Annotated in this window: 89 protein-coding genes and 3 pseudogenes (1 of these 92 running past the window's edge); 61 read left to right on the top strand and 31 right to left on the bottom strand. The window is 64.9% G+C overall.

Going from position 1 to position 115,343, the window contains the following annotated elements; genetic code table 11:
* Both U5760_RS17035 and U5760_RS17030 read right to left on the bottom strand, forming a co-directional pair.
* A protein-coding gene (locus U5760_RS17035) for a patatin-like phospholipase family protein (protein WP_322013393.1) crosses the window boundary here: on the bottom strand, positions 1-1,412 show its 5' end (the start). The gene continues 1,423 nt to the left of window position 1, outside the view; only the first 1,412 of its 2,835 coding nucleotides appear in the window; it begins with the start codon at positions 1,410-1,412; the stop codon falls past the left edge of the window.
* 252 nt (positions 1,413-1,664) lie between these two features.
* Complete coding sequence (locus U5760_RS17030; protein ID WP_322013392.1) at positions 1,665-3,242, bottom strand: inorganic phosphate transporter; 1,578 nt, start codon at positions 3,240-3,242, stop codon at positions 1,665-1,667.
* Positions 3,243-3,619: 377 nt separating this feature from the next.
* Here U5760_RS17030 and U5760_RS17025 point away from each other — a divergent pair, with 377 nt between their 5' ends.
* A complete protein-coding gene (locus tag U5760_RS17025) occupies positions 3,620-5,245 on the top strand; it encodes an AMP-binding protein (RefSeq protein WP_322013391.1) in 1,626 nt (541 codons plus the stop codon).
* Here U5760_RS17025 and U5760_RS17020 read toward each other — a convergent pair.
* A complete protein-coding gene (locus U5760_RS17020; protein WP_322013389.1) occupies positions 5,242-6,630 on the bottom strand; it encodes a PucR family transcriptional regulator in 1,389 nt (462 codons plus the stop codon). The two genes, U5760_RS17025 and U5760_RS17020, sit on opposite strands and share 4 nt — an antisense overlap.
* Before the next feature lie 298 nt (positions 6,631-6,928).
* Here U5760_RS17020 and U5760_RS31670 point away from each other — a divergent pair.
* From U5760_RS31670 to U5760_RS16985, 8 genes and pseudogenes are all read left to right on the top strand, one after another.
* Positions 6,929-7,444, top strand: a pseudogene (locus U5760_RS31670) (MCP four helix bundle domain-containing protein); the annotation flags it as partial.
* Positions 7,433-8,602: pseudogene (locus U5760_RS17015) on the top strand (methyl-accepting chemotaxis protein); the annotation flags it as partial. The pseudogenes U5760_RS31670 and U5760_RS17015, both read left to right, overlap by 12 nt.
* A 112-nt stretch (positions 8,603-8,714) precedes the next feature.
* Positions 8,715-9,221 (top strand): chemotaxis protein CheW, encoded by a 507-nt coding sequence (locus U5760_RS17010; RefSeq protein ID WP_322013387.1) that lies wholly within the window; start codon positions 8,715-8,717, stop codon positions 9,219-9,221.
* Entirely contained in the window at positions 9,218-10,678 is a 1,461-nt protein-coding gene (locus U5760_RS17005) for a CheR family methyltransferase (RefSeq protein WP_322013386.1), read from the top strand. Before U5760_RS17010 ends, U5760_RS17005 begins: the two co-directional genes overlap by 4 nt.
* On the top strand, positions 10,671-11,375 hold the full coding sequence (locus U5760_RS17000) for a chemotaxis protein CheW (RefSeq protein ID WP_322013384.1): 705 nt from the start codon (positions 10,671-10,673) through the stop codon (positions 11,373-11,375). The genes U5760_RS17005 and U5760_RS17000 overlap by 8 nt, the downstream gene beginning before the upstream one ends.
* On the top strand, positions 11,372-13,642 hold the full coding sequence (locus U5760_RS16995; protein ID WP_322013382.1) for a hybrid sensor histidine kinase/response regulator: 2,271 nt from the start codon (positions 11,372-11,374) through the stop codon (positions 13,640-13,642). Before U5760_RS17000 ends, U5760_RS16995 begins: the two co-directional genes overlap by 4 nt.
* On the top strand, positions 13,642-14,655 hold the full coding sequence (locus U5760_RS16990) for a chemotaxis response regulator protein-glutamate methylesterase (RefSeq protein ID WP_322013381.1): 1,014 nt from the start codon (positions 13,642-13,644) through the stop codon (positions 14,653-14,655). The genes U5760_RS16995 and U5760_RS16990 overlap by 1 nt, the downstream gene beginning before the upstream one ends.
* A 44-nt stretch (positions 14,656-14,699) precedes the next feature.
* Entirely contained in the window at positions 14,700-15,818 is a 1,119-nt protein-coding gene (locus U5760_RS16985) for a diguanylate cyclase (RefSeq protein WP_415914121.1), read from the top strand.
* Between the two features lie 42 nt (positions 15,819-15,860).
* On the opposite strand, the gene U5760_RS16980 is transcribed toward U5760_RS16985, so the two are convergent.
* Positions 15,861-18,053 (bottom strand): hypothetical protein, encoded by a 2,193-nt coding sequence (locus tag U5760_RS16980; RefSeq protein ID WP_322013380.1) that lies wholly within the window; start codon positions 18,051-18,053, stop codon positions 15,861-15,863.
* 401 nt (positions 18,054-18,454) lie between these two features.
* On the opposite strand from U5760_RS16980, the gene U5760_RS16975 reads away from it, so the two are divergent.
* Genes U5760_RS16975 through U5760_RS16965 form a run of 3 tightly spaced genes read left to right on the top strand, consistent with a single transcriptional unit; the run spans position 18,455 to position 20,597 of the window.
* Positions 18,455-19,222, top strand: a complete 768-nt coding sequence (locus U5760_RS16975; RefSeq protein ID WP_322013378.1) for a transcriptional regulator — start codon at positions 18,455-18,457, stop codon at positions 19,220-19,222.
* A complete protein-coding gene (locus tag U5760_RS16970) occupies positions 19,201-19,719 on the top strand; it encodes a sigma-70 family RNA polymerase sigma factor (RefSeq protein WP_322013377.1) in 519 nt (172 codons plus the stop codon). Before U5760_RS16975 ends, U5760_RS16970 begins: the two co-directional genes overlap by 22 nt.
* Positions 19,716-20,597: an anti-sigma factor gene (locus U5760_RS16965; RefSeq protein WP_322013376.1), complete on the top strand. Its 882-nt coding sequence runs from the start codon at positions 19,716-19,718 to the stop codon at positions 20,595-20,597. The genes U5760_RS16970 and U5760_RS16965 overlap by 4 nt, the downstream gene beginning before the upstream one ends.
* 37 nt (positions 20,598-20,634) lie before the next feature.
* On the opposite strand, the gene U5760_RS16960 is transcribed toward U5760_RS16965, so the two are convergent.
* Entirely contained in the window at positions 20,635-21,612 is a 978-nt protein-coding gene (locus U5760_RS16960; protein ID WP_322013375.1) for an AraC family transcriptional regulator, read from the bottom strand.
* Positions 21,613-21,710: 98 nt separating this feature from the next.
* Between U5760_RS16960 and U5760_RS16955 the strand changes: the two genes are divergently transcribed.
* The 4 genes from U5760_RS16955 to U5760_RS16940 all read left to right on the top strand — a co-directional run bounded on the left by U5760_RS16955 (position 21,711) and on the right by U5760_RS16940 (position 28,067).
* Positions 21,711-22,958, top strand: coding sequence for a DUF1479 domain-containing protein (locus tag U5760_RS16955; RefSeq protein ID WP_322013374.1), 1,248 nt, complete (start codon positions 21,711-21,713; stop codon positions 22,956-22,958).
* 139 nt (positions 22,959-23,097) lie between these two features.
* The gene (locus U5760_RS16950; RefSeq protein ID WP_322013372.1) at positions 23,098-24,894 is read left to right on the top strand and encodes a diguanylate cyclase; all 1,797 of its coding nucleotides are present in this window, start codon (positions 23,098-23,100) and stop codon (positions 24,892-24,894) included.
* Between the two features lie 432 nt (positions 24,895-25,326).
* The gene (locus U5760_RS16945) at positions 25,327-26,445 is read left to right on the top strand and encodes a hypothetical protein (protein WP_322013370.1); all 1,119 of its coding nucleotides are present in this window, start codon (positions 25,327-25,329) and stop codon (positions 26,443-26,445) included.
* A gap of 38 nt (positions 26,446-26,483) precedes the next feature.
* The gene (locus U5760_RS16940) at positions 26,484-28,067 is read left to right on the top strand and encodes a trypsin-like serine protease (protein WP_322013368.1); all 1,584 of its coding nucleotides are present in this window, start codon (positions 26,484-26,486) and stop codon (positions 28,065-28,067) included.
* 81 nt (positions 28,068-28,148) lie between these two features.
* Here U5760_RS16940 and U5760_RS16935 read toward each other — a convergent pair whose 3' ends face one another.
* The 7 genes from U5760_RS16935 to U5760_RS16905 form a co-directional block, all read right to left on the bottom strand.
* A complete protein-coding gene (locus U5760_RS16935; protein WP_322013367.1) occupies positions 28,149-29,015 on the bottom strand; it encodes an AraC family transcriptional regulator in 867 nt (288 codons plus the stop codon).
* 75 nt (positions 29,016-29,090) lie between these two features.
* Positions 29,091-29,804: an alanyl-tRNA editing protein gene (locus tag U5760_RS16930; protein WP_322013366.1), complete on the bottom strand. Its 714-nt coding sequence runs from the start codon at positions 29,802-29,804 to the stop codon at positions 29,091-29,093.
* Between the two features lie 121 nt (positions 29,805-29,925).
* On the bottom strand, positions 29,926-30,870 hold the full coding sequence (locus tag U5760_RS16925; protein WP_322013364.1) for an ABC transporter substrate-binding protein: 945 nt from the start codon (positions 30,868-30,870) through the stop codon (positions 29,926-29,928).
* Between the two features lie 87 nt (positions 30,871-30,957).
* Positions 30,958-31,980: an ABC transporter permease subunit gene (locus tag U5760_RS16920; protein ID WP_415914120.1), complete on the bottom strand. Its 1,023-nt coding sequence runs from the start codon at positions 31,978-31,980 to the stop codon at positions 30,958-30,960.
* 40 nt (positions 31,981-32,020) lie between these two features.
* Positions 32,021-33,574 carry a sugar ABC transporter ATP-binding protein gene (locus tag U5760_RS16915; RefSeq protein ID WP_322013362.1) on the bottom strand — a complete coding sequence of 518 codons (1,554 nt, stop codon included), beginning with the start codon at positions 33,572-33,574 and terminating at the stop codon, positions 32,021-32,023.
* Complete coding sequence (locus U5760_RS16910) at positions 33,561-34,811, bottom strand: ROK family transcriptional regulator (RefSeq protein WP_322013359.1); 1,251 nt, start codon at positions 34,809-34,811, stop codon at positions 33,561-33,563. The genes U5760_RS16915 and U5760_RS16910 overlap by 14 nt, the downstream gene beginning before the upstream one ends.
* A 284-nt stretch (positions 34,812-35,095) precedes the next feature.
* Complete coding sequence (locus U5760_RS16905) at positions 35,096-36,115, bottom strand: NAD(P)-dependent alcohol dehydrogenase (RefSeq protein ID WP_322013358.1); 1,020 nt, start codon at positions 36,113-36,115, stop codon at positions 35,096-35,098.
* Positions 36,116-36,244: 129 nt separating this feature from the next.
* Between U5760_RS16905 and U5760_RS16900 the strand changes: the two genes are divergently transcribed.
* Both U5760_RS16900 and U5760_RS16895 read left to right on the top strand, forming a co-directional pair.
* Complete coding sequence (locus tag U5760_RS16900) at positions 36,245-37,153, top strand: LysR family transcriptional regulator (protein ID WP_322013357.1); 909 nt, start codon at positions 36,245-36,247, stop codon at positions 37,151-37,153.
* Positions 37,154-37,345: 192 nt separating this feature from the next.
* Positions 37,346-38,341, top strand: coding sequence for an IclR family transcriptional regulator (locus U5760_RS16895; RefSeq protein WP_322013356.1), 996 nt, complete (start codon positions 37,346-37,348; stop codon positions 38,339-38,341).
* 73 nt (positions 38,342-38,414) lie between these two features.
* Here the strand turns inward: U5760_RS16895 and U5760_RS16890 are convergent, their stop codons facing one another.
* Positions 38,415-39,506 (bottom strand): porin, encoded by a 1,092-nt coding sequence (locus U5760_RS16890; RefSeq protein WP_322013355.1) that lies wholly within the window; start codon positions 39,504-39,506, stop codon positions 38,415-38,417.
* A 436-nt stretch (positions 39,507-39,942) separates the two neighbouring features.
* Between U5760_RS16890 and U5760_RS16885 the strand changes: the two genes are divergently transcribed.
* From U5760_RS16885 to U5760_RS16815, 15 genes are all read left to right on the top strand, one after another.
* On the top strand, positions 39,943-40,257 hold the full coding sequence (locus U5760_RS16885) for a non-heme iron oxygenase ferredoxin subunit (RefSeq protein WP_322013354.1): 315 nt from the start codon (positions 39,943-39,945) through the stop codon (positions 40,255-40,257).
* A 1-nt stretch (position 40,258) separates the two neighbouring features.
* Positions 40,259-40,570 carry a recombinase-like helix-turn-helix domain-containing protein gene (locus tag U5760_RS16880; RefSeq protein WP_322013353.1) on the top strand — a complete coding sequence of 104 codons (312 nt, stop codon included), beginning with the start codon at positions 40,259-40,261 and terminating at the stop codon, positions 40,568-40,570.
* Between the two features lie 57 nt (positions 40,571-40,627).
* Positions 40,628-41,719 carry an aromatic ring-hydroxylating dioxygenase subunit alpha gene (locus U5760_RS16875; protein WP_322013352.1) on the top strand — a complete coding sequence of 364 codons (1,092 nt, stop codon included), beginning with the start codon at positions 40,628-40,630 and terminating at the stop codon, positions 41,717-41,719.
* A complete protein-coding gene (locus tag U5760_RS16870; protein WP_322013351.1) occupies positions 41,712-42,482 on the top strand; it encodes an SDR family oxidoreductase in 771 nt (256 codons plus the stop codon). Before U5760_RS16875 ends, U5760_RS16870 begins: the two co-directional genes overlap by 8 nt.
* Before the next feature lie 40 nt (positions 42,483-42,522).
* Positions 42,523-43,062 (top strand): cupin domain-containing protein, encoded by a 540-nt coding sequence (locus tag U5760_RS16865; RefSeq protein WP_322013348.1) that lies wholly within the window; start codon positions 42,523-42,525, stop codon positions 43,060-43,062.
* A gap of 34 nt (positions 43,063-43,096) precedes the next feature.
* Positions 43,097-43,999 carry an alpha/beta fold hydrolase gene (locus tag U5760_RS16860; protein WP_322013598.1) on the top strand — a complete coding sequence of 301 codons (903 nt, stop codon included), beginning with the start codon at positions 43,097-43,099 and terminating at the stop codon, positions 43,997-43,999.
* Positions 44,000-44,875, top strand: a complete 876-nt coding sequence (locus U5760_RS16855) for an IclR family transcriptional regulator (RefSeq protein WP_322013346.1) — start codon at positions 44,000-44,002, stop codon at positions 44,873-44,875.
* Positions 44,872-45,699 (top strand): SDR family oxidoreductase, encoded by an 828-nt coding sequence (locus U5760_RS16850; RefSeq protein WP_322013344.1) that lies wholly within the window; start codon positions 44,872-44,874, stop codon positions 45,697-45,699. The genes U5760_RS16855 and U5760_RS16850 overlap by 4 nt, the downstream gene beginning before the upstream one ends.
* Entirely contained in the window at positions 45,692-47,350 is a 1,659-nt protein-coding gene (locus U5760_RS16845) for a thiamine pyrophosphate-binding protein (protein ID WP_322013342.1), read from the top strand. Before U5760_RS16850 ends, U5760_RS16845 begins: the two co-directional genes overlap by 8 nt.
* Positions 47,343-48,164, top strand: a complete 822-nt coding sequence (locus tag U5760_RS16840) for an aspartate dehydrogenase (protein WP_322013341.1) — start codon at positions 47,343-47,345, stop codon at positions 48,162-48,164. Before U5760_RS16845 ends, U5760_RS16840 begins: the two co-directional genes overlap by 8 nt.
* Positions 48,165-48,220: 56 nt before the next feature.
* On the top strand, positions 48,221-49,762 hold the full coding sequence (locus U5760_RS16835) for an aldehyde dehydrogenase (protein WP_415914119.1): 1,542 nt from the start codon (positions 48,221-48,223) through the stop codon (positions 49,760-49,762).
* Positions 49,763-49,829: 67 nt separating this feature from the next.
* The gene (locus U5760_RS16830; RefSeq protein WP_322013339.1) at positions 49,830-50,792 is read left to right on the top strand and encodes a VOC family protein; all 963 of its coding nucleotides are present in this window, start codon (positions 49,830-49,832) and stop codon (positions 50,790-50,792) included.
* Positions 50,789-52,045, top strand: a complete 1,257-nt coding sequence (locus U5760_RS16825; RefSeq protein ID WP_322013337.1) for an NAD(P)/FAD-dependent oxidoreductase — start codon at positions 50,789-50,791, stop codon at positions 52,043-52,045. Before U5760_RS16830 ends, U5760_RS16825 begins: the two co-directional genes overlap by 4 nt.
* A gap of 28 nt (positions 52,046-52,073) precedes the next feature.
* On the top strand, positions 52,074-53,495 hold the full coding sequence (locus U5760_RS16820; protein WP_322013336.1) for an MFS transporter: 1,422 nt from the start codon (positions 52,074-52,076) through the stop codon (positions 53,493-53,495).
* A gap of 305 nt (positions 53,496-53,800) precedes the next feature.
* The gene (locus U5760_RS16815; protein WP_322013334.1) at positions 53,801-54,346 is read left to right on the top strand and encodes a hypothetical protein; all 546 of its coding nucleotides are present in this window, start codon (positions 53,801-53,803) and stop codon (positions 54,344-54,346) included.
* Positions 54,347-54,384: 38 nt separating this feature from the next.
* On the opposite strand, the gene U5760_RS16810 is transcribed toward U5760_RS16815, so the two are convergent.
* Complete coding sequence (locus tag U5760_RS16810) at positions 54,385-54,906, bottom strand: DUF1697 domain-containing protein (RefSeq protein WP_322013332.1); 522 nt, start codon at positions 54,904-54,906, stop codon at positions 54,385-54,387.
* A gap of 255 nt (positions 54,907-55,161) precedes the next feature.
* Positions 55,162-56,517, bottom strand: a complete 1,356-nt coding sequence (gene cysS / locus U5760_RS16805; RefSeq protein ID WP_322013329.1) for a cysteine--tRNA ligase — start codon at positions 56,515-56,517, stop codon at positions 55,162-55,164.
* A gap of 315 nt (positions 56,518-56,832) precedes the next feature.
* Here cysS and U5760_RS16800 point away from each other — a divergent pair, with 315 nt between their 5' ends.
* A complete protein-coding gene (locus U5760_RS16800) occupies positions 56,833-57,462 on the top strand; it encodes a hypothetical protein (RefSeq protein ID WP_322013328.1) in 630 nt (209 codons plus the stop codon).
* A gap of 65 nt (positions 57,463-57,527) precedes the next feature.
* Positions 57,528-57,812: an H-NS family nucleoid-associated regulatory protein gene (locus U5760_RS16795; protein WP_322013326.1), complete on the top strand. Its 285-nt coding sequence runs from the start codon at positions 57,528-57,530 to the stop codon at positions 57,810-57,812.
* A gap of 514 nt (positions 57,813-58,326) precedes the next feature.
* Here U5760_RS16795 and U5760_RS16790 read toward each other — a convergent pair.
* A complete protein-coding gene (locus U5760_RS16790; RefSeq protein WP_322013325.1) occupies positions 58,327-59,145 on the bottom strand; it encodes a hypothetical protein in 819 nt (272 codons plus the stop codon).
* 141 nt (positions 59,146-59,286) lie between these two features.
* Positions 59,287-60,471 carry a M23 family metallopeptidase gene (locus tag U5760_RS16785; RefSeq protein WP_322013324.1) on the bottom strand — a complete coding sequence of 395 codons (1,185 nt, stop codon included), beginning with the start codon at positions 60,469-60,471 and terminating at the stop codon, positions 59,287-59,289.
* Positions 60,472-60,981: 510 nt separating this feature from the next.
* On the opposite strand from U5760_RS16785, the gene aldA reads away from it, so the two are divergent.
* The 4 genes from aldA to U5760_RS16765 all read left to right on the top strand — a co-directional run bounded on the left by aldA (position 60,982) and on the right by U5760_RS16765 (position 66,794).
* On the top strand, positions 60,982-62,403 hold the full coding sequence (gene aldA / locus U5760_RS16780) for an aldehyde dehydrogenase (RefSeq protein WP_322013323.1): 1,422 nt from the start codon (positions 60,982-60,984) through the stop codon (positions 62,401-62,403).
* 151 nt (positions 62,404-62,554) lie between these two features.
* Positions 62,555-63,874, top strand: coding sequence for an MFS transporter (locus U5760_RS16775; protein ID WP_322013321.1), 1,320 nt, complete (start codon positions 62,555-62,557; stop codon positions 63,872-63,874).
* Positions 63,875-63,877: 3 nt separating this feature from the next.
* Positions 63,878-65,095 (top strand): mandelate racemase/muconate lactonizing enzyme family protein, encoded by a 1,218-nt coding sequence (locus U5760_RS16770; protein ID WP_322013319.1) that lies wholly within the window; start codon positions 63,878-63,880, stop codon positions 65,093-65,095.
* Between the two features lie 16 nt (positions 65,096-65,111).
* Positions 65,112-66,794, top strand: a complete 1,683-nt coding sequence (locus tag U5760_RS16765; RefSeq protein WP_322013318.1) for a choline dehydrogenase — start codon at positions 65,112-65,114, stop codon at positions 66,792-66,794.
* Here U5760_RS16765 and U5760_RS16760 read toward each other — a convergent pair.
* From U5760_RS16760 to U5760_RS16740, 5 genes are all read right to left on the bottom strand, one after another.
* The gene (locus U5760_RS16760; RefSeq protein ID WP_322013595.1) at positions 66,767-67,645 is read right to left on the bottom strand and encodes a LysR substrate-binding domain-containing protein; all 879 of its coding nucleotides are present in this window, start codon (positions 67,643-67,645) and stop codon (positions 66,767-66,769) included. The two genes, U5760_RS16765 and U5760_RS16760, sit on opposite strands and share 28 nt — an antisense overlap.
* A 179-nt stretch (positions 67,646-67,824) precedes the next feature.
* Positions 67,825-69,000: an MFS transporter gene (locus tag U5760_RS16755; RefSeq protein WP_322013316.1), complete on the bottom strand. Its 1,176-nt coding sequence runs from the start codon at positions 68,998-69,000 to the stop codon at positions 67,825-67,827.
* 8 nt (positions 69,001-69,008) lie between these two features.
* Positions 69,009-69,833, bottom strand: coding sequence for a betaine/proline/choline family ABC transporter ATP-binding protein (locus U5760_RS16750; RefSeq protein ID WP_322013314.1), 825 nt, complete (start codon positions 69,831-69,833; stop codon positions 69,009-69,011).
* A 74-nt stretch (positions 69,834-69,907) separates the two neighbouring features.
* Positions 69,908-70,864: a proline/glycine betaine ABC transporter permease gene (locus tag U5760_RS16745; protein ID WP_322013313.1), complete on the bottom strand. Its 957-nt coding sequence runs from the start codon at positions 70,862-70,864 to the stop codon at positions 69,908-69,910.
* Between the two features lie 80 nt (positions 70,865-70,944).
* Positions 70,945-71,985 (bottom strand): ABC transporter substrate-binding protein, encoded by a 1,041-nt coding sequence (locus tag U5760_RS16740; RefSeq protein ID WP_322013311.1) that lies wholly within the window; start codon positions 71,983-71,985, stop codon positions 70,945-70,947.
* Positions 71,986-72,413: 428 nt separating this feature from the next.
* Here U5760_RS16740 and fae point away from each other — a divergent pair, with 428 nt between their 5' ends.
* From fae to U5760_RS16720, 4 genes are all read left to right on the top strand, one after another.
* A complete protein-coding gene (gene fae / locus U5760_RS16735) occupies positions 72,414-72,935 on the top strand; it encodes a formaldehyde-activating enzyme (protein ID WP_322013309.1) in 522 nt (173 codons plus the stop codon).
* Between the two features lie 26 nt (positions 72,936-72,961).
* A complete protein-coding gene (locus tag U5760_RS16730; protein ID WP_322013307.1) occupies positions 72,962-73,981 on the top strand; it encodes an aldo/keto reductase in 1,020 nt (339 codons plus the stop codon).
* Entirely contained in the window at positions 73,978-75,432 is a 1,455-nt protein-coding gene (locus U5760_RS16725) for an NAD-dependent succinate-semialdehyde dehydrogenase (protein WP_322013306.1), read from the top strand. Before U5760_RS16730 ends, U5760_RS16725 begins: the two co-directional genes overlap by 4 nt.
* 194 nt (positions 75,433-75,626) lie before the next feature.
* Positions 75,627-76,094 carry a YaiI/YqxD family protein gene (locus U5760_RS16720; protein ID WP_322013304.1) on the top strand — a complete coding sequence of 156 codons (468 nt, stop codon included), beginning with the start codon at positions 75,627-75,629 and terminating at the stop codon, positions 76,092-76,094.
* A 4-nt stretch (positions 76,095-76,098) separates the two neighbouring features.
* On the opposite strand, the gene U5760_RS16715 is transcribed toward U5760_RS16720, so the two are convergent.
* Positions 76,099-77,049 (bottom strand): DUF535 family protein, encoded by a 951-nt coding sequence (locus U5760_RS16715; RefSeq protein ID WP_322013302.1) that lies wholly within the window; start codon positions 77,047-77,049, stop codon positions 76,099-76,101.
* A gap of 236 nt (positions 77,050-77,285) precedes the next feature.
* On the opposite strand from U5760_RS16715, the gene U5760_RS16710 reads away from it, so the two are divergent.
* The 3 genes from U5760_RS16710 (at position 77,286) to U5760_RS16700 (ending at position 80,121) form a co-directional block, all read left to right on the top strand.
* Positions 77,286-77,993, top strand: a complete 708-nt coding sequence (locus U5760_RS16710) for a winged helix-turn-helix domain-containing protein (RefSeq protein ID WP_322013300.1) — start codon at positions 77,286-77,288, stop codon at positions 77,991-77,993.
* Between the two features lie 150 nt (positions 77,994-78,143).
* Positions 78,144-78,983: an alpha/beta hydrolase gene (locus U5760_RS16705; RefSeq protein ID WP_322013298.1), complete on the top strand. Its 840-nt coding sequence runs from the start codon at positions 78,144-78,146 to the stop codon at positions 78,981-78,983.
* Between the two features lie 34 nt (positions 78,984-79,017).
* Positions 79,018-80,121: an ATP-binding protein gene (locus tag U5760_RS16700; RefSeq protein ID WP_322013296.1), complete on the top strand. Its 1,104-nt coding sequence runs from the start codon at positions 79,018-79,020 to the stop codon at positions 80,119-80,121.
* Between the two features lie 27 nt (positions 80,122-80,148).
* Here U5760_RS16700 and U5760_RS16695 read toward each other — a convergent pair whose 3' ends face one another.
* Entirely contained in the window at positions 80,149-82,461 is a 2,313-nt protein-coding gene (locus tag U5760_RS16695) for a patatin-like phospholipase family protein (protein WP_415914118.1), read from the bottom strand.
* 108 nt (positions 82,462-82,569) lie between these two features.
* Between U5760_RS16695 and U5760_RS16690 the strand changes: the two genes are divergently transcribed.
* Positions 82,570-83,064 carry a GNAT family N-acetyltransferase gene (locus U5760_RS16690; protein ID WP_322013293.1) on the top strand — a complete coding sequence of 165 codons (495 nt, stop codon included), beginning with the start codon at positions 82,570-82,572 and terminating at the stop codon, positions 83,062-83,064.
* A 16-nt stretch (positions 83,065-83,080) separates the two neighbouring features.
* Here U5760_RS16690 and U5760_RS16685 read toward each other — a convergent pair whose 3' ends face one another.
* On the bottom strand, positions 83,081-84,592 hold the full coding sequence (locus U5760_RS16685; RefSeq protein WP_322013291.1) for a PLP-dependent aminotransferase family protein: 1,512 nt from the start codon (positions 84,590-84,592) through the stop codon (positions 83,081-83,083).
* A gap of 119 nt (positions 84,593-84,711) precedes the next feature.
* Here U5760_RS16685 and U5760_RS16680 point away from each other — a divergent pair, with 119 nt between their 5' ends.
* Positions 84,712-85,359, top strand: coding sequence for an FMN-binding negative transcriptional regulator (locus U5760_RS16680; protein ID WP_322013289.1), 648 nt, complete (start codon positions 84,712-84,714; stop codon positions 85,357-85,359).
* A 139-nt stretch (positions 85,360-85,498) separates the two neighbouring features.
* A complete protein-coding gene (locus U5760_RS16675) occupies positions 85,499-86,134 on the top strand; it encodes a LysE family translocator (RefSeq protein ID WP_322013287.1) in 636 nt (211 codons plus the stop codon).
* Between the two features lie 24 nt (positions 86,135-86,158).
* On the opposite strand, the gene U5760_RS16670 is transcribed toward U5760_RS16675, so the two are convergent.
* From U5760_RS16670 to U5760_RS16655, 4 genes are all read right to left on the bottom strand, one after another.
* Positions 86,159-87,067 (bottom strand): LysR substrate-binding domain-containing protein, encoded by a 909-nt coding sequence (locus U5760_RS16670; protein WP_322013286.1) that lies wholly within the window; start codon positions 87,065-87,067, stop codon positions 86,159-86,161.
* Positions 87,068-87,156: 89 nt separating this feature from the next.
* Positions 87,157-88,332, bottom strand: a complete 1,176-nt coding sequence (locus tag U5760_RS16665) for a porin (protein WP_415914117.1) — start codon at positions 88,330-88,332, stop codon at positions 87,157-87,159.
* Positions 88,333-88,381: 49 nt separating this feature from the next.
* On the bottom strand, positions 88,382-89,431 hold the full coding sequence (locus U5760_RS16660) for an ABC transporter substrate-binding protein (protein WP_322013285.1): 1,050 nt from the start codon (positions 89,429-89,431) through the stop codon (positions 88,382-88,384).
* A gap of 97 nt (positions 89,432-89,528) precedes the next feature.
* Positions 89,529-90,659: a mandelate racemase/muconate lactonizing enzyme family protein gene (locus U5760_RS16655; protein WP_322013283.1), complete on the bottom strand. Its 1,131-nt coding sequence runs from the start codon at positions 90,657-90,659 to the stop codon at positions 89,529-89,531.
* A 222-nt stretch (positions 90,660-90,881) separates the two neighbouring features.
* Between U5760_RS16655 and U5760_RS16650 the strand changes: the two genes are divergently transcribed.
* Complete coding sequence (locus tag U5760_RS16650; protein ID WP_322013281.1) at positions 90,882-92,354, top strand: PLP-dependent aminotransferase family protein; 1,473 nt, start codon at positions 90,882-90,884, stop codon at positions 92,352-92,354.
* 151 nt (positions 92,355-92,505) lie between these two features.
* Complete coding sequence (locus U5760_RS16645; protein WP_322013280.1) at positions 92,506-93,000, top strand: hypothetical protein; 495 nt, start codon at positions 92,506-92,508, stop codon at positions 92,998-93,000.
* Positions 93,001-93,168: 168 nt separating this feature from the next.
* Here the strand turns inward: U5760_RS16645 and U5760_RS16640 are convergent, their stop codons facing one another.
* Positions 93,169-93,873, bottom strand: coding sequence for a response regulator transcription factor (locus U5760_RS16640; RefSeq protein WP_322013592.1), 705 nt, complete (start codon positions 93,871-93,873; stop codon positions 93,169-93,171).
* A 336-nt stretch (positions 93,874-94,209) separates the two neighbouring features.
* Between U5760_RS16640 and U5760_RS16635 the strand changes: the two genes are divergently transcribed.
* The 3 genes from U5760_RS16635 (at position 94,210) to U5760_RS16625 (ending at position 103,234) form a co-directional block, all read left to right on the top strand.
* Complete coding sequence (locus U5760_RS16635; RefSeq protein WP_322013278.1) at positions 94,210-97,581, top strand: ATP-binding protein; 3,372 nt, start codon at positions 94,210-94,212, stop codon at positions 97,579-97,581.
* 163 nt (positions 97,582-97,744) lie between these two features.
* A complete protein-coding gene (locus U5760_RS16630; protein ID WP_322013276.1) occupies positions 97,745-101,053 on the top strand; it encodes a hybrid sensor histidine kinase/response regulator in 3,309 nt (1,102 codons plus the stop codon).
* Positions 101,054-101,422: 369 nt separating this feature from the next.
* On the top strand, positions 101,423-103,234 hold the full coding sequence (locus U5760_RS16625) for a tetratricopeptide repeat protein (RefSeq protein WP_322013274.1): 1,812 nt from the start codon (positions 101,423-101,425) through the stop codon (positions 103,232-103,234).
* A gap of 560 nt (positions 103,235-103,794) precedes the next feature.
* On the opposite strand, the gene U5760_RS31665 is transcribed toward U5760_RS16625, so the two are convergent.
* Positions 103,795-104,160, bottom strand: coding sequence for a hypothetical protein (locus U5760_RS31665; RefSeq protein ID WP_415914116.1), 366 nt, complete (start codon positions 104,158-104,160; stop codon positions 103,795-103,797).
* Here U5760_RS31665 and U5760_RS16615 point away from each other — a divergent pair.
* The 7 genes and pseudogenes from U5760_RS16615 to U5760_RS16585 all read left to right on the top strand — a co-directional run.
* Positions 104,159-107,647, top strand: a pseudogene (locus tag U5760_RS16615) (ESPR-type extended signal peptide-containing protein); the annotation flags it as partial. The gene U5760_RS31665 and the pseudogene U5760_RS16615 sit on opposite strands and share 2 nt — an antisense overlap.
* 1,431 nt (positions 107,648-109,078) lie before the next feature.
* Entirely contained in the window at positions 109,079-110,764 is a 1,686-nt protein-coding gene (locus U5760_RS16610; RefSeq protein WP_322013590.1) for a YadA family autotransporter adhesin, read from the top strand.
* A gap of 116 nt (positions 110,765-110,880) precedes the next feature.
* On the top strand, positions 110,881-111,609 hold the full coding sequence (locus U5760_RS16605; protein WP_322013272.1) for an OmpA family protein: 729 nt from the start codon (positions 110,881-110,883) through the stop codon (positions 111,607-111,609).
* Positions 111,610-111,802: 193 nt separating this feature from the next.
* The gene (locus tag U5760_RS16600) at positions 111,803-112,777 is read left to right on the top strand and encodes a hypothetical protein (RefSeq protein WP_322013271.1); all 975 of its coding nucleotides are present in this window, start codon (positions 111,803-111,805) and stop codon (positions 112,775-112,777) included.
* Positions 112,778-112,850: 73 nt separating this feature from the next.
* On the top strand, positions 112,851-114,008 hold the full coding sequence (locus U5760_RS16595) for a DUF2827 domain-containing protein (protein WP_322013270.1): 1,158 nt from the start codon (positions 112,851-112,853) through the stop codon (positions 114,006-114,008).
* A complete protein-coding gene (locus U5760_RS16590) occupies positions 114,005-115,162 on the top strand; it encodes a DUF2827 domain-containing protein (RefSeq protein WP_322013268.1) in 1,158 nt (385 codons plus the stop codon). The genes U5760_RS16595 and U5760_RS16590 overlap by 4 nt, the downstream gene beginning before the upstream one ends.
* A gap of 36 nt (positions 115,163-115,198) precedes the next feature.
* A partial coding sequence (locus tag U5760_RS16585) for a DUF2827 family protein (RefSeq protein WP_322013589.1) occupies positions 115,199-115,343 on the top strand: 145 nt, incomplete at its 3' end.

The following is a 115,343-nucleotide window of genomic DNA, read 5'->3' as shown; positions in this document are numbered from 1 at the left end:
GCGAACGCCCAGAAGCTGAGCGTCACGAGCAGTACCAGGAGCGCCGCGAGAAATGCAACGACGGGGACGAGCTTTCCTGTCATCGAGTTCTGCTTGCGCCCGCGGTTCGCCAATGCCCATTTCAACGCGGCGAATGCGGCCGAACCGACGCCTGCGAACGACGGGAGCACGACATTGAGGGCGTGTTCGTCTAGCCGCATCACGATCGATTGACCGATGGTATCCACGAGTGCGGCGACGGCGGCAAGGAACAGGACCAGCGTGACGTTGAAGGGACCGCAGCGCACGAGCGCATTGGTCAACACGTTGCGTGCCTTGGACCCAAGCGGTTCGCTGCGCGCCCACCAGCCGCTCCATTGCGCTTTGACGATGGCGAAGAGCCATGCGAGCAGCGCCACGGCAAACCAGGCGGACACCATCACCCAAAAAGCGGGCGGCGACAACGGCCCGGACTGTTCGGTCGTCAGCCTGAACCAGGCCCGTGTGGTGTAGCAGGCAAATGCGACGACGCCCAGCGTAACCGCGGGAAGCGCGATCAGGAATGTCCGGTAGAGCACGCGCCGCAGGGTGGCCCCGGTATTGCAGATGCTGCAATACGCTTGCTGCGGGTGCGGACGCCCACGGCTGGCGCCGAAATTCACGGTCAGCCAGAACGCGATATGGAACGCCAGGGCGAGCGCGAGCAGAATGCCCGCCACGCCCCAGAGCGGGCTCCACCAGATGTTGGCTTGAGAAGCCTCTGCCGGAGCGAACCCGCGCTCGACGGCGTTGCCGTCGACGGACGAAATGAGCAGCCGGGCAATGCAGAACGACACCAGCACGGCCAGCATCGTGACGCACACCACGAATTGCACCGCGAGCCAGTTGCGTACCGTGATGGCCGTGGTGAGCAGGTAATCGCCGCCACCGTTCGGCGCCAGATAATTCGCGTTGGCGCGCAGGTAATCGAGCGCATCGTCGTTCTTGTCGCAGGCCGCCCTGAGCCGGGAAGCATGATCGAGCGCGTCTTTGCACTGCCCGGCCCTTGCGCTGGCGTGATCCTTGTCCTGGCCGGCTGCCGGGTCCTTGCGTTGCTCGGGCGGGACGTGCAACGCGGCATAGAACATGCCGATATAAGACCCGCCGGACACGGTCGAAAGATAGTCGAGCTTGCTCAGGATGTGACGTTCGGCGAGTGCCTGGAGGCAACCCAGTGCGAATATCGCGCTGCGGATGCCACCGCCGGAAATGGCCAGGCCGAGCAGGTTCTCCGGCGCACCGGTTTCGTTGGAGGCGCCCTCGTCGCCGCTCACGGCCTTCCGGCGGCGGCGGATCTGGTCGTACTCCACGTCGTAGAAGCAGCCCGAAGGCGCGGGCGTCTGTTCGTCAGGCGGCTCGCCGGGCTCGTCTTGCTTGTCGCGGTCGTTTGGCATGGCACGCCTTTTTTGTTCGGAACGGGATATCGACGCACGCAACCGGGTCCGGTTCATGCACTTCGGTATCCTTATCAGCGTTTGCAAATGCTTTTATTGCGTAGTCGCTTTAGATGAAAGCGAACGTGATGCCATGAGTTGTTGGCCCATCTATCGGAATAGTTGATTTTTATAAGCCGGGCCGGTTCAATTCAAGGAAGATTTTCACCTATCGATGCGGCGGCGCGAAATGGCGGGTCATGCAACCCGCTCTTAGAACAGTTGCCTGAACACCCAGTAAAGCCCCGCCGACAACGCGATCGAAGCGGGCAGTGTCAGCACCCAGGCCAGCACGAGATTGCGCACGGTGCCCCACTGGAGGCCGGAGCCGTTGGCGGTCATGGTGCCCGCCACGCCCGAGGCCAGCACGTGAGTGGTGGAAACGGGCAGGCCGTACACGTCGGCCATGCCGATCGTAATCATGGCCACGGCTTCGGCCGACGCGCCTTGTCCGTAGGTGAGGTGCTGCTTGCCGATTTTCTCGCCCACCGTCACCACGATGCGCTTCCACCCCACCATGGTGCCCAGCCCCAGTGCGATCGCCACGGCCACCTTCACCCAGGTCGGGATGAATTTCGTGGCGTGATCCATCTGCAGCCGGAACGCGTCCATCGCGCCCGCATCTTCGGGTGCGAAGGGCGGCGACTTCGCCTTTTCCATCAGACGAATCGCTTCGGAGGCCACGTACATGTTGTTGCGCACATTATCGACGATCGATTGCGGCACCGCCGCCATCGATCCCGAGAGGCTCACCTGGTCGGCAATGGTGTCGGTGAGCTGGCGCAGCGCAGGCAGCGTGGCCGGTTGCAGCCGGTGCGTGCGGACATAGGTTTCGACTTCGCCGCGCGGATTGTCGGGCGGCGTGTCCTGGGTGTATTTCGCCAGCGTCGTAGAAGCATGGCGCGCGACGGCGACGAAGGTGTCGGTTTCGGCAGGCGTGACGGCCTTGTTGAGCGCGTAGGCCGTGGGCACCACGCCGATCAGGATCAGCATGATGAGGCCCATGCCTTTCTGGCCATCGTTTGAGCCGTGTGCGAACGAAACGCCTGTGCAGGTGGCGATGAGCAGCGCGCGAATCCAGAACGGCGGCGGCTCGTTGCCGTCCGGTTCGCTGTAGAGCTTCGGCACGCGCACGACGAATTTCAGCGCGATCAGCAGCAAGGCGGAGAGCACGAAGCCGACTATCGGCGAGAACAGCAGTGCCTTGCCCACGCCCGCGGCCTGGCCCCAGTCCACGCCGCTCGTGCCGGAGGGACCGCTGATCAACTGGTTCATGACGCCCACGCCGATGATCGAGCCCACTAGCGTGTGCGAACTGGACGAGGGCAGCCCGAAATACCAGGTGCCGAGATTCCAGAGAATGGCGGCAATGAGCAGTGCGAAGACCATCGCAAAGCCCGCGTGGCTGCCCACCTGAAGAATGAGTTCGACGGGGAGCAGTTGCAGGATGCCGAACGCCACCGCGCCGCTCGAGATCAGCACGCCGAGGAAATTCCACGCGCCCGACCACACCACGGCCAGATGCGGATCGAGCGAGTTCGTATAGATGACGGTGGCGACCGCGTTCGCGGTATCGTGAAAGCCGTTGACGAATTCGAAGCCGAGCGCAATGAGGAGCGCGAGTCCGAGCAATACGAAGGGCAGGGCGGAGCTTTCGCGCACGGCGCTCAGATCGACCACGAGGTGCTGGATCACATAAACCACGCCGATCACGATGACCGCAACGAAGAGCCCGATGGCGAGACCGCGGCGGTTCGTGGCGTGCTGCGGGCTATAGGGTATGTCGGGCATGAGATTGCCTCTGTGGCTGACACGGACGCGCGACAAGGCAACATCGCAGCAACCTTGTTTCGCCTTCGCGTATCGTTCGCAAACTAGCGCGTGCAGGGAAGGTGTAAGCGATGGGCGGGCACGTCGGGCTTGCCGAACAGGGGACGCTTCGATAGGGTCGCGCCAGTGTCTCACAGAAGGAAGCGCATGGTAGCGAGGATGAGCAGCCCCCATGCGGATTGAATCGGGTAGTCTTTGTGACTTTTCACAATCGACCTGTCCGGTTTACCAGTTCCCACCGCATCTTTGGCGCCTTAGCATGGAAGCCAGAGAGCGGCGCAGAGTTGCCGCCCCGGCGCCGCATTCGTTGCGGGCCTTGCAAAAACATGGAGGAGCACGTGTCCGAAGCACCCTGGCTGGCCAGTTACGGCAGCATCCCTGCCCAGATCGATCCCGACGTTTACCCGTCGCTCGCCCACCTGTTCGACGAAGCGATGCGCCGCTTCGCCACACGGACCGCATTTCGCGCCGCCGGCCGCGCGCTGAGCTATGCGGACGTGGACCGTCTCTCGCGTGCGTTTGCCGCTTATCTTCAACAGCGTCTTGGCGTGAAGAAGGGCGACCGCGTAGCGGTGATGATGCCCAATCTGGCCGCATTTCCCGTCGCACTCCTCGGCATCGTGCGGACGGGCGCCGTGCAGGTGAACGTCAATCCGCTGTATACGCCGCGCGAGCTCGAGCACCAGCTGAACGATGCGGGCGTCGAGACCATCGTAGTGTTCGAAGGGGCGCTGCCCACCGTGGAGGCCGTGCGGGCCAAAACCGGCCTGAAGACGGTGATCGTGACCGGCCTGCTCGGCGGACTGGGCGAAGCCGCAGCGGCATCCGGCGAGCGCGACGGCGTGGCCGCGACCTTCGCGCAGACGCTTGCCGACGGCGCGAATCTGCCGTTCGAACCGGTTGCGCTCACGGGCGACGACGCGCTCTTTCTGCAATACACGGGCGGCACCACCGGCTTGTCGAAGGGCGCGCTGCTCACGCACCGCAACCTGGTCGCCAACGTCGTGCAGTTCAAGGCCTTCATGCCGGGCCTGCTCGGCGAGGACGACGAGGTGATCGTCACCGCGTTGCCGCTTTATCACATCTTCGCGCTCACCGTGAATCTGATCGTGAGCTTCTCGATTGGTGCCGAAAACTGGCTCGTGGCGAATCCGCGCGATCTGGATGGCCTCATCGATATCTTCAAGGCCGCGCGGCCCACTACCTTCATGGGCGTGAACACGCTGTATGCGGGGCTCGCGGGGCATCCGCGCATTCGCGAGGCGGACTTTTCGCGCCTGCGGCTGGCGGGCGGCGGCGGCTCGGCAACCATGGCGGCCGTTTCCGCGCGCTGGCAAGCGGTGACGGGCACCTTCATCCGCGAGGGCTATGGCCTCTCCGAAACGAGCCCCGTGGTGTCGTTCAATCCGGGTTCGATCAACCGCTTCACGGGTTCGGCCGGCCTGCCGGTGCCGTCCACCGACATCAAGCTGATCAACGACGGCGTGGAGGCCGCGCCCGGCGAGGCGGGCGAGATCTGCGTGAAGGGGCCGCAGGTGATGAAGGGCTACTGGAACCACGCAGAAGCGACGCGCGCGGCGTTCACGCCCGACGGCTACTTCCGCACCGGCGACGTGGGCGTGATCGACGCAGAAGGTTTCCTGCGCATCGTCGACCGGTCGAAGGACATGATTCTTGTCTCGGGTTTCAACGTCTATCCGAACGAGGTCGAGGAAGTGGCGACCGCGCTGCCCGGCGTGGCCGAATGCGCCTGCATCGGTGTGCCCGACGAGCGCACCGGCGAAGCCGTGAAGCTCTTCGTGGTCATGCGCCCGGACGCCGCGCTCACCGAAGAGGCCGTGATCGCGCATTGCCGCGCGCAGCTGGCCGCTTACAAGGTGCCGCGCATCGTGCGCTTCGTGGAATCGCTGCCCAAGTCCACGGTCGGCAAGATTCTGCGCCGCGAGCTTCGTACGGTCAGCTAACGTTTCTGGCGTTCGGGAACGTCGGGCTGGCGCGTTCCCGCTTTCGCTTCTTTTGTCTTTTTCCCGGACGCGCGGGAGGCCGCCGTTTTCTTCGCGCGCGGTGCGGCTCGTTCCGGCTGTGCGGCTCCGCGCAGTTTTAACGCCACGTCCAGCCGGCCGATCCAGCCGGCATCGTCCAGCTTCGCACCCAGCAGCGTTTCGATGCGTTCGAGCCGGTAATCGAGCGTATTGGGATGCACGCCCAGCGTCTCGGCGGTGGGGCGGCGGCGCTGGCCATGCGCGAAATAGGCTTCCAGCGTGGCGAGCAGATCGGACTCGCCCGCCAGTTGTTCGGCGAGCGAGGTCAGGTAGCGCAGCACGTTGGCGCTGCTGCGCACGCTTTCCTCGATGGCGATCGATGAATAGCGGTGCACGTCGCCGTCGCGCCGTGCGAAGTCGACTGCCTTGAAGGCCTCGTCGACCGAAGCCGCCCAGCCGTGCGCCCCTTCGTTCATGAGGCCGATGCCGATGCTGCGCACGCGCGGCTCGGCTCGCACCAGCGCGGCCGCGCGTTCGGCGATGGCCTGGTCGCTGCGCGTGAGCGCGTCGCCGCGCGCGCACGGCACCCAGAGCACGAGCCGTTCGCGATGCCACACCCGCACGAGCGTATCGGGCTTGACCTCCAGATGCCGTGCGGCGGCGAGCGCGAAGCGGTCGAGCGCATCGTCGTGCGCCGAAGGCGGATAGTCGCGCAGATCGAGGTCGATGGCGAGCGCCACGCGCGGCAGCGTGGCGTCGAGGCCGAGCGCTTCGACCGTGGCGCGAAAACGTTCGGTGTCGTCGGGCGCGTGGAAGACGAGGCCGTGGAGCTGATGCAGCAGCGAACCGCGCCAGCGCGCCTGCTGATACTGCTCGGCGAGATAGGCCTGGGTGATGTGCTGGGTCATGGCGTCGAAATAGTCGAGCAGCCATGGAGAGATGTCGAACAGCAGCTCGCGTTCGAGCGTGCGGTCGGCGTGCGCGATGTCCGTGCAGATGCGCCAGATTTCGCGGGCGCCCAGCTGGAAGGCGCGCAACAGCGATTGCAGCGGCACGTTCTGATGCACGCGGCGCCGCGCCGATGCGTTCAGGCGCTCCAGCGCCTCGTCCGTGGGCGGCTTGCCCGCGAGCAGACAGCTGAACCAGAGTTCGGCCGACATCGTGATCGAAGCGAGAATGTCCTTGCGCACGGCGGGCGTGAGCCGGCTATAGCCTTCGAGCGCGGTCATCGCCGAGAATGTGCGTTCGACGGCACTCGACGGATCGCCGGCAAGCGGCTGGAGCTTCGCGCGCAGGCGGGGGCTGATGCGGGGAACGGGAGGCAGCACGTCGGGGCGGGCGCGGGTCGCGGGGGTGGAAAACGGCAAAGTTTACGCACGAAAGCGTGCGGCCGTCGATCCAGGGTAACGCGCAGGGTGGCGCTCGCCCGGAATCGCCGTCATGGCGCCCGCCGTCCGACGTCTCCGCACGTGTTGCCAAAAAGCCGCTAAAGCCCGCCTGGTCCGGCCCCAAGACCCGTCCGTCATCCCATAAAAGTGCGCAAACCCATTACACTACCGACCGTGAGGGCCGCATGACGGGCCTTTTGTCCAGCGGCGATTGCGGCGCGCATCGAGGCGCGTCGCGGCAAGCCCTGGCCCAGCCAACGGAAAAGCCCAGATACCCATGAGCACCGCCATGCCCCGAGCCGGCCAAGCCGGCCTGCCGCGCCAGACCGAGGGTCGATATACGCTCGGCACACGCATCGTTCTGAGCTTTGGATTGCTGTTCGTGCTGATGCTCGCCACGGCGGTGATTTCCTATAGCCGCCTGCGCGCCATCGACGACGAAGCCCTGAGCCTCACGCACGATTCCGTGCCGGGGCTCTTCTACGCCACCTCGCTGCGCGCAGCGGCCAACCAGACCTACGCGCTCACCGAGCGCGCGGCCTTCGTGGATACCGACGCGGACGCCACCGCCCGCGACCTGGCCGGACTGCCCGCTGCGATGACCCAGGTGGACCGCCTGGTGAAGCAGTACGAAGGCAGCGTGTTCCGGGCCGACGACCGCGAACGCTTTCAGCGCTTTCGCGACGCCTATGGCCGCTACCTGCCGCAGATCACGGCCATCGCGCACCAGTTGCCCGCCTCGCGCGCCGCCGCGCAGACGGCGTTCGTGCAGCTCGACGGCGCCTGGCGCGAAGTGGTGGACTCGGCGAACGTGATCGTGGACGAGAACCGCGCGCAGGCCGACGATTCGGCGCAGACCATCCGCAGCTCGGTCACGGGCACGGAGATCACGCTGGCCACGGCGCTGGGCGTGGTGCTGCTTGCGGCGCTCGCGACCGGCTATGCGCTCTATCGCTCGATCACGGTGCCGATGGCGCGGCTCGTGGACGTGCACGATTCCATGCGCACCGGCGACCTCACGCAGCGTCTGCGCCTTGGCCGGCGCGACGAGTTCGGCGTGCTGGAGGACGGCTTCAACCGCATGAGCGACGAACTCGCGAGCCTCGTGGCGCAGGCGCAGAAGTCGTCGCTGCAGGTTTCGACCTCGGTGGCGGAAGTGGCGGCCACATCGAAAGAGCAGCAGGCCACCGCGAGCGAAACGGCAGCCACGACCACCGAAATCGGCGCGACTTCGCGCGAAATTTTCGCGACCGCGCGCGATCTGGTGCGCACGATGAGCGAAGTGGCCACGGTGGCCGAGCAGTCGGCCGGCCTCGCGACCACGAGCCAGAGCGGCCTCACGCACATGGAAGACACCATGCGCAGCGTGATGGAGGCGGCGGGCTCGGTGAACGCGAAGCTCGCGATCCTCAACGAGAAGGCCGTAAGCATCAACCAGGTGGTGGCGACCATCACGAAAGTGGCCGACCAGACCAACCTGCTTTCGCTGAACGCCGCCATCGAAGCGGAAAAGGCCGGCGAGTACGGGCGCGGCTTCTCGGTGGTCGCGACCGAGATCCGGCGCCTTGCGGACCAGACGGCCGTGGCCACTTACGACATCGAGCAGACCGTCAAGGAAATCCAGTCGGCGGTGTCGGCGGGCGTGATGGGCATGGACAAGTTCGCGGAAGAGGTGCGCCGCGGCATGCACGACGTGCAGGCCGTGGGCGTGCAGCTTTCGCAGATCATCGGCGCGGTGCAGACGCTCGCGCCGCGCTTCCAGATGGTGAACGACGGCATGCAGGCCCAGGCCACGAGCGCCGAGCAGATCACCCAGGCGCTCACGCAGCTTTCGGAGGCCGCGCAGCAGACGGCCGAATCGCTGCGCCAGTCTTCGCAGGCCATCGACAACCTGACACTCGTGGCCAACGAGCTGCGCACGGGTGTCTCACGCTTCAGGATCGAAGCCTGATTCGGAATCCGAAGCAAGATCTGAACGGCGGATATAAACAGCGGACACCGGCGGCACGCAAGACGGTGGACGCAACCGGCGCGCGCAGTCTGGCCGCCGCGGGGAACTGGCGATGCTTTTCCTGTTGTTCGAGCTAGACGGCGAACGCTATGCACTCGATGCGCGCGAGATCGCGCATGTGCTGCCGCTCGCGCCCGTGCGGGCGCATCCCGGCACACCGCCGTGGATCGCCGGACTGATCGGGCACGCGGGCGTGCCGGTGCCGGTGATCGATCTCGCCATGCTGGCGCTCGGGCGGCCCGCGCGCGCGCTCATGTCTACGCGGCTCGTGCTCGTGCACGACCGGGGCGCGCAGGCGGCTTCCGGGGCGGCAAGCGAAGGTACTCCCCGTTACATCGCACTCCTGCTCGAATGCGCAACCCGCACTGCGGTATTTGCCGCAACGGCCTTCGCCGAAGGCGGCATCGCCACGCCCGAAGCGCGCTGGCTCGGACCCGTCGCGCGCGACGAGCAGGGCTTCGTGCAATGGGTGAAGGTCGATCAGTTGCTCGACGCGCGCGTGCGCGCGTTGCTCTTTCCCGATCCGCCCACGTGGCAGGCACAGGGAGCGATATCGTGAACGACGGCGATCCGCGCTTCGCGGCATGGCTTCTTCATGAAACGGGTATCGACGCCCAGGCGCTCGGCGCCAATGCGCTGATGCGCGCGGTTGCGCAGCGGGCCGCGGTGACGATAGCCGGCGAGCAACAGGCCGGAATTCCGCCTGCGTGGGAGGCGGGTTCGGCCGTGCCGTGCCTCGTGATCGACGCGTACTGGCTGCATCTCACGTCCGAAGCGGCGGAACGCCAGGCGCTGATCGATGCGCTCGTGGTGCCGGAAACCTGGTTTTTCCGCGAGCGCGAAGCCTTTGCGGCGCTTGCGCGGCTCGGGATGGAGCGGCTCGCGCGGCGGCCCGGCGACGTGCTGCGCGTGCTGAGCGTGCCATGTTCGAGCGGCGAGGAGCCTTACTCGGCGGCGATGGCGCTGCTGGACGCGGGTCTCACGGCGGAACAGTTCGGCATCGACGCGATCGACATCAGCTCGGTTTCGATCGCGGCGGCGCAGCGCGGCGTGTATGGACGCAACGCGTTTCGCGGCGATGGCCTCGCGTTTCGCGAGCGCCACTTCGAGGCAGTTGAGGACGGCTGGTGCGTGAGTCCGCAGGTGCGTGCCCCGGTGACGTTCGAACGTGCCAACCTGTTCGAATGGCTTGCGGCCCATCCGGTGCGCTACGACTTCATTTTCTGCCGCAACGTGCTGATCTATTTCGACCGCGACGCTCAGGATCGCGCCATGGGCCTCCTGCGCGCGTGCCTTGCCGACGACGGCATGATCTTCGTCGGCCCCGCCGAAACGGGGCTCATGATGCGGCACGAGATGGTGTCCGCCTATATTCCGCTCGCGTTCGGCTTTCGCTTGCCCAATGAAGGCGAGTTGGGAAGGCGGGCGTTCGCGCCGCACTTCTCGCCCGCACCCGCGCCCGTGGCGCTGCGTGCGCTGCATACCGCGCCAGCGCTGACGATGACAACGGCGGCGAGCATGGTGCCTCATCAACCCTTGCAGCCTTCATTGAACACGCCCTGGATGAAGCCCGCCGTCCCCGCCGCGCCGTCTCGCGCGCTGCGAGCGCCTCGTGCGATGGCGAGCGCGAGCGCGCCTGCCAGGTCTGCCACCTCCGTCGCCGCCACGCCACCCCACGAAACGCTCGCCCAGGCGCGAAGCCTGGCCGACGCGGGCGATCTGGACGGCGCGCATCGCCTCGCGCTGCAAGCCGCGCATGATGCAACCGAGGCTGCGGCGCCGGACGCCGACGCCTGGTATCTGCTCGGCCTGATCGCCGACGCCCAGGGCCATCCCGCCGAGGCGCGCGACCACTACCGCAAGGCGCTCTACCTCGAGCCGGCTCACTACGAAGCGCTCACCCATCTTGCGGTGCTGCTCGAAGTGCAAGGCGACCGCGACGGCGCGCACCGCCTGATGCGCCGCGCCGAACGCGCCGCGCCGCCGACGCCTCGTCAAGGAGGCGCCGATGTCTGAACGCGAACCGGCCGTGCTGGCCCGCATGCCGCAGGACGACTGCTGGAACCGCATCGGCACGCGCGGCGACAACTCGTGTCCGCGCCTCGAACAGTATCTGCGTTGCCTCAATTGCCCCGTGTTCGAACAGGCTGCGGCGCGCATGCTCGACCGCCCGGTGGAACTGAACACGCAGGCGCTGCCCGCCGCCCTCCTGAACGGCGAAGCCGGTGTGGATGCGGGCCCCGCGAAGAACGGCGCCGCAAAACGTGAAGGATCGCTCGTCTTCCGCGTGGGCGCCGAATGGCTCGCGCTGCCGGCCGCCGTGTTGCAGCACGTAGGCGAGGCGCGCGCGATCCACTCGCTGCCGCACCGGCGCAGTGCGGCCGTGCTCGGTATCGTGAACGTGCGTGGCGTGCTGACGCTTGCCGTCTCGCTGGCCGCGTTGCTGCATGTCGAGGCTGCGCCGGACACGTCCGCCGCGCGGCCCGGCCGGCGCCGCCTGCTCGTGGCGGAGCGGCGCGGCGAGACGACGGCGTTTCCGGTGGACGACGTGGAGGGCGTGGCCTACTTCGGCCCGGAGGAGATGCTGGCCGCGCCGGCCACGCTGGCGCAGGGTGGCCGGCTGGTGCGCGGCGTGTACGTCTCGCGCGGCCGCTCGGTGGGCGTGCTGGACGTGGATGCGCTATTCGAGGCACTTGCGAGGAGCGTGCGATGAGCGACGACGAACTGAGCCGCCGCTCGCTGCTCGACCTTTTCCGCGAGGAAGCGCAAACGCAGACGCGTACGCTTTCCGCGGGCCTTCTCGCGCTCGAAGGATCGCCGGCGGATGCGGCGACGCTCGAATCGTGCATGCGCGCGACGCATTCGCTCAAGGGCGCGGCGCGCATCGTCGGGCTGCCCGAAGCGGTGGACGTGGCGAGTGCGATGGAGGATTGCTTTGTCGCCGCGCAACGCGACGAATTGCGGATCGACGCGCTGCGCATCGATGCACTGCTCGTGGGGATCGACTTGCTGCTGGCGGCCGGCGACGCGGACGCGCCGCCGCTCGCGCGCGACGCGGTCGATGCGTTCGTCGCGCGGCTCACGGGGCAAAACCAGACGCAGGACTTCGCGGCCTCGCTTCCGGAAGCGCCCGCGTTTGCCGAGCCTGCCGCGCCCGCGACACCTGTTCAGCCGCAACCCGCCGCGGCGAGTTCGGAAGAAGCCGAGCCCGCGCGCGAACGCCACGCCAGCACTGCCGACGCCCACCGCATGCTGCGCGTGCGCGCGGCTACGCTGGACCGTCTCGTGGGTCTTGCCGGCGAAACGCTGGTCGAATCGCGCCGCATGCGCCCGTTTGCCGATGCTTTCCTGCGCGTGCGCTACGCCCAGGGCGACGTGCTGGGCGCACTCGGCCAGTTCGAGGATCGTCACGCGGACGCGCTCGATGTCGAGGCCCGCGCCGCGCTTGCCCAGATCCGCACGTCGCTCGGCGCGTTGCAGCGGCAGCTGGCCGAGCGCTTCGACGAACTGGACCGGCTCGACCGGCGCGGTACGCGCCTCGCGCAGCGGCTCTACGACGAAGCCCTGCAATGCCGCATGCGGCCGTTCGGCGAGATCGCGCATGCGTATCCGCGCATCGTGCGCGATCTCGCGCGCTCGCTCGGCAAGCGCGTGCGCTTCACGATCGAAGGCGAGGCCACCCAGGTGGACCGCGATATCCTCGACATGCTCGACGCGCCGCTCGGCCACCTGCTGCGCAACGCGCTCGATCACGGCGTGGAGGATCCGGTCACGCGGCTCGTCCGCGGCAAGCCCGAGGAAGCGACCCTCACGCTCGAAGCGCGCCACAGCGCGGGCAAGCTGCTCATCAGCGTGGCCGACGACGGCCCCGGCGTCGATCTCGCGTCGCTGCGCACCGCCATCGTGGCGCGCGGGCATGCCTCGCGCGATGCGGTGGAGGCGATGTCCGATGCCGAGCTGCACGACTTTCTCCTGCTGCCGGGCTTCTCGCTGCGCGACACCGTCACCGACGTGTCCGGGCGCGGTGTGGGCCTCGACGCGGTGCAGGATTTCGTCAAGGCGGTGCGCGGCACGGTGCGCATCGAGAGCGGCGAGGGTCGCGGCACGCGCTTCGTGCTGCAACTGCCGCTTACGCTTTCGGTGGTGCGCAGCCTGATCGTCGACGTGGCGGGCGAAGCCTATGCGTTTCCCCTCGCGCGCGTGCGCCGCGCGCTGCGCGTGCCGCGCGGCGCCATCGAGACGCTCGAAGGCCAGCAGCACATTGCGTGGGAAGGGCGGCCCGTGGGTCTCGTGACGGCGCGCCAGTTGCTGGGCGCGAGCGGCGTGCAGGAGGCGGATGGCGACGTGTGCGTGGTGCTGGTGGGCGACGAAGCGGGCCTTTACGGCATCGCAGTGGATGGCTTCATCGGCGAGCACACGCTGGCCGTGCAGCCGCTCGACAGCCGCCTCGGGAAAGTGCGCAACGTCTCGGCGGCGGCGCTTCTCGACGACGGCCAGGTCGTGTTGTTGATCGACGTGGAGGATATCGTAGCCTCGGTGGCGCGGCTCGTGCGCGAGGGGCAGCTTGCCGGTGTGGCGCGCGGGCGCGAAGGCGCCGCGCGCGAGCGCAAGCGTGTGCTGGTGGTGGAGGATTCCTTGACCGTGCGCGAACTGGAGCGCAAGCTGCTCGAAAAGCGCGGCTATGCGGTCACGGTGGCCGTGGACGGCATGGACGGCTGGACCACCTTGCGCCACGCGCGCTACGACCTCGTCATCACTGACGTGGACATGCCGCGCATGGACGGTATCGAACTCGTCACGATGATCAAGAACGACCCGCAACTGAGGAACGTGCCGGTGATGATCGTCTCGTACAAGGATCGCGAGGACGACCGGCGGCGCGGGCTCGATGCGGGCGCCGACTACTATCTCACCAAGGGCAGCTTCCACGACGAAGCGCTGCTCGACGCGGTCAACGACCTGATCGGAGAGGCGACCTGATGAACATCGGCATTGCTAACGATATGCCGCTTGCGGTGGAGGCGCTGCGCCACGCCATCGCGCGCCGCCCCGAGCACCGCGTGCTGTGGGTGGCGGCGGACGGCGAGGAGGCGGTCGAGTTCTGTGCCGCCCAGCAGCCCGATGTCGTGCTGATGGATCTCGTGATGCCCAAGCTCGACGGAGTCGAGGCCACGCGGCGCATCATGGCGGCTTCGCCGTGCCCCATTCTGATCGTCACGAGCAGCGTGGGCGCGAACGCCTGGCGCGTGTACGAAGCGATGGGCGCGGGCGCACTCGACGCCGTGGATACGCCCACGCTCGCCGGTCCCGACGCGCGCGGCACGATGGATTTGCTGCTCGCGAAGATCGAACAGATCGGCCGGCTGCATCGCGCGCCGGAAGCCGTCCGCACGTCGGCCGCCGCAGTGAATGCGGCGCCGGGCCGCGCGCCGCTCGTGGCGATCGGCGCGTCGGCGGGCGGCCCCACGGCGCTCGCGACCGTGCTCGGCGAACTGGCTGCCGGTTTTGGCGCGGGGATCGTGATCGTGCAGCACGTGGACCAGTCCTTTGCCGAAGGCATGGCGCAGTGGCTCGACGGGCAGACGCCGCTGGCGGTGCGCGTGGCGAACGAAGGCGACCGGCCGGAGCCGGGCGTCGCGCTGCTCGCAGGGACCAACGATCACCTGCGCATGACGGCCAGCGGCCAGTTGGCCTACACGCGCGAACCCGCGGATACGCCGTACCGGCCTTCCGTCGACACCTTTTTTCATAGCGTGGTCGAGCACTGGCGCGGCGACGCCATAGGCGTGCTGCTCACCGGCATGGGGCGCGACGGGGCGATCGGCCTGAAGGCGATGCGCGCGAAGGGTTACTTCACGATCGCCCAGGACCAGGCATCCTGCGCCGTCTATGGCATGCCGAAGGCCGCTGCCGCGCTGGGTGCCGCACGAGCGATCCTGCCGCTCGGCGCCATCGCCGCCGACCTGAAAAGCCGCGTCAAGCGTGCCGCTTGAACCGCATTGACTCATTACCGATAGACCGATAGCGACCGATCATCATGACCACCGAGAAGTCCAACCTCCCGCCAGACGAACCCGACGCGTCGGCGACCGGCGGCACTGTGGATGCCGCGCTCGAAGCCTCGCTCGAAGCGGCGCGAGCCGCGCTCGAACAACCGCTGCCCGCATCCGACCTGCCGATGATGGTGCTGCTGGTGGACGATCAGGCGATCGTCGCCGAAGCCGTGCGCCGCGCGCTCGCCAGCGAGCGCGACATCGACTTCCACTATTGTTCGCATCCCGAAGATGCCGTGCATACGGCCCAGGAAGTGCGGCCCACCGTGATCCTCCAGGACCTGGTGATGCCGGGCACCGACGGGCTCACGCTCGTGAAGGCCTATCGCGCCAACGAAGCCACACGCGATGTGCCGATCATCGTGCTATCCACCAAGGAGGAGCCGGCGATCAAGAGCGCGGCATTTGCCTCGGGGGCGAACGACTATCTCGTCAAGCTGCCGGACAGCGTGGAGCTGATCGCGCGAGTGAAATATCATTCGCGCTCCTACATGAACCTGCTCCAGCGCGACGAAGCCTATCGCGCGCTGCGCCGCTCGCAGCAGGAGCTGCTGCGGGCGAACCTGGAACTGCGGCGCCTCACGCACTCGGACGGCCTCACGGGCCTTTCGAACCGTCGTTATCTGGACGAATTCCTCGGCGCCGAATGGCGCCGGGGGCTGCGCGAGAACACGGAGGTCTCGTTACTGATGATCGACGTGGACTACTTCAAGCCCTATAACGACACCTATGGGCACGTTTCGGGCGACAACGTGCTGCGCTCCGTGGCGGCTACCATCCGCCGCGAGATCAACCAGCCGCGCGATCTGGTCGCGCGCTTCGGCGGCGAGGAGTTCGCGGTGGTGCTGCCGGGCATGGGCAGCGGCGGGGCGCGCCTGCTGGCGGAGAAGATGCGCCGCGACGTGGCGGCGCTGGCGCTGCCGCATGCGGGGTCGGCCGTGAGCGAGCATCTCACCATCAGCATCGGCGTGGCGACGCTCACGCCGGCCGAGGGCGTCGCCGAAACGGCGCTGATCGAAGAGGCCGACGCGGCGCTCTATCGCGCGAAGCGCGACGGACGCAACCGCGTGGCCTTCTCTACGCAGATCGGCACGCGGGCCTGAGGGTGCTGGGGGCGACTGCGGGGGGCGTAGCGGGTCCGCCGTTCAGTCCGGCGTCCATTGATACATCAGCAGCTTCGCGCGTGCGTCGTCTTCCACGAGCACGACATAGCTGCCGTCGGGCCGCTGCGCGGCGCTGATGCCCATGTAGATGTCCACCCAGCCCGAGGTGCTGCCCACGTCCGCACCGGGCGTCAGGGCGCCGACGAACTGGCCGCTGCGCGTGTCGTAGACATCGACGCGCTGCGTATAGAGTTCCGCGATGAACGCATAGTTGCCCGCCACGGCGATGCCCACCGTCGTCACCTGCGGATTGCTCTGGGTGTTCCACGGCAGGTTCACGGTGTAGGCGAGCACGGGCGAGCCGCTCGACCAGTTGTCGTAGCGCGCCATCACCGGACCGGCTTCCTTCCAGAGCGTGGCGTTGTATTGGCTGGCCGCCGTATAGCCCGTGATGTACATCGTGTCGGTGCCGGCGTCATAGACGATGCGCGCGATCCGCGCGAACGGCGCCGGCATCCTGAACATCTTCTCCGATGCATAGGAATACATAGGATTGCCGTGCCCGTCGAGACCGAGCAGCGGCATTTCGCGGATACCGGAGGTGGGCGTGGCGAGCCACACGTTGCCGGGCGTATCCACCCACCAGTAGCCATCGCCCACGGTCGAACCCGTGGAGGGATTGGCCACGATCTCGTCGGCGCTCACCTCGCCGTCGCCGTTCGCGTCGCGCCACATCCATTCGCCGTAGCTGGGCTGGCCGGCGGGCCAACCGCCCGGCAGCGGATTTTCCGCGAAGAAGCCGGAGGGGATCGCCACCTGGCCCTCGGCGGCCGGGGCGAAGCGATAGACGCTCAGATAGTGCGCGTATTCGTCGAGCGTGTAGAGGAAGACCTGGCCATTGAAGCGCCGCACCATCGGCGAGCCGCGTACCCCGCGCGCAAGGTGGAACGCCGGGTCGTTCGGGTAATCGAAGCGGTCGAGCGTGAAGGCCGCATAAGTCCACTGCTTGCCCGGCGCCTGCGAGTAGTCCATCGTGAAGAGCTTCGAGCCGGTGTAGATGTGGTTGGTCGAGGCGGGGTCGAACGCGCCGGCATCGACGAACAAGAGACCGTAGAGGCGCCACGCCGACGTGCGCGTGCTCATGGCGTAGCTTTCCAGCACCGCGCCCTGGCCCACCAGTGCGGAGCCGAACGGACGCGGCCCCTGGCCGTTCTGCGCAACGTACAGATTGCCCGCCGAGTCATAGCCGATGCCGGTGATGCCGTTGAAGCGCCAGTCGCCGGGCGTGCCCTTCACGGCATGAAAGATGCCCTCGTGCGTGCCGAGCGTGGCCGAAAGCTGCATCGTGCCGTTGGCCGCGCGGCTGTAGAGCAGGATCTGCTGTGCCGGGCCGTTGTCGGAGATCGTCAACTGGCCCGAAGGGGCAAACGCGAGATCGGTCGGCACCGTGCCTTCGGGCAACACGGGCGCATCGTTGAGCGCGCTGCCGTCCGCGCGATAGTGGGCGATGCGCGGGCCGCTCGCGGCCTGCAGGTCGTCGATCACCCAGAGCGTCGAATCGCTCGCGAGCGCGAGGCGGCCCGGAGTGGGCACGGTCCACGAGCGCAACTGGCGCATCGTTTGCGCGTCATAGACGACGATGCGATTGCCCGAGGTATCGGAGACGTAGAGCTCGGTATCCGAAGCGGCGAGGCCGCGCACGGCCGCGTCGACGCCGGTTGCCGCAACGCGCACGCGCAGAAAGCTGTCCTTCGTGGTGTTCGCGCTGTTGCCGATGCCGCTGGCGAACGGCGCACCTTGCGCGACGTTGGTGCGCAGGCGGCGCGTCACGCCCCACCAGGTCTGGTTGGCGGCCGGGTAGTCGGCGCCCGATAGCGCGTTGCTTTCGTTGCCGATCGAGATGGCGGCGTAGAGGTAGGTGCCGTTGGCGGCAATGGCGTCGCCGCCCGCGTTGCCCCAGCCGTGCGTGTTGCCGCCCACGGCGAGCTTGTCGCCGGCTCGATATACGCCGATTTCGCTGCCGCTTTCGTCCCACGGAGCGTTGGCATAGACGGTGCCGTCGGGTGCGACGGCGATGGCTTCCACATCGAGCTGCATCCATTTGCCGTCGCCAAAGCCGAAGCTGTTGCCGATCCAGGACGTGGTGGCGTTGAGCGACGTTTGCGCGATGGCCGGGCCGGCGCATAGCGACTGCAACGCGAGCGAAGCCACCAGCAGGCGGCGAGAAAAAGTCATGACGTGTTCCCCCGGAAGAACGAAGCCTGTGTGCCATGTGGCAGGTCGTCGTCATGCTCGCACGGGGTGCCGGCGAAATAATTCGCACAATATTCAGCGTGGGTAATGTGAATATTTTTATGCTGCGGGAATGGTCGATCGGTCTTCAAAAATGGTCAGGTATGCGAAAGATTTGGGAGTGCGAATTGCTCTATTGCGAACCGCGTCTCGTCTTGCCAGTGCGATGCACGAGGCCGCAAACGCACGAGACCGGTTTGCTGCTCCGCAACACCCCCAGCCCATGCGAAAAAAGCTGATGAAAAAAAGCGTGTGATGCCGCTGGAATAAACCCGATCCCCCTGTGTTAGCCCATCGACCCAACAACCTTTCGCAGTCGAAAGATCATGATTTTCAAGGGGCCGATGGGAATCCCGCCCGTGTCCGAGGCGGATATCCAGGCATACACTGATGGCTCGATTGCCGCTGAGCGCGCCGCGCAGGTGCGGCGCTATCTGGCCGCGCGCCCTGCGGAATGGCGGCGCGTGCTGTTCTACAGGCGGCTGAACGCGCAGATCCGGTACTCGTTTCCGCAGCCGGTGCATACTCCGGCGGACACGGCGGTGCCGCCCAGCCGTATCGGGCGCCTGTTGCGGCTGTGGCCCGTGTTGGCCGCGTTCGCGCTGGCGGCCTTGCTGGCCGCGGCGGCGGCAGGATGGCTCGCGCTGGCCGAGCCGAGCCAGCAGGTCCTGAACGACGCCGCTGTGATGGCGGTCATGGAGGCGGAGAACGCCGGAACCGGGGGCCAAAACGCAAGCATGGCCGAACCTTTCGACCTGAAAGCGGCGAGTCTGCGGCTCGTGAGCGCGAGCACGCTCGAACTGGGGCCGTTCGCGAGCGCGAGCCGCTACGTCTACGAAAACGCGGAGGGCAAGCGGCTGGTGCTGCTCGGCACGCGCGCCTGGCTGGCGAAGGACGAGCCGCAATGGAGCGCGCGGCGGGTCGGCAGGCTGCGCCTGATCGGCTGGACGGCGCACGGCACGCGCTGGGTGCTGGCGGGCAGTGCAGAAACGCGCGGCCTGATGCGCGCGGCGGATATCGCGACGATGCTGCCCGCCGGCGGCCGTCGCACGGCAGACAACGAGATCGAGCAAGTGCATAAGGATGGGACATGGGCATCCGCGACGAACTGATAGACCACGTGCCGCGTTTGAGACGCTACGCGCGGGCATTGATCCACAACCGGGAACTGGCCGACGACCTCGTGCAGGACACGCTGGAGCGTGCGCTCGTGCGCACCGAGCTGTTCCGCACCGGCACCGACCTGCGCGCCTGGCTCTTCACGATCATGCATAACCTGTTCGTGAACCAGGTACGCAAGTCGTCGGCGCGCGGCGCGCACGTTTCGGTGGACGACGAGACCGTGCCCGAGACCGACTACGCCGTTCCCGCGAGCCAGCTGGGCACGCTGGAAGTGCGCGATCTCGACTATGCGCTGCAGCGCCTGCCGGCCGAGCAGCGCGAGGTGGTGCTGCTCGTGGGCCTCGAAGAAATGAGTTACGCCGATGTGGCGCTGGCACTCGACATTCCCATCGGCACGGTCATGTCGCGTCTTTCTCGCGGACGTGAGCGGCTGCGTGCGCTCATGGCCGGGGCAGCCCCGCGTGCGAACCTGAAGGTGGTGCGATGAGCGAGCAAATGAATCCCGTCACGGAAGACGAAATCCACGCCTATGTGGACGGCACGCTGCCCGAAGCCCGCAGGGTGGACGTGGAGCGCGAACTGGAGCGCAACCCCGAACTCGCCGCGCGTGTGAGCGACTATTTTTCGCTCAACAACCTGCTGCACGACCGTTACGACCGCGTGCTGAGCGAGCCGTTGCCCGCGAGCCTGCGCGTGACGCCGGAGGTCGAGGCGGGTGTCGGGGCAGACGCCGAGGTCGTGCCTCGAAACAAGCGCGAAGCCGCCAACTGGCCGCGTTTTGCCGCGCGCTTCGGCGGCATGGCGGCGGCGCTCGTGCTGGGCGTGGGCATCGGCTGGGGCACGCACTTGGGCACGAATGTCATGGTGCCTGCCGGTTCGTCGAACGGTTCCGATATCCGTGCAGCGAGTGCGGATGGCAGCGAGCTGTTCGCGCGTCAGGCCGCGCTCGCGCATGTCGTCTATATGCCCGAAGTGGGCCGGCCGGACAACATGACGAGTGCGCAGGAGCAGGACTTCGTGCAATGGCTCGCGAACCGCCTGGGCACCAACGTGCATCCACCCATGCTGGAGAAGAGCGGTTTCGAACTTGCAGGTGGCCGCCTCCTGCCCGGCGACGACGGCGGTCAGGTCGCGCAGTTCATGTATCACAACGCGCAGGGCGAGCGCATCACGCTTTGCATTTCGCACCGCAAGGTCAGCTCGAACACCACGGCGTTCAAGCTGTACCAGGACGGGCCGGTGAGCGTGTTCTACTGGGTCGACGGCGATTTCGGCTATGCGCTATCCGGTGGGATCGACCACAAGGTGCTGCTGGAACTGGCGCACGATGTGTATTCGCAATTGACGGTGGAGAAGGCGGGCTGACGCTGCCGGCCTTCATCGCGCGGGCTGCCGGGCGGCGTTACGCCGGTCCGGCACGTCGCGGGCGTTTATTGCTTCGCTGGCGCGCTGTGCGAGGCGCCAGCGAAGGCGAGCGCTCCGTGAGCCGCGGCGCGGCTTCCATCGTGGCACGCTCCCCGGCATATTGCCCACGCCATTCAACTGGCGTGGTTCCCTTCGCAGCCTTGAACTGCCGGTTGAAATGCGCCACGCTGGCGAATCCCGACCGCGTGGCGATCACCGAAACCGGCAACGAGGTATCCGCAAGCAGCCTGCACGCGTGGCCGAGGCGGACGCGCGTGAGATAACGCCCGACGCTTTCGCCGATGTGCTGCGCAAACTGTCGCGCGAGCGTGCGTTCCGAGAGCCCCGCGGCCGAGCAGAGATCGGCGAGACGCAGCGGTTGCGCGAATTGCGCGTCGATCATCGCGAGGACGCGGTTCAGCCGTTCTGGTTCGTACCCCGAAGGACCGGATTCACGCGCGCCGAACGCACTGGGCGAAGCCAGCGGAGTGCCTGGCGCTTCGGCCAGCGCGCACAGGATCTCCAGCGTCGCGGCGAGCCGGGTGCGCGGCGCTTCGGCAAGCAGCGCATCGAGCCGCGCCCGCATCGCGGCGCCTGCCGCCGCATCGAACGCGAGCCCGCAGGCCGCGCGGCGCAGCAGCTTGCGTAGCGGCGCATACTCGGGGCAGCAATCGGCAAGGCGCCGCGCCCACTCGCCATCGAACCACACGACGATGGCCACCTGCGGCTCTTTCGCATCGATCGAGCGGTTCGAGGCCCACGTATGCGGCAGGTCGGGCGGCACGAGCACGAGGTCATCTGCTTCGTAGCGGGTCACCGTGTCGCCGATATAGCGCTTGCCATGGCTGTTCATGGTGAGCGTGAGTTCGTACTCCGGGTGGCGGTGCCACTCGAACGGAATGCGCGGCAGACGCCGGTGATAGACGCGCACGGAACATTGATCGCCGAATTCGACGTGTTCGTAGGCAGGTTTCATGGCCGAAAACGCAAAGTAATTGGCCGGATAGTATCACTGCCGGTGACGACCCGCTTCTATGCTCTGGCATACCCCAACACACAATCAAGGAGACGGGCATGGCAGCACTGCAAATCGACGACCTTCCTGCGGCGATCCGCCAGGCGAAGCGCGAATTGCGCGCGCAGTTGCCGAACTATCGCGAGGTCTTTGCCGAAGTGGAGGCGGCTATCCGGGCCGAGGCGGGCGAGATTGCGGCGAGGCGCAATCGTGGCGAGCCGGTCATTCCCGAAATCGACTTTGCCGATATTGCAGCGCAGCGCGTGAGCGCCGCCCAGATCGCGCACGTAAAGCAGCGTGGAGCCTGTGTGATCCGCAAGGTCTTCGATCCGGCGCTCGTCGCGCAATGGGATCAGGAGATTGCGCACTACGTCGAACGCAACGATCTCGATACCCGCCTCGAAAACCGCGCCGAGGACCGTTATTTCGGTCAACTGAAGTCCAGCCGGCCGCAGATCTACGGTATTTACTGGTCGCGCCCGCAGGTGCTCGCGCGCGAGTCTGTCGAGCTCACCGCCGCGCGTATCTTTCTCAACCGGCTCTGGCGCAGCGAAAGCGAGGGCCGCGTGCATTTCGATCCCGAACGCGTGCCGGTCTATGCGGACCGCCTGCGGCGCCGGCCGCCGGGTTCGGCATCGCTCGGACTTTCGGCGCACTGCGATGGCGGGTCTGTAGAACGCTGGATCGATGTGAATTTCCGCAAGGTGTACCGCCATGTCTTCGCAGGCGACTGGCGGCGCTACGATCCGTTCGATGCCGCCTATCGTCCCGATGTGGGCGAGATTCCCTCGCCCGCGGTGTGTTCGATGTTCCGCACGTTCCAGGGCTGGACGGCGCTCACGCCCCAGGGGCCCGGAGACGGCACCTTGCAGCTCGTGCCGATCGCGAACGCGATGGCCTATATCCTGCTGCGCGCGCTGCAGGACGACGTCGCCGAAGACGACCTGTGCGGCGCGATGCCGGGCCGCGCGCTCTCGATCGATCCCAGATGGCATGCGCCGCTCTTCGAGGCGCTTTCGTCGATCCCGAAGATGGAGGCCGGCGATACCGTGTTCTGGCATAGCGACGTGATTCACGCGGTGGAGGACGAGCATCGCGGCGCGGGCTACAGTAACGTGATGTACATCGCGGCGGCGCCGGGCTGCGCGAAGAACGATGCGTACCTCGCGCGCCAGTTGCCAGGCTTCGTCGAGGGAACGAGCCCGCCCGACTTTCCCGGGGATCATTTCGAAGTGGACTTCGTGGGGCGTGCGGGACCGAACGACCTTACCGCGCTCGGCCGTTCGCAACTCGGTTTCGAGGCGTAATCGGGGGCATGGTGGGCGAGTGTCAGGCAGGCATGCCACGGAGACGCCACGAAGGGGCGATTGCGGCGCTATATACTAGCCGCTGACTTTTTCGCCCCTGAATTCCTCCGACTTTTTCCCCGGACTGCCTCGAACGCCCATGCCCGCCACGCCGCCCGCAGCTCAAGCTCAGGCCGCCCTGCACCCCGTCGGCCCCGAGGCCCCCGGGGCGCAAGCGCTGCTCGACGCTCTAATGCGGCTGATCGAAAGCCACTTTGGCGTGCGTGTGGCGTGTGCGATACCGGGCGAGCCCGGCGACAACTGGGCCGGTGCCGCGCTCGACGCGCCGCTGCGCGAAGCGCTCGACGCCCTGCGCGAAGCGGGCGGCGAGCCGGGAACGGGGCAGCCGCTCGTGTTGGCGGATACGGGGGCCGATCCGGCCTGGCACGCGGGTTTGCGCGCCACCCATGAACTGCCGTTTCGTTTCGTGGCGGCATGGCCACTGCAGGGCCCGGGCGGCGAGCTTATCGGCAGCCTGTGTCTGATCGACCCCGCTCCCCGCGAACTGACCGAAGCCGAACGCGCGAGCCTCGGAGATTTCGCGCGCGTGGCCGCGGTGCTGGCCGGCCAGCAGGCCGACGACGCCGTGCGGCGCGAGGAAGTCGAAGCGCTGCGCGCCCGCGAGCGCCTGTTCTCGCTCGCCATCGCGGGCAGCGGCACGGGCATCTGGGACCGCGATGTCGTCACGGGCGAGATCCGCTATTCCACGGGCTGGAAGGCCATGCTGGGCTATGCCGACGAGGAAGTGACGAGCCGCATCGAGGACAGCTACCAGCGCCTGCATCCCGACGATCTGGCCTATGTGCAGGCCACCATGCAGGCCCATTTCGAGGGCCGTACCGAGAGCTACGAAGTGGAGCACCGCATCCGCTGCAAGGACGGGCGCTACAAGTGGATCTGCAGTCGCGGCAAGGTGGTGAGCCGCGACGACGCCGGCCGCGCGCTGCGCATGATCGGCACGACCACCGACATTACTTCGATGCGCGAAATGTCCGAGCGCCTGCGCGAGTCGGTCAACCTCATCACCAATCTCACCAACGAAGTGCCGGGCCTCGTGTTTCAGCGCCGCAGCCTGCCGGACGGCCGCGTTTCGTTTCCGTACGCAAGCGCGGGCATTGCCGAAATCTACGAACTCGCGCCGGAAGCGGTGGCGCACGACGCCGCGTGCATCGACGCGTTGATCCATCCCGACGATCGCGAAGCGTATCGTGCTTCGTTTGAGGAGTCGGCGGCGTGTCTTTCGCCGTGGCACCTCGAGTATCGCGTGCAACTGCCAGCCCAGGGGCTGCGCTGGCGGCAGGGCGATGCGAAGCCGCAGCGGCTCGCGGGCGGCGTGACGGTGTGGCACGGTTTCATCACCGACGTTACGGAGCGCAAGCGCATCGAAGCGGAATTGCAGGAGTTCGCAACGACCGATGGACTCACGCGCCTCGCGAACCGGCGCCACTTCATGGCGCGCCTCGACGCACATCTCGCGCGCCTGCATCGTGCGGGCAATGGCGCGGCCGCCGTGCTGATGTGCGATCTCGACCATTTCAAGTCGATCAACGACCGCTGGGGTTATGCCGTGGGCGATCGTGCGTTGCGCCATTTCGCCGATATCCTGCGCGCGGATCTGCTTGGGACCGACGTGGCGGGGCGCATTGGCGGCGAGGAGTTCGCCATCCTGCTGGGGGCTTCGGGCCTCGCGGGCGCGCGAGTCATTGCGCAGCGCATTCAGGCGCGCATCGCGCAGCAGCCGCTGGTTTCGGCGAGCGAGACCGTCACGCTCACGGTCAGCATCGGCATTACCGAGATGTGCGCCGACGACTTGAATGCCGAAGCGGCGCTCTCGCGCAGCGACCTCGCGCTCTACCGCGCGAAGACGAACGGCCGCAATCGCATCGAATGCGCCTGAGGGCGCTTTCTTGCATAGAGCAATTTCTGTTCGAAATCCTGAACAAATGTCACGGTTTAATGACCATCTTCCATGTTCCACTGCGCCCGCAACGAAGGCGCTTGACGCATGACTCAGGTGGCGTAATGCAAGGTGCATATTTCATCGAGCGACCTTCGAGCAAGTTGAAGTAATTTCTACCTTTTATTTCTTATCCGGTAATCTATACTTGCGATGGCGCGCTGGTCGTGCTGTCAGTCATCGAATCGTCGTATCCAGTAAGGACAGACCTATCCTTGTTTTTTCAGTTCTCTCCGCTCTACTAATAAGCAATACTAACTGAGAGAAAAAATGCACCAAGGCAATGAAATCGACATACCAATCTGTCGACATTACAAGCGGACAGTCCTCGCCACTTCTCTCGTCCTTTGCTCGTGTGCACATGCTCCAGAAGTGGACTATGCACTCTATGACTTGAATCAAACCGGCTCGATGCCGGGTTCGCCGTTGCTCATCTCAGGATCGCCACCCGGAGACGGTGCAATTATCTACTCGCCCACGGGTTCTTACGTTTTGATCACGGATACGGCCGCAACGGCATCGGCTGCAGCATCGGCCGCGGCGGCAAGCGATACGAAAGGAGCGGGTAGCAATACGAATACGGTTGCCGTCTTGTCTCGCACAGTCAATGCAAGCCTGGGATCGCAAGGAGCCAGTGCAAGAAAGGACATCACAAGTGCCCAAGACCTGGCAAACGAGGTGTTTAGCGTGACACCCGGTGGATCAACGCAGTATCAAATCGCGCTCACACCCAATGAGACTTTCTATTTTAAACCGAACATCTCGGCTACCTTTGCCTCGGCGACTTCGCGGTTGACGCAAATCGGCGCGGACAGTCAGGACAACAGTGCGTCCATGATTACCACGTCGATCGGAGCGGTTGCCAGCATAGCGGCTATTGCTGGCGTGGTCGCGGCGGACCAGCCGCCCAGGCAGCTGCAAAAGGTTACGTTGCCGTATGTCCTCGATCTTACGCCCGCAGATGTCGAAAATTGCGTTTTCAAGGCTGCAGCCGGCACCGCCCCGGGGACTGCCGTGGCGACCATCGACGAGAGCGAGTGGTGTCCCTTTGACCTGAAGCATTCCAGGTGGAAATACCGTCTTGAGATTGTCTCGGGAAGAATGGGAAAGCCGATGTTCAGCGAGACCGACGCTAGCGCGTTCTTTGCCGACTCGAAAGCACCGACAGGAAGCAGACTGTTTCCGTTTTCTCCTTGCCTGCAGGTCTTCCTGCATCTTCGCGATCTTGACGACTCGACTCAGGGAAGAGATGTCGTGGTTGCCCCTGCAATAACGATTGCCGATCCGAGCCGGATCGAGACGTACCTCATACCGGCCAAGGGAACGATTGCAATCGACAACGTCTGCGGCGCAAACATTACGCCACAAAGCTATACGCCTACAACGAATCTGGATGACCTGAAGGCCCTGGCAGACGGGATTGCTCAACTTAAATCGAGCCAGGGGGCAACCTCCACCGGCAAGGCCACCACTAAGGCCACCGGCAAGTAGCCAACGTGGGAGCGCAAAATGGCACCTGGGAGGACACAATGATCGGAGTCTTTCGTAAGTTAGTGGACGCCTTGATATGTTTGACCCTGGCCATCCCCTTGTTGTCGATATCGTCGGCGTTAGGGGCGGCGCAGATTGATGCGGCTCTCAAAGCGCGGGGCAATCCCCCCTCTCTCATGTTTCTCCAGAACCTCAGGCTGTCACCGAAGCTGGACGAGGCGATCGCGCAAGATATCCGTACGCTTGATCCGCAGGTGGCCAGGCAACGCATTACGGACCGGTTAAGACTCGAACTCGTTGGCATAGGGGTGCTGAAGTACCCGGCCGTACCCACAAGCGGTCCGGATACCAGTGCGAGCGATGTCGTGCATTCCGGTCAAGCGACGCCCAATGATGAGGATGCGCAACGAACTCTACGTTCACTTCGGGCGTCGGCACGACAAAAGAATGCCCCTCAAATAGCCGATGCGTTGAATTCGGCGTTTCCGAACAAGCAGGTCCTGGCATCGGCCTATTCGGTTTTCAACAAGCGTAAGGAACAGACCTATCCCGGTGTTGCCATAGATCCGCAGCCGGAGGCGCCGCCACAAAACCCAGAGGCGCCTGTCGCGACTGGCGGTACTCAGAAACCGGTTATTGGGGCGGTCCCGACGCAAACGATCCCGGGCACGCCGAGCCAGTCTCTGCTGAATTGCCAGACACCTTTCGATCAACTTGCCGGCGCCAATTGCGTCAAGAACGGGCAGCGGTGCGAGACGTTCTTACGCTCGCAATTCGGTGAGGTCGTTGAAATTACGACTCCGATCGGAGGCACATGTTCAGGGACATTGATTAACAAGGATTGGGTCTTGTCCGCAGCCCACTGTTTCATCCCCAGCGAATCGGCGAAGTCGTTTTCAAGTAAGTCTGCCGATCGACGGGATGGTGCCGGCAACGCGATTCTCCAGTTCGGCGACCTTCAACATGCCGCCGTCTATGCAAGGTATGCTGACCCGAACGCAGAGGATACCTATAAACGCGTCGACCGGGTTGTCGTCAATCCAGGTTGGGACCCCGGTAAGGTGATTCAGGATGGAAACGTCATAACGGTAGCTGGGCAAACGGTTCGCGCTGATTGGGTCTACCCCAACGACCTTGCCCTCATCAAGCTTCAAGATGCCGACGCCGTAACAACCGTTGTGCCGGCGACGCTACCGACCGAAGACTACGTTGGCGTGATTACGACTGCCGGGTATGGAGTTACGACCGTGGGAGACGGGCATTCGGGCGATCTTTGGGTCACGTGGCCTTCACCACCGGTGCACAGTGCCAATACAGAACTCGAGCTGGACGAGGTCGGCACGACCAACATCAGCACATTTTGTGTCGGTGATTCCGGAGGGCCTGCTTTTGAGGGCCGTAATCGAGGATGTCCACCTGCCGATGGTGAACCGCGTCCTCGTACGCTGATCGGTGTGACGAGCCACTATTACGGCCAGCAGGGCACTTCGGACGATAGCGCGATTCAGGACGCAGGCTTCTGTATGAGCGCGCCGGTAAGTCGATTCATGAATATGGCAACACCGGTGTATCGGCAATGGGTCTGTGCCGTCACTGCGAATGCTGCGTCAGGGTGTTCTTAGATCTGGCTTTAGCGTAGCGCTTCGAAGATATCGTTGCTCTATCAACTTGACGGCACAGCTTGCGCCGCGGCCTGGGGTGCCTCATTGCGCAGGCTTGAGCGCCGCCCAGACGCCCGGCGTGATGCCATACGCGCGCTTGAACGCACGATTCAGGTGGCTCTGGTCGTAGAAGCCCGCGCTCGCGGCCGCATCCGCCGGGCTCTGGCCTGCTGCCAGCAGGCGCTTTGCTGCAATGAGACGCAACTGGTTCGCGTAGGCGTGCGGCGGCAGGCCGTATTCCTTAGAGAACGCGCGGATCAGGTGGTAGCGGCTCAGATTGACGAGTGCGGCCAGTTCGTCCACCGCAATGTCGCGGTCGTGATGGGCGGCGATATAGTCGCGCACCTGTGCCATTTTCTGCGTCTCGCGTCCCGCGGCGGCAGCCGCTTCGTCCACCTCGGGCTTCGGTTGTCCGTAGCGGCCGAACAGCATGCCCATCGCGGCCCACCAGTTCGCCTGGCGCTCCATCAGTGGCATCGGGCCGTTCTCGTCGAGGCTTGCGTGAGCCTTCAGCAGCAGCCGGCACAGCACTTCGTCGTGGTATTGACCGGGCGGCACGGCGAGCAGACGTTCGCTGCGGCTCTCCTCGCTGAACACCGAAGATAGCGCGGCAAGACCCGCATGGTCGAGATAGATCGCACGGTAGTGCCACGCCTTGTCTTCCCAGACGTGGCCCGAGTGATATTCGCCCGGTCCGAACACCCGCACCGTGCCCGGACCGGAGACGTCCGCGCCTGCGCGCGTGCGGCACTCGCCGGCGCCAAATTCGGTCATCACGATCACGAGTTCGTCGTGCACGTGCCGGTCGAATTCGTGTGCGCCGTAGCGGGCCGTGGCGAGCGCGGCCCCCGCAAGCGCCGCGTCGCGCCGGTACAGGACCGCATTTCCGGTTGAAGGGGTGTCTTCCATCGCGCTCGAAATCTCTTCAGACGTGGTCTGGCGTGCCGGGCATCGTTGTTGGCATTGCCGTTGTCATCGTCGTTGTCATGTTAACTCGATCCGCACGCGGCGGTTGCTGCGGCCCTTGTTTTCGACCTTGGTGATGCGCACTGGCCGCGATTGCGCCGTATTCGAGAGATGGGTGCCGCCGCACGCCTGGCGGTCCAGGTCGCCGATCTCGACGATACGCACCGTGCCGTCCGGCGTGGGCGGCGGCGCTACCGAGCGGCTGCGGATCAGCCCGGGTGTGGCTTCGGCTTCGCGCAGGGGCAGGTGATAGGTGCGTACCTCGAGCCCGCGGCGGATCACGTCGTTCAGCGGGGCTTCGAGCGCGCGCAGGGCGTCGTTCGGGGCTTCGGGAAGATCGAAGTCCATGCGGGCGATGCCATCGGCGTTGATCTGCGCGCCGGTCACGAGCGCGCCGTCGAATGCCTGATAAACGAGGGCGTTGAGTATGTGCGTGGTGGTGTGGAGTTGCGCGAGGGTTGCGCGGCGTGCCGCGTCGATGCTCACCTGCACGTCGCCCGCGAGTTCGAGCGGGGCATCCAGCAGATGCCAGCAGCGCCAGCCCTCCACCGAAATGCCGACGATGCGCGCCACGCCATGGGCGTGCGTGAGGGTGGCCGTGTCGCAGACCTGTCCGCCGCCGCCCGGATGCAGCGCGGAGCGCGAAAGCAGCACGGCGCCGGGCCGGGCATCGACCACGCTCGCCTCGAAGTCGAGCAGGTCGGGGTGGTCGTGGCAGAGATAGTGGGGCATGGCGGCAACCTCGTATAAGCCGTGGCTAAGTTCGAGGAGGAACTTCGGGTTGCCGCCACTCTAACGGGGAGCGAATCGCCCCGTCTTGGTCAAAATTGCGCAGGGCGCACGCCGCGTGCCATCAATGCGGCGACGACCAGCCCTTGTAACTGCCTACGTTGTCGCGCGTGATGAGCTGCGGCGCCATCTCGATCAGCGCGTTCGCGGGCTTCTTGCCGTTCATGATGCCGTAGCCCACGTCCACCGCCGTTTGTGCCATTTTCCACGGATCCTGGCTGGCCGAAGCCTGCACGAGCGTATCGGTCTTGAGCGCGGCTTCGATGTCGGGCGCGCCGTCCACCGAGGTGATCACGATGTTGCCGCGGTGCAGCTGCTTCGCGGCGAGGTCGCTGCCGATCGCCTGCGGGTCGTTGATCGTGAAGACCGCGTCGAGCTTCGGAAAGCGCGTGAGATAACCGAGCATGGCGTTCATGCCGCCGTCGCGCGAGCCCTTGCCGTCCTGGTCGTCGGAGAGCACCTTGATGCCCGGCGCCTTCGTGAGCACCGACTTGCAGCCGTTCACGCGGTCGATCACGGCCGAGACCTGCGGGCCGTTTTCGATGATCACATTGCCCCTGCCGTTCAGCTTCTTCACGATGTAGTCGCAGGAAAGCTCGCCGGCCTTCACGTTGTCGGTCTGGACCGTTGCGTCCGCACCGGCAGCGCTCACGTCCACGGCCACTACCACGATGCCCGCGGCGCGCGCCTTCTGCACGGCGGGCAGGATGGCCTTCGGATCCACGGCGTTCAGGAGGATCATGTCCACGTGCGCGGAAATGAAGTTGTCGATCTGCGTGAACTGCTTGTTCAGGTCGTAGTCGGCGGAAACGGCCGTCACTTTGGCATTCGGGCTGATCTGCTTTGCCTTGGCTTCGGCGCCGTTGACGATCGTGACAAAGTAAGGATTGCCAAGCGATCCGACGGTCACGCCGATCGACTTGAGCTGCTTGTCCGCGGCATGCGCGCCTTGCAGGGCGAAGCCGAGGGTGAGGGCGGCAGCGGCGAAGACCGCTTTCTTCTTGAACATGGGTTGCCTCCAGAAAGGTCCTGTTGTTTGGCTCGGGCGCGAGAGGACCGCTCGTGCCCGATGGTGCTGTATGCGGGGGAGCGGGTTTTACGTGCGAGCCGAGCCGCGCTGGCGGTAGCGGTCGAGCGCCACGGCGCCCACGATCACGAGGCCCTTGATGATGTATTGCCAGATGTCCGAAACGCCCAGCAGCACGAGACCGTTGGAAAGCACGGCGATGATGAGCGCACCGATGAGCGTGCCGACGATCGAGCCCACGCCGCCCACGAAGCTCGTGCCGCCCAGGATCACGGCCGCGATGGCGTCGAGTTCGTACGACTGGCCGAGCTGCAGTCCGTTCGCCGCATAGAGGCGCGCGGCGGACATCACCGCGCCGAGCCCTGCGAGCAGGCCGGAAATGGCATAGACGAAGAGTTCGATGCCCCACACCTTGATGCCCGAGAGGCGCGCGGCTTCCGGATTGCCGCCCACCGAATAGATATGCAGGCCGAGCACGGTGCGGCGCAGGACGAACCACGAAACGGCCACTACGGCGAGCGCGATGATCACGAGCCAGGGAATGCCGAACACGGTGCCGTTGCCGATGAAGGCGAACGACAGTTGCGGATTGAAGATGGTGGTGTCGTGGCCCATGAGGCGCGCGATGCCGCGCACGGCGGTGAGCGAGCCGAGCGTGACGATGAAAGGCGGCAGGCGCAGGAACGAGATAAGCGCGCCGTTGACGATGCCGAAACCGAGGCCGACCGCGAGCGCTGCGGGCACGCCGAGCCATCCCCAGCCGGGAATGTTCGAAGCCAGCATCGCGGCCACGGCGCCAGCGGAGAGGATCGACCCCACCGAGAGGTCGATGCCGCCCGTGAGGATCACGAAGGTCATGCCGGCGGCCAGCACGATATTGATGGAGGCCTGCTGCGTGACGATCGAGAGGTTTTCGAGCGTGAAGAATCCGTCGGTCAGAAAGCCGAAGCCCACGCACAGCAGCACGAGAACCGGGAGCATGCCGGCCGTGCGCATGAGCGACTTCATGCGCGCGCGGTGGCCATCCCGTGCGCCGGCGCTGGCTTGTGCCTGCGCGGCAGCGACGCTATGGCGGGGAAGAATATTTCTCATGTCGTACTCCTGATGTAACGTCTCTCGTGTTCGGATGGGATCAGGCCGCTTCGTTCAGCGCGGACTGCGAGCCGGTGGCCAGTTCGATGATGGCTTCCTGCGTGATGGGCTTGCCGGTATAGCCGCCTGCCTCGCCCGCGAACACGCCTTCGCGCATCACGAGCACCCGGTCGGCCACGCCAATGATCTCGGGCAGCTCGCTCGAAATCACGATGATGCCCACGCCGGTCTTCGCGAGCTCGTTGATGATGCGGTAGATCTCCGACTTCGCGCCGATGTCCACGCCGCGCGTGGGTTCGTCGAGAATCAGCACGCGCGGTTTCGTTTCGAGCAGGCGCGAAAGCAGCACTTTCTGCTGGTTGCCGCCCGAAAGCGCGCCCACGTTCACGCGGGCGCTCGGCACCCGGATGGAGAGCGAGCGGATCGCTTCCTTCGCGCGCTCCGCGCCGCGTGCGCGGTCGAGCACGCCGAAGCGCGCGTCGCGCCCGCACACGGCGACGTTGATGTTGTCGCGCACGCTCATGTCGAGAAAGAGGCCCTGGTGCTTGCGGTCTTCGGTCAGATAGACGAGGCCGGCGTTGATCGCGTCGCGGGGCGTGTGCACGTGCAGCGTGCGGCCGTCGATGGCGATCTCGCCGCTCGTGCGCGGCTCCGCGCCGAAGATCAGGCGCGCGAGTTCGGTGCGCCCCGCGCCCACGAGGCCTGCAATGCCGAGCACTTCGCCCGCGTGCAGGTCGAGGCTGCAACCGCGCACGCGGCGGCCGTCGGCCACGTCGCGCACGGTGAGCACCACCTTGCCCGGATCGTAGGGGGCGTGCGCTTTCTTGTAGAACCCCGAAATGTCGCGGCCCACCATCATGCTCACGAGGCTGTCCGCATTGAGCGCCTCGCGCTCCAGCGTGCCGACGTAAGTACCGTCGCGCAGCACGGAAACGCGGTCCGAAAGCTCGTAGATCTCGGCCATGCGATGGCTGATATAGATGATCGCGAGGCCTTCTTCGCGCAGCTGGAGAATGAGCTTGAAAAGACGTTCGGTTTCGCGCGAGGAGAGCGGGGTGGTGGGCTCGTCCATCACGAGGATGCGGGCCTGCGCATGCACCGCGCGGGCGATTTCCACCAGCTGCCGTTCGGCGATCGAGAGCGAGCCCACGAGCGTAGTGGGACCGAAGCTCGCACCGAGGCGCGTGAGCACGTCCTGGCAGTCGCGCTCCATGGCCTTGCGGTCCACCATGCCGAAGCGGCGGCCGCCCTTGCGCAGCTCGCGGCCCGCGTAGATGTTTTCGGCCACGCTCAGGTTGGGCGCGAGGCTCAGCTCCTGATAGATGACCGCAACGCCCAGTTCGCGCGCGGCGAGCGGGCCGTCGATCTGCACGGCCTTGCCTTCGATGAGGATTTCGCCGCCCGCATCGGCCTCGTAGGCGCCCGAGAGAATCTTCATGAGCGTGGATTTGCCCGCGCCGTTCTCGCCCATCAGCGAATGCACTTCGCCGGCGCGCACCGAGAGGCTCACGTTGTCCAGCGCGCGCACGCCGGGAAAGGTCTTGCTGATGCCGCGCATTTCGAGCAGCGGGCCCGGAAGTTCAGTGTGCGGCATGACTAGCCTCCTGCGTTTGCGCGCCGGCGCCCATGAGGATGCCCGCACGCGGCGAAAAATTGAAGAACATGGGGAGCGTGGCAGCACCTAGCGCGCCTGCATCGGGGCCGAACGTGCCGCGGACCAGTTCGGGTGTGATGCTGGCTTCCGGCGCCGTGGCGGCCACCGCCACGCGCAGGCGCTTCATGAGCGTGTCGATGAGGCCGGCGTCCACGTCCGCATCCAGCACCACGGCGCGCAGGTCCAGCACGCACAGCGAGGCGCGCAGCGCGGGGGCGAGCGCATCGACGCAATCGTCGAGCCATTCCTCCACGGCGGGATGGCCGCGGGCGATGCAGGCCTCGAGATCGGCGCGGCTATCCACGGTCTCGCCGTAGTAGCGCAGATGCCGCCGCAGCGAAATCAGCGAGGCGCGCGAAAGCAGGATGTCCCATTTGCCCGGCGGCTGGGCCGCCGAAGGCAGGCGGCCGGGCGGCACCGGCATGACGGCGAAGTCGCCCGCATTGCCGGTGAGGCCGCGCACGCAGTCGCCGTCGATGGCGATGCCGCCGCCGATGGCCGGGCCGAGGAACAGGTAGATGAAGTCATCGCGCTGGCGTCCGCAGCCGTAGAAGAGCTCGGCGATGGCGGCCGCGTTGCCGTCGTTTTCGCTGAAGACGGGCAGTGCGAGCGCGCGGCCCAGCTCGCCCGCGAAATCGACGTCGTTCCACACGCGGAAGGGATCGGCGGGCAGGCCCAGCTCGCGCAGCCAGCTGCCGAGGTTGTAGGGCTGCGCCACGCCGATGCCGGCGATGCGGCTGCGCTCGCCGGCATCGAGCCGCGACAACAGATCGCGGATGTCGCGCTGCACGATTTCCTGGGCTGTGGGCGGCAGCGGCAGCAGCAGGTCGTGCGAGCGCCGCGCGATCATCTGGCCTGCGAAATTGACGAGCACGGTTTCGATGCTGGTGCGGTCGAGCCGCACGCCGATGGCGAACGCGCCGCGCGGGTCGAGGCGCAGCAGCGAGGCTGGCTGGCCGCGCTGACCGTCGAGGCGACGGCCCGTGACTTCGATGAGGCCGTTGTCGATCAGCGAGGTGATGATGCTGCCCACCGCCGTGCTCGTGAGGTTCGCAAGCCGCGCGAGATCCGCCTTCGAAGCCTCGCCGGCGCGGCGCAGCGCCTGCAGCACGAGGCGCTCGTTGAACCGGCGGACGTTGGCGGAATTGCTGCCCTGTCCGACATGCGGACTTCTCACGTGTCTCCTCCGATGAGGACGACGGCGCTGCGGCCGTCATTAATTAAATCATGTTGATTTATTTAATGACGGAAACGCAAATGTGTCAGCCTGGGGAAATCCCGCGGGAGGCGCGCGCAGGTGGAATGTCCGATATGAATGATCGGCGGAAGCAGGCGGGGCGTGGCATCGCGAGGGGCGATGCCGGGGCGGAGAGGGCGAGGGCGGCAACGGCTGCCGCGTCTCGCCAAAAATAGACAGGATTCCTGTGGATTATTCGAGGCAGCGGATGTGCCCGACGCGGACTATTGCGCCACGCGAATCACGATCTTGCCGAAGTGCTTGCCACCCTGAAGCCACGCATAGGCTTCAGGCGCTTCGTTGAAGTCGAACACGCGGTCCACCACCGGCCGGATCTGTCGGGCGGCAACAAGCCGGGTCACGTCTTCCAGCATCGCGCGGCTGCCCACCATGATGCCCTGCAGCCGCCGTATGCCGCCGATCACCGGCAGGAGCGGAAGCTCGGGCCCGGCGAACCCGCTCACGCCGCCGATGATCGAAACCGTGCCGCCCAGCTTCGCGGCGGCGATCGAGCGGGGCAGCGTATCGCGGCCGCCCACTTCCACCACGATATCGGCCCCCGCGCCGCCTGTGAGGCGCAAGACTTCGTTCTGCCATTCCGGCGTGGCGGTGTAGTTGATCGTTTCGTCGGCGCCCAGTTGACGGGCGCGTGCGAGCTTTTCGTCGCTGGACGAGGTGATAAGTGTGCGCAAGCCGGCTGCGTGCGCAAGCTGGAGCGCCGAGATGGATACGCCACCCGTGCCGAGCAGCACGACAGTCGAGCCTGGTTGGGCGCCGCCGTCGGCGAAGAGCGCGTTCCAGGCGGTGATGCCCGCGCACGAGATCGTCGCGGCTTCTTCGTAGGAGAGGTGTGCCGGAATCGCGACGAACGCCTCTTCGTTTTCGACGAAGCGTTCGGCCAGCACGCCGTCCACTTGCGCACCCGGCGAGACGTCGACCTTGCGCGGAACCGGGGTGCCGTCGACCCAGTTCGGGAAGTAGGTATTGATGACACGGTCGCCCGGTTTGAAGCGGGTCACGGCGTGGCCCACCTCTACCACTTCGCCCGCGCCGTCGGCGACGGGTACGAGCGGCGTCTCGCCTAGCCCCAGGTAGTCGCCGCGCGCGAACATCAGGTCGCGATAGTTGAGCCCCGCCGCGTGAATCCTCACGACGACGTCGTGCGGCCCCGGCTGGCGGGGCGCGATATCGGCGCGGGCGAGTCCGCCGATGCCCGCGCCCGCCTTCAGTTTCCATGCATTCATGGCTGCTCCCGTTCGGTTGGAGCAACTATGATAATGTTGCTCGCAGGGACACATTGGCGAGATTGAAGCTACTTACTGTCGCCTGTGGGGATCCAAACTGAGGGGATCCATCCAAAAAGAGGCAACGTAATGACCGACCGGTTGAGAGGTGTCGAGGAGTTCGTCGATGTGGTGGAGGCCGGCAGCTTCGCGGCCGCCGGGGAGCGCCTGGGAGTGACGCGCTCGGCCGTGGCGAAGGTGGTCGCGCGGCTGGAGCAGCGCCTGGGCGTGCGGCTCCTGCAACGCACCACGCGCAGCCTGAGCCTCACGGACGAAGGCCACGCCTATTACGAGCAGTGCCGCCGCGTGCTATCCGATCTCGGCGCCGCCGAGGCCGCACTCGATCACGGCCGCCGCGAGCCGGCCGGGCGGCTGCGCATCACGGCACCCGTGCTGTTCGGGCGGCAGTGCGTGGCGCCCGTGGTGCGCGCGCTGGTGGATGCATATCCGCGGCTCGATATCGAACTGTCGTTCAGCGACCGCGTTACCGATCTGGTGGAAGACGGCTTCGATCTCGCCGTGCGCATCGGCACGCTGCCCGACCACGCTACTCTCGTCGCGCGGCGGCTGGGCGTGCAGGGCATGGGGATCTGCGCGTCGCCCGAGTATCTCGCGCGGTACGGCAAGCCTGTCGATTTCGCCGATCTGGCCGCGCACACCGGCATTGCCTATGGCCGAGCGGGGCAAAGCGCGCCGTGGCGCGTGCTCGGCCCGGACGGCGAGACCCAGGAATGGCGCCCCGCTGCGCGGCTGCATTTCGACGATCTGCAGGCCATTGCCGATGCGGCCGCGGCCGGCGCGGGACTCGCGTGGCTGCCGTGCTGGCTGATGGGCCCGTATCTGCGCGACGGGCGGCTTGCGCTCGTGCTGGACAGCCGCAGCGTGCTCGGTGCCGAGGTGCACGTGGTGCGGCAGAAAGCGCGCCATACGCCGCCCAAGGTGCGGGTGGCCGTGGATGCGTTCGTCGCCCGAATTCCGCCCATGCTCGCGAAGATCTGATGAATGGGCCGCCCGGGCAGGGCCACCCGGGTAGGGCCACCCGGGCAGGTTGCCCGGCTAAGGGCTTGTGGCTTCCGGCGAGGGCGTGCCGACATCGCAAGCCTCCGGAAAACGACACGCTTCGCGCTATCATTCGAAGGTCAACGAGACGTTCCACCGAAACAAGTAGAGACAAGCAGACACCAGCCGCCAATGGCCAAACAGAACACGACCGGCGCCGCCCGCCGCAGCAGCGGCAGCGGGCCGCACAGGAGCGAGACGCCCAACGGCAACGACGATGAGAGCGTCGTGCCGGAATCCGCAGCCTTGTCCGAGGGCGCGCAGGAAGGCGCCGACGAAGAAGGCGCGGGCGCGTCCACCTATCTCGTGCCCGGCCTCGAGCGAGGCTTGCGCATCCTCACGGAATTCTCGGCGCGCGAGCCGGTGCTGGGCGCGCCCGAACTGTCGCGACGCATCGGCATTCCGCGCACGACCACCTTTCGCCTGCTGCAGACGCTCGAAGCGCTCGGCTTTCTCGAACGCGTGAATGGCGACAAGCAGTTTCGCCTCGGGGTGGCCGTGCTGCGTCTCGGCTTCGAGTATCTGAGCTCGCTCGAACTCACGGATTTCGGTCAGCCCGTGCTGGAACGCCTGCGCGATTCGACGGGCCTGAGCACGCATCTGCTGATCCGCGATGGCCGCGATATCGTGTTCGTCGCCAAGGCGCAGACGCGCGATCCCATGTTCAGCTCGGTGAAGGTGCACGTGGGCACGCGTTTGCCCGCGCATGCCACGGTGCATGGCCAGGTGCTGATGGGCGACCTCACGCTGGCCGAACTGCGCGCGCTTTATCCGGAGAAGCAGCTCGAACGCTTCACGGACCGCACGCCCGCTACGGTGGCCGACCTCTACGCGCGCGTGCGCGAGAGTGCCGAGCAGGGCTACGCGCTCTCGGAGGCTTCGTTCGAAACGGGGATTTCGGTGGTGAGCGCGCCGGTGCGCGACCAGACGGGCAGGATCGTGGCGGCCATCACGGCGACGGTGCCGCGCTCCGATATTGGCGGCGACGCCGAGCGTGCGCCGCTGATCGCGGCGGTGTGCGGTGCGGCCATCGACCTGTCCACGCGCCTGAACTACCGGCCCCGCGCCAACGATCCCACGGCCGCCCGCGCGGCGCGCAGCCGTTCGCTGCCTGCCGGTTTCTTCTGAATTCCGGGTAGTACGATCCGGGCGAGGCTTTTGCGCGGAGGGCGACCCTCCGCGCGACTCCCTCATCCCGGCATTAGAACGAGTGATGGATACCCGTGACCACGCTCGTCTGGTTGCGTCCGCTCGAAACGCCCGCGGTGAAGAACGCTGCCTGCGCTTCCGAATTCGCGTGCTCGTACAGCACGTCCACGTACACCTGCGTCGCTTTCGAAAGCGAGTACATGTCGCCGATCACGAACTGGGTCCAGCGGCGGCCCGAGAGCGTTGAGGTGGACGCACCGCTCACAATCGCGTTGGCAACGGTGACCTGGTAGTTCGCGCCGGCATCGTAGCTCTGGAAGGTGTCCGAATAACCGGCCGACTGCAGCTTCGTGCGCGTGTAGAGGCCGTGCAGCAGCACCTTGCCGAAATCGTACGAGGCGCCGATGCCCATGTTTTCCACCTTGTCGGCCGTATAGGTCGCGGCGGGCTGGCCCTGGAACGTGGCGAGGCCGATGGTCGAGATCGATACCGAGCGGTCGTGCTCGTTCGACCACGTCGCGCCGGCCTTGAACGCGCCGGTCGAATAGGTGAGCGCGTAGCTCATCGTGCGGCCGGTCGAGAAGTTCGTGGTATTGCCGAAGCCGAACATGGCGCCCGCCGTGAAGCCATACCAGTTCGCCGAGCGGAATTTCACGGAGTTGTTGAACGGCACGATACCCGTGTCCGCAAGCTCGTCGATGTTGCCGGGGTGGAAGGCGTACCAGTTTCCGGAAACGTAGGCAGTACTGAACGGATCGAGGATGTCGAATGAGAACGGCGTTTGATGGCCGAGCGTCAACGAGCCGATCTGGTCGGAACTGAGGCCCACGAAGGCCTGGCGGTTGAAGAGCGTGCCCGACGATGCCATCGCGCCCGTGTTCGTATAGAAGCCGTTTTCAAGCTGGAAGATCGCCTTCAGGCCGCCGCCCAGATCTTCGGCGCCGCGCAGGCCCCAGCGGTCCGGCTGCGTGTTGCCCTGTTCCTCCATCCACTTGCTGCTGCCCCCGACGTTGCTGATATAGGCGACACCGGCATCGAGGCTGCCGTACAGGGTGACGCTGCTTTGTGCCCATGCGCTCGAAACGGCGCAGATTCCGGTCAGTCCCGCGACAATGACGTGCTTCAACTTTGGACTCCTCAACATATGACGAATGGCCGAAGACTGGTATCGGCCTGCTCAATCTCTCGAAACCCTCTGGCGTACTCACCGCTTCTTTTTTGGTCGGCTACACTGCGAGTCGTTTGTTCCATATATGGACAGACGTAACGCCTATGGAAAGTATAGAGTCTCTCCCGAGTCGCCAAAATACTTTTTTGGGAGGGTGATTACCCTGTGTCGCAGCCGCAACTACGCGCTCTATTGGTCTGTGGAAAGCCTGCCGTAATGCGCGTTATGGCAATCATTACAAGACTGTAGAGAAGGTTGTTCGTGCACCTTTCTTGCGCCTTTCCAATGATTGATCGGTGTTTTCCCCAGGCGTGCGCGAATTTTATTTTCACAGCTTGGGACGGCTCCTATAATGACCATACATAAACTAATGTTCCTTGTATGGAACATAAGTCCCCTGGAAAGGTGAGAAATGGCTGAAGAATGGCGCTGTGCCGGTCATGCCGGCGATCTGTCCGATGACGCACCGCTCGAGTACAAGCTCGACGGCACCGAAATCGGCATCTACAAGGTGGGCAACGAGATCTATGCGCTCGAAAACGTCTGCCCCCATGCGTACGCGTTGCTGACGCAGGGCTTCATCGACGGCGACACCGTCGAATGCCCGCTGCACGAAGCCGTGTTCCATATCCCGACCGGCAAGTGCCTCAAGGAACCCGGCGGCCGCGATCTGAAGCGATACGCGGTCCGCCTCGCCGGTGAAGAAATCCAGATCAAGGTGGAATGACATGCGTGAAATCCCCGTGAATTTCAATCCGTGGCTCAAGCCGTGGCTCGCACCGCAACCGAACAACGTCGCGGGCAAGGGCGTGATCGAGCAGCCGGGCGAGGCGCAGAACCTCGTGTGGCAAACGCGCAAGGCCGAGCCCACGCAATATGAAAACGACTTTGGCGACGCGCTCGAAAAGGTGTTCGAAGCCGGCGCCGTCGAACTCGACGAGGTGGTGGCAGGGCTGAATCGCGTGGGCTTTCGCACACCCGAAGGCGCGCCGTGGACCGCGGAGCGACTGAGCGCCGAATTCCGCCTGCTCGCCGAATAAGCGGGCGCCTTGACAACCGCCTCACCGTCTCATCGAATCAGTACCCGGAGTCCCCAGATGACGTCCCCCACCATCGAAGCGGCCGGCGCCGCCGATCCGATCCGCGACTATCTCGACCGCGGCCTGCGTAATTACTGGTATCCCGTTGTGCCGAGCTGGCAAGTGGGCAGCGCGCCCATCGGCATCACGCGTCTTGGCGACCAGATCGTGCTGTGGCGCGACCAGGACGGCAACGTCCACGCGCTGGAAGACCGCTGCCCGCACCGTGGCGCGCGTCTCTCGCTCGGCTGGAATCTCGGCGACCGCGTGGCGTGCTGGTATCACGGCATCGAAGTCGACGGCGGCGGCACCGTGAAGAGCGTGCCGGCCGTGGCGTCGTGCCCTCTGGAAGGCCAGAAGTGCGTGAAGTCCTATCCGGCACAAGAGCATGCGGGCGCGGTGTTTCTGTGGTTCGGCGACGATGCGCACAAGGAACCCGCCCCGCTCGTGCTGCCGGAAGAACTGGTCGATGCGGAGTATTCGCAGTTCCTCTGCGTTTCGAACTGGACCTGCAATTACCAGTACGCGATCGACAACGTGATGGACCCCATGCACGGCGCCTATCTGCATGCCACCTCGCACTCGATGGCCGAAGGCGACAAACAGGCCGACATGCGCGTGCGCAAGACCGACACCGGTCTCATGTTCGAGAAGGTGGGCCAGCGCGACGTGAACTTCGACTGGGTGGAGCTGGGCGAGACGGGTTGCCTCTGGATGCGCCTCGCGATTCCGTACAAGAAGAAGTTCGGCCCGGGCGGCAACTTCGGCATCATCGGCTTCGCCGTCCCCGTCGATGAAAAGAACTGCCAGGTTTATTTCTGGCGCACGCGCAAGGTGCAGGGCTGGCAACGCGACGCGTGGCGCTTCCTGTATCGCAATCGTCTGGAAGGGCTGCACTGGGCGGTGCTGGAGCAGGATCGTTACGTACTCGAAAGCCTCGCGCCCAATGCACGCGATCACGAATTCCTCTATCAGCACGACGTGGGCATGACGCGCGTGCGCCGCATGCTGCGCCAACGCGCGCAGCAGGACTTCGCCGACCTCGACGCCTGGCGTTCGCAGCAGGGCGCACAGGCGGCGCAAGCCGCGGCGGGTCACAGCCATGCATAACGCCGCGACGCAGGCGAGCCTCGCGGGCCGGCGCGTTGTCGTGACGGGCGGCGCGCGCGGTCTGGGCGCGGCGTTCGTCACGGCGCTGGCCGCCGCGGGCGCACGCGTGACCTTCGGCGACGTGCTGCACGAAGCCGGTGCGGCGCTCGCGGACTCGCTGGCCGCGCAGGGGCACGACGTGGGTTATGTGCCGCTCGATCTGGCGCAGCCGCAGAGCATCCACGCATTCGTCGAAAACGCAGCGCAGCGCATGGGCGGCATCGACGGCCTCATCAACAACGCGGCGATCACGAACTCGGGCGGCAAGCTCGCGCACGAACTGAGCGTTCAAACCTGGGACGCCGTGATGAACGTCAACGTGCGCGGCACGTGGCTCGTGTGCACGGCGGCGCAGCGCTGGCTCGCGGACTCGGGCCACGGGGCGATCGTGAACATCGCCTCGGACACGGCGCTGTGGGGCGCGCCCAGGCTGCTTGCCTATGTGGCCAGCAAGGGCGCCGTGATCGCCATGACGCATTCGCTCGCGCGCGAGTTCGGCGCCTGCGGCATCACCGTGAACGCCATCGCGCCGGGTCTCACGGAAGTGGAAGCGACGGCCTACGTGCCGGCCGATCGCCACGCGTACTACCTCGAAGGCCGCGCGCTGCGCCGCCCGCAGGTGCCCGACGACGTGACGGGCCCGGTGTTGTTTCTGCTCTCCGAAGCCGCGCGCTTCGTGACGGGCCAGCTGCTGCCGGTGAACGGCGGCTTCGTGATGCATTGATCTTGTCGAACCGACAGTATTGAACCTAAAGGAGAAAGCGATGGCCGATGCCGATCTCGAGCGCAAATCGTGGGAGTGTCCCGACGACGCCAGCTTCGAACAGTGGATGGACAGCCGCGTGGCGCGCTACGCGACGCGTCGTTACGACTGGGACGCACTGAAGTTCCAGGCCGACTACGACCCGAAGTACCGCCGCGCGCAGATGCGCTATGTGGGCACGGGCGGCACGGGCGTGGCAAAGGACGTGAACACGGTGCCCGCGGGCGGCTTCACGTTCTCGACCATGGTGATTCCGGCCGGCAACATCGGCCCGAGCCACATTCATATCGACGTGGAAGAAATCTTCTTCGTGCTGCGCGGCAAGATGAAGGTGATCTGCGAGAAGGACGGCGAGACCTGGGAAGCCGTGCTCGGCGAGCGCGATCTCATTTCGGTGCCGCCCGGCGTGTACCGCACGGAAATCAACATCGGCGAGGAAGATGCGCTGATGTGCGTGATGCTCGGGTCGTCCAAACCGATTACGCCGACCTATCCGCCGGATTCGCCGCTCGCGAAGATCAAGCGCGATATGCAGAAGTAAGGATTCCAGATTGACTGTCATCGGAACCACGACCGTGAATACCCTCGCCACGTCCACCTCGACCGCCGATTCTGCCGCGCCGTTCGAAGCCCGCCTTGTGCGCTTCCCGGCCCAGGTCACGCAGACGGGTGGTGTGCGCGTGGGGTATCGCGAAGCGGGCCAATCGCACGCGCTGTGCGGCGAGGCGTTGCCGCTCGTGCTGCTGCACGGTATCGGTTCCGGGGCCGCCTCCTGGATCCAGCAGCTCGACACGCTGGGCGGCACGCGCCGCGTGCTGGCGTGGGATGCGCCGGGGTATGGCGATTCCACGCCGGTCGCGGCCGCTTCGCCCGTTGCCGCCGACTATGCCGCACGGCTGGCCGGCTGGCTCGACACACTGGGTATCGCACGCTGCGTGCTGGTGGGGCATTCGCTCGGCGCGATCATGGCCGGCGCTTTCGCGGTGGCGAATCCGCAGCGGCTGGCGGGGCTGCTGCTGATTTCTCCCGCAGGCGGCTATGGCGCGTCGAGCGAGGCATTACGCGCGCAGAAGCGCGATACGCGCCTCGCTATGCTGGCGGAACTCGGCCCGGCCGGGCTCGCGGCAGAACGCAGCGCCAACATGCTTTCGCCGCACGCCGCCGACGCGGCGCGGGCCTGGGTGCGCTGGAACATGGCGCGCGTGCTGCCGCACGGTTACGCGCAAGCGACGCATCTGCTCGCGAACGCCGATCTCGCGGCCGACCTCGCGACGTTTCGGGGCAAGGTCGGCGTGGCAGCAGGCGCGGACGACACGATCACTCCGCCCGCCGCCTGCGAGCGGCTGGCCGCAGCGGCGCATGCGCCGTTCGAGATCGTGCCGGGCGCGGGCCATGCCGGCTATATCGAAGCGCCCGCGGCGTATAGCGCGTTGATCGACGCGTTCTGCCGCGCGGCCGAAGAACAACGGAGTTTCTGAATGACGGCCGATCTCGCCCGCACGGCTCCCGATGCCGACGAAGACCGCAGCGACACGAACTATCGCGTGCCCGGTCTGGAACGGGGCCTGCGCATTCTCACCGAATTCTCGCCGCGCGAGCCGGTGCTCGACGCGCCTGAACTGTCGCGGCGCCTGGGCATTCCGCGCACGACGGTGTTCCGTCTCTTGCAGACGCTCGAAGCGCTCGGTTTTCTCGAACGCGCGGAGCGCGAGCGCAACTATCGCCTGGGCGTGGCCGTGCTGCGCCTCGGCTTCGAGTACCTGAGCTCGCTGGAGTTGACCGATCTCGGACTGCCGCTCATCGAAGCGCTGCGCGACGAAACCGGCCTCACCTCGCACATCGTGATTCGCGACGGACGCGACATCGTCTTCGTCGCGAAGGCACAAAGCCACGCACCGATCTTCAGTTCGGTGAAGGTGAACGTGGGCACGCGCCTGCCGGCGCACGCGACCACGCACGGCCAGGTGCTGATGAGCGACTTCACGCTCGACGAGTTGCGCGCGCTCTATCCGGAACCGGCGCTCGAACGCTTCACGCCGCAGACGCCCGATACCGTCGAAGAACTCTTTGCCCGCATCCGTGAGGATGCCGAACGAGGTTACGCCGTGAGCGAGTCGTCGTTCGAGCGCGGGATTTCGGTGGTGTCGGCACCGGTGCGCAACGATACGGGCCGCATCGCCGCCGTGATCACCACCACGATCCCGCGTCCCGCCATCGACGCCGAACTGCTGGACGGCGGCCTGATCGACAAGGTCCGGCGGGCGGCCGCCGAACTCTCGAAGCGGCTCAATTACCGGCCCGGAAGCGGCGCGCAGCCCGCCAACCCGTACATGAAGGCATTGGGGATCAGATGATTCAAATCGACTTGACCGGTCAGGTCGCGGTGGTGACGGGCGGTTCGTCCGGCATCGGGTTCGCGACCGCCGAACTCTTTTTGCAGGCCGGCGCTTCGGTGGCGATCTGCGGCCGCGATGCCGGGCGTCTTGCCCGCGCCGGGAGCGATCTGCGCGAACGGTTCCCGCAGGCGCAGTTGCTCGCCGCGCGCTGCGACGTGCTGGACGCCGGAGAAGTGGCGGCCTTCGCGGGCGAGGTGCAGGCGCGCTTTGGCCGTGCCGACATGCTGGTGAACAACGCAGGCCAGGGCCGCGTTTCCACCTTCGCCGATACCACCGACGAAGCGTGGCGCGAGGAACTCGACCTCAAATACTTCAGCATCATCCGCCCGACGCGCGCGTTCCTGCCGATGCTGCGCAGCGCGGCGAAACAGGGCAAAGGCACGGGCAATGCCGCCATCGTCTGCGTGAACTCGCTGCTCGCGCTGCAGCCGGAGCCGCACATGGTGGCGACTTCGTCGGCACGCGCGGGCGTGCTGAGCCTCATCAAGTCGCTGGCGGGCGAACTCGCGCCGGAGCAGATCCGCGTGAACTCCATCCTGATCGGCATTGTGGAGTCGGGCCAGTGGCGTCGCCGCTACGAAGCGGACACAAACGCGCAGGCAGCGGGCCAAAGCTGGCAGGACTGGACGAGCGAGCTCGCCCGCAAGAAACACATTCCGCTGGGTCGTTTCGGTCGTCCCGAAGAAGCGGCCCAGGCACTGTTTTATCTGGCCACGTCCCTGTCGTCCTATACGACGGGCAGTCATATCGATGTATCTGGAGGCGTAGCACGTCATGTCTAACACAACCACCGTCGGCGAACTGATTGCCGCTTTTCTCGAACAATGCGGCGTTGAGACCAGCTTCGGCGTGATCTCGATTCATAACATGCCGATCCTCGACGCCATTGGCCGCCGCGGCAAGATCCGCTACGTCGGCGCGCGCGGCGAAGCGGGCGCGGTCAACATGGCGGACGGGCTGGCGCGCGTCTCGGGCGGCCTCGGCGTGGCGTTCACGAGCACGGGCACGGCGGCGGGCAATGCGGCGGGCGCGATGGTCGAAGCGCTGACCGCAGGCACGGCACTCCTGCACATCACCGGCCAGATCGAAACCGAATACCTCGATCAGGATCTCGCGTACATCCACGAAGCGCCGGACCAGTTGACGATGCTCTCGTCGATCTCGAAGGCCGCGTTCCGCGTGCGCTCGGTCGAAACCGCGCTGCCCACGATCCGCGAAGCGGTGCGCGTGGCGCGCACGGCGCCGGGCGGCCCCGTGAGCGTGGAGATCCCTATCGACATCCAGGCTGCGATCACCGAATGGCCCGCCGATCTCGGCGCGCCGCACCTCACGGCGCTCACGCACGACGAGGCACGCGTGGAAGAGCTCGCGAATGCGCTCGCCCATGCGAAGCGTCCGCTGCTGTGGCTCGGCGGCGGGGCGCGTCATGCCCGCGCGGCGGTCGAGCGTCTCGTGGCGCTCGGCTTCGGCGTGGTGACGAGCGTACAGGGCCGCGGCGTGCTGCCCGAAGACCATCCGGCGACGCTCGGCGCCTTCAACGTGAGCGGCCCGGTCGAGCGCTTCTACAAGACCTGCGACGCGATGCTCGTGGTGGGCTCGCGCCTGCGCGGCAACGAAACGCTCAAGTACAAGCTCGCCCTGCCGCAGCCGCTCTATCGCGTGGATGCGGACGCGCTGGCGGACAACCGCGGTTATCGCAACACGCTGTTCGTGCACGGCGATTCGGCGGCGGTGCTCGATGCGCTCGCAACGAAGCTCGAAGGCAGGCTGAAGGTCGATCCGCAGTTCGCGGCGGACCTGGCGGCCGCGCGCGAGACTGCGATTGCGGAAACGGCCAGGGGCCTCGGCCCGTATCGCCGCCTCGTGGAGTCGCTGCAGCATGCGGTGGGCCGCGACTACAACTGGGTGCGCGACGTGACGATCTCGAACAGCACCTGGGGCAACCGTCTGCTGAAGATCTTCAGCCCGCGTGCCGGCGTGCACGCGCTCGGCGGCGGCATCGGCCAGGGCATGCAGATGGCGATTGGCGCGGCGCTGGCAGGATCCGCCGCGAAGACCGTGTGCCTCGTGGGCGACGGCGGCCTGATGGTCAACGTGGGCGAACTCGCAACGGCCGTGCAGGAAAAGGCCAACGTGATGATCGTGCTGATGAACGACCAGTGCTACGGCGTGATCCGCAACATCCAGGATGCGCAGTACGGCGGCCGCCGCATGTTCGTCGATCTGCACCAGCCGGACTTCGCCCAGTTCTGCGCGAGCCTCGGCCTGAAGCATTACCGCCTCTCGTCGCTCGACGACGCCGACGCCACGATCCGCGAAGGTCTCGCGTTCGAGGGTCCCGTGTTGCTCGAAGTGGACATGAAGTCGGTGGGTAGCTTCGAGACCGTCTTCGCGGGCCCGCCGGTGCGCAAGGAGGAGCCGCAACATGCCTAATGCCGCGATGCAGGCGCCGGTCGATGTCGCGATGATCGGCTTCGGCGCGATCGGGCAGACGGTGTATCGTGCCGTCGCCGCCGATCCGCTGGTCCACGTTTCGCACGTGATCGTGCCCGAGCAGCACGCACGCCAGGTGCGCGAGGTGGTGGGCGCTTCGGTTGAAGTGGTGTCCTCGGTCGCGGCGCTCTCCCGCCGTCCGCAGTTCGCGCTCGAATGCGCGGGTCACGGCGCGCTCGTCGATCACGTCATGCCGCTCCTGAAAGCCGGCACGGATTGCGCGGTGGCCTCCATTGGCGCGCTCTCGGAAGTCGATCTGCTCGAACGCCTCTCGCTTGCGGCCGACCAGGGCCATGCCACGCTCACGCTGTTGTCGGGCGCGATCGGCGGGATCGATGCGCTTTCGGCGGCGAGACTCGGCGGCCTCGACGAGGTGCTGTACACGGGGCGCAAGCCGCCGCTCGGCTGGCTCGATACGCCGGCCGAGGACGTGTGCGACCTGCGTGCGCTGACCAGCGAGCGCGTGATTTTCGAAGGCAGCGCGCGCGAAGCGGCGCGACTCTTTCCGAAGAACGCCAACGTGGCGGCCACCATCGCGCTGGCGGGCCTGGGCCTCGACCAGACGAGCGTGCGCCTGATCGCCGATCCGGCGGTCGAGCGCAACGTGCACCGCATCGTCGCGCGCGGGGCGTTCGGCGAGATGTCGCTGGAGATGTGCGGCAAGCCGCTGCCGGATAACCCGAAGACCTCGGCGCTCACCGCGTATAGCGCGATTCGCGCGCTGCGCAACCGGGCCGCGTGCTGCGTGATCTGATGAAGTCGTGGCGGGGGCGCCGAAGAAACCGCCCCCGCCGTATGAGGAACTGTGAAATGACTGCTTTCGATACGAGCTCTTTGCGTGACCCGGTGCATGGACTGGTACATGACCAGGTACATGGGCTGGTGCCCAACGGCGACATCCTGATCGGCGGCGAATGGCGTCCCGGGCGCGCGGCACCTTACGCGAGCGTGTATCCGGCCGACCAGTCGCTGAACCTGGAAGTCTCGCAGGCGAGCGCCGAGGACGCCGAAGAGGCCATCGTGGCCGCCGACGCCGCCTGGCGCCGCGCCGACTGGGCCGGGCTCAAGCCGCATCAGCGTGCGCTCGTGCTGTACCGCATCGCCGACCTCATCACGCAGCGTCACGAAGCGCTGGCGAACCTGCAACGTCGCGACAACGGCAAGCCCATCGGCGAAACGCGGGCGCTCGTGGCGAGCGCGGCGAACACGTTCCGCTACTACGCGGCGTGCCTCGAAACGCTCGACGAGGAGCTCACGCCCTCGCGCGGCGACTATCTGACGATGAGCGTGTACGAACCCATCGGTGTCATTGCAGCGATCACGCCGTGGAATTCGCCGATCGCCTCCGACGCACAGAAGCTCGCCCCGGCGCTGGCGGGCGGCAACTCGGTGGTGCTCAAGCCGGCGGAAGTCACGCCGCTCGCTTCGCTCGCGCTCGCACGCATCTGCGAGGAAGCGGGCGTGCCGAGAGGCGTGCTGAGCGTGCTGCCCGGCAAGGGCTCGGTGATCGGCGACGTGCTGGTGCGCCATCCGCTCGTGAAGAAAGTGTCGTTTACGGGCGGCACCGACGTGGGCCGCGGCATCGCACGCATCGCGGCGGAAAAGCTCATGCCGGTCTCGCTGGAACTGGGCGGCAAGTCCCCCACCATCGTGTTCGACGACGCCGACCTCGACCATGCCGTGAACGGCGTGCTGTACGGCATCTTCAGTTCGTCGGGCGAGGCGTGCATTGCCGGCTCGCGTCTGTTCGTGCAGCGCGGCATCTACGACGCCTTCATGAAGCGCCTCGTGGAAGGCGCGCGCAAGCTGCGCGTGGGCGACCCGGCGCAGCCCGACACCCAAATGGGCCCGCTCATCACGGCGAAGCACCGCGAAACGGTGGAGCGCTATGTGGCGCTCGGGCTCGAAGAGGGCGGGCGTCTCCTGTGCGGCGGCGAGCGTCCGGTGGGCGACGGGCGCGACGACGGTTTCTTCTATCAGCCGACCATTCTCGAAGGACTCCAGAACAGTGCGCGCATCTGCCAGGAGGAAATCTTCGGGCCGGTGCTGGTGGCGATGCCGTTCGACGACGAAGCCGCGCTCATCAAGGAGGCCAACGACAGCGTGTTCGGCCTCGCCGCCGGCATCTGGACGCGCGACTACAGGCGCGCCTGGCGCGTGGCGCGCGCGCTGGAAGCAGGCACTGTCTGGATCAATACATACAAACTGTTCTCGATCTCCACGCCGTTCTCGGGCTGGAAGGACAGCGGCATGGGCCGCGAGAAAGGGCGGCTCGGCATTCGCGAATACATGCAGCAGAAGAGTCTCTACTGGGGCTTGAACGACGCACCGCTGCCGTGGGCCAGGGCCTGACACCCGCCTGACACCCGGCCTGACACTTGGCCTGATACACGGCCGGCGCTACTAGAGAGTTTCAACCATGACGATACTTGGCATCGAACAGATTACCTACGGCGTGACCGACCTCGAAACCTGCCGCCGTTTTTTTGCGGACTGGGGCATGAAGGAGGTGGCACACGACGAAGCGCGCGCGCGTTTCGAAACGCTGAACGGCTGCACCGTGCTTGTGGCCGACGCGGCCGATCCGTCGCTGCCCGCCGCTTTCGAAGCCGGCCCGACGCTGCGCGAAGTGACGTGGGGCGTGGCCACGCGCGAAGAACTGGACGCCTTGCGCGAGCGCCTGAAGGGCCAGCCCGGCTATTACTCGACTGACGAGGCCGTGGGCTGCTACGACCCGGCCGGCATGGCGATTCGCGTGGAAGTCACGCGCCGCCGCGAGATCGACGTGAAGGGCTCGCCTTCGAACGTCTGGGGGCAGACGCTGCGCGTCGACCAGCCTTCGCCGGTTTACGAACGTGCCGAGCCGGTAGAAGTGGGCCACGTGGTGTTCTTCACGAACTGCCTCGCCGAGCAGGAGGCGTTCTATCACGAACTGCTGGGCTTCGAGACCTCGGACCGCTATCCGGATCGCGGCGCGTTCATGCGCTGCGCGCCGCACGGCGGCCACCACGACCTGTTCCTGCTCGCGCTGCCCGACGGCAGGAAGGGGCTGAACCACGTGGCGTTCACGGTGCGCGACATCCACGAAGTCTTTGGCGGCGGGCTGCATATCAGCCGCTGCGGCTGGACCACGCAACTGGGCCCGGGCCGGCATCCGGTTTCGTCGGCGTACTTCTGGTACTTCAAGAACCCGGCGGGCGGCCTGATCGAGTATTACGCCGACGAAGACGTGCTCACGCCGGAGTGGCAGCCGCGCGATTTCGAGCCGGGCCCGACGGTGTTCGCCGAATGGGCCGTGGATGGCGGTCTCGACGGCAACACGCGCCGCCAGAAGAACGCGCAGGCGCCGGAGGGCAAGTTCATGACGGAGCGTAAGCAATGAGCACCGAAGGCACGCAGGAGGCGCAGCAAGCGCTTGATGCGCCGCGCACGGTCGTCGTGATCGGCGGTGGCCAGGCGGCGGGCTGGGTCGTCAAGACGCTGCGCAAGGAGGGCTTCGACGGCCGCCTCGTGATGATCGCCGACGAAATCCACCTGCCGTACGAGCGGCCGCCGCTGTCGAAGGCGGTGCTGTCGGGCGATGCGGATATCGAAACCGTGCGCATCGTGAAGCCCGACGAATTCGCGGCGCTGAACGTGGAGGCCTGGCAGCCCGACTGCGCCACGAAGATCGACCGCGCGGCGCGTGTCGTGACGACCTGCACGGGCCGCGAGGTGCAGTACGACCGCCTCGTGATCGCCACCGGCGGCGCGGCGCGCCGGCTGCCGCCGGGCGTCGCGAAGACCGCGCATATCACCTATCTGCGCACGCTCGACGAAGCCGTGGCGCTGGGCGAGCGCCTGCGCGCGAGCCAGCGCGTGCTGGTGGTGGGCGGCGGCTGGATCGGCCTCGAAGTGGCGGCCACGGCGCGCAAGCTCGGCGTCGCGGCCACGGTGGTGGAGGGGGCGCCGCGCCTGTGCGCGCGCTCGCTGCCGCCGCTCGTCTCCGACTTCCTGCTGAACCTGCACCGCGCGAACGGCGTGGACGTGCGCCTGAACGCGGCGCTCGTCTCGCTCGAAGATCACCCGGAAGACGCGGGCCGCGTGCGCGCGACGTTCGCGGACGGCTCGACGCTCGACGCCGATTTCGTCGTGGCCGGCATCGGCCTCGCGCCGCACACGGCGCTGGCGGAAAGCGCGGGTCTGGCGGTCGCGGACGGCATCGTGGTGGACGAATTCGGCGCCACCGCCGACCCCAGCGTGTTCGCCTGCGGCGACGTGGCGAATCATCCGAACGCCTGGCTCAAGCGCCGCGTGCGGCTGGAATCGTGGGCCAATGCGCAGAACCAGGCGATCGCGGCGGCGAAGGCCGTGCTCGGCGTGAAGGTGCCGTATGCCGAGATTCCGTGGTTCTGGTCCGATCAATACGACGTGAATCTGCAGATCCTCGGCGACCTGCCGGCCGACGCCGCGCTCGCGGTGCGCGGCAGCCTGGACGACAGGCGCGCGACGCTCTTCTTCGTGGAAGAGGGCAACCTGCGCGGCGTCATTGCGATCAACGCGGCGCGCGACCTCAAGCTCGCGCGCAAATGGATGAGCCAGGGCCGTGCGGTCGATCTGTCGACCTTGACCGACACCAGCAAGGCGCTTGCCTGAATCAACCCTACGGGAATGGACGAGACGCATGGGAACCATCGATAACTTCATCGGGCGGCAGGGCGCCACAGCCGCGGCAGCGGTTGCGGATGGCAACGAGCCGCATACGCGCGGTTCGATCATCGCGCGGCTGGAACGCCTGCCGACCAATGCGATGCAGGTGCGCGCCCGCATCCTCATCGGCCTTGCCACGTTCTTCGATGGCTTCGACGTGATCGCGATCGCCGCGACGCTGCCGATCCTCATCCAGAAGTGGCACCTCACGCCGTGGGAGATCGGCTTTCTGATCGCTTCCGGTTCGGTCGGGCAATTGTTCGGCGCGTTCCTGTTCCCGTGGCTCGCCGAGCGGCACGGCCGCGTGCGCGCGATTGCGTGGAGTTCGGGCATCATCGGCGTGACGAGCATTGCATGCGGCTTCGCGCCGAGCTTCCTCGTGTTCGCCGCGCTGCGCGTGGTACAGGGCTTCGGCCTGGGCGGCGAACTGCCGGTGGCGGCCACCTACATCAACGAGATCAGCCGCGCGCACGGGCGCGGGCGCTTCGTGCTGCTCTACGAAATCGTGTTCCCGATCGGACTGCTCGCGTCTAATGCGCTGGGTGCCTGGATCGTGCCGCGCTTCGGCTGGCAGGCCATGTACTTCATCGGCGGCATGCCGCTTATCCTGTTCTTCACGCTGCGCCGTCTCGTGCCCGAGTCGCCGCGCTGGCTTGCCGAGCACCATCGTCTGGACGATGCGCATCGCGCCGTGAGCGCTTTCGAGCGCAAGGTGAAAGGTGTGCTCGAACCGATTTCGCAGGCGGCGGAGTTCGACGCGCTCGTCAACCGCCACCCCGAACGCCGCGTGAAGGATCTGTATGGCCCGGCGTATCTGAAGCGCTCGATTGCCGTGGCCATGCTGTGGATGACCTGCGGCTTCATCCAGTACGGCCTCTCCACCTGGCTGCCCACGATCTACCGCACGATTTATCACGCGCCGCTGCAACTGGCGCTGAACCTGGCGGTGGGGGCTTCGGTGCTGGGCGTGCTGGGCTCGCTGACCTGCGCGCTGCTCGTCGACAAGGTGGGCCGCAAGCCCATCATCAACGTCTCGTTCGTGCTGTGCGGGCTTTCGCTCGCGCTGGCGGGGGTGTGCCACGCGATGTCGGTATACGTGGTCGCGACGTTCTGCGCGCTTGCGCTGGGTTTCCTCGCGTGCGGCTTCATTACCGCCTACGTGTATACCCCCGAGCTCTATCCCACCAGCATCCGCGCGATGGGGTGCGGCATGGGCGGCGCGTGGCTCAAGGTGGCGGCGATCTTCGCACCCACCATCGTTTCGAAGACGATGATCGGTGGCAATCTGGACGTGGCGTTCTACATCCTCGCGGCCGTGCCGTTTCTCGCGGCGCTCGCGGTGCACCGGCTCGGCATCGAGACCAAGGGCAAGGTGCTGGAGCAGCTCGAAGCCTGACGAGCGGGAACGTTTCCAGCGGTTTCCATTCAGCAGCACATGGCGCGCCCTCGGGCGCGCCATTTTCATTGCTGAGGCAATCAAATGCCTGCCGGTTTCGACTGAATGTGCGAAGGAACTCGTTCGCCATGCTCAACGAATGACTTCCGCGCGCAGCAGCTTGGTGAGCGTGCCGGATTCGACTATAAAGAAAAGGATCCCCTGGTATTGATCGCGGTGCCTGCCTCGTTCCCCGACCGAGTTGGGTGGGCATGTTGCTGGAAGGGCCGAAGTGCGATGTTTTTAATCCTCATGGGATGAAAATCATGCTCTCGATAGGCCGTCGCGAACCGCGCTGGGCTGCCGGCGCGATCTGTCTTGTCCTTGGCGCCAGCGCTTTCGCCCAGGGGGCGGGCGATGGGGCATCGACCGGCCTGCTGCTCGCCGCCGTTGCGCCGCTGCCCGTCGAAACGGTGATGCCCATTCCAGACGCGGGCCAGTACGTCTTCCACTACGAGATGCAGTATTCGTCTTATCAAGCCGCCACGGAAGGGCTCAAGCCCGGCGACTTCTATGCCGCACCGGTCGCGGCCACCGGGCGCGCCGCGGCGCTGGCGCCCGACCTCCTGCATCTGCAGATGCAGACGCTGCCGGAAGCGCAGTCTTCGGGGCGCTTCAATTCCATTGCGCCCAACGTCGATCTCGTCGACATGTTCCAGTTGATGGACGACGGCACGGGCACGGCGGCGCATCCGCCGCGCCGGCTCGCCATGCTGATCGACGACTGGCGCGTTTCCGCGAGTGCGCATTTCCCCATGCTCGGGCACGAGCACGATACGGGCGCGACCGTGTCCGTGCAGCACAAATTCTGAGCGCACGGCCGCCTGGTTTCCGGCGTTTTTTTCGGCGTTTACTTCCCGGTCGACTCCGCGGCCCACTGGGCCAGCGTGGCGATGGTGTTCATGTTGCGCGCGGTGCCGGCTTTCGCTGCGGCAATGCGCAGCTTCGAGCGTCCCATGCCGTCCTTGTAGTGCACGTAGATCTCGCGTTTGCCGAGCGCAATGGTTTCGGTGCCGAGGCCGCTTACGTTCGCCAGCGTATCGGCGGGCGGCGGGGTATCGAGGAAGATGGCGGCGGTGCGGTCGGGCGCGGCATCGGGGAACGGGTTGGCACCGAGCACCGCGGCGAGTTCGCGGCCGGTGCGCACCAGCACGCCCACTGGCTTGCCTGCGTAATCCGCGAGGCGATCCTCGAACGCGGCCTTCACTTTCGCTTCGGAAAGCGCGCTCTGGAACACGACGTTGCCGCTCGCGATATAGGTGCGCACGTTCGTAAAGCCGATGGCTTCGGCCATGGCGCGCAGCTCGGCCATGGGCAGCTTGCCGGTGCCGCCGACATTCACGGCGCGCAGAAAAGCGACATAGGTTTGCATGCCGCGATTCTAAGGGGTTTCGCAGGGGGGCGGCGCGATGGACGGCCGCCCCATGATGTCGCTCGCGGCTTGCAGCCTGGGGCCAGGCGACTTTGAAGGCCGCCGTCAATTCACGCAGCGCCTGCGCCTGATTGGCGAGCGATGCCGCCGTCGCTGCAGAGCGCCCAGGCAATACGCGCGGCATCTGCACGACCCGTCCGACATGGCGAGGCCGCAGCCGCGCAGTACCGCTCGATAGTTCAGCCCGATGGCGCGCTAGCGGCTCTTGCCGTCCGCCACCTGCCAGCCGCGTGCGAGCAGTTGCTCGCGGATCGCATCTGCCTTTGCCCAGTCCTTTTGCGCGCGCGCCTCGTCGCGTTCGGCCAGCAGAAAGCGGAGGTCTTCCGGCAGCGTCTGTTCCGGTCGCTGCCATTCGCGCAGCCCAAGACCCAGCACCGTGTCGAAGCGATCGACAGTGGCCTTCAATACCGCGGGCGCAAGCCCGCTCCTCACGAGCGCCCAGAGGACGGCCAGCGCGCGCGGCAGGTTCAGGTCGTCATCGATCTGCACTGCGAAGCGCTCGACGAAGCCGGGATCCGCCGTGCCGTCCTCGGGCCACGTCACGTAGAGATGACGCAGCCGGTTCAGTGCGGTTTGCGCGGCATCGAGCGCGGACCAGTCGAAGCGCAGCTTGCTTCGGTAGTGGGCTGTGAGGCACAGATAGCGGTAGGCGAGCGGATCGACGTTTCGCTCGCGCAACGTCGCGAGCCGCACGAAATCGCCGCTCGACTTCGACATCTTCGCGGCATCCATCGTCAGGAAGTGGCCGTGCATCCAGAAGTTGGCGAGGCGCGTGCCATGGGCGGCGGCGGTCTGCGCGATCTCGTTGCTGTGGTGGACCGCAACATGGTCCTCGCCGCCGCAATGAATGTCGAACCACACGCCGAGGTGCTTCGCCGACATCGCCGAGCATTCGATATGCCAGCCCGGAAAACCGCGTCCCCAGGGGCTGTCCCATTCCATCTGACGCTTCGTTCCCGGCGGGCTGAACTTCCAGAGCGCGAAGTCGGTGGCGCTGCGCTTCTCGCCCAGCGCGACGCGCTTGCCCGCCTGCAGGCCCGCGCGATCGAGCCGGGCGAGAAAGCCGTAGTCGTCCTGTTTGCTGGTGTCGAAATACACGCCGTCCGAGGTGCGGTACGTGTAACCGGCACGCTCGATTGCGGCGACGAAGTCGATCTGCCCGGCAATATGATCGGTCGCGCGGCACCATACCGAAGGCGGCAGAAGATTGAGCGCGCGCCAGTCTTCCATGAACGCCTCCGTGTAGCGCGCGGCGACGGCCCACGCCGATTCCCCGGTGCGGCGGCTGCCTTTTTCCATCTTGTCCTCGCCGTCGTCGGCGTCGGACGTGAGGTGGCCCACGTCGGTGATGTTCACGACATGGCGAACCGCATAGCCGTTGAGTTCTAGCACGCGGCGCAGGACATCCTCGAACACATAGGTGCGCAGATTGCCGATGTGCGCGTGGTCGTAGACGGTGGGCCCACAGCAATACATGCCGACGTGTCCGGGCTGTATTGGGGCGAAGGGGCGCACGCTGCGCGACCAGGTGTCATACAAGGCGAGTGGCATCGAACGTTCCGTTGCGACGAGAGTGAAGGAAAAGAGCGGACAAAAAACAAAAAGGCCGCCGGTTTTTCAACGGGCGGCCAGAGGGACATGCGAATGCGATGTTACGGGATGCGCAAGGCGCACCGTCTCCCCGGCATGGTTTGACAACATGCGCGAACGGAAGCGGCGGTGCGGTTGGCGTGACTGGACATGGCATCGATCCTAACGGCTTCTTCGCCTGCCGGTCAACCTTGGCGCATGTGCCTGTCACGGAAAGGAGGGTGAAACGGTATATACTGTTTTTTTCGATCGACCCGTATAACCCGTATAAACAGCATGACTGAACCCACTCTGCGTAAGCCTACGAAGAAGGCTTTCTATTTCCCGACGACGTCTGTCGAAGCTGCCGGCGACCCGGCACCCGTCAAGGCCGGCAAAGCGGCAAAGGCCGCAAAGAGCGCAAAGACCATGAAGGCTGCAAAGAAGGTTTCGAAGAAGGTGGCGAAGAAAGTCGTGATCGAGGCAGCAACTCCGGCCGAGTCCCCGGCGCTGGCCCCGGCCACGACCGAGGCTTCGGGCGACAAGCCGGCTGCGGCAGCTGCGGAGAAGTCCGGGCAAACCGTGAAGAAGGCCGAAGCCGTGGTCGCGGAAGTGGCGGAGAAGGCCCGGGCGAAGAGCTCGAAGAAAGCCGGAGCGAAGAAGGACGCGGTCAAGAAAGACAGCGTGAAGAAAGAAACCGCGAAGAAGGAAAAGGTCGTGCGCGACAGCTTCACGATGCCGAAGGCCGATTACGAGAAGATCGCGGTGCTCAAGAAGAAGTGCTTCGATGCGGGCGTCACCGTGAAGAAGAGCGAATTGCTGCGTGCCGGTCTGCTGCTGCTCGATTCGGCTTCCGGAAAGCGTTTGCTGGCTGCGATCGCCGCAGTCGAAACGGTCAAGACCGGCCGTCCCGCCAAATCGGTCTGATACGGCACATCGCACGAGCGGGCAGGTACAATCCGGGGTCCGCTGTTTCGCTCGACGATTGCCCGATGCCGACCTACCTTGAACTTCTTGCCCAAAAGCGGGCACTCGACGCTCGAATTGAAGAGGCCCGCGCTGAAGCGGCCGCCGAGGCGCTTGCTGCGGCGCGCGCCGCGATTGCCGAATTCGGCTTTACGCCAGAGGATCTTTTCGGCAAGAGCGCGAAGAAGGCGGGAGTGGGGGCAAAGGTCGCCGGACGAGGCGCACGCAAGCCGCGCGCCGCAGAGGCCAGCGAAGGGCGTGCAGGCGGCGAAACGCTGGACCTGTTCGCGCCGGCTGATAAGGTACGCTAAGGCACGCTAAGACGTCGCGCGTCAGCACCACACCACACGGTCGTACGCCACGGTGCGCCGATACACATTCTTGCCGCGCCAGCTTGTGTACTCCATGTAAGCGCAGTCCAGTACGACGATCCAGTTGGTCACTCGCATTGCAGCCCCCATTACTTCTGTCCGGGTTGTGGCGCCCGGTTGTGTAGTCCGGTCTCGAAGCCAGTCTAGAGTGCGAGACCCTGGTGCGATGCCCTGATGAGACATCGATATCGCAGCCAGTTCCTGCGTTCGCTACGCGCTTCTCCCGCATGCCTGCTATAACGGCCAAACCCGCGTCCGGCAACGCTTCGGGGAAACCCGCAGTCCCCTCTACTTCTGTGTAGCATCGCGCGTACCAGCGCAACCGTCGGCGCATGCGCGCGACTCTTGCGCAGACGCGACGAGCCGGCAACTTATGATGCAATGAGACCACAATGTGAAGAAAGGACCGTGCGTTCCCGCACGCGGTGAAGCGCATTGCGCGTATCGAGCGCATTCAGCGATAAGCCGGCTGCGGCGCCACGGCGAGGCCGATCACCCATCCCACGTAGAAGCGGAAATCGATCGTGTATTCGGGCCACGAATACAGGGCGAAACCGTGCGTGCCGAAGCGCGACAGCGCGAGTTGCAGCAACCCCGCCACCACGAGCCAGACAAGGGCGACGACCGCCGTGGCTTTCGCGCAGCGTACGAACGGGGGCTCGGCACCGTCCCTGCGCACGACGAGATAGCCGTAAATGAGAATGGCCGCGCAGGGCAGCGCCGTTGTGAGGCTATCGGAGAAGTCCCACTGATAAGCGGGACCGACCATCAAGATCGAAGCGAACGCGATCATGAACAGGGGTGCCCGGGCCCAGATAGCTTTTCTCGCGCATAGCCATGCCAGCGTGGTGGTAAAGGGGATCCACGCCCACTGGATCACGGCGGCAATGGCGTACGCCATGCTGTCCTTCTCCGCGTAGTCCGATGGCGGATGCTCGATGAACGCCGCAATGGCCTCGTGCACGAACACGGCGAGTACGGCGAGACCGAACGCCACCAGCGTCGCCTGGGTGGTCGGCGCATGCGCGTGCGCGAGGCGCAAGCGAAATGCGCGCAGCCGTTCGGTCAGGGGTTCCACGAAAAAGGCGATGATGCCCCCGGTCACGATCACCGAGCCGATGCCCGCCCAATCCAGCTTGTGGAGATTGGCCAGCAGTCCTTGCCAGATGAATTCCGGCGCTACCGAGCAGATGGACACCCAGAGGGCGAACGAGAGCGCGTGCGCCATCCGTGCGACCGGTGCCGTTTCGTGCGAAGAGTTGGCCGTTTCCATCGTATCGCCCGACAAAGAACGTTCGTGTCGAAAGGGCCCCCGAGAGGTACTGATGTGTCTTGCGCAATGCGCTTTCTGGACTGTTTTTCCGCGTTCGGGCTGCCGTTGCCGGAATTGTAGTTGGCCCGGCGGGAAACGCGCTCAGTGCGTAAAGTCCACGATCGAGAGGTCGAGCGGCAGGACGGCGGTATGTCTGGAAGGCCCGTCGAGCGGCTGCACGGCGATCGGCTGGCCATCTTCGGTTGCCTTGTCGAATGCCGCGGTCGAGGTCACGCGTTGCGAAGCGCTGAATTCGCGGATGACATAAGGAACGCCATTCGACGCGAGCGGCAGCGGACCATTGCTCACCTGGAAATGCAGATGCGGTTCCGACGAATTGCCCGAGGTGCCCACGCGCCCGAGCATCTGGCCCTCGCGTACGCGCTGCCCCTGCTTCACTTTCAGCGAATGCGGCGCGAGGTGCGCGTAGAGCGCGTAGTTGCCGTGGCCCAGGTCGAGGACGACGTGATTGCCGTCCGCTTCGTCGGCGCGGATGTTGGCGGGCAGGGCGCCCGGCGGGCTGTTGGGCATGCCGTCGACGGCCGCGACGACGACGGCGTTTGCCGCGGCATAAACGGGCTGGCCGTAAATCACGTAGCTTTCCGGCGTTTTGTTGTCGCCCGCACGAATACAGCCTTGCGCGTCGAGTTGTTCCCAGTCGATCGCGAAGCGCTGTCCGTCGAAGAGCTGGCCGTTGATCGGCAAGGTGGCGCGGACATGGCGGATCGAGTCGCAGCAGCCGTCTCCCGCCACGTAGCGGCGGCCCTTCAGCGGCGGCGCGAGCACGAGTGTCGTCGGCGGCTTCACGGCGGCAGGCGCGATCGTTTCGACGAGCGTCTGGCCTTTTAGCGTGACGGTGAGTGCGTGCTTCAGACCGGCCGGGAGGGCGGCGGCGCCGTGCACGAGCACATGCAGATAGAGAATGCCCATTTGCGACGGACCGAGATCGGCGGCGGTCGAGGTCCGCGACGAAGCGATGGACAGGCGCTGGGCGATCTGGGCAGCGTCGAGCGAGGCCAGGGTTCGGCCGCTGCGGGCGTCCACGACGTCGAGGCGGTTCAGCGAGGCGGTTTCGCCCGTGACGTTGACGACGTTGACTTCGTACACCAGATGAAAGAGACCGTCGGAGCCTTTCACGGGGATCGGCAGGTTGTCGATGCTCGCGACGACCGGGGTCACGTTCACCGCGCTCGCCTTCGCCTCGCGCGGCGCAGGCGCCGCGCGAACGGTCGCAATGGCGGACCCTGCGAGGAGGATCGGCAGAATGCCGCAAAGCATCCCTTTCATGCTTGCTCCTTGTTCTTTTCGACTTTCTCCGGTTCATTCTGGTCCATGTGTCCAGACGCAGCGGCCGGCTTGTGTGCGCTACCGCACATTGAACTGCGCTTCGTTTGCCGCATCGGTCCGGTTTATCGTCAAGTTGGCCTTTCGGGGGCGCGGCTTTGGCCTTGCCACCTGGCAGCAGGCGATGGCGTATCTGGACGGGCGCACGATCGGACCGCCCTTCGCCTGGAGTCCCGATCTCGCTCGACGTGCCGGAGGCCAACCCGGCCGCCGTCGCGCTGGCCGAACGCTACGGCATGACGCGCGAATCTGCTTTTTTGTCGCTCGTCGGGTGGTCTTCGGGAAAACCCGCATTCCCTTGCCTGGCGGCGTTTCCACGCCTTTTCCAGCATGCGTTTTTCGCATGCTCGGCTCGACAATTAATCGTTTGTGGCCCTTTTGGGAGGCGCCGATACTGCGCGTAATTCTGGCGGCCCGAGCGCCGCCGCGTACGCGACGAACCGGCACCACACCATGCGATCAGATCACAACTTCATCGACGGGCAATTCGTTTGCGCAGACAGCGAGCGTATCGCCGTCCACAATCCGGCAACGGGCGAGCTCGTCGGCCATGTGAGTGCGGCGAGTGCGGCCGATGCCGCTCGCGCCGTCGAGGCCGCCACCGTGGCACAGCGTGCATGGCGCCGTCTGCCGGCGGCGGAGCGCGGCGCGGCGCTCAACCGCTTCGCAGACGCGATCGAAGCGCGCGCGCCGGCCATCGGCGCGGTGCTGGCCCTCGAATCGGGCAAGAGCGTGGCCGACGCCACGGCCGAGGCGCGCTACGCCGCCGAGATCCTGCGCTACCACGCGCAGTGGGCACGCCGGATCGAAGGCGAAGTGATTCCGAGCGACAGCGCGAACGAAAACCTGATCCTGATGCGCGAGCCTATCGGCGTCGCGGCCTGCCTGATCCCGTTCAATTTCCCGATCTACACGCTGCTGCGCAAGATCGCGCCGGCGCTCATCGCGGGCAACGCCGTGGTCGTGCGGCCGAGCAACAACACGCCGTGCTCGGCGTTCGAAGTGGCGCGCGCCGCCGTCGACGCCGCGCTGCCGGCCGGCCTCGTCAACATCCTCGCGATGGATCACGACACGGCGGCCGTGCTCTGCACGCAGCGCGGCGTGGGCATGATCACGCTCACCGGCAGCGTCGGGGCGGGTCGCAAGGTGCTCGACTACTGCAAGGAAAACATCGCAAAGCCCTCGCTGGAACTGGGCGGCAAAACACCCGCGATCATCGAGGCCGATGCCGATCTCGAAGCCGCCGCGACCGCGATCGTGCGCTCCAAGACCACGCATTGCGGCCAGCTCTGCACGGCCATCGAACGCGTCTATGTGCAACGCGACGTGCACGACCGCTTCGTCGCGCTGCTGCGCGAGAAGATGGCGGCGGTGCGCTTCGGCGACCGCGCGGTGGACGAAACCCGTATGGGCCCGCTCGTGAACGCCCAGGCGCGCGCAAGCGTGCATGCGATGGTGCAGCGCGCGCTGGCGGAAGGCGCCGTGCTGGAAACCGGCGGCACGCTGCCCGAAGGCCCGGGCCACTTTTATCCGCCCACGCTGCTGAGCCAGTGCCGCCAGGACATGGAGATCGTGCAGGAAGAGATCTTCGGACCGGTGCTGCCGGTGCTGGCCTACGACACGCTCGAAGACGCGCTGCGCATGGCGAACGATCACCAGTTCGGCCTGTCCTCGGTGCTCTACACCGAACGCTATCGCACGGCGATGCGCGTGGCCAACGAGATCGAAGCGGGCGAGCTGTACGTGAACCGCACGCCGGCCGATCCGTACCAGGGCTTCCACGCGGGCTGGAAGCGCTCGGGTCTCGGCGGCGACGACGGCAAGCACGGCATGCTCGAATTCACGCAGACCCGACTTGTCGTGATGCCTTTCTAATCGTTCGCTCAACCCGGTTTGGCGAGCGATAGCCGTAAGGGCGCCGGCGGAAACGGCGCCCGTCATTGAAAACGAAGAAAAAGCTTCAAACCGGCACGCGGTGGCGAGGTGATCGCTGCGACGGTGCCGCAAGAGCCGTAGGGAGACAATCTTGCAGAAGTCCGTTGCAAAGCCTTTTGCGGCCGATGCCGCTACATCCAACCCCCTTGGCGCGAGCGCGGCGCAACGCTATGGCCAGCTGTTCCTGCTGGTGCTGGCGGCCGGTGCGATCTACCCGATCCTCTACTTGCGTCAGGTCTATCAGACCACGATGCTCGACGTCTTCCATATCGACAACGAGCAACTGGGCTACCTGTACTCGGTGCTCGGCATCGTGTTCTTCCTCTGCTATCTGCCGAGCGGCTGGCTGGCCGACCGCGTCGCACCGCGCCTGTTGATCTGCTTTTCGCTGATCGGCACGGGCGCGCTGGGTCTGTGGTATTCCACGTCGCCCGCGTTTCCGGTGCTGATGGTGATCTTCTGCTGCTGGGGCCTCACGACCGGTCTCACGTTCTGGGCTTCGGTGCTCAAACGGGTGCGCATGATCGCGGGCGCGAACGAGCAGGGGCGTTTCTTCGGCCTGCTCGACGGCGGTCGCGGACTCGTGGAAGCGCTGCTCGCCACTATCGCGCTGGCGCTCTTCGCCGCAGCGACGAGCGGCGGCCGCGGCGAGGCCGCGGGGCTGCGTCATGTGATCTATCTCTATTCGTTCACCTGCATCGCGCTCGGCGCGTTGATGAGTTTGTTCAAGGATCAGGCCGCACAGGCCGCCGCGAGCGAAGAAGGACAGGCTGAGGACGGCGAAACGCGTAGCTCCCTGTTGCGCGATCTCGCGACACTCGCTTCGATTCCGCAACTGTGGCTCGTCGCGGCCGTGGTGTTCTGCGGCTATCAGATCTTCTGGGCCACCTACAGCTTCTCCGCCTATCTCCAGCAAGGCGAATTGCATATGAGCGTCGTGGCGGCCGGCATGGTCACCACGCTCAAGCTCTGGATGCGCCCGCTCGGCGGCATCGGCGGCGGCTATCTGGGCGACCGCTTCTCGAATGTGCGCGTGCTGATCGTGGCGATGTTTCTCGCGGTGCTCGGGCTGATCGGCCTCATCCTGTTGCCCGCGCTGCGCAATATGGCGCTGCTCGGCGCCGTGGTGCTCTTCATCGGCCTCATGACCTACGCGATCCGCGGGCTCTACTGGACGCTGCTCGACCATTGCGCGATTCCCATGCGCATTACGGGCCTCGCCATCGGCATGGTCTCGCTGATCGGCTACTCGTCGGACATTTTCCTGCCGCTCGTGAACGGCTATATCACGCAGCATTACGCTGGCATGCTGGGTTATCAGATTTACTTCGCCTACGTGGCGGCCATCGGTGCGCTCGGCGGCGTGGCGGCCCTCGCGCTCAAGCGCATGACTCACTCGAAAACGGTTTGAACCATGAAAGTCGTCTCAATGCAAACGCATGTCGTCGCGGTGCCTCCTCCGCACATCGGCGGTATGTACTGGATCTTCGTCACGCTGCAGACCGATTGCGGCATCGAAGGCGTGGGCGAGGTCTATGCCGCCACGTTCCACCCGGACGTGATGGTGCCCGCCATCGCGGACGTCTTCGAGCGCTATCTGCTCAACAAGGATCCGCATCACGTCGAACGCTTCTGGCGCGAAGCCTATTCGAGCGGCTTCACGCAGCGCCCGGATCTCACGATGATGGGCGTCGTGAGCGGCCTTGAAATGGCATGCTGGGACATTATCGGCAAGGCGGCCAACAAGCCGGTATACGAACTGCTGGGCGGCATGGTGAACGAGCGGCTTCGTTCGTACACCTATCTCTACCCGAAGAACGCGAAGGGCGAGTACGACTACGACGATCCCGATCTCGCCGCCGAATGCGCGGTGCAGAACGTGAAGCTCGGCTTCACCGCCGTGAAGTTCGATCCGGCTGGCCCGTATACCGCTTACTCGGGCCATCAGCTTTCGCTCGAAGTGCTCGACCGCTGCGAAGCGTTCTGCCGCAAGGTGCGCGAGGCCGTGGGCAGCAAGGCCGACCTGCTGTTCGGCACGCACGGGCAGATGGTGCCTTCCTCGGCGATCCGGCTGGCGAAGCGGCTGGAGAAGTACGACCCGCTCTGGTTCGAAGAGCCGGTGCCGCCGGGGCAGGAAGAGGCGATGGCCAACGTCGCGCGTCATACGTCGATTCCCATTGCGACCGGCGAGCGCCTCACCACCAAGTACGAGTTCCACAAGCTGCTCGAGGCGGGCGCGGCTTCGATCCTGCAGATGAACGTGGGCCGCGTGGGTGGGCTGCTGGAAGCAAAGAAGATCGCGAGTCTCGCCGAAGTGCATTACGCGCAGATCGCGCCGCACCTCTACAACGGCCCCGTGGGTGCGGCGGCGAGCATCCAGCTCGCGGCCTGCACGCCGAACTTCCTGATTCAGGAAAGCATCGGCACTTGGGGTGGTTTCCACGCGGAAGTGCTCAAGCAGCCGATCCGCTGGGAAGAGGGCTACATCATTCCGTCGAAGGCACCGGGTCTCGGCGTCGAACTCAACATGGACGTCGTGCGCGCGCATACGCCTTACACGGCAAAGCGCCTGCACCTGCAGATGGCGGACAAACCGGCCGACGTGCGCGACACGTCGCCGGCGCGCGGCTGAAGCAAGGAACATAGCGATGAACTACGACTACATCATCGTCGGCGCCGGGTCGGCGGGCTGCATTCTCGCCGAGCGGCTTTCGGCCTCGGGCCAGCACTCCGTGCTGCTGCTCGAAGCGGGCGGACCGGACAAATCGTTCTGGTTCAAGATCCCCATCGGTTTTGCGAAGCTGTACTACAACACCGTCTATAACTGGATGTATTACAGCGAGCCGGAGCCCGAGCTGGCGGACCGCAAGATCTATTGCCCGCGCGGCAAGGTGCAGGGCGGATCCGGGTCGATCAACGCGATGATCTACGTGCGCGGCGCCCAGCGCGACTACGACGACTGGGCGGCTGCCGGCAATCCGGGCTGGTCGTACCGCGACGTGCTGCCGTATTTCCGCAAGCTCGAATCGCATCCGCTGGGCAATACGCAATGGCACGGCGCGGACGGCCCCGTGCGCATCACGCCGATGAAAGACGGCGCGCATCCGATCTGCGAGACCTTTATCGAAGGCGCCCAGCAGCTGGGGTACGAGCGCAACGAGGATTTCAACGGTGCGCGCCTCGAAGGCGTGGGCATCTACGATGTGAACACGCGCAACGGCCGCCGCGATTCGAGCAGCGTGGCTTATCTGCATCGCGCGGGGCATCGCCCGAATCTCACGATCGAGCATCATGCGTACGCCACGCGCGTGCTGTTCGATGCGACGCATCGTGCGACCGGCGTAGAGATCGAGCAGCAGGGCAAGCAGCGCACGTTCCATGCGAACCGCGAGGTGATCGTTGCCGCGGGCGCGGTGGATTCGCCGAAGCTGCTGCAACTCTCGGGCGTGGGCCCGCGTGCGCTGCTGGATCGGCATGGCATCGGTCTCGTGCATGAACTGCCGGCGGTCGGGCAGAACCTGCAGGACCACCTGTGCGTGAGCTTCTACTATCGCGCGCGCGTGAAAACGCTCAACGATGCGTTCGGCAGCTGGGCTGGCAAGCTCAAGTTCGGCCTGCAATATCTGCTGACCCGCAAGGGCCCGCTTTCGATGAGCGTGAACCAGTCGGGTGGCTTCTTCCGCACGAATCCGGAAGAGGCGCAGCCGAACATCCAGCTTTACTTCAATCCGCTCTCGTACCGGATTCCGAAGTCGAACCGCGCCTCGCTCACGCCGGAACCGTATTCGGGCTTCCTGATTGCCTACAACCCGTGCCGGCCCACGAGCCGCGGGTCGGTCGAGATCGCATCGGCACGCGTGGAAGATGCGCCGCTCATTCGCGGCAACTATCTCTCGACGCAAAAGGATCGCGACGAGGTGATGCAGGGCGGCCGCCTCGTACGCCAGATCATGCAGGCGAAGGCACTCAAGGACGTCACAGTGGAAGAGGTATCGCCTGCCAGGGCCGTCACCGACGACGCGAGCATGCTGCAATACTTCCGCGAGCAAAGCGGCTCGATCTACCACCTGTGCGGGACTTGCGCGATGGGCCCCGATCCGCAGACGGCCGTGGTCGATGCGCGCCTGCGCGTGCACGGCATTGAAGGGTTGCGCGTGGTCGATGCCTCGATCTTCCCGAACATCACCTCGGGCAACACCAACGCGGCGGCGATGATGGTCGCGGAAAAGGGGGCGGCGATGATCCTCGAAGACGCGGAGCAGGGTGAAAACCCGGCCTTGCGCCGGGCGGTGCGCGCCGGCACTCAGCGGGCGGCGGCAATCTCGTCCTGAAGCCATTGCCGGAACAGCTGGAGCGGTTTCGACGTCCGCTGTTCCGGCCGCACCACGAACCAGTACGACTGGCGTCCGTCCACGTGCACGGCGTTGACGGGCGCCAGTTTGCCTTCGGCCAGTTCGCGGCCGATCATGTTGCGGTCGGCAATCGTCACGCCCAGACCTTCGACGGCGGCGTTGATCGCATGGTCGAGCAGATCGAACTCGTAGCCGCCCGAGGTATCCACGCCCTCGATGCGGGCGGCGTCCAGCCAGTGGCGCCAGGTCAGATAACGCTGGTTCTCGCCGGCCAGAACGTGAAGCAATGTTTCTTCCGCGAGATCGAGCGGGCCGCGGGCGAGCAGCGCCGGCGCGCAGACCGCAATATGCTCCTCATGCATCAGCAGGGAGCTTTCCAGCCCTTCCCATTCGCCATCGCCAAAGCGGATCGCGCAGTCGAGCGCGGTCGAATCGGCGAGGCTGTCCTGCAGGCGGGTGGTCACGCTCAGTTCCAGCGAGGGGTGCCGCGCGTGCAGTTTCGCGAGGCGCGGCACGAGCCAGCGGCTCGCGAAGGTGGGCGGTACGTTCACCCGCAGGCGGTTGAGGTCGCTCTTCTGCTGGATCGTGCGCACGGTCAGCTCGATACGGTCGAACGACTGCTGGAGCGTGCGCAGCAGCGCGCGGCCCGCTTCGGTCAGTTCGAGCCGGTGGTGGTGACGCTCGAGCAGCGTTTCGCCCAGTTGCTCCTCCAACTGGCGCACCTGGCGGCTTACGGCGCTCTGCGTCACGTTCAACTGCTCCGCGGCGCGGGTGAAGCTGCCGCTCGTGCCTGCGGCTTCGAACGCCTTGAGGGCGTTCAGCGCGGGCATCTTACGCTTCAATTTCATCTCCTTTGTCGACCCGAGTTGGCGCTTTAACGCTGACTCGGGTCCCATGCTGCGCTGCGGGTGAGGCCGTCCAGAGACGGCACCTCATGCGAAGCGCGCAGTATACCAGGGAGAGAAGCACGCACCGTGGCGGCAAGGGAGTGGCGTGGTCGAGGTGCCATTCAAACCCTCGCTTGGGCGCGGGAAAGCGTTGCAAGCCCCACCGTCACGGCGAGTGCGAACACGTAGAGGCCGCCGGCGCCCAGAAAGCGCATGAAGAGCGAGCCGATCGTCGGGCCGGCCGCGCCGCCGATGGAGAAGACGAGCAGGAGCGTCGCGCTGGTTTTCACGCGCGCGGATTGATCGACGCGATCGTTGACGTCGGAGACGATCACGCCGTAGAGCGTGAACGTCAGCGCCACGTAAAGAAACAGCACGCAATCGACGAGGAGCGGCGTGCGCACCACGATCAGCGCGGCGGCGAGCACGGCGGCCGCGACCGATACGAGGCCCTGGGTGGCGCGCCGGCCGATCCGGTCGGAGAGCTTGCCCACCGGCCATTGCGAAAGCAGCGCGCCGATCAGCACGATGCCCATGGCGTGCGAAATGTCGGCAGCCGGAAAACCGATGCGCTCGAGATAGACGGGCGTGAGTGCATAGAACGCGCTGGAGAGGAGGCCAGCGCCGATGCAGGCCGGCACGCTGCGAGGGGCGGCGCGCTTGAGTTCGCTCAGACCGTCGAGGAGCAGCGCAGGGCGCTTGGGGGTCGCGAGCGGCGAGGCGGCCGCACCCTGGGGCGACGAGAGCGGTACTTGCCAGTCGCCGATCAGGGCGACGGGAATCAGGGCGCCCACGAAGAGCGCATTGACGAAGATCCGTTCGAAATCGCTGGCGCCTGCGCCGTCGGTCGTGGTCCAGCCGAGCAGGAACTGCCCGACGCTCACGCCCAGATAGGTCAGCACGAGATAGAGCGCGAACGCCTGCCCGCGCCGCGCGTTCGGGACCGCGCCGTTCACGCCGCTTTCGATCGAGGTGAACACGCCCACCATGCTGAAGCCGGTCACGAGCCGCAGCACGGCCCAGGCACCGGGCGTATCGAACGACAGATAACCGAGCGCCGCGAGCGCGGTGAGCGCGGAAAAACCGATGAACGCGCGCTGCGAACCGATGCGCGCGACAAGAGGGCCGAGACCGAGCGCCCCCCCGATATAACCGAGGTAGTAGCAGGACTGAACGAGGCCCACGTCGAGCGCGGAACGCTCGACGTGCAGCATCCTCAGCGACACCAGCGTGGTCAACAGGCTGTTGCCGCAAATCAGGAGCGTATAGCCGCTGAGCAGCCCGATCAGCGACCGCATGCGACGGTTTAGTGCGGTACGCCGGCGCGGCGTTCGACGAAGCGGCTCACGTAGTCGTCGGCGGGGCGATGCAGGATGTCGTCGGGCGTGCCGCACTGGATCAGGCGGCCGTCACGCAGGATCGCGATCTGGTTGCCGATGCGCAGCGCTTCGTCGAGGTCATGCGTGATGAACACGATCGTTTTCTTGAGCGAGGTCTGCAGTTCGAGCAACTGGTCCTGCATTTCGGTGCGGATCAGCGGGTCGAGCGCCGAGAAGGCTTCGTCCATCAACAGCACATCGGTATCCGCGGCCAGCGCCCGGGCGAGGCCCACGCGCTGGCGCATGCCGCCCGAGAGCTCGTCGGGATAGTGGTTCGCGTAGCCCGCGAGGCCCACCTTGCCGAGCCATTCGCGTGCCTTCTCGTGCGCGACATCCTTCTTCTCGCCGCGCGTGACGAGCGCATAGGCCGCGTTGCTCAACACCGTCTGGTGCGGCAGGAGTCCGAAGCTCTGGAACACCATGCTCACGCCGTAACGGCGCAATTCGCGCAGCCCGCTTTCGGAGAGTTTGAGCACGTCCTTGCCGTCGATCAGGATCTCGCCGACGGTCGGCTCGATGAGCCGGTTGAAGTGGCGCACGAGCGTGGACTTGCCCGAGCCCGAGAGGCCCATGATCACGAAGATCTGGCCCGAGCCGATAGACAGGCTCACGTCGTTCAGGCCGACGTTGCAGCGCGTCGTGTCGAGCACTTCGGCCTTGGTGGCGCCGCTGCGCAGCATGGCGAGCGCCCGCTCGCCCGCTTCGCGCGTGCCGAAGATCTTGTACACGTGTTTGACTTCGATGCCGCTCATGTTCGTTACCTCGATGCTGTGTTGGTGCTGCGCGAGTTTGCCGCTTCGTTTGTGCAGAACCCGCGCATACGCATTCACTTCGCGGGCTGGCCGCTCAGGTCGCCGGTCTTCGCGTCGTCCGCGCTTTCGGCACGGGCACGCCGGAACGGAATGCGCGACGGCTGCTTCTGGTTGCGCGAGAGCCGTCGCGTGCGGCGTCCCTGGCCGTAGCCCTGACTGATGCGGTCGATCACGATGGCGAGAATCACGATCGCGATACCGGCCTGCATGCCCTTGCCCACGTCGAGCGTCTGGATGCCCGCAAGCACGTCTTCGCCGAGGCCGCGCGAGCCGATCATCGAAGCGATCACGACCATGGAGAGCGCCATCATCGTGGTCTGGTTGATACCGGCCATGATGCTCGGACGTGCGAGCGGCAACTGCACCTGGAACAGCAACTGCGAGCGCGTGGTGCCGAAGGCGCGGGCCGCTTCGACGATCTCGCCGTCCACGTGACGGATGCCCAGATCGGTGAGGCGGATGAGCGGCGGCAGCGCATAGACGACGGTGGCGAGAATCGCCGGCACCTTGCCGAGACCGAACAGCATCAGCACCGGAATCAGGTACACGAAGCTCGGCAGCGTCTGCATGACGTCGAGCACCGGCAGCAGGATGCGCCGCAGCGTGCTGCTGGACGCCGCGAGAATGCCGATGGGCACCCCCAGCGCAACGGAAATGAGCGTGGAGACGAGCATCAGCGCGAAAGTCTGCATGAGCTTGTCCCACAGCCCGAAGCAGCCGATCAGGTAGAGCAGGCCCACGAACAGGAGCGCCACGCCGATGCGGCGCGAGGCGTGCCAGCCGAGCAGGCCGACGGCGAGCAGCACGGCCCAGACGGGCGTGGCGCGCAGCAGGCTTTCGAGCGGCACGAGAATGTAGCGCAGCATCAGCACGCTGAAGTTGTGGAAGGCGTCGCCGTACTGCTGCACGAACGCGGTGACCTGGTCGTTGACCCAGTCGGCGATGGAGAGGTGAAGGAAGGGGGATCCCATGGTGAGCCTCATTCTGCGTAAGTCAGGTGCCGCTTGGCGGGATTACCGCAGTGTTCCGGCAAGAGTGCCGCCGTGTTTCGCTAGGTGCGCAGGCCTGCCTGCACGCGCGCCGCGACTTCCGGGCTCACCCATTGCTTCCAGATTTCCGGGTGCTGCTCGAAGAACGTGTGCGCGACCGTGGATGCGTCGAGTTTCTTGTCGTGCATCTGCTGGACCAGTTGCTCGTCGAGCGTGAGCGGCAGGCTGATCTTGCCGAAGAACGCCACGGCGTCGGGTTGCGCCTCGTAGAACGGTGTCGAGACTGCCACCGTGAGGTGCGAGACCTTGAACGCGGAGGCGCAGGGTGTGCCCTTCGGATCGGCGATGGTGCTCCAGCAGGCGTCGCTGTATGGCGCGCCTTCTAGCTGCACGAAATGGTACTTCGCCATCAGGCCCGCGGGTTGCCAGTAATAGAACAGAATGGGCTTGCCGCGCTCGTAGGCGGATGCCACGGCGGCGTCGAGACCGGCACCGGTGCCGGGGCGGAAATTCGTATAGTCGTCGCCGAGCTTGTAGGCGTCGAGCAGGCGGTTGTTGAAGCGCTCGCAGTCCCAGCCCGAGGGACAGTTGTAGAAGCGGCCCTTGCCCGGCTCTTCGTCGTCGGCGAAGAGATTCTTGTACTGCGGCAACTGCGAGATCGAGCGCAACTGCGGCGCGATCGGCTTGATGCCGCGAGCCGGGTCGCCGTGGATCATATAGTCGGGGACATACCAGCCTTCGCGGTCGCCGCCGGGGATCAGTTCGCCCACGAGCTTCACGCTGCCGTCCTTCATGCCGCGCGCGATGATCGGGCTGCGGCCGGTCCAGTGCTCGGCCCAGACTTGCAGGTCGCCGTTGGCGAGAGCGGTTTCGGTGGCGGCGGTGGCGCCGGGCACGACCTCCGTCTTGCAGCCGTAGCCCTTTTCGAGCACGGTGCGGACCATTTCGGTCATCAGCGCGCCGCTTTCCCAGGTGATCTGGGCGAGCTTCACGGTTTTGCCTGCGCCACACCAGTCGGGTGCGGCGGCAAAACTGCTGGTCGCGGCACAGGTGAGTGCGAGCGCAGCGGCGAGGCGGGCGCCTGCCAGCTTCATACTATTCATATTGTCTCCTGTCGACGAGCGTTGGCGCTTTAACGCCTACTCTCGTCCCATGCATTGCTCCGTTACGGATGCCTTGCGTCGGGTCGTCAGGTATTGCCTGAGCCCGGCGTTCAATTCACGCGAACAGAGTCTAGCGGCAGGGTTTCGGGTTGCGAAGCCACGAATAGTCATTGAAGCATTACCTGTTCTCATGCCACGCAGAACGCCTCTCGCGGCGATGAATGCGCCTCATGCCCCCATGAGATTTCGTAGCTTTTGTGTGCGTGACGCTTGTGCTGGAATTCGTCTCGACATGCACGCCACAGCGCGGAATTCGTGATTCCCGTGTGACGTTGCGGTGCACAACAACCCGCTGTTGAAATTTTTTATAGGACCGGAGTAGGCGCTCAAGCGCCAACTCCGGATCGACACAGGAGACGGAGTCAGACATGAAAGCTTTGGAAGTCTATATCGGCGAGGGTTTCGCGGGACCAGGCGTAAACGCTGCCCATATCAACATCATGATCGGTCCGCGCAACGGCCCGGTGGGCCAGGCGTTCACGAACAGTCTGTCTTCGCCCTCGCAAGGCCACGTGCCTTTCATGGTGGTCGCGCAGCCGAACGTGCCCGTCAAGCCGGTCACGCTCTACGTGAACAAGGCGGACATTCGCGGCGACCTGCACGGCAACGCCACGTGGGGCGCTTCGCAGGCGGCGATCGCGAAAGCGGTGACCGAGGCGATGCTGGACGGCACGCTGCCGCCCGAAGCGGAGAACGAATGGTGCATCGTCACGGCGAACTGGGTGAACTGGGCCTGCGACGATCTCGACGCGGTGTACGAGAACAACTACACGGCGTGCAAGACGGCGATCCACGCTGCGATGAACGGCCTGCCGAAGCTCGACAAGCTCGCCGAAGTGCGCGACCAGATCAGTAATCCTTTCTATACGCCCAAGGCCCGCGCGGCTTGACCCAGACATCACGACAGGTGACCGCAATGCAATACGTACAACTGGGACGCTCCGGCCTGAAGGTGTCGCGTCTATGCCTCGGCACGATGAACATGGGCACGCCGGACTGGAAACCGTGGATTTATAACGAAGAGCAGAGCGAGCCGATCGTGCGCCGTGCGCTCGAAGCCGGCGTGAACTTCATCGACCTCGCCGACTTCTATTCGACGGGCGTGGGCGAAGAAGTGGTCGGACGCATCGTGCGCCGCATCGCGAAGCGCGACGAACTCGTGCTCACGACCAAGGTGGGCTACCCCATCGGCAATGGCGTGAACAACCAGGGCCATTCGCGCAAGCACATCATGGACGGTATCGACGGATCGCTGCGCCGTCTGCAGACGGACTACGTCGATATCTACATGCTGCATTACTTCGATGTGAACACACCCGTCGAAGAAACCATGGATGCGTTGAACGACATCGTCCGCGCGGGCAAGGCACGCTATATCGGTGTGTCGACGATGTTCACGTGGCAGTTCGCGAAGATCCTGCAGGCCTGCGAGCGTCACGGCTTCGCGCGGCCCATCAACATGCAGCTGCAGTTGAATTGCGCATATCGCGAGGAAGAGCGCGAGATGATCCCGTTCTGTCTTGACCAGGGCGTGGGCGTTTCGGTGTTCAGCCCGCTCGCGCGCGGCCTGCTCTCCGGCGACGCGAAGTCGGTGCGCAACCAGACCGACTTCTTCACCGTGCAGATGTACGACGATGAAGCCTCGCGCGACATCGCGCGCTCGGTGGCCGAGGTGGCGAACGCGCGCGGCGTGTCGAGCGCGCAAATCGCCCAGGCATGGGTGCTCGGGCACAGCGGCGTTTCGTCGATGCTGGTGGGCGCGGACACGGTCGCGCAGTTCGAAGGCGCACTCGCCGCGCTGGAGACGAAGCTCGACGCCGACGAACTGTATGAACTCGAGCGCAACTACACACCGTGCGACGTCATCAACGACTACGTGACCGCACGCATTCCGCGGGTGTCGCGTCCGGCACGCCGCCTGGAGATCGCAGCATGATCGAGGGACTCAAGGACAGTGCGCTCTGGCGCACGTCGAACTATATCGACGGCGAATGGGTCGGGAGCGAAGCGACCTATCCGGTGGTCGATCCGGCGAGCGGCGAACCGTTGGCACAAATGGCTCGCGCGGGTGGGCGCGAAACGCTGCAGGCGGTGGCGGCTGCGTCGCACGCGTTTCCTGCCTGGCGCGACGCCACGGCCGGCGAGCGCAGCGCGAAGGTGCGCCGCTGGGGCGAGCTGATGCTCGAACATCGCGAAGACCTCGCGCGCATCATGACCGCCGAGCAGGGCAAGCCGTACGCAGAGGCGCTGGGCGAAGTGGCCTATGCGGCGAGCTTCCTCACGTGGTTCGCCGAAGAAGCGAAGCGTGCCTACGGCGACGTGATTCCGGCGCCGAAGAAGGGCGCGCGCGTTGTCGTGACGAAGGAACCGGTGGGCGTGGTCGGCGCGATCACGCCGTGGAATTTCCCGCTTGCGATGGTCACGCGCAAGGCCGGTCCCGCACTTGCCGCAGGCTGCACGATGGTGCTCAAGCCTTCCGAGGAGACGCCGCTTTCGGCCTTCGCGCTCGCCGTGCTGGCCGAGCGTGCAGGCATTGCGCGCGGCGTGTTCAATGTGGTGTCCGGCGATGCGCCGGCTATCGGCGACACGCTGATGGCTTCGAAAGCCGTGCGCAAGATCTCGTTTACGGGGTCGACGCGCGTGGGCAAGCTGCTCATGCGCGCGGCGGCGGACAGCGTCAAGAAGGTTTCGCTCGAACTGGGCGGCAACGCGCCGTTCATCGTGTTCGACGACGCCGATCTCGATGCGGCCGTGGAGGGCGCCATGGCCTCGAAATTCCGCAACACGGGTCAGACCTGCGTATGCGTGAACCGTTTTTATGTGCAGGCCGGCGTGCATGACGCTTTCGTGGCCAGGCTCGTGAAAGCGGTGGAGGGGTTGCGCGTTTCGAACGGCATGGAGGCGGGCGCCACTCAGGGGCCGCTCATCAACCGCGCCGCGCTGCACAAGGTGGAAGCGCACGTGAGCGACGCGAAGGACAAGGGCGGCACGGTGGTGTGCGGCGGCCGTCCGCATGCGCTGGGCGGCACGTTCTACGAACCCACGGTGATCACCGGCGCGCACGGCGGCATGATGCTCGCGCACGAGGAAACCTTTGGTCCGGTGGCAGCGGTGTTCCGTTTCGAAACGGAAGAGGAAGCGATCCGCGCGGCCAACGACACCGACTATGGGCTCTCGGCGTACTTCTACGCGCGCGACATCGGCCGTGTCTGGCGTGTGGCGACGGCGCTGGAAAGCGGCATGGTGGGCATCAACGAAGGCATTCTTTCGACCGAGGTCGCGCCGTTTGGTGGCGTCAAGGAGTCGGGTCTGGGCCGTGAAGGTTCGAAGTACGGGCTCGACGAATACCTCGAGACGAAGTACATGATGATGGGCGGTCTTGGCTGATCGCCTGGTCTTGTAGTCAGGTTGCAGAGTTGGTTGAGGCCGCCGCGCGAAAGCGTGGCGGCTTTTTTTATTTCCGGCGCTGGTCCAACCCGGGAGCGACCCGGTGGTTGTCGGCGAATAGGCCGGGTTGCTCCCCCCGGGGATCCGGCCGGCCTTCCTATATGATGGCCGTTTAACGTAGCGGAATTGCCTCCATGCAAGTGCTAGTCGACGCCGACGCGTGTCCCGTCGTCATCAAGGACATGTTGTTTCGGGCCGCGCGCCGTACCGAGGTGCCGGTGACGCTGGTCGCGAACCAGTATTTGCGCACGCCGCCCTCTCCGTTCATCAAGTCGATTCAGGTGCCGGCGGGCTTCGACGTGGCCGATGCCCGCATCGTCGAAATGGCGGTGTCGGGCGACCTGGTGATTACCGCGGATATACCGCTTGCTGCCGCGGCACTCGAAAAGGGCGCGCACGTGCTCGATCCGCGTGGCAACTGGCTCACGAAAGACAATATCCAGGAGCGCCTGACGGTGCGCGACGTGATGGATCAACTGCGCAACGCCGGCATCGATACGGGCGGGCCGGCTCCGTTCAGCCCGCGCGACAGCAAGGCATTTGCCGGCGAGCTCGACCGCTTTCTTGCCCGCCACGGTGCCACCCGGCGCGGAGCGGGCTGAGGGCTCAATGCGCGAAGCTACTGCCGATTTGCGCGGCGAGGCTTGCACGTAGCGCATTTCGCCGGCGCCGCATCGCGTTGCCGCTATCGTTCCACGCGTACGCGGGAGGATGCGGCAGCAGGAACCAGCCGTTCCAGCGCGCGGCCGCTCCGCATTCGCGCGACAGCGCGTCGTAGTCGGCACGGACACGGCGCTTGCGCAGGCAATAGCGCCAGCTCTCGTAGATATGGCTGCGCTTCGCGACGATGACTGTTCCGTGCGCTCCCATCCCAGCCGCCACGCACTGGGCGAGATAGATCGCCAGCACCTTCGGCCGCAACCCGTGCCAGCGTTTCGTCAGGGCGCGAAACAGTTCGCGTCCGTTGGCCGGCGAGTCGGGACCCTGGACCGATCCCACGCACAGGCGCGCCCGCTCGATCTTGCCGCCGAGGCAGGCCATGCTGAACGTGCACGACACCACGCGCCGCCCCGCCATGTCGCGAATGCAGAGCGTCCAGTCGCCTTCCATCTGAAACTGGTCGAGCGATTCGAGCGTCACCTCCCACTGCTCGGCGCTCACGGCGAACCGGGCGATCACCGTGGAGCCTTCGTGGGCAATGCGTTGCGCGATGCTCGGCGCATGCCTGAGACTCCACGCCTGATGATAGAGACTCACTGCGATCCGGTCGTACGAGCCGAAGGCTTTGTGAAGGAACGGCCGATGGGGCCGTTCGAGCGCCCGCGGATGGCGCATGACGATCTCCCGCAGGGGCGAGCTCGAACAGCGGCGCAGCCAGACGACGGTAGGGTGCCAGCAGGCGAGCGAGCGCAGCCACAGCCGCGTGCGACGCCACCGGTGAAAGAGCGTCGCGCCCGGATAGAGCGTCCGCCCGGCCCGGTGGATCATCGAAAGCGACAGGAAGAAGTCCGCGAGCCACGGAAGCCGTATGCCGAGTTTGCCGATGATCTGGGCCATGGGCGTCATCCCTTGCGATATTGCAACGGGCCGGATGCTAGCGCTCGGGGCGGCCGGGAATTGTCGAGTTCGGTGCGAAATTGTGCAGTTTTGTAGCGCGGGGCCTTTCCCCGCAGGCGATGCGCGTCAGGCGGCAACGGGCGGCGATGGATTCTGACAGGGCACCGGGTATGATGGCGGCTGCGCGCGGCCCTGATGCTGCGCTCGAACGACCTTCAACGCTTAACGACTCACCCATGGCTTCCCGGATCCTGCTCGTCGAAGACGACAACCGCCTGTCTGCCCTCGTGGCGGGCTATCTTCGCAAGCACGGCTACGACGTCGACGTCGTGCTGCGCGGCGGCGATGCGGTGCCGGCCATCCTGCAGCGCCGACCGGATCTCGTGATTCTCGACGTGAACCTGCCGGACAAGGACGGCTTCCAGATCTGCCGCGAAGCGCGCGAGCACTACGATGGCGTGGTCATCATGGTGACGGCGCGCGACGAGCCGTTCGACGAACTCCTGGGGCTCGAGTTTGGCGCGGACGATTACGTGCACAAGCCCGTCGAGCCGCGCATCCTGCTGGCGCGGATCCGGGCGCAACTGCGCCGCGTGACCGGGCGGAACGTCGAGCCTTTGAGCCTGCCCGAAAGCTATGTGTTCGGAAGGTTTTCGATCAACCGCGCGAGCCGTGCGGTTAACCTGCCGGACGGCAGTGTGCCGGAGCTGACGTCGGCCGAGTTCGACCTGCTCTGGATCCTCGCGCGTCACGCCGGCGAAGTGGTGAGCCGCGACGATCTGATGCGCGAGCTCCGCGGCGTGGAGTTCGATGGCCTGGACCGGACGATCGATGCCGGGATTTCGAAGCTGCGCCGCAAGCTGCAGGACGACGCAGGGCATCCGCAGCGAATCAAGACCGTGCGGGGCAAGGGATACCAGTTCAGCAAGATCGACTGGGAATGAGCACAAGGGGCGTCGGATTTTCGCCACGGACCGATCCGGCTCAGCGTTTTTCCGGCTAGACAAAACTCTACATTTCCGGGCAAAACTCGACAGCCATGCCGGGCATGACGTGCGTACCATGCGAGCTTTATCGCCGCTGCTACCCGTTTCATGCACATTTCCACCGACGCTTCTCACCGCCATGCAGTGCTGATGATCCACGGCCTCGGTGGGACGCGCCACGACTTCGGATCGCTAGGCAAGAAGCTGGAGGACAGCGGCTACGACGTGTTCCTGCCATCGTTGCCCGGTCACGGCTCCACGCCGGACGAACTCAACAGCGTTAGCCTCGCCGACTATATGCAGGCGCTCGAGCGCACCTACCGGGAACTGGTCGGCCGCTATGCGCGCGTCGATGTCGCCGGTATTTCGATGGGCGCGCTGCTCGCGCTGATGCTCTGCGCGCGCAAGCGGATGACGAACGGCTCCCTGATTCTGCTGTCTCCGCCGCTTTTCCTCGATGGCTGGGCCGGTTCGCCTTTGCAACCGCTGCGCCATCTGCTCTACCGCATTCCGGTCCTGCGCCGGCTGATCCGCGTTCCCGAGCGCGAACCGTTCGGCATCAAGAATGCGCGCATCCGCAACCTGATCCGGCGGCATCTGGGCAAGGGCAGTGCCGTGCACTACCCCTACGTGCCGCTTGCGGCGATCGCCCAGGTCGATCGGATGCGCGTGAAAGTGAAGAACATGCTGCACCGGATTGCCTGCCCGACGCTCGTGGTGCATTCGGAATACGACGAGGTGACGAGCATTCGTTCCGCCGAATTCATCTGCGAACACATCGGCACGCCCGACGTGACCTTGGTGCGCCTCACCGACAGCTATCATATGATTACGCTCGACAACGAGCGCGACACCGTGGCCGCCCAGACGCTGGAGTTCGTCGCGCGTCGATGCGCGGACGCAACCGCCCGGGCCGCTGGTGCTTCGGTCCCGGCAGGTTCGGTGTAGCGATCGGCCATGGTGTTCGATCTTCAAATCAGCCATGCGAAAACTGACCTGCTACCGCTACTGCAAACTCCGCCTGCTCCGTTTCCGGCGTTCCTGGACCGATACGCGGGCAGACCGGGCGCCAAGCTGGTCGCGTCTTTACCTGCGGTTCTATCTGCGCCTGCTCGTGCTGGTGTTCGCGGTGACCGCGGTGCCGCTGCTGGGCCTTTGCGTCGCGCTCGGGGCGCACACTGTCTGGTACGCGCGCCACGCGCTACCTGGCGGACTCTCGCTGGTGGTGCTGGCGATGTTCGGCATACCGGCGCTGGCGGCCTACACCTGGATACGGCCCATCTGGGTGGACCTCGTGATGGTCCGCGAACGCGCGATTGATTTCACGGGTGGGCGCTTCAACACGCGTGCCCGCGAATCGCACAGCGTGATCATCGGCCCGCTCGCGCGTACGCTGAATGCCCTTGCCGAACGAATGGAGCGTTTGATCGCGGCGCAGCGCGAACTGACCAACGGCATCTCGCACGAACTTCGCACGCCGCTTGCGCGCGTGCGCTTCGCGCTGGAGATTCTGCGCACGCCGGACTCGGCCACCGAGTACGAAAGCGCGCTGGCCGGTATCGACCAGGATGTGACGGAACTGGACGAACTGATCGACATGAGCCTGACCTATGCCCGGCTCGAGTACAGCTCGCTGCAGTCGAACCTCGAACCCACGGTGCTTGCCACCTGGTTCGACAGCCAGGTGAAGGACGCGACGCTGCTTTACGCGAACCACGACATCGTCTCGACGGTCGAGATCGACCGGACCTTGCGCGTGACGATGGACAGGCGCCTGATGTCTTACGCCATGCGCAATCTTCTGCGTAATGCCAGCAAGTACGCGCGGGAGCGGATCGTGGTCGGCCTCGCGATACGACACGGGAACGTGCAGATTTTCGTCGAGGACGACGGGCCGGGCGTGCCGCCCGAGGAGCGCGAGCGCATCTTCGAAGCGTTCGTGCGGCTCGACCGGAATACCGGGGGCTATGGGCTCGGTCTTGCGATCACGCGACAGGTGCTGCGCGCGCACAACGGCCGGATCGTCGTAACGGACCCCATCTCGCTTGGCGGCGCCCATTTCGAAATCAGCTGGCCCATGAATTGAGCGCGCGGAATGACGCGCGTCGCTCGCTCAATAGGTGTGACCCAGCTGGAAATAGAGGTTGTAGCGGCCGCCCGGCGCAAATGCCGCGCCCACATAAACGGGACCGAATGAGGTGGTCACGCTGCTGAAGAAGGTGACGCTGCGTTTGAGCGGCCCCTTCGAGGTAGGGAGCAGCAGGTCGCTGTTCCAGACGTTGCCCACTTCGAGGCTGATACCGGCGAACAGGCCATGAATTACCGACGCGTCGAAGGTTGCGAGCTGGTTCATATAGGTGACCTGACCATAGAGCAGCGTGTTGCCGGCCAGTTCGTCCTCGGCATAGGCCGACAAATGCTGGAATCCGCCCAGCGTGAATCCGAACGGATCGACATAGTTCGTGCCGCCGAAGTCGTTGCCCGCCTCGATGCTCGCACTCAGCGTGTGCCGGCCGAAACTGGCCGCGACCAACCCTTTGCCGTAGACCTCCGTGAAGTAGTCGCTGCCGGCGAAGAGCGAGCGATCGACGCGCAGGTCGGCGAAATAGCCTTTGCGCGGGAAGAGCGGATCGTCGAGCTGGTCGATGACGAGGCGCGCGTGTGCACTGATCTGCCGTCCGTAGAAACTGTCGAATTCGCTGGTTCCGTCGTCGAGCGGGAAGTTGTAGACGGGAGACGCGTAACCGTGCTCGTACGCCACGCCAACCCGGAAATCGCCGTAGTGCGACAGTGGCACGCCGAGATCGACGCCGGCCCGTTCGGTCTGAAGGTGGTATTGCGTGACCCGGTAGTTGGTGTCCGGCAGATAGATGTTGACGTAGCGGCGCTCGTAATCGACGAACGGCGCGATGTAGTAGCCAAATTTATCCGAGAGCGGCTGACGCAATTCGCCGTACAGGCTGATGAGGTCGCTGCCGATCGTGCTGTCGATCCGGCCTTCGAGCCCGGAATCGGTGAGCCAGGGGCGCCGATAGCCCACGTGCATGCGGAAGTTGCCCTCGTCGGCCGAACTACTCGAGAGGCCGAGACCAAAGAGCAGGAAATTGGGCCCCCAGGACTTCTCCCGTGCGTCGATCACGAGCGTGTGCGTATCGCCGTCGCCGATCAGTTGCTGCGTCACGCTTTCGAAGTCGCCGGCCGTGGCGAGCGACGTCAGATCGCGATTCACCGCGGCCGGATCGTAGATATCGCCGGCGTGCACGTGAAGGGCGTCCAGAATGCGCTTCTCCGGCATGCGTCCCGGCGCCGTGACGACGACGCGCGTAATGCGAACCGGTGCCGTGTCGTGCGTGCTGTGGGCGGCCCGGTATGCCGCATACTGGTCGGGCGGCAGCGCCAGATGGCGCAGCGCGGGCAGCGCCGCGCGCGCGGCGGCTTCTCCGGCTGCGATTGCCTGATTCGCGTTGGCGAAGTCGGTGAAACTGAGCGAGCCCAAGGCGGGTTCGATCAGCACGTCGCCCGGCTCGAGCTGCTTGCGTTGCAGGGCGACGTTCTGGTGGATCAGGATGCCGATCATCTGCTGCGCGACATCGGCAGGCGAGGCGAGCGCATCGAGCGGACGGAGCGGGGAGCCGATGTCCACGGCAATGACCACGTTGGCGCCCATGTCGCGCGCCGTTTCGATCGGCAGATTGCTGACGAGACCTCCATCGACGAGCGTGCGGCCATCCACCTCCGCCGGCGCGAACAGGCCGGGCAGCGCCATGCTGGCGCGAATGGCCAGCGGCAGCGAGCCTTGCTGGAGCACGACTTCCTGGCCGGTGCGCAGATCGGTGGCAATCGCGCGAAAAGGGATCGGCAACTGGTCGAACGGCTGGCTGACCGGCACGGCCGAAGTCCATTCCCGCAGCAGTGCCTGGAGCCGGTTGCCCTGAACGAGGCCGGCCGGGAGCCGGAAGCCGTGCTCGCCGAAGCCGAACGAGAGGTTTCCCACGTAAAGGCGTTCGTCCTCACGGCGCGATTGCGGGAGGTCCTGGCGTGCCGTCACGTCGAAAGCGATATCCGCGAGATTGACGGATTCGAGCCGGTTCAGCATTTCATCGGCGTTCATACCGCTGGCATACAGACCGCCTACGACAGCGCCCATGCTGGTCGCCGCAATGCAGTCGACCGGAATGCGATTTTCTTCCAGTACCTTCAGCACCCCGATGTGCGCGTAGCCCCGCGCGCCGCCGCCTGAAAGCACAAGTCCGATCGACGGGCGATGAGGATCGCCGCCTGTCACCGCGCATGCGGTGTCCGCGGCGAAGGCACGTGATGTCAAGACCGTGCAGCCAAGCAGCACCAGCGTCGTCAACGGCCGGGATGCAAGCAATCTGGAAGTTATTCTGTTTGCCAGGGTGGGTCGGTTTGCGATCTCGCCCATTTGACATGTAATTTGGTCAGTATTCTCGGCGCGTAGTTTAACTTGATTGATTGAGGCGGTAGGGGTTTTATTGGACTCAATATAGACGCCTCAACGGAGGCAGGTGCAATGACGTCGAGAAACATCCGCCGGGCAACAGACCAGGACGTACCGGTTCTTGTGCAGATCCGCAACGATGGCCATGCAAAGAAGGTGGAATATGGCGACTATGCGTGGGGCAAGGAAGGGGACGGATTTTCCGGGCAGTGGGTCCGAAACCATGTCGCGCAAAAAGAAGTGTATGTCGTCGAGCTGGACGGCACGCCGGTCGGAACGTTTTCGCTCGATCTGGACGACGAGAAACACTGGGGACTTCAGGAACCGGTTGCCGTTTATGTGCACGGGCTTTGTGTGCGCAAAGGTTTTAATGGGCAGGGACTCGGCAGCTTCATTCTCGATTGGTGTGCCAGCCAGGCGAGCGGTTTGAACCGGCGTTTTGTGCGGCTCGATTGCGCCGTTGAAAACACGAAGCTATGCATCTACTACGAGTCGCTTGGTTTTATTCGCGTAGGGCTGAAATACGACGGCTATGTCTGGTCACTGTACGAGAGATCGGTTGACTGACTTCCGCCCAGGTGGATCAGGTTGCGCGTTTGCGCTTCGGCAGCGTTGCCGCGTCTGCAATCACGGCCGCGAGCCGCCGGGTCGCCTCCGTCATCTGTGCTTTGCTGAAACCGCCAAACCCGAGAATCAGGCCGGGCCGCGCTGTTCCGGCGGCATACAGCGGCGAAACGGCGCGCACGGCGACGCCGGCGTTCGCGGCCTGTTCGACCACCTTGCGGTCGTCCACACCGGGCGCGAGCCAGAGCACGACGTGCATACCCTGGTCCCCGGGTTCGAGCCAGGCGAGATCGCGGGGGAGCAGGGCATCGAGCGTCGCCATCAAATGGGCGCGATGATCCGCATAGATGTTGCGAACCTTGCGGATATGGCGCTCCAGATGGCCCTCCGACATGAACGCTGCCAGCACGTGCTGGTCGGCGTTGGGCGGATGCCGGTCCATCAGCACGCGCGCGCCGCAAAAAGCATCGACGAGATCGTCCGGAGCAATGACATAACCGAGCCTCAATGAGGGGAAGAGGATCTTGCTGAAGGTGCCCAGATACACCACCCGTTCGGGAGCAAGACCCTGTAGCGAGGGAAACGGATAGCCCTGGTAGCGCAGTTCGCTGTCGTAGTCGTCTTCGACGATCCAGGCGTTGCTCTTGCGCGCCCACGCTAGCAGCGCATTGCGTCTCGCCATGCTCATCGGCATGCCTAACGGATATTGATGCGATGGCGTGACGAACGCCGCACGCGCGTGAGGCGCCATACGGATGCCGGCATCCACGTCGATGCCTTCTTCGTCCACCGGCACGCGCGCCGTGGTGTCGCGATGTCCCGTGCTTTCGAGTATGGCGGTGACGCCGCGGTAGGCCGGATTTTCCACCCAGGCCTCGTCGCGCGGCCCCAGCAGCACCTGGCAGGCGAGAAAGAGCCCTTGCTGGGTGCCGCTCGTCACGATCACCTGGCGAGGCTCGCACCGTACCGAGCGCGACTTGCGCACATAACCCGCAATCGCTTCGCGCAGCGGCAGTGCGCCCAGCGGGTCGGCGTACCCAGCCGGCGCGCCGGGGCCCCGTGCACGCAGGCGATTGCCGAGACGCCGCCAGGCATCGCCGGGTGCCGTCAAGCCCGCCGGGACCGATATCGCGAACGGCACTGGCGGCATCGGTTTGAATTCGCGGGCAATCTGTGCGAAGGCCGCGGCGGGCTCGGGCAGGCCGGGTTGGGACACCCGTCGGCGCGCAGCGCGTGGCTGGCCGGTCGCGTGCGTTTCGGCCAATGCCTGGGCGACGCGGGTGCTGGCGCCCCCTTTCGACTCCAGAAAACCCTCGGCAATCAGTTGCTCGTAGGCTTCGATTACCGTGCCGCGCGCGATCTGCAGCGAAGCGGCCAGCAGGCGCGTGGACGGCAATGCATCGCCGGGCGGAATATCGCCCCGGCGCACGGCCTCGCGCAGCGCCTGCGCCAACTGCCGGCTCAGATTACCGGCTGCCCGGTCCAGGGCGCCGATGGACGGGATTTGCGTATCGCGTGCCGTTCTTGCCATGATTCCGGTTCAACGAGAATGATCAAAACTGGATCTGTAGCATAAACCGGTTTTCCGCCACAATGCATCCATTCCGAAGTCGAACCGGCACCGTTCATAACCTTTCCGCCCAGGCCGATATGTACATCCCCGCCCATTTCAACGAATCCCGCCCCGAAGTGCTGCACACGCACATTGCTGCGCATCCCTTCGGCATGCTGATTACGAATGGCAATAGCGGACTGGACGCCAATCACCTGCCGTTCGAACTGGCGGCGGGCGAGGGCGAAATGGGCGTGCTGCGTGCGCATGTCGCGCGCGCCAACCCGGTGTGGCAGGACGTGGCGAACGGAGATGAAGTGCTCGTGGTTTTTCGCGCGGGCGACGCCTATATCTCGCCAACCTGGTATCCGAGCAAGCACGAACTGCACAGGCAGGTGCCCACCTGGAACTACATCGTCGTTCATGCGTACGGCCGCATTACCGTACTCGACGACGAACGCTACGTGCGCGGTGTGGTGGGCCGCCTGACCCGCACGCACGAGGCTTCGCAGCCGCAGCCCTGGAAGATGGGCGACGCGCCGAAGGACTACATCGACACGATGGTGAAGGCCATCGTCGGCCTGCAGATCGACATCACGCGGCTGATCGGCAAGAGCAAGCTGGGCCAGAACAAGGAGGAACGGGACATTCGCGGCGCGGGCGAGGCGCTGCGGGCAAGCGAAAACTTCGCGATGGGCGACGCCATGCTGGCCGAAGCGGAGAAGAAAGCGGATCAGCAGGGATGAGGCGCTTCCGCGGCAAGGGTGGCCAGGTCGCCACGCCATGAGGCAACTGGCCCGGCGCGCCGCTGTGCAATTGACCATGGCGCGGAGCGCGAGGCTGGCCACAATGCGCTGAAGCCATTCATTGACTTCGGGGTTCGATATGTCGGGAAACACGTTCTTGTCGGCCAACCTGCTGCTTGCTTACACCGCGTACTTCGTTGGCGTGGCGAGTCCCGGGCCCAGCAATCTCGCCATCATGTCGATTGCGGCGAAGCAAGGGCGCAAGGCTGCGCTGGCATTCGCGTCTGGCGTCATCTCGGGGTCGATGTGCTGGGCGATGATCGCTGCGGCGGGCGTATCGGCTGCGCTGGTCGCCTGGTCCCACTTCATCGTGGCGATCAAGGTCTTTGGCGGGGTGTATCTGCTGTGGCTGGCCTTCAAGTCCGGGCGCAACGCGCTCGGCGCCGGCGGCGAGGCCACGGCGAAGCCGGTGCAACCGGAAAAGCTGTCGAGCCTCTACGCGCGCGGCGTGCTGCTGCATCTGACCAACCCGAAGGCCATACTGGTGTGGGTGTCGATCGTCGCGCTTTCCGCGAACGGCGCGGGATCGGCTCACGGCGCCGTGATCCCGGGCTGCGCAGTGATTGGATGCTTCGTGTTCGGTGGCTACGCGTTCCTGTTTTCCATGGACGCGGCACGCCGCTTCTACGTACGCACGCGTCGCGCGCTGGATGGAGGCCTCGCCGTGGTGTTCGGCGTGGCCGGGCTCAGGCTGCTGGCATGGCCGTCGAAATAGACCCGTGGAAAGAAGCCGGTGCCGTCACGCCCGCACGGCGTGATGCTCGACCAGCCATCCGCTGAAGTTGCGCACGCGCAGCGTTTCCTGCACCTCCGGCCGGACATCGAGCCAGTAGCCCGAAGGCCCCGTCACCTCGACGGGGCTCAACTGCACGAGCGTGCCGTTCGCCAGTTCCTGCTCGATCATGTGACGGTCCGCGACCGCAATGCCCAGCCCCGCCACCGTCGCGTGGATCACCTGGTCGAGCGTGCTGAATTCGAGTTCCCCGGCGGGCGCCATCGCCACGTCGAACCCGGCCGCTTCGAGCCAGGCTTCCCATACGAGCAGGCGCCGGTCGATATCGAGGATATACAGCCAGGGGTGCGCGGCCAGCAAGGCGCGCAATGCCGCTTCGTCCGCGGCCGGCCCGTCGAACTGGCGCGCGGAGCCCACCAGCACGTGACGCTCGCGCATGAGCAGCGTGCTCTGGCCGCCCGGCAGCGGCTCCATGCCGAAGCGGATCTGGCAGTCCTCGTTGCGCTCCGTGCCGTGCAGCGGGCCGTATTCGTTGGTCACGGAAATGCGCAGGTCGGGGTGGCGCGCCTGGAAGTCGCGCAGGCGCGGCGTGAGCCAGCGCGTGGCGAGCGTCGGCGCGGCGTTGATGCTCAGGAGGCTGTTGGACGGATCGGAGCGGATCGTGTCGAGCGTATGGGCGATGCTGTCGAACGCGGCTTGCAGCGTCGGCAAGAGCCGCTTGCCCGCCGGCGTGATTTCGAGCCGGTGGTGATGACGCATGAAGAGCGGCGTGCCCAGGTAGTCTTCGAGCAGACGGATCTGGCGGCTGATCGCGCCCTGCGTGACATGCAGGTTCTGGGCGGCTTTCGTGAAGCTGAGCGTCCGGCTCGCCTCCTCGAATGAACGCAGGGCCGAGAGCGACGGAAGGCGGCGCATGGAAAGAACCTCGTAATGCGAGAAAAACGCCGGTGCGGCGAGGTGCGCAGGGTCGACCTGCGGGACCAGCCGCACCCGCGTAGCAGAGCTTAGAACGAGTGCGTAATACCCACACGCGTGACCAGCTGGTTCTGCGTGCTCGACGGATTGAAGCCCGCGATCTGCGCATTCTCGGCCGAACCCGCCGCATGCTGGTACGAGCCCATCGCATAGACTGCGGTGCGCTTCGAGATCGCGTATTGCGTGATCAAGTTGACCTGATGGTACTTCGGCGACTCGTCGCTGGCGTGGTCGAGGCCGTCCGTGAAGGTGTAGCCGACGCCCACGTTGAACGACGGCGTGATGAAATACGTGCCCGAGACTTCGTAGTTCTGGAAGTGCAGGTCGTGGCTGCCGTCGCCGGAGGAGAAGTCGACGTTCGAGTAGTCGAACATCAGCTTCAGGTTGCCGAGCGTGTACGAGGTGCCCGCCGAGAGGATGCCCTGGTAGCGCGCGTTCGCGAGCGCATTGCCATAGACCGCGTTGACGAAGCTGCCGCCGCTGCCGTAGCCGGCAACCGACGTGAACGGATCGTTCACCCGCAGATAGCCCACGCCTGCGCTGAAGGAGCCGAGCGTGTAGGCGGCCGCTGCGCTATAGGAGGCGTTGTTCGAGAACTGGCCGGCCTGGCCGCCGAACGAGTAGTGGCCTTCGACCTGCAGGCCCGCGATCACGGGGCTCACGTACTTGATCGCATTGTTGACCGGGAACCCGTTGTCCAGGTTGTCCATGTCGTTCGGGTGCGAGAAGTACCAGCCGCCGTAGTTGCCGTTCAGCGAATACGGCTCGATCAGGTCGACGGAGGCGTCCCATTGCTTGCCGAGCGTGATCTGCCCGTACTGTTCCGACTTCAGGCCGACATAGGCGTTACGCGAAAAGGCGAGGCCGCCGCCGAGGCCGCCGGTTGCGGCATTGAAGCCGCTTTCGAGCCGGAAGATCGCCGAGAGTCCGCCGCCCAGGTCTTCCGAGCCGTGCACGCCCCAGCGGCTGCCGGCGGGCACGCCGCTTTGCATCTGCACGAGGCGGCCGCCGCTGCCCTTGACGAGCTGGCCGTTGGCGCCGTTGACGACGTTGTTGGCGTAGTCCACGCCCAGGTCGATGATGCCGTACAGCGTGACGCTGCTTTGCGCATGCGCGCCTGCCATGCAGAGGGCGAGCGGCATGGCCGCGAGAATCTTCTTCTTCACGTGTGTCTCCTTGTTCGGGGCCGCGCGGGGCGGCCCCATTCTCTTTCAGGTCTTGGGGGGTAGTGAGGGAATAGCGGGTCTGGGCGAATCAGGTGCCAAGCGACTTCTGGACCTTCGCGGCGACGTCGGCCGGCACCCACGACTTCCACATCTCCGGGTGCTCCTTGAGGAACCTGGTCGCTTCGGTCTGCGCGTCGACCTTATGCTCGGTCATGTCGAGAATGGTCGTGTTGAGGAAATCGATGGGGAAATTCACCTTCGAGAAGAACGTCATTACGTCCGGCTCGGCCTGGTAGAACGGCGTCGAGACGCCGATCTTCAGATGCGAGACCAGATACGACGAAGCGCATTGCTGCGGGCTGTTCTCCGCGCGCAGCGTCTTCCAGCAGGCTTCGTTGAACGGCGGCATCTTCAGCTGGACGAACTTGTATTTGGCCATCAGTGCAGCCGGTTCCCAGTAGTACGTAAGGATCGGCTTGCCGCGCTCGTAGGCCGAGGAAATCGCCGCGTCGAGCGCCGCGCCCGTGCCGGGACGGAAGTTCGTGTAGCTGTCGTCGAGCTTGAGCAGCTTCAGGAGGCGCGTGTTCACGCGCTCGCAATCCCAGCCCGAGGGGCAGTTCAGGAAGCGGCCGCGATCCGGTTCCTCGTCGTCGGTAAAGAGCGCCTTGTACTTCGGCAGGTCGCTCACGGACTGCAGGTCCGGCGCGCTCGCCTTGATGCCGCGCTTGGGGTCGCCGTGGATCACGTAGTCGGGCACGTACCAGCCTTCCTTCGTGCCGCCCGGCAGGGTGTCGCCGACGAGCTTCACCGTGCCCGTCTTTTCCGCGCCCGCGATGATTTCCGAGCGGCCGGTCCATTGCTCGGCCCACACCTGAAGGTCGTTGCGCGAGAGCGCCGTTTCAGTGGCGGCGGTGCTGCCCGGCACGACGTCGGTCTGGCAGCCGTAACCGTTCTTCAGCACGTAGCGCAGGACTTCGCTCGTGAAGCTGCCGCTTTCCCACGTAATGCCGGCGAAGTGGACAGGCTTGCCCGCGCTGCACCAGTTGCCTGCCGCGTGAGCCGGCATGGCGGCCACGGCCAGCGGCGCAGCGAGGCACGCGGCGCGAAGCAGGTGGCTCAGTTGAGTAAAAGTCTTCATGGCATGTCTCCGTTTTATTGAATTCATCGTTCACGCGCTCAAGCAACTGCGAGGAAAGGGCGGGCCCGCCGCGTGCAGCGGTAGCCCGGGAAAGGCTTCAGTCGTAGCGGCTGTCGGTCGCCAGCGTGGCGGCAAGCACGGCTTCGTCCAGTTCGATGCCAAGGCCCGGTGCGCCGCCGAGGTCGATCCAGCCTTCGCTATCGATATCGATGGGATGCGTGAGCGGGAAGTCGCGGCGCTCGGGCGTCCATTCGGGCGGGTCGTACGGGAATTCGACGAAGGGCGCCTGCGTGGCGCCCGCCACGACGTGCAGGTTCGCCGCGAGGCCGATGCCGTTGCCCCACGTGTGCGGCGTGAAGACCCGGCCGCGCGCTTCCACTTGTGTGGCGAGGCGGCGCGCGCCTTCCATGCCGAGCGTGCACACCACGTCGGGCTGATAGACGTCGAGACAGTCGCGTTCCAGCAGCGCCTGAAACTCGTGTGCGTCGCGTGTCATTTCGCCGCCCGCGATGCGCACGCCACTTTCCTGGCGCAAGCGCGCGTGGCCGGCATAGTCGCCGCGATGCAGCGGCTCTTCGACCCAGTACACGCGATAGCGCTCGAGCTGGCGGATCACGGCGAGGGCTTCGTCGGCGCTCCACGGCGCCTGGGTATCCCACGGCATGCGCCAGCCCTGATTGCAGTCGACCATCAGTTCGATGTCCTCACCTGCGGCTTCGCGCACGGCGGCGAGCGCGGCGAGATCGTCGGCGAGACTCGGGCGGCCGAAGCGCACCTTCAGCGCGGGAAAACCGCGCGCCACGCAATGCGCGGCCCACTGCGCCATGCCCTCCAGGGTGCGATGCACACCCGAGGACGCATAGGCGCGCACCCGCTGCGAGCGACCGCCCGCCATCTGCCAGCACGCTTCGCCGCGGATCTTGCCGGCGAGATCCCAGAGCGCGACGTCGAGCGGCCACAGGCGTCCGGCGTGGAAGCTCACGTTATCGATCACGGCCGAATGACGGGCGAGGTCGAGGGGATCGGTGCCGATGAAGAGGTGACGGTAGTCGTCGAAGCCGTACATGGCGTCGCCGGAACCGAAGCCCACGCGGCCTTCGGTATCTTCGACGCGCACGATGGTGGCGGGAAACGCGTGGCGGGGGCGGCTGTCCCACGAGGCCGGGAACGGCGGCACGAGCGGCAGGCGGTGATGGCTGACGGTGATGCGGGCGATGCGGTTCGTCATGATTGTGTGCCGCTGGCCGGGCGCTGGGGCGCGCCGGACTGCGTATCGGTCTCCATGTCTCCACAGCCGGTCAAGGCGTTACGGCATGCTAGAGGGTCGATTGGCAGGGCTCAATGAAGTCAATTGAAGTAAATGACAGCCTTCAATTCTGCGGATTGGGGGTGATAATTGATGGCATTGGCGTGCGCGAGCATCGCGCCTCCGAGACTCCGGGAAAACACCATGAACGGTTGGCTGCCCACATTGCCCCGCAGCAACGAACCCAAATACCGGGCTATTGCGCAGGCTTACGCGCAGGCGATCCGCGGCGGCCAGATGCTGCCGGGCGAAAAACTGCCTGCGCACCGGCTGCTGGCGAAGAAATTGAGGGTCACGACAGGCACGGTCAGCCGGGCCTATGCGGAGCTCGAGCGCTGCGGGATGGTCGTCGCGCGCGTGGGCGACGGCACCTACGTGGCCGAGCCCGATGCCGACGGACAAGGCCTTGGCCTCGCCGGCGAACCGGCTCGCCTTGCGACGCCGCAGCCAGAAGCGCTGGCGGCTGCCGCGGGCAATGGCGCTGCCGTCAACGGGGCGGGCGTGACGCTCGCGGGTCGGCCGATCGACCTCGGCCAGAACGTTCCGATTCCCACCGACGAGGCCCGTTTGCTGAGCGCCACCCTGCGCGAACTGGCGGCGGACGAGCGCCTCTCAGGCGAATTGCTGCTCTACCAGCCCGAGGGCGGCAGGCGCTCGCATCGCGAAGCCGGTGCCCGCTGGTTCGCGCGCATGGGCGCGCCGGGGCCGGCCGAGCGCGTACTCGTCACGCAGGGCGCCCAGCATGGTCTGGCTTGCGTGCTGCGCGCGGTGCTGCGCCCGGGCGATACGATTTTTGCCGAGGCGCTCAGCTACCCGGGCATCGTCGCGCTGGCGCGGCAATTGCGGCTGAATCTGGTGGGCATCGAAATCGACGACGAAGGGATCGTGCCGGCGGCTCTCGAACGCGCATGCCAGTTGCTCGCGCCGCGCGCGCTCTTTTGCGTGCCGACGCTGCATAACCCCACCACGGCGACGCTTTCGGAGGCACGTCGCGTTGCGATTGCCGATATCGCGGTGCGTCATAACCTCGTGGTGATCGAAGATCTCGTGCCGGCCGCGCTGCTCGACGCGCCGCCCGTGCCCATCGCCGCGCGTCTGCCGGAGCAGGGCATCGTGATCAGCAGTCTTTCGAAGGCGGTCGCGCCGGGCTTGCGGATCGGCTACGTGCAGGCGCCGCAGGACTGGGTGGGCAAGATCCTCGCGGTGATCCGCAGCGACTGCTGGATGACGGCGCCGCTCTCGGCGGAAATCGCCGCGCGCTGGATTGCGGGCGGCGAGATCGACCGGCTGATCGCGCAGCAGCGTACGAGCATCGACGCGCGTCAGGCCGTGGCCGCCGAAGTGCTGGACGGCGCGGCGTATCGCAGCGATCCGGCGAGCCCGCACCTCTGGCTGCCGCTTGCCGAGCCGTGGCGCGCGGCGGAATTCGCGACGGCCTTGCGGCATGCGGGCGTGCTCGTGAAGACGGCGGACAGCTTCGTGATCGGCCGCGGATCGGCGCCGCATGCGGTGCGCCTGAGCTTGAGCGGCGCGCGCAGTGAAGAGGCCTTACGCGAGGGGCTCGCGCATCTGGCGCGGACGTTGCGCAACGGGCCAGAGGGGTTGTATTCGGCGTGAGGGGGCAGCCCCGAAGAAGACGCCTGAAGTGCGGAAGCGCTCTCAAGCCTTTGCGCTTAAGTGTCGTTTAAGTGTCGTTCGCCACAGTAGGGCTCGACTCCATCGCGAGTCACGTCCTTTCGAAGCGAGATGGATCAAAGGAGGTAAGCACATGCGATTCCGCACGGTTTTCACTGCTGGCGCCATTGCGCTGGCTCCGGCGCTGGCGCTGGCCGACCAACCCGTTACGGTGCGCGTCAACGGGCAGCTCATTCCGGTTCAGGAAAACACTCATATCGTCCAGACGGCGGCAGGCCCGGCGCGTGTCAGCAGCTGGAGCTGGCACAGCCCCGATGGCAGCTCCACCCTGCAGATGATGAGCAGCTCGGGTGGCGCGCCGCCGGAGTGGACGCAGCATCAGATGTTGGCGATGAAGTCCCAGATGCAGTTGATGCAAACGCAGATGCGTATGGCTCAGGCCCAGATCATGCATCTGCAACAGGCCGCGCTGGCGGGCGGGACGGTCGTTCCGGCGCCGTTGCCGGTGATGTTCGCGACGCCCGCATGGGCCGTGAGCGGCGGCCCGGTTCTTGTGGTCGAGCCGGCGGGCGCATCGGCGCCTGCGGTGGCGCCGGCTTCCGTGAAAGAGTCTCAACGCCCGGCGTGAAAATCTAGCGCCTTCTCAGGGCCGCCGGTTCTCGGCGGCCTGTTTCCACTGTTTTTGCCGTTCTTTAAAGTATTTAGTAGGCCAAATCGGGACGCGCCCGATTACCTGGGCACTAATCAGCGCGACGCGCTATAGGTCGTGGCCGAAAAGATCGAGCCACTGCGGCTATCACTCCGGATTCCTCGCGGGCGCCTCAGGCGAATCCGCGTTCTGCGTGCCGAGGCCCATCTCGAACGCCCATTGAAAAAGCTGCGCGTCGCGCTCGATGCCGAGCTTGCGCAGCGCCGACATCTTCTGCGCGCTGACGGTCTGCTTGGTGCGGTGAAGGTGTGCGGCGATGCTGTCGATGCTCATGCCGGAAATATAGAGCCGGACGACCTCCGCTTCGCGCTTCGACAGCGAATCGAGCGCGCCGGTGGACGAGGCCTCCTTGTTCTGCCGAAGCATCACCCTCGAAGCCAGATCGTAGCTTGGCGAAATGTACTGTGCGCCTGTATGGACGGCATGGATGGCGGAAATCAATCGCCCGGCATCGTCGATCTTGTTCAGCACGGACCGCACGCCGATCCGCATCATCTCGTTCGCAATGGCGGGATTCGTGATGGCGGTGAACACGATGATCTTCAGATCCGGATAGCGCCTGCGCAGAAACGACAGCAGTTGCATGCCGTCGCCGTATTCGCCGCCCGGCATGGCGTAGTCCGTCACGAGCACGTCGATCCGGATGCGGTCCAGGATCTCCATCAGCTCGGTCGAGTTGTGCGTCATACCCACCAGTTTGATGGTCCCGACATTCGAAATTTCGTGCTTGATGCCGCTGAGCAACAACGGGTGATCGTCCACGAGCACGACGTTGATTTTTGCAATGGCCATGGCTGCGTGTCCTTTTGCCAGCGAAGCTGATGATCGAGAAGTGCTGCTGATTTTATGAGATTTATCCTTATTCAAAATCAGACTGGTGCGGATGCTGGTGGATATTGATCGTACTGGTCCGAATCCGTGGCATACGCAGCATTCCACGGCACCCCTTCGCTTTTCTGTAGCACCTGAATAAGACTTCAAACAAGGAGTCGCGCGCTGTCGATTATCTGATTCGTCATAAAGCCCGTTTTTATCTATGTGACCTGTCTGAAAAACAGGCGCTTCTTCACACCCGTCGATGGGGTCTGCCGATAATCCGCCTCGCCGTCTTCCGATCCGGGCGGATTGATGTTTATACGGATCGATTCTTTCCGTCAATCCGGACTTCTGAACATCATGCCGTTTCTCCACCAGGCCCAGCTCATTCGTTTCCGGCGCTATCAGCGACTGCTGGCGTATGGCGCGGGCGTCGTTATCACGGCGTTGATCCTGTTCGCGCTGCAACTCGAAGTGCGCTCGCAGGTGCGCGCGGCGCTGGTAGAGCGGCAGAAGGACTTCATCGTCGACAAGAGCCTCGTGCTGAGCGAGATCGGCTCGAGAGAGGCGGCGCTGCGGTACGCGGTGGTGAGCGCGGAGCTCGCGTGGCAGGAGAAGGTGGAGATCGATCACGCCGACGTCGTGCGGTTTCGCGCGAGTGGGGGTGAAATGACCTTCCAGCCGAGTCGGGCGGTCACGCCCCAGTTCGTTTTCGTGACGGGACATTCTCGTGCCACCGATAGCGAGATCCGGCGTTATCTCGGTATGGCTGCGCAACTGGCTCATACGGCCACGGAAAGTTCGCTTTTGCGCGGAGAGACGTTGACCGGCTATTACTATAGTACACGTCGGGATTTTGCAGCGCTGATTCCCGCGCCGGTGGATGCCGACGGAACTTCGCGTTCCGTATTGTCCGACCGCGACACGCTCATCCGTGCACTCGAATCCGGGATCGAGCCCGAGCGCCTCGGCACCCCGGGCCGCCCTGATGCGCCTGTGCTGCGCTGGCTTGCGCCATCCACGAGCCCGTTGAACGGGCAGCCCGTGGTGCGTCTCGCCGCGGCGGCGCTGGACGACAACGACCCGTTCGCCGTCTTCGTAACCGAATACACGCCGCAGTCCTTGCTGCAGCCTGTTGCGGTCAATGCGATGAACGGTTCCTTCCTGCTTATGACAGAAGATCGAAAAATTCTGGCAGTGCGGGAGGGGGGCGATGTCGACAGCGCTCAGGTCGAGCGCATTCTTCGCGTGACGGACTACCCGAAGTCCGACGTCTCCGTGCACCCTACGCTGCTCAAAGGCAGCCTCGGGACCTTCGTGATCGGCGACAAGCTTGGCGAGACGGGCTGGACGCTCGTCTTCGCGTTTTCCTGGTACGACGTGCTCGCAGGCGTGGCCACGCAACTCGTGGCCGCTACGGTTGCGGCGCTGGCGACCATTGCTGCGCTATGGATAACACTGTTGCTGTTCAATCGACGGGTATTCCGGCCGGTGTACGAGCAGTCGCAGCGGGTGTTCGACAGCGAGCAGCTGAGCCGCACGCTGATCGAGATGGCGCCGGTGGGGCTGGGGCTGATCGCATGCGACGATGCGCGGCCGCTGCTCAGCAGTCCGATGATGGAGTCGCTGGCGTCGCAGGCGCAGTTTGCCGGCACCACGCTGCCGGCGGAGCTGGTGCGCCTGCATGACCGCCAGGCACGGCGGGGCGTGGCGCAGTTCGACCTGTCGGTGAGCACGGCGCAGGACCCGGAAGTGGACCTGTCGGTGAGCATGGCGCAGGCGCGCTACCAGGGTCGTGCGGTGCTGGTGACGGTATTCACGGACGTGACGGCGCGCAAGCAGCTCGAGCGGCGCCTGCGCGAGGCGAGGCAGGCGGCCGACGGGGCGAGTGCGGCGAAGTCGGCCTTTCTCGCGACGATGAGTCACGAGATCCGCACGCCGCTGAACGCAATGATGGGTAACCTGGAGCTGCTGGGTTACTCGGGGCTGAACGCGCAGCAGCAGGACCGTCTGTCGACGATCCGGCAGTCGTCGGAGGGGCTGCTCGCGGTGATCAGCGACGTGCTGGACTTCTCGAAGATCGAGGCCGGGGAGATGGCGCTGGAGCGCCTGGTGTTCGCGGTGGTGCCAGTGCTGGAACGCACGCTGGGGCTGTTCGCACCGGTGGCGCGGGCGAAGGGGCTCGGTCTCCATGCGGTCATCGGGTGCGCGCCGGAGCAGACCGTGCTGGGGGATCCGACGCGTCTGGGGCAGATCGTGAACAACCTGATGGGCAATGCGATCAAGTTCACGGCGGCGGGCAGGGTGACGCTGCGGGCGGCGATTGTCGACGGGGATCTGGTGGTGTCGGTGGAGGACACGGGCATCGGTCTGACGGGGGAGCAGCAGGCGGGCCTGTTCCAGGCGTTCGCGCAGGCGGACCGCACGATCAGCCGGCGCTTTGGCGGCACGGGGCTGGGCCTGGCGTTGTGCCAGCGTCTGGCGCAGGCGATGGGCGGCACGATCGGGGTGGAGAGCGAGTCCGGCGCGGGCAGCCGTTTCACGCTGCGGCTGCCGGCCGGTCAGCCATCGCGTGAAGCGGACAGGATGTTTGCGGACGAGCGGCGAGCGGTGGTCTTCGTGTCAGGTGAGCGCGAGTGGCATGAGGCGGTGGTGCCGCATCTGCGGGCGTGGGGGCTGGAGGTCAGGGCATACCGGCAGGCACGGGAGGTTGAGCCGGAGGTGGCGGGGTCGGCGTGCGGCATCGTGCTGTGCGGTGAAGGCGCCACGGGCGAGGCGGCGGAGGCGGAGAACCGGCTGGTGGAGGTGGGGCTGTGGGTGGTGACGGCGGGGGCGGAGGGGCCGTGGGAGCCGAGGCGTTTTGGACGGATGATCGACGTGACGGGTTACTCGGTGGTGGCACTGGCGCGGGCCCTGCGCATGGCGGTGCTGGGCGAGGCCGGGGAGGGGCAGCGGGTTTCGTCGGAGACGCAGGGCGTGTCGCGTTCGCTGTCAGTGCTGGTGGCGGAGGACAACGTGGTGAACCGGGAGCTGTTCGTGGAGCAGCTGGCGTTGCTGGGGTGCGATGCGCGGGTGGTGGGCAGTGGCGAGGCGGCGCTGGGGGTATTGGGAGCGAAGCGGTGGGACGTGGTGCTGACGGACCTGAACATGCCGGGGATGAGTGGCTACGAGCTGGTGGCGCAGATTCGTGCGCGGCGCGGGGATCTGCCGGTGGTGGCGGTGACGGCGCAGGCGACGCTGGAGGAGCGTGATCGCTGCAAGGCGGCGGGGATGGCGCGGATGGTGACGAAGCCGCTGTCGCTGGGTGGGTTGCGGGCGGTGCTGGAGGAGGTGACGGGGGGCGGGGTTGGCCAGGCGGGGCCGGGTGTGTCTGACGAGGTGGTGGGAGTGCTGGGCGGGCGGCAGTTGCCTGCGCATCTGGTGGAGACGTTCCGGGAGGCAAGCGAGGTGTCGTTGGCGGTCATTGAAGAGGCGCTGTGCGGTGGCGAGACGGAGCGCCTGCTGGCAGAACTGCATACGCTCAAGGGAATGCTGGGGGTATTCGGGGCGCACGACCTTGGGCGCCGCTGCGAACGCTTTGAGCGAGTCGTCGAAATCCACGGGACGGCCCGTTTCGATGGGACTGCATTCACGGCGTTTGCATCCGAGGTTCGCGAATTGGGGCAGAACGAAGCGGTGACCTGAACGCGGGTAAGGCTCGACGGGCGCCTGCATTGCATTGCCGGACGTTCGCGAGCAGTATTTGGAACCAGAGTGGATTTGAACGCCCGCAAGGCGCGCGCTCCCGATGGGCGGGCCACGGCGCCATCGCGGCTCTCACAGCGTGTCCAATCCCGCAGGTAACCCAATGACCGACATAAGACGGCGTGGACTTTCCGAGCGCATCCGGCATAGCCAGAATCTTCTTCTGTTCGGCGGCGGCATTATTGTCACGATCGTCGTCATCGTCGCGTTCGTGATCGATTCGGTCACGATGGTCCACGCCTATCTTCAGCAGCTTCGCCACGACTGGACCCTCGACGCACAGCGTGTGGTTCAGTACAACGCCAGCTATGGCGTCTATTTCCGCAACAATCTGCTCAACCTTCAGGCGGCGTGGAATGGCGGTGCCACGGCGAGCCCCGAAACGCTCAAGGCACTGGAGCAGTCGGGCGGCCAACTGGTGCTGCGCGATGACCCAAACATGCGCCCTGTCCTCATCATGGTGCCGGAGGGCGGCCCGCTACCGGTCCTTGCTAGCCGATACGTCGGTCTCGCGGAAAAGACTGCCGGACCTGTGACCATCCCACGTCGCGACATAATCGGGGTGACTAATTACTTTATTGCAGTTGATCGTGATATCGCGTTGCTGTCGCTTGTGCGCTGGCCCGTAAGCCAGCAGGTGGGCGCGAGAATTGCCGACCGGGCTGCCCTCATCCGCGCACTGGCCTTCGATGGCGACACGCCCTTGATTGCACACGGAGCACGGTCGAGCGACGCGCGCCCGGATGTTCCGGCGGTGCGATGGCTGCGGCCCTTTACCGATCCGCTAACAGGCGAGCGTGTGGTGCGGGCCACGGCCTTCCTGCAGGACGCAAAACAGAACGTGATTGGCCTGGTGGTCGGAGAGATTTTGGTATGGAGGCTTCTGGATAGCGTCCCGACTGCGCACTACGACGGGCAGTTCTTCATCGTGGCGCAGGACGGCGCGACGATCGCGAGTACGCTGCAGCGTTCCGATGTGCGTCCGGCTGACACTTCCGTGATTCGCCGCGCGCTGCAAGTCGATCCGGAGGACGAATACGGTTCCCTGGTGGACGGTATGTACGTATTGCGGACGAAATACGGCGATACAGGATGGACGATCGTGTATGCAGAGCCATGGCAGCAGATGGCCAGGGTTCTCGCGCCCCAGCTCCTCGTGAGCACGGGGACGATGCTCTGCATTCTGGCTGCGCTATGGATAACGCTGTTGCTCTTCAACCGGCGGGTATTCCGGCCGGTGTACGAGCAGTCGCAACGGGTGTTCGACAGCGAGCAGCTGAGTCGCACGCTGATCGAGATGGCGCCGGTGGGGCTGGGTCTGATCGCATGCGACGATGCGCGGCCGCTGCTCAGCAGTCCGATGATGGAGTCGCTGGCGTCGCAGGCGCAGTTCGCCGGCACCACGCTGCCGGCGGAGCTGGTGCGCCTGCATGACCGCCAGGCACGGCGTGGCGTGGCGCAGTTCGACCTGTCGGTGAGCACGGCGCAGGACCCGGAAGTGGACCTGTCGGTGAGCATGGCGCAGGCGCGCTACCAGGGTCGTGCGGTGCTGGTGACGGTATTCACGGACGTGACGGCGCGCAAGCAGCTCGAGCGGCGCCTGCGCGAGGCGAGGCAGGCGGCCGACGGGGCGAGTGCGGCGAAGTCGGCCTTTCTCGCGACGATGAGTCACGAGATCCGCACGCCGCTGAACGCAATGATGGGCAACCTGGAGCTGCTGGGTTACTCGGGGCTGAACGCGCAGCAGCAGGACCGTCTGTCGACGATCCGGCAGTCGTCGGAGGGGTTGCTCGCGGTGATCAGCGACGTGCTGGACTTCTCGAAGATCGAGGCCGGGGAGATGGCGCTGGAGCGCCTGGTGTTCGCGGTGGTGCCGGTGCTGGAGCGTACGCTGGGGCTGTTCGCACCGGTGGCGCGGGCGAAGGGGCTCGGTCTCCATGCGGTCATCGGGTGCGCGCCGGAGCAGACCGTGCTGGGGGATCCGACGCGTCTGGGGCAGATCGTGAACAACCTGATGGGCAATGCGATCAAGTTCACGGCGGCGGGCAGGGTGACGCTGCGGGCGGCGATTGTCGACGGGGATCTGGTGGTGTCGGTGGAGGACACGGGCATCGGTCTGACGGGGGAGCAGCAGGCGGGCCTGTTCCAGGCGTTCGCGCAGGCGGACCGCACGATCAGCCGGCGCTTTGGCGGCACGGGGCTGGGCCTGGCGTTGTGCCAGCGTCTGGCGCAGGCGATGGGCGGCACGATCGGGGTGGAGAGCGAGTCCGGCGCGGGCAGCCGTTTCACGCTGCGGCTGCCGGCCGGTCAGCCATCGCGTGAAGCGGACAGGATGTTTGCGGACGAGCGGCGAGCGGTGGTCTTCGTGTCAGGTGAGCGCGAGTGGCATGAGGCGGTGGTGCCGCATCTGCGGGCGTGGGGGCTGGAGGTCAGGGCATACCGGCAGGCACGGGAGGTTGAGCCGGAGGTGGCGGGGTCGGCGTGCGGCATCGTGCTGTGCGGTGAAGGCGCCACGGGCGAGGCGGCGGAGGCGGAGAACCGGCTGGTGGAGGGGGGGCTGTGGGTGGTGACGGCGGGGGCGGAGGGGCCGTGGGAGCCGAGGCGTTTTGGGCGGATGATCGACGTGACGGGCTATTCGGTGGTGGCGCTGGCGCGGGCCCTGCGCATGGCGGTGCTGGGCGAGGCCGGGGCGGGGCAGCGGGTTTCGTCGGAGACACAGGGCGTGTCGCGTTCGCTGTCAGTGCTGGTGGCGGAGGACAACGTGGTGAACCGGGAGCTGTTCGTGGAGCAGCTGGCATTGCTGGGGTGCGATGCGCAGGTGGTGGGCAGTGGTGAGGCGGCGCTGGGGGTATTGGGAGCGAAGCGGTGGGACGTGGTGCTGACGGACCTGAACATGCCGGGGATGAGCGGTTACGAGCTGGTGGCGCAGATTCGTGCGCGGCGCGGGGATCTGCCGGTGGTGGCGGTGACGGCGCAGGCGACGCTGGAGGAGCGTCATCGCTGCGAGGCGGCGGGGATGGCGCGGATGGTGACGAAGCCGCTGTCGCTGGGTGGGCTGCGGGCGGTGCTGGAGGAGGTGGCGGGAGGCGGGGTTGGCCAGGCGGGGCCGGGTGCGTCTGACGAGGCGGCGGGTGTGCTGGGCGGGCGGCAGTTGCCTGCGCATCTGGTGGAGACGTTCCGGGAGGCGCGCGACGCATCGCTGCAGGTGATCGGGGACGCGTTGGCGCGCGGGGAAGAGAATCGGGTATTGGCCGAGTTGCATACGCTCAAGGGAATGCTGGGGGTGTTCGGGGCGCATGAGCTGGCGCGCCGCTGCGAGGGCTTCGAGCGTGATATCGCGGACAACGGGCTCGCTGGGTTCGACACGGTTTCCTATGCGACGCTCGTAGTGCAGGTGCAGTCGTTCGCCTGATCCATCAAGCGGCCGCGCCTTCCTGCGGGAAATGTTCTCTAACCTTCGTGTGGCACGGTATCGCCTCTCTCCTGCCGTCACTCATCGCTGCAAGTTTGTCTCCCCAAGAATCTGACCAGTCTGATGCGAATATCTGACCGATCGAATTTTGCAGAGCGACGGTCGTAAGCACAATAACGCTCACGAATGCTGGGCAATCAGGGCGGGATTTCGTTGGCATTTTATTTAAATAAATAGGATGACGAACGAATTATCCATATGGCGAAGCGATTCCACGAATCCTGATTGATCGTTGAGTGGTTTTCTTGTCAATGTGTTAACGAATTCGTCTGGCGTGTAGTGTGGATCGCGCCGCGTGGAAGGTGTCTTATGAAACAGGTCGATTCTGCTGGTATCGGGGGCAACGCCGCACGCGTGGGGCTGCACGCGGCAGCGTCCATGAAAAAGCCGAACTACGATATCTACCTGCGAAATCCGGACGAACTGCTGGCCTTGGCCCGCGTAAAGCGATTGAGCGCCCAGTGGACCGAAGTGGACGAGATCATCGATGTTGCACTCGGCAAGTTCCCGCAACACGTAGGCATTCTCGTTGAAGGGGCGCGCTGTGGGCTTCTCCGCGGCGACCTCTCCAGGGCGCATATGTGGTTTTCACGCGCATGGGATGTGGGTTCGCCGGAGCAGCCGTGGGTCGTCGAATGGATCGATGTCATGGTCCAGCTGGGGTATATCGATCTCGCTCTGCACGTCGCCAGCGGACATTGCCGAAGTGGATGCGTACGTGTCGAAAGCTGGTTCTGGCTCGGGTACGTCCTCCACCTCGAGGGGCGCGTACGCGAGGCGCTCGACGCCTATCACAGGTGCCACCGCACGCTGCCGCGTCGCCCGCTACTGCGCAACAACATGGCAGCTGCGTATCTGGAACTGGGGGAGTTTTCTCTCGCGCAGGACCTTCTCGAAGAGGCGCTCGCGGAAAATCCGGCAGACGCCGTAGCGTGGACGAATCTGGCCACGACGTTGCTCAAATGCGGCAAGCCAAGTCCTGCGCTCAATGTGGCTGAGCGCGCGCTCGAGCTTGCGCCTGACTATCCCGGCGCGCTGCAAACCCACTCGCATGTGCTCAAGGAAATGGGGCGTACCCGCGATGCCCTCGTGTCGATAGAGCGCGCGTATGCGCTGAAGGCCAACGATGCCTCGATCCAGTGGTCGCTCGCCACGCTGCAACTTGCGACTGGCGACTACGAGCGTGGTTGGGGCAATTACGAATCGCGCTGGCACGGCGCCAGGGAACTGCGTAACAAGGCCCCCGATCTGCCAGTTCCGTTCTGGAACGGCCAGAGCCTGGCGGGGAAAACGCTCTTTGTATGGAGCGAGCAGGGTTATGGCGACGTGCTGCAGTTCGTTCGCTTCATACGGCCTCTGGCGGAGCGTGCGCGACGCGAGGGCGGCAAGGTCATTTTTGCCACGTTTGATCCGCTTGTGGACTTGCTGTCGCGCTCGCTCGATGGGTACGTCGATGCAGTGCTGTCTTCGACGTCTCAGTTTCCCTCCGTCGCAAACTACCACGTATCGCTCGGCAGCGTTCCCGGGTTGCTAGGCATTGGGGGCGAAGATCTGATTCGTTTCGCTTCGCCCTATCTGAAAGCAGACGGGAACGAAGTCTCGCGTTGGAACGTGTCTCGCGTGGCCGGCGGCGAGGCTTTGAACGTGGGGTTGGTCTGGACTGAAAGCCTGGACCATCAGCGTAACGCGATGCTGGAAGTGAGTCCGCTGGAATACGCGAAGGCATTCACGGGTTTGAGCGGCGTGCGGTTCTTTAGTCTGCAAAAGGACGCCGAAGAGGATGTGCACAAGATGCAGGCGGCCGGCTTGTCGATTCAGGACGACACCGGGCAGCTTGCGAGCTTTGACGACACGGCAGCGTATGTAGCCGGGCTCGACCTTGTGATTACGGCGTCTACGTCGGTTGCCCATCTGGCGGGCGGGTTGGGCAAGCCCGTGTGGTTGTTGCTCGACACGAATCCGCATTGGGCATGGATGACCGGCAGGAGTGATAGCCCATGGTACCCGGCGACGCGGTTGTTTCGACAAGACACGTATGGCGTGTGGGCGCCGGCGTTGGTTGCTGTCAAAAGGGATCTGGAGGCGGCCGTTGAAGCAGGAAAGTCGATCCACCATCGCTGAAAATTCTACGAAGCAAAATAATTTCTTGATTCGGAGTCGAAATGAAAGGTGATTCGATAGGGTGCGATTATCGGATGTTGTTCGAAGAATTACGAAGAGCATGGGGCGGATGTCAGCGGATGGGGGAGTCTTTTGGTTTAACCGATTTTCCACTTGCGCCGTATGGTGAACCGTATTGTGCGGTTCATCGATCTGTAGTGGTGGTCTTGTGATCGCGCGCGAAGAGGTTGGGAGTGAAGATCCAGAGCACGCTGGATTCGCTTCCGATCGTGATTTGGTTGCCGGATTGACGGTGCACGAAATGCTTTTGGGCTTTGCTGGTTTAAGTCAGAAAGATCGGGACAATTTTCTCTCTTCGCTTAATGAATTTCTCGTGTGCTCGCCGCAACGCCGCCGAAAGGTTGTCGCGGCGTGGAGGGGGCTTTGTGACAGTCAGACGGACCTATGACAGAAAATGAGTGTGATGAAGGTCGGTAACACTCCATAGCCCAGTTCTCTAACCCGCCGCCCCCCGAAACCACCCACTCTCAACTCCTGCCGTCTCTTGAATTTCAGTCCAATCAGACATTGCGTTCTGACTGGTCAGATGTCTTGGCAGGATTGCGATCTTCATAATTTCTTCCGTTGGAACGTGAAAGAAATCCAGAAGGATGCGGGTGTTGATTTCGTTTCTCGGATACGTCTGAGGATATCAAAAGACGATAAATCGAACCGCTTTCATCGGGTTTGAGGGCGCTGTGTATTTTTATTTTTTGAATGTGATGGGTTAAATAAATTCTATTTTCACATTTGTTAAATTGATTTATATGGAAGTCAATTGGCGATGATTGTGGAAGTGGATTTTCATCTGAATATTCCGAATCGGAAGTCGCCTTTCTGAAAGCGGGATCGTTTTTTTTAAATAGTATCAGGATTGAATTCCTCATGAACAAGTCATATCGAACACTTTGGAATGAAACGTCACAGACGTGGGTTGCTGCCCCCGAAACTGCGACGGGTCGTAAGAAGAGCAAAACCAGTGCGGTTTTGTCGGAAGGCACCAGTGCAGCAGGAAAATCGGCTGGCGAGGCGGTCAACGGGATTGCCGTCTCGGGACTAGCAAAGGCGTGCAGTAAGTGCGGTTCAAGCAAAAAATTGGCATCGCTTGTCGCCACGAGTACGGCATTCATGGGACTCACTGGCGCAGGAGTTGCAGGATTGGTGTATGCGCCAAACGCCATGGCGGATAACTGGTCTTCCGTTTGTTCGGCCGACGGCACGGCTTATCAGACATACAGCGGTAATGGCTATGGCGCGGGCGGAATTGCGACACATGACTGTGCTGTGGGCGGCGGAAGAATTGTGAGCTGGGCCGGTGGTGAAACAACGGGTACTGGCGGTTACTGGACTGCCCTAAATGCGAACAACACGCAGCTTGTTGTGGACGGAGATTTAGGTAAGATTTTTTTCCGGGCGGGCGGCGCAGGCGGAAACGTTATGGCGATGTCGAACGCCAGCAATGGTGTGCTGCTGTCGGGTGTCGCCAACGGAGCGATAAACAGCACCAGCACTGACGCTGTCAATGGTCAGGAGCTGTATCAGGCTGCTCTGGGCGGCTTTTACCACTCGGTGAATGATGGCGATACTGGCATGGCCAACCAGCTGAACGACGGCGCCACGGCTCTGTACGCTCAGGCGGACGGCGTCGCAGCGAGCGCGACCGCGAGCCAGGCGGCTGCGATGGGTTACAACGCTACGGCGTCGGGCGCATCCTCGCTCGCGCTGGGCAGCGGTGCGCATGCGGTCAATGACAACGACGTTGCGCTGGGCTCGAACGCTACGACGTCTGCCGCGCAGGCTGTCACGAGCGCCGCCGTCGGCGGTACCACTTACACGGGCTTCGCGGGTACGAATCCGACCAGCGTGGTTAGCGTGGGCGCCGCAGGCGCCGAGCGCCAGATCACAAACGTGGCAGCGGGCCAGATCTCGGCCACCAGTACCGATGCTATCAACGGCTCGGAACTGTACGCGGTGGCTTCGACGTCCAACAGTTCGATCGCGTCGCTCTCGACGGGCGCAGCGTCGCTGTCGACCGGCATGAACACGTTCAACAGCAGTGTGGCCTCGCTTTCGACGGGCATGTACACGTTCGACAGCAGCATCTCCTCGCTGTCGACGGGTGTTGGTTCGATCTCGACGGGTCTGTCGACAACCGAAAATACGGTGGCGAACCTGTCGAGCAGCGTGAGCACGAACACGAGCGGTATCGCTTCGCTTTCGACGGGCATGGGCTCGATTTCCACGGGCCTGAGCACGGCTGAAAGCAATGTGGCGTCGGTGTCGACGGGCCTGTCGACGACGAATAGCACGGTGGCGAATCTTTCGAGCAGCGTGAGCACGAACACGAGCGGCATCGCTTCGCTGTCGACGGGAGTGGGCTCGATTTCCACGGGTCTGAGCACGGCTGAAAGCAATGTGGCGTCGGTGTCGACGGGTCTGTCGACGACGAATAGCACGGTGGCGAACCTGTCGAGCAGCGTGAGCACGAACACGAGCGGCATTGCCTCGCTGTCGACGGGCATGAGCACGACCAACAGCAACGTGGCATCGCTGTCGACGGGCGTGGGCTCGATCTCGACGGGTCTGAGCACGGCCGAAAGCAACGTGGCGTCGCTGTCCACCGGTGTGGGTTCGATCTCGACGGGCCTGTCGACGACGAACAGCACGGTGGCGAATCTTTCGAGCAGCGTGAGCACGAACACGAGCGGCATCGCCTCGCTGTCGACTGGAATGAGCACGACCAACAGCAACGTGGCGTCACTGTCGACGGGCGTGGACTCGATCTCGACGGGCCTGTCGACGACGAACAGCACGGTAGCGAATCTTTCGAGCAGCGTGAGCACGAACACGAGCGGCGTCGCCTCGCTGTCGAGCGGCATGAGCACGACCAATAGCAATGTGGCGTCGCTGTCCACGGGGTTGAGCACGACGCAAAGCGCGATCAGTGGCATCTCGAACGGTACGACCGGTCTCGTGCAGCAAGTCGGTGGCATTGACCCGAGCAACGGCAATGCGATTACCGTTGGCGCGAACACGGGTGGTTCCGTCGTGAATTTTGCCAACGCGAGCGGTCAGACCCGCACGTTGACTAATGTATCGCAGGGCGCAGTGACTGCGTCGAGCACCGACGCAGTCAACGGCTCGCAGCTCTACCAGACGAACCAGAATGTCTCGCAAAACGCAAACGACATCGCTGCGCTGACCACGCAGGTGAACAGTGGCGGCCTTGGCCTGGTGCAGCAGGATACGACCACTCAGAACCTGACGGTGGGCAAGAACACGAACGGTTCGACGGTGGATTTCACTGGCACTGCGGGTTCGCGTGTCCTCACAGGCGTTGCGCCGGGACAAATCAATGCGACGAGCACTGACGCAGTCAACGGTTCGCAGATGTACACGCTGTCGACTTCGACCTCCACGGGTATCGCATCGATGTCGACGGGTCTGTCGACGACGAACAGCACGGTAGCGAATCTCTCGAGCAGCGTGAGCACGAACACGAGCGGCATCGCTTCGCTGTCGACGGGCATGAGCACGACCAACAGCAACGTGGCCTCGCTGTCCACGGGTGTTGGTTCGATCTCGACGGGTCTGAGCACGGCCGAAAGCAATGTGGCGTCGATGTCGACGGGTCTGTCGACGACGAACAGCACGGTGGCGAATCTTTCGAGCAGCGTGAGCACGAACACGAGCGGTATCGCTTCGCTGTCGACGGGCATGAGCACGACCAACAGTAACGTGGCATCGTTGTCCACGGGCGTGGGTTCGATCTCGACGGGTCTGAGCACGGCCGAAAGCAATGTGGCGTCGATGTCGACGGGTCTGTCGACGACGGATAGCACGGTAGCGAATCTCTCGAGCAGCGTGAGCACGAATACGAGCGGTATCGCTTCGCTGTCGACGGGTATGAGCACGACCAACAGCAACGTGGCCTCGCTGTCGACGGGGGTGGGTTCGATCTCGACGGGTCTGAGCACGGCCGAAAGCAATGTGGCGTCGATGTCGACGGGCTTGTCGACGACGAACAGCACGGTGGCGAATCTGTCGAGCAGCGTGAGCACCAACACGAGCGGCATCGCTTCGCTGTCGACGGGTATGAGCACGACCAACAGCAACGTGGTATCGCTGTCCACGGGGTTGAGCACGACGCAGAGCACGATTAACGGTATGGCAAACGGTACGACCGGTCTCGTGCAGCAGTTCGGTGGAATCGATCCGAGCAACGGCAATGCGATCACGGTTGGCGCCAACACGGGTGGTTCCGTCGTGAACTTTGCCAACGCGAGCGGCCAGACCCGCACGTTGACTAATGTATCGCAGGGCGCAGTGAATGCGACGAGCACGGACGCAGTCAACGGTTCGCAGATGTACACGTTGTCGACGTCGACCTCATCGAGTATCGCTTCGATCTCGACCGGTCTTTCGACGACCGACAGCAATGTTGCCTCGTTGTCGACGGGCGTGGGTTCGATCTCGACGGGTCTGTCGACGACTGAAAGCAATGTGGCGTCGTTGTCCACGGGCCTGAGCACAACCGACAGCAATGTGGCGTCGATTTCGACCGGCCTTTCGACGACCGACAGCAATGTTGCCTCGTTGTCGACGGGCGTGGGTTCGATCTCGACGGGTCTGTCGACGACAGAAAGCAACGTGGCATCGTTGTCCACGGGCCTGAGCACGACCGACAGCAATGTTGCCTCGCTGTCGACGGGCGTGGGTTCGATCTCGACGGGGTTGTCGACGACTGAAAGCAACGTGGCATCGTTGTCCACGGGCCTGAGCACAACCGACAGCAATGTGGCGTCGATCTCGACGGGCCTTTCGACGACCGACAGTAATGTTGCCTCGCTGTCGACGGGTGTGGGTTCGATCTCGACGGGTCTGTCGACGACTGAAAGCAACGTGGCATCGTTGTCCACGGGCCTGAGCACGACCGATAGCAACGTCGCGTCGATCTCGACGGGCCTTTCGACGACCGACAGCAATGTTGCCTCGTTGTCGACGGGCGTGGGTTCGATCTCGACGGGTCTGTCGACGACTGAAAGCAATGTGGCATCGTTGTCCACGGGCCTGAGCACGACCGATAGCAACGTCGCGTCGATCTCGACGGGCCTTTCGACGACCGACAGCAATGTTGCCTCGCTGTCGACGGGTGTGGGTTCGATCTCTACGGGGCTGAGCACGACCGAAAGCAACGTGGCATCGTTGTCCACGGGCCTGAGCACGACCGACAGCAACGTCGCATCGATCTCGACCGGCCTTTCGACGACCGACAGTAATGTTGCTTCGCTGTCGACGGGCGTGGGTTCGATCTCGACGGGTCTGAGCACGACTGAAAGCAACGTGGCATCGTTGTCCACGGGCCTGAGCACGACCGACAGCAATGTCGCGTCGATCTCGACGGGTCTGTCGACGACAGACAGCAACGTGGCATCGTTGTCCACGGGTCTGAGCACGACCGACAGCAATGTCGCATCGATCTCGACGGGTCTGTCGACGACCGACAGCAACGTGGCGTCGCTGTCCACGGGCCTGAGCACGACCGACAGCAACGTCGCGTCGATCTCGACGGGCCTGTCGACGACAGACAGCAACGTGGCTTCGCTGTCGACGGGCGTGGATTCGATCTCGACGGGCCTTTCCACGACGAACAGCAATGTTGCCTCGCTGTCGACGGGGGTGGATTCGATCTCGACGGGTCTGAGCACGACTGAAAGCAACGTGGCATCGCTGTCCACTGGCTTGAGCACGACCGACAGCAACGTCGCGTCGATCTCGACGGGCCTTTCGACGACCGATAGCAACGTGGCTTCGCTGTCAACGGGCGTGGGCTCGATCTCGACGGGCCTTTCGACGACGAACAGCAATGTTGCCTCGCTGTCGACGGGCGTGGATTCGATCTCGACGGGTCTGTCGACGACAAATAGCAATGTTGCTTCGCTGTCGACGGGTCTTTCGACGACGGCCAGCGAGATCCAGCAGTCGCTCTCCACCGCTCTGAACGCGGGCCAGTCGCACTACGTCAGCATCAACGACGAAGGTACGCAGGAAGGCAATTACGCGAACGACGGTGCGACCGGGATCAACGCTGTGGCGATTGGCACGGGCGCAACGGCTGCCGGCAGTGCAGGTGTTGCACTCGGAAACGGGGCGAACGCAGCCGGTGCCAACAGCCTGGCGCTGGGTTCGATGGCGAGCGCAACGAATCCGGGCGATGTTGCACTGGGTGCAGGTTCGGTGACCGCAGCGGCAAACCCGACTGCAGGCATGACGATTGGCGGTCAGAGCTTCCAGTTCGCTGGGTCGACGCCGGTCGCCGTCGTGAGCGTGGGCGCCCCGGGCGCAACTCGCCAGATCACCAACGTCGCAGCCGGTCAGGTGAGCGAAACGAGCACGGACGCGATCAACGGTTCGGAGCTGTACGCCGCCACGCAGGCGATCAACAGTCTGTCGACCACTGTGTCGGTGGGACTCTCGACGACTGCAAGCAACCTCGCGTCGCTTTCGACTGGCCTCTCGTCCACCGACGGTAATGTCGCGTCGCTGTCGACGGGCGTGGATTCGATCTCGACGGGTCTGAGCACGACCGACAGCAACGTTGCCTCGCTTTCGACGAGTGTCAGCACCGGTGTTGGTTCAGGGGAAGTCAACAACTCCGAAGGCACGGGCAACGGTTCGACCGTAACGGGCGACGGCGCTGACGCCAGCGGCGACAACTCGACGGCAACGGGTGGCAACTCGACGGCCAGCGGTGACAACTCGACGGCAACGGGTGGCAACTCGACGGCGAGCGGTGACAACTCGACGGCAACGGGTGGCAACTCGACGGCGAGCGGTGACAACTCGACGGCAACGGGTGGCAACTCGAAGGCGAGCGGCGACAACTCGACGGCAAACGGCGGCAATGCCAACGCAAGCGGCGACAACTCGACGTCGCTCGGTGCGAACTCGACGGCATCGGGTAACGGCTCGTCGGCGGTCGGTTCCGGTTCGGTTGCGTCCGGCGACGGTTCTTCGACCTTCGGGCAGAACTCGACGGCATCGGGTACCAACTCGACCGCCATCGGTTCGAACTCGACCGCGTCGGGTAACAACTCGGTTGCATTGGGTGCGGGTTCGATCGCATCGGATCCGAACACGGTGTCCGTGGGCAGCCAGGGTAACGAGCGTCGCATCACGAACGTGGCGCCCGGTATCAACGGTACCGACGCGGCCAACATGAACCAGCTGTGGGGTGTCCAGTCCAGCGTCAACGACGTCGCTCGCAAGGCGTACTCCGGTGTGGCAGCCGCTACGGCGCTCGCCATGATCCCGGACGTCGATCCTGGCAAGACGATCGCCGTGGGTGTGGGCGGTGCTTCGTACCAGGGCTATGCAGCTTCGTCGATCGGGGTGTCGGTGCGTATCACCGAAAACCTGAAGGCGAAGGCCGGTGCAAGTATCAGCAGCTCGGGCAACGTGTACGGCGGCGGTATTTCGTACCAGTGGTAAGCCGGTACTTGCCTTAAAGGCGGCCGGGAAGAGCACGAAAGGTGCTTTTCCCGGCTTCATGCTTGATCAACCGAAGCGACGTCGCGAGTGCGGCGTCGCGGAAATGTAAACAACTCATGAAAAAAGCATTTGCAATACTGGCCACCCTAAGTACCTTCCTGGTACTCGCAGGGTGTGCTGCATCGTCTGGAATCACCTACTCGATTCGCGACGTGAAATTGGCCGATGGACAACCCGCCTGGCTGGTCTCCTGCGATGGCCTGATCGGCGGCGGCGAGATGTGCCGTCAGCATGCTGAAAGATTTTGTGCGGAACGAGCGAACGGCAATCACGCTCATCCCATTCAGGATGCGGGACCTCTCGGTCGCACAGCCGATGGCCAACCCAACACGCGCGTGATGCTCTTCCAGTGCGCGGTACCGCAAGCACCTGTCGCAGTCACTCGACCTGCGCCGGTTGAAGCGCCGGCTCCCGCACCGACTCTGCCGCCGGTTATCCTGCGGCGGGTGTCGCTCGCCGGCGATACGAGCTTCGAAACGGGCAGTTCGTCCTTGCGGCCGGCGGCGATCCAGAAGTTGGACCGTATCCTGGCGGACGCACACGGCGCGACCCTTAAGGTCGTGCATATCGACGGCTATACGGACTCTCGTGGCTCAGACGCGCTCAATATGCGGTTGTCGACGGATCGTGCACAGCGTGTTGCCCAGTATCTTCGCGAAAATGGCCTGCAAGCGCAGTCGTTCGTTGTGATCGGTCATGGTAAGGCCGAGCCGGTGGCGGACAACGTAACGGCGGAAGGTCGTGCCCAGAACCGTCGCGTTGAGATTAGCTCATCGGACCGCTAGGCATTGAGCCTCACATAACCTTTCGGCGTCTTCGTAACACAAGGCGCTGAAAGGGTCCTCGCGATCGCATCGGGTAAACCGGACGTGCACGGGAAACACAATGAGAGGTCAACAGTAGATAATCAAACGGGAACTTAAGGGTTCGGAGCGAAGTTAGCGGTTTGTTTGCTAACGAGCGCGCCACGGCGAAACTATGAAGCCACACTCCTCATCGGGCTGGATGACTGCGAACTGGCGATCAGGTGCCAATGCGCTGACGCCGGGAGAGGTGATTCGCGTGCGCGTGCTGCTTCGGGCACTCGAGTTTTCCATCTCGCCCAGTGCGGTCGTTCATACCGGCATCCCCGGCGTGCGTGTCATGCGACTGGTCGCGCTAATGGCAACCGGTGTGGCGCTGCAGGAGTCCCCGATCTGGTTACGCTGGATATCGGCGAGTTCTCCCTACCGCCGCATGCCACGAAGTTCGCCGTATGGCACGTGGCTTTGGACCAATGGAAACTGGTCGCTGGTGAAGGGGCTGCGAGCCGGGTTGGCGCTTCCTGCTTCGGCGTTTGATTCGTCGAGGCGCCGCCCGCAATACGCCAATGCCGGACACCGAAGAACTTCGAGGAGTGTGGTATTCGGTCTGGCTGTAGCTCTGGTGAGTGCTGTCGTGTTCGAGGCGGACCGGTGGATTCCCCCGGTGGCTCCGCACAAGGGTGGCTCGACGGTGACCCACCCGGGCATCGATCCTGATCATTGGGCGCCGACTTCGCAGGCTGGTGTCTTGACGCTTGGTGAACCCAATGCCTCGCACACCCAAGCGGCAGAAGCGGCGCAGCTATCCGCGTCTCAGAGTGAAAGCGCAACGGCTGCGGAGCAAGTGGGCTCGTCGACGCACAAAGAATCCCGTTCCCTTCATCGAGTCAGCGAGAAAAAACGGCCTGCACCGCACATATCGAAAACTCATGGGATCGCTCAAGCGCGGTCCCAGGTTCACAGGGCGGAGTTGCGCGACGATGACTTGCCCGAAGCGGCGGATTCAACTTCCAGCGAACTTGCTGCGCTTCGACAGGTGCAGGCATCGCGCGAACAGCAAAACCCTGTCATCTACAATGACTGGATGCAGCACATCACCCAGCGCAGGCTGACCGAGATTCCTGACCGGTTCGCTGGTAGCGGGCAATAAGTGCAGCAGCGCAATACGTTCCACGGTGGCGTGTAGTGCGTTCCTATCCAACCAGACCGAAAGCGACGTTACCATGCGAATCGGAATTACAGTGCTCACGCACGCATCTCAAAACATCTGGTCGAACGGACTGGGCCAGAATGTGATCTTCCTGGCGCAATTGCTGCAGCGCGTGCCGTTCGTTCGATCGGTCGTGCTGATCGACTGCGGCGACCAGGGCGCCATGCCGGCTCAGGTCGATCTCGAAGCGCTGGGCCTGCGCATTCTGTCTGCGCGCGATGCGACAGATGAGGTCGATGTCGTGATCGAAATGGCGGGTGCGCTCGACACGCAATGGCTCGATCTGATGCGTGCGCGGGGGCGCAAGGTGGTGTTCCATTGTTGCGGCCAGCCTTTTGTTTCGCTCGCTGAGAGCGCCGTTTTCAACAAGGCTTCGACCACATTGCGTCCCGATCGCTGCGACGAAGTCTGGTACTTGCCGAAGGATGCAACTCTTGCCCCCATGCTGCGCGCAATTCACCGCTGCGATACGCATGAGGTGCCTTTCATCTGGCATCCGTGCTTTCTCGAGGCACGGCGCCGCGAGGTGGCCGAGCTTGGTTACCACTACGGCTACGCCCCGCGTCAAGTTGCGGCGGACGGCGCGCGGGCCGGGTTGCGTGTCGCAATCTTCGAGCCGAATATTTCTGTTGTCAAAACATGCAGTATCCCTATGCTCGTTTGCGACGAGGCGTACCGCAGCAATCGCGATAGTGTTCAGACCATGCATGTCCTCAATACGCTTCATATGAAGGACCACCCGACCATGCTGCATCTGGCCAATTCGCTCGACATCGTGAAGCAGCACCGCGCCGTATTCCATGGGCGTCACGATATCGTGGGCTTCATGGTGCAAAACGCCGATGCGGTCGTTGCCCATCAGTGGGGAAATAACCAGAACTACAGCTATCTGGATGCGCTCTACGGCGATTACCCGCTCGTGCACAACTCGCCGTGGCTCAAGGGCGTAGGTTATTACTACCCGGATTTCGACGCCAGGGCGGGGGGCGTGCAACTGAGCCACGCCGCCCAACACCACGACGCCGAACTGGAGGATTACCGGGCACGCGCGCAGTCTCTGTTTCAGATGGTGGATCCGCTGGCTGACTCCAACATTGCGCAATATGCGTCGAGGCTCGAACATCTGTGCCGTGGGTCCTCGTTTTTTTCTTCTGATGGAGGCCGCGCATGACGACCGTACCTGCAACTCACTTGCCTCCGAATCGGGGCCTGCGCGTTGGCGTGTCGATATTCGTGCGCAAGGGGGGCGGCCAATCGATGTGGGAGAACGGCATCTTCCAGAACTGCCTGTTTCTGGTGATGCTGCTGATGCGCTCTCCGGTGGTATCCGAGACCTATCTCGTAGTGGGTGGATCGGACGCGACCCCGGAAAATGCGAAGGACTTTCTTTCCGGCGCGCCGGTGCCGATCATCGATATGAACGAAGCGGCCGCGAAGCTGGACGTGATGATCGAAATGAGCGCCCAGCTCGCAAAGGACTGGGTGGTGGCGTTCCGCGAACGAGGCGGCAAGATCGTTTCGATGCGCGTGGGTAACGACTACGTAATCGATATTGAACGGATGATCTTCGACAGGCCGCAGGGGTTGCTGATTACCGGAGCCCCGTATCATGAGATCTGGACCTTGCCCGAATACGAGGTGAGTTGCAAGCCGTACTTCGAATCGACCTTTCGCGCGCCGGTGCGTTTGATGCCGCATCTTTGGAGTCCGCTGGTGTTGGAGCGAGAGATGGCACGCCTGCGTCCGGGAGAGCGTTTCGAATATCAGCCCTGGAAACGCCGGTGGCGCGCCGGCATCTTCGAGCCCAACATTTGCATGGTGAAGACCAGCTTCATCCCCATGCTCGTCTGCGAAATGGCGCATCGGGAAAATGCGGACTTGCTGGATCACGTGAACGTTTACAACACGATTCATTTGAAGGATCATCCGGGCTTCCGGAACTTCGCACAGCATCTGGACATCGTGAAGCATGGCCTCGCGTCGTTTGAAGGGCGCTTCCCGTTCACGGAGATCATGACGCACGAAGTGGATGTGATCGTCAGTCACCACTGGGAGAACGCGCAGAACTACGTCTATTACGAAGCGCTCTATGGCGGCTTTCCGCTTATCCACAACTCGCATCTGATCGGCAACTGCGGTTATCGCTATCACGAGTTCGATTGCGAGGAAGGCGGGCGCGTCATGAATCAGGCTTTCGTCGAGCACGATCAGAACTTCGCCGCCTATCGCGCGACGGCCAACGCATTTCTGCGCACGCTCGACCCGGAGTCCGAAGAGAACGTGCGGACGTACAGCGAAGCGCTGGCTGCACTCTATACGAATTGAGCAGGCACCGCGAATAAGGACAATGGAGTGTCAGGCATGAATGCGTCGCAAGAAGGACTGACGATCGGCATCACGATCGGCCTGCACGCCGCGGGCGAAACCATGTGGAACAACGGCATCAAGCAGAATGCCGTCTACCTTGCGCTTGCGCTCGCCCAGTGTCCCGGTGTGGCCCGGGTCA

Source organism: Paraburkholderia sp. J12 (assembly GCF_905220215.1).
In the GTDB taxonomy this organism is placed as follows: domain Bacteria; phylum Pseudomonadota; class Gammaproteobacteria; order Burkholderiales; family Burkholderiaceae; genus Paraburkholderia.
The sequence above is the reverse complement of the archived record's forward strand: the minus strand, read 5'-3'. Positions and strand labels throughout refer to the sequence as shown.

Coding starts and splice junctions, on each gene's coding strand:
- U5760_RS16885 (WP_322013354.1), top strand. CDS start 39,943: ATGGCTGAAGAATGGCGCTGTGCCGGTCATGCCGGCGATCTGTCCGAT.
- U5760_RS17010 (WP_322013387.1), top strand. CDS start 8,715: ATGCTTTTCCTGTTGTTCGAGCTAGACGGCGAACGCTATGCACTCGAT.
- U5760_RS16755 (WP_322013316.1), bottom strand. CDS start 69,000: ATGCGGTCGCTGATCGGGCTGCTCAGCGGCTATACGCTCCTGATTTGC.
- U5760_RS16765 (WP_322013318.1), top strand. CDS start 65,112: ATGAACTACGACTACATCATCGTCGGCGCCGGGTCGGCGGGCTGCATT.
- U5760_RS16655 (WP_322013283.1), bottom strand. CDS start 90,659: ATGACGAACCGCATCGCCCGCATCACCGTCAGCCATCACCGCCTGCCG.
- U5760_RS16640 (WP_322013592.1), bottom strand. CDS start 93,873: ATGGCCATTGCAAAAATCAACGTCGTGCTCGTGGACGATCACCCGTTG.
- U5760_RS16730 (WP_322013307.1), top strand. CDS start 72,962: ATGCAATACGTACAACTGGGACGCTCCGGCCTGAAGGTGTCGCGTCTA.
- U5760_RS16750 (WP_322013314.1), bottom strand. CDS start 69,833: ATGAGCGGCATCGAAGTCAAACACGTGTACAAGATCTTCGGCACGCGC.
- U5760_RS16595 (WP_322013270.1), top strand. CDS start 112,851: ATGCGAATCGGAATTACAGTGCTCACGCACGCATCTCAAAACATCTGG.
- U5760_RS16800 (WP_322013328.1), top strand. CDS start 56,833: ATGACTGAACCCACTCTGCGTAAGCCTACGAAGAAGGCTTTCTATTTC.
- U5760_RS16930 (WP_322013366.1), bottom strand. CDS start 29,804: ATGCCCCACTATCTCTGCCACGACCACCCCGACCTGCTCGACTTCGAG.
- U5760_RS16760 (WP_322013595.1), bottom strand. CDS start 67,645: ATGCCCGCGCTGAACGCCCTCAAGGCGTTCGAAGCCGCAGGCACGAGC.
- U5760_RS16590 (WP_322013268.1), top strand. CDS start 114,005: ATGACGACCGTACCTGCAACTCACTTGCCTCCGAATCGGGGCCTGCGC.
- U5760_RS16740 (WP_322013311.1), bottom strand. CDS start 71,985: ATGAATAGTATGAAGCTGGCAGGCGCCCGCCTCGCCGCTGCGCTCGCA.
- U5760_RS16845 (WP_322013342.1), top strand. CDS start 45,692: ATGTCTAACACAACCACCGTCGGCGAACTGATTGCCGCTTTTCTCGAA.
- U5760_RS16855 (WP_322013346.1), top strand. CDS start 44,000: ATGACGGCCGATCTCGCCCGCACGGCTCCCGATGCCGACGAAGACCGC.
- U5760_RS16710 (WP_322013300.1), top strand. CDS start 77,286: ATGGCTTCCCGGATCCTGCTCGTCGAAGACGACAACCGCCTGTCTGCC.
- U5760_RS16795 (WP_322013326.1), top strand. CDS start 57,528: ATGCCGACCTACCTTGAACTTCTTGCCCAAAAGCGGGCACTCGACGCT.
- U5760_RS16895 (WP_322013356.1), top strand. CDS start 37,346: ATGGCCAAACAGAACACGACCGGCGCCGCCCGCCGCAGCAGCGGCAGC.
- U5760_RS16825 (WP_322013337.1), top strand. CDS start 50,789: ATGAGCACCGAAGGCACGCAGGAGGCGCAGCAAGCGCTTGATGCGCCG.
- U5760_RS31665 (WP_415914116.1), bottom strand. CDS start 104,160: ATGAGGAATTCAATCCTGATACTATTTAAAAAAAACGATCCCGCTTTC.
- U5760_RS16830 (WP_322013339.1), top strand. CDS start 49,830: ATGACGATACTTGGCATCGAACAGATTACCTACGGCGTGACCGACCTC.
- U5760_RS16840 (WP_322013341.1), top strand. CDS start 47,343: ATGCCTAATGCCGCGATGCAGGCGCCGGTCGATGTCGCGATGATCGGC.
- U5760_RS16900 (WP_322013357.1), top strand. CDS start 36,245: ATGACCGACCGGTTGAGAGGTGTCGAGGAGTTCGTCGATGTGGTGGAG.
- U5760_RS16925 (WP_322013364.1), bottom strand. CDS start 30,870: ATGTTCAAGAAGAAAGCGGTCTTCGCCGCTGCCGCCCTCACCCTCGGC.
- U5760_RS16670 (WP_322013286.1), bottom strand. CDS start 87,067: ATGCGCCGCCTTCCGTCGCTCTCGGCCCTGCGTTCATTCGAGGAGGCG.
- U5760_RS16875 (WP_322013352.1), top strand. CDS start 40,628: ATGACGTCCCCCACCATCGAAGCGGCCGGCGCCGCCGATCCGATCCGC.
- U5760_RS16625 (WP_322013274.1), top strand. CDS start 101,423: ATGAAACAGGTCGATTCTGCTGGTATCGGGGGCAACGCCGCACGCGTG.
- U5760_RS16940 (WP_322013368.1), top strand. CDS start 26,484: ATGATCGGAGTCTTTCGTAAGTTAGTGGACGCCTTGATATGTTTGACC.
- U5760_RS16960 (WP_322013375.1), bottom strand. CDS start 21,612: ATGAAACCTGCCTACGAACACGTCGAATTCGGCGATCAATGTTCCGTG.
- U5760_RS16745 (WP_322013313.1), bottom strand. CDS start 70,864: ATGGGATCCCCCTTCCTTCACCTCTCCATCGCCGACTGGGTCAACGAC.
- U5760_RS16815 (WP_322013334.1), top strand. CDS start 53,801: ATGCTCTCGATAGGCCGTCGCGAACCGCGCTGGGCTGCCGGCGCGATC.
- U5760_RS16680 (WP_322013289.1), top strand. CDS start 84,712: ATGTACATCCCCGCCCATTTCAACGAATCCCGCCCCGAAGTGCTGCAC.
- U5760_RS16935 (WP_322013367.1), bottom strand. CDS start 29,015: ATGGAAGACACCCCTTCAACCGGAAATGCGGTCCTGTACCGGCGCGAC.
- U5760_RS16665 (WP_415914117.1), bottom strand. CDS start 88,332: ATGGGGCCGCCCCGCGCGGCCCCGAACAAGGAGACACACGTGAAGAAG.
- U5760_RS16955 (WP_322013374.1), top strand. CDS start 21,711: ATGGCAGCACTGCAAATCGACGACCTTCCTGCGGCGATCCGCCAGGCG.
- U5760_RS16905 (WP_322013358.1), bottom strand. CDS start 36,115: ATGAATGCATGGAAACTGAAGGCGGGCGCGGGCATCGGCGGACTCGCC.
- U5760_RS16715 (WP_322013302.1), bottom strand. CDS start 77,049: ATGGCCCAGATCATCGGCAAACTCGGCATACGGCTTCCGTGGCTCGCG.
- aldA (WP_322013323.1), top strand. CDS start 60,982: ATGCGATCAGATCACAACTTCATCGACGGGCAATTCGTTTGCGCAGAC.
- U5760_RS16980 (WP_322013380.1), bottom strand. CDS start 18,053: ATGACTTTTTCTCGCCGCCTGCTGGTGGCTTCGCTCGCGTTGCAGTCG.
- U5760_RS16865 (WP_322013348.1), top strand. CDS start 42,523: ATGGCCGATGCCGATCTCGAGCGCAAATCGTGGGAGTGTCCCGACGAC.
- fae (WP_322013309.1), top strand. CDS start 72,414: ATGAAAGCTTTGGAAGTCTATATCGGCGAGGGTTTCGCGGGACCAGGC.
- U5760_RS16790 (WP_322013325.1), bottom strand. CDS start 59,145: ATGGAAACGGCCAACTCTTCGCACGAAACGGCACCGGTCGCACGGATG.
- U5760_RS16785 (WP_322013324.1), bottom strand. CDS start 60,471: ATGAAAGGGATGCTTTGCGGCATTCTGCCGATCCTCCTCGCAGGGTCC.
- U5760_RS16870 (WP_322013351.1), top strand. CDS start 41,712: ATGCATAACGCCGCGACGCAGGCGAGCCTCGCGGGCCGGCGCGTTGTC.
- U5760_RS16880 (WP_322013353.1), top strand. CDS start 40,259: ATGCGTGAAATCCCCGTGAATTTCAATCCGTGGCTCAAGCCGTGGCTC.
- U5760_RS16725 (WP_322013306.1), top strand. CDS start 73,978: ATGATCGAGGGACTCAAGGACAGTGCGCTCTGGCGCACGTCGAACTAT.
- U5760_RS16650 (WP_322013281.1), top strand. CDS start 90,882: ATGAACGGTTGGCTGCCCACATTGCCCCGCAGCAACGAACCCAAATAC.
- U5760_RS16995 (WP_322013382.1), top strand. CDS start 11,372: ATGAGCGACGACGAACTGAGCCGCCGCTCGCTGCTCGACCTTTTCCGC.
- cysS (WP_322013329.1), bottom strand. CDS start 56,517: ATGCCACTCGCCTTGTATGACACCTGGTCGCGCAGCGTGCGCCCCTTC.
- U5760_RS16835 (WP_415914119.1), top strand. CDS start 48,221: ATGACTGCTTTCGATACGAGCTCTTTGCGTGACCCGGTGCATGGACTG.
- U5760_RS16685 (WP_322013291.1), bottom strand. CDS start 84,592: ATGGCAAGAACGGCACGCGATACGCAAATCCCGTCCATCGGCGCCCTG.
- U5760_RS16985 (WP_415914121.1), top strand. CDS start 14,700: ATGACCACCGAGAAGTCCAACCTCCCGCCAGACGAACCCGACGCGTCG.
- U5760_RS16970 (WP_322013377.1), top strand. CDS start 19,201: ATGGGCATCCGCGACGAACTGATAGACCACGTGCCGCGTTTGAGACGC.
- U5760_RS16695 (WP_415914118.1), bottom strand. CDS start 82,461: ATGGGCGAGATCGCAAACCGACCCACCCTGGCAAACAGAATAACTTCC.
- U5760_RS16705 (WP_322013298.1), top strand. CDS start 78,144: ATGCACATTTCCACCGACGCTTCTCACCGCCATGCAGTGCTGATGATC.
- U5760_RS16965 (WP_322013376.1), top strand. CDS start 19,716: ATGAGCGAGCAAATGAATCCCGTCACGGAAGACGAAATCCACGCCTAT.
- U5760_RS16675 (WP_322013287.1), top strand. CDS start 85,499: ATGTCGGGAAACACGTTCTTGTCGGCCAACCTGCTGCTTGCTTACACC.
- U5760_RS16920 (WP_415914120.1), bottom strand. CDS start 31,980: ATGAGAAATATTCTTCCCCGCCATAGCGTCGCTGCCGCGCAGGCACAA.
- U5760_RS16605 (WP_322013272.1), top strand. CDS start 110,881: ATGAAAAAAGCATTTGCAATACTGGCCACCCTAAGTACCTTCCTGGTA.
- U5760_RS16810 (WP_322013332.1), bottom strand. CDS start 54,906: ATGCAAACCTATGTCGCTTTTCTGCGCGCCGTGAATGTCGGCGGCACC.
- U5760_RS16890 (WP_322013355.1), bottom strand. CDS start 39,506: ATGTTGAGGAGTCCAAAGTTGAAGCACGTCATTGTCGCGGGACTGACC.
- U5760_RS16690 (WP_322013293.1), top strand. CDS start 82,570: ATGACGTCGAGAAACATCCGCCGGGCAACAGACCAGGACGTACCGGTT.
- U5760_RS16770 (WP_322013319.1), top strand. CDS start 63,878: ATGAAAGTCGTCTCAATGCAAACGCATGTCGTCGCGGTGCCTCCTCCG.
- U5760_RS16850 (WP_322013344.1), top strand. CDS start 44,872: ATGATTCAAATCGACTTGACCGGTCAGGTCGCGGTGGTGACGGGCGGT.
- U5760_RS16645 (WP_322013280.1), top strand. CDS start 92,506: ATGCGATTCCGCACGGTTTTCACTGCTGGCGCCATTGCGCTGGCTCCG.
- U5760_RS16950 (WP_322013372.1), top strand. CDS start 23,098: ATGCCCGCCACGCCGCCCGCAGCTCAAGCTCAGGCCGCCCTGCACCCC.
- U5760_RS16990 (WP_322013381.1), top strand. CDS start 13,642: ATGAACATCGGCATTGCTAACGATATGCCGCTTGCGGTGGAGGCGCTG.
- U5760_RS17030 (WP_322013392.1), bottom strand. CDS start 3,242: ATGCCCGACATACCCTATAGCCCGCAGCACGCCACGAACCGCCGCGGT.
- U5760_RS16975 (WP_322013378.1), top strand. CDS start 18,455: ATGGGAATCCCGCCCGTGTCCGAGGCGGATATCCAGGCATACACTGAT.
- U5760_RS16915 (WP_322013362.1), bottom strand. CDS start 33,574: ATGCCGCACACTGAACTTCCGGGCCCGCTGCTCGAAATGCGCGGCATC.
- U5760_RS16660 (WP_322013285.1), bottom strand. CDS start 89,431: ATGAAGACTTTTACTCAACTGAGCCACCTGCTTCGCGCCGCGTGCCTC.
- U5760_RS16600 (WP_322013271.1), top strand. CDS start 111,803: ATGAAGCCACACTCCTCATCGGGCTGGATGACTGCGAACTGGCGATCA.
- U5760_RS16630 (WP_322013276.1), top strand. CDS start 97,745: ATGACCGACATAAGACGGCGTGGACTTTCCGAGCGCATCCGGCATAGC.
- U5760_RS16635 (WP_322013278.1), top strand. CDS start 94,210: ATGTTTATACGGATCGATTCTTTCCGTCAATCCGGACTTCTGAACATC.
- U5760_RS16720 (WP_322013304.1), top strand. CDS start 75,627: ATGCAAGTGCTAGTCGACGCCGACGCGTGTCCCGTCGTCATCAAGGAC.
- U5760_RS16700 (WP_322013296.1), top strand. CDS start 79,018: ATGCGAAAACTGACCTGCTACCGCTACTGCAAACTCCGCCTGCTCCGT.
- U5760_RS16820 (WP_322013336.1), top strand. CDS start 52,074: ATGGGAACCATCGATAACTTCATCGGGCGGCAGGGCGCCACAGCCGCG.
- U5760_RS17000 (WP_322013384.1), top strand. CDS start 10,671: ATGTCTGAACGCGAACCGGCCGTGCTGGCCCGCATGCCGCAGGACGAC.